A 115,343-nucleotide genomic window follows, 5' to 3' on the forward strand; every position below is an offset into this window, starting at 1 on the left:
GATAGGAATTAATGGCATAAAAATTTATCAAAATACTAAAAACTGCTGATGTAACAACCGCCCAAGTATATACTTTTTCTTTTCCCATTGGATAAAGAACTAAAAAACCCATAAAGTAAGCTAAACTAACAATAATGCACAAAGGAGACAAAATTTTCATCGTAAGCACAGCATTCTCATATTCTGGACCCGCAAACAAATAAATCAACGAATCTGCAAAAGCATAAAAATAAACACTAAATGGTATAGAAAAAAGCAGCATAAATGCTAGGGACTTTTTTAAATATGCCATGTAAGATTTATAATCTGATGCATATAAGATGGATAATTTTGGTAACATTACAGAACCAATGATTGTTATAAAGCCAATCACGAAACGAATTAGCTTATTGGATACTGCATAATATCCGACATATTTATCTCCCACCAAACTACCAATTAAAAAATAATCAAGCTGAAGATAAATATTAACCGAAATCGTCCCAAGAAAAATTAATAAAATAGGCTTTAGATGTCTTTTTATATCAATCTTAGACCAATTAAATTCTACTTTTATAGTTCTTTTGTATAAAAAATAAATATTAAAAAGATTAGCACCGCAAGCGGTTATCACCAAACATAAAGCATATAACAGATAATCTGACGGTTCTTTGATATAGAGCAAAATAACCAATAAACTAATAATCCTCACAAGCAGGTAACGAACCGTAATGTATAACTGATTTTCTAAACCTTGAAAAAACCATTCTGCACCTATATTGGTCAAAAAAATCATAATACTCATCACGAGTATTAGATCTCTATAATTTAAAAAATAATCCAACTGATAAACAACCCCAAAAAGAACAAGATAAGAAACAATCGTTGTTAAGAATAAAATACTAAGCAACTCAATTGTTGTTCTTGCCAACAATTTTGGTTGATCCCGTACTTTTGAAATCTCTCTTATACCATACATGGGAATTCCTAAAGCAGAAAACATCAAAAAATAAGTAATCAATGTATTAATATACTCCACTCTGCCTAATGTTTCTGGACCAAGTGCTTTGTTAATATATGGCATTGTTACAATACCAATAAGAGCCCCCGAGAGGACTCTTGTTAAGTTCAGTATATAATTTATCTTAACATTTCTTGAATTTAATGTTTTAGAAATTGAAGAAATCATAATCCAAATCTTTTTCTTAATTTCTTAAACCAAGATTTCTCTTCGGCATGATAGCCGTACCCATACTTATTACCATATCCAAAATTAGACTTATGAACATCGTTAAGAACAAATGCGGTATTGTTGATTTTATGACTATCAATATTCTTATTAGCAAAGTCAATGAAAGCTTTATCAGTTATTTCTGAACGCGTTACATATAATGTTGTATCGGCATTGTCTGCAATCAATAATGAGTCTGTTACCAGCATTAGTGGTGCTGTATCCAAAATGACATACTCGTACATTTCTTTGACCTGATCAACCAGCATTTTGTATCGTCCATTCTCCAACAATGCAGTTGGATTAGGTGGAATACTTCCCGAATAGATTATGTCACAATTATCAGCAAATGAGCTTGGATATATTATATCTTCAATATTTTCAACACCTCCAGCCAAATATTCTGTAAGACCTGCGACAGTCTTTTTACTAAGATCATATCTTTGTAATTGCGGATTACGAATATCCGATCCTATGACCAATACTTTCTTCTTTGGTGAAGCTAATGCAAGCGCCAAGTTAATTGAAATAAAGGTTTTACCTTCTCCTTTAATCGTTGATGTCACCATAATGGTTTTACCCTTCTCCTTCTTAGGAAGCATAAAATTTAAGTTAGTAACCAAAATCCTAAAAGCCTCTGCCATAGGTGATACATCATTCATTTGTATTAAATGCTCATCACCTTTTGCCAACCTTGGAATTTCTGATAATACAGGGACTTTTGACAAACGCTCAAGATCATGTTTAGATTCTATACTATTATTAAATAATAAACGTAAATAGATGATAACAAAAGGTATCAATACTCCAAAAATCAATGCCGCAAGCAGCGTAATCATTTTCTTTGGACTCTCAGGCTTTTCGAGGGTATAAGCATTATCAATAACTCTCGCTTTATTAGCAGTCATCGCCAAGGATATAGCAGCTTCTTCACGTTTTTCTAAGAGTAATAAATATAAATTTTCTTTAATCTGTTGTTGTCTTTCAATACTTCTGAAAAGTTTTTCTTGACGAGGCACTTTATTAAGTTTACTTTCCAGATTTCCTACTTCACCTTGTATCTGGCTTTTGGTAAGATTAATTGATGTTATACTTTTATGAAGACTTTCTTGAATGGAATTTCTTGTTTGTCGAATCTGATTATCCAAATCCTGCACCAATGGATTTTCATTGGTAGCATTCTCCAACAGTTTATTACGTTGCAATATAAGTCTGTTATAGTTCTCGATGATTTTAACAGCACCTTCATTACTTAATCCAATATTTACGGGTAACAATTGATTCGATTTCTGACCATTCATTGCGCTTAATAGCATATTAGAAATCTGAAGTTGGGTTTCTAAATCAAGCTCTCTTGCTTTAGCTTGCATAGAACCTTGTACATTCAGTCTGGCTTCACTCATCAAATCAACAATATCATTGCTAATTTTGAATTGCTCTTTCTGACTCTCAACTTCTCCTAACTCCTTAGATATCAAATCAATTCTTTCATCAATAAAATCCTTAGTCTTTTTAGATTCTATATTTTTATCATTAATTGCATCAAAATTATACTGATAGATAAGACTATTTAAAATATCTTTCGCTTTATTATTTTCTGGATAGATTAAGCTTAAAGAGATTATCGTTGCATCTTTATTAACTAAATCAACAGAAATATTCTTTTGAAAATCATTAACAGTCGCCTCTAACGTATGGTATTCTAATTCTAGATTTTTAAAATCTTCAACATCTTTTACAATATTGGCATCAAAACTTGCATTCTTCAAAAACATTAAATTAGCATACGGAAGACTCACCAACTTATTGTAAGTCGTTACAATATCTGATTTTAATTCTTCTGATTTTAAAGTAATTTTATCTCCGTTAATACTAAGCTCAAGTGGTTTTTTAGGAGAATCTGCAGTGTTTTTTTCATTAACAACTTTTACAATAAGTGGCGATGTGGTCTTATACAATTCAATTTTTGTAAATCCAGATTTTGCGTATAATTTAGTTTGAATATTTAAATCCTGTACCAAATCTGTTATTAGCTTTTTGGACTGTAAAATCTCGATTTCATTTTCGATACTGTTGGTCCCCATACCTCCAAATCCAGCAAGTCCCTGCAAAACACCAAAATCTCCTGATGCACTAGACATTTTTTTTGCATCCTTTATCAAAACCGTACTTTCAGACTTATAAACTGGACGTGTTAATTTTATATAAGCAATGGCTAAAGCCAGCATTAAAAGAACACCAATGATAAACCAGTGTATTTTTTTAAAATAAGGCTTTAATATATCTTGAATATTTACCGACTCTTCAGTTTTTTTTTGATTATCCATGATGTTAGGTTCTAACACTATTTTAGTAGTGTTGTTTTGTTTCTAGTTTTAAAAGGAATAGGCTAACTTAATTTATTTTTTGATAACTAATGCTAATATTGTTACCATTACAGAGGCTATAGAGATCCAAACGCCTGTTTGCGGCCCAAACCAAGAAGAGTTTTGTTTAGCCTTGTTAGCATTAACATAAATGACGTCATTCTGCTTCAATTGAAAAGAATCAGAATTTATAAAATTAGCATCTGTAAGATTAATATACTGCTTTGTCATTTGTCCATCGACATTACGAACCAACAAAACATTCTCGCGTTCACCATAAATGGTAAGATCGCCTGCCATACCTAAAGCTGTGAAAACAGTCGCTGACTGCCCATCAGGCAATACAAAATAACCTGGTTTATTAACCTCTCCCAAAACTGTAATTTTAAAATTGGTGTTTTTAATATTAACCGTTGGATTTTTAACATATCGAGAAATTTTATCTCTTAATAAAGCCGATAAATCTTCAATAGTTTTATTTTGAGTATTAATGATGCCGACAACTGGAAAATCGATATTATTATTAGAATCTACCGTATAAGTTGGTCCCGAGTTTGTAATCTGACCTTGCGTTGGCAAATTCGTACTAGATTGTGAATATTGTGAAACTTCACTAGATGAAGAAGATTGATTAAAAGGCTTAACAACGTCCATATCGCTCGCAGAAACTTTAATCACTAGATTATCACCTGGCTGGATTGTTGTTTTATTGATACTACTATACGAAGCCTCCATGGCTACATTTTCTATATTTTTCAAGTAGTTAATATTCTCTTTGGATTTACAAGAATAATTTAACAATAAAAATCCTAATAAGGTGACATAGAAAACTTTCTTCATAAACTTTCTTTTCTCGTTAATTTGCAAATATAGTATAAAGTTATTTATCTAACGACTCGTATTCGGAATTATTACTTATAAATTCCTTAACAATTACTTTAATTTTAGTAACAACATCAAACCTAGAATCATCTTCTAATGATGACAACATATTGTTAACTAAATGATTAATTTCTTCAAATGCCATAACCGGATCTTTTGAAATTAATATCTTTTCATGATTGGTCGGTAATGTTTTAGCATCATCGCTAAGCAATTCTTCATACAACTTTTCACCCGGACGTAGCCCTGTATATACAATTTTGATATCTGTTTGTGGCTCAAAACCTGACAATTTTATCATTCTGGTCGCCAAATCCAAAATCTTAACAGGCTCTCCCATATCAAACACATAGATTTCGCCGCCATTACCCATAATACCAGCATTTAAAACCAATTCACAAGCTTCAGGAATCGTCATAAAATACCTAACAATTTCAGGATGTGTAATGGTCACAGGACCTCCTTTTTCGATCTGCTTTTTAAAATGTGGAATCACCGAACCGTTGGACCCCAAAACATTTCCAAAACGCGTGGTAATAAATTTAGTTTTGTTTCCTGGACGGTTTTGTAAAGATTGCACAAAAAGTTCTGCCACTCTCTTGGTGGCACCCATGACATTGGTTGGGTTAACAGCCTTGTCGGTAGAAACCATTACAAAACGGTTAACATTATATTGACTCGATAATACCGCAAGGTTTTTTGACCCTAAAATATTAACCCTCACAGCTTCCTGAGGATTGCTCTCAACCAAAGGGACATGCTTATAAGCTGCAGCATGATAAACCATTGAAAAATGATGCTTTTTAAACAAAGGTTCTATCCTCTTGATATTTGAAACATCCGCTAAAACAAACTTAAATTCAATATGCGGAAACTTTTCTCGCAAATGAAGCTCAACCTCATACAAAGGCGTCTCTGCCTGATCGACAACCACTATTAAAGAAGGGGAAAACTTGGCTACCTGATTAATAATTTCTGAACCTATCGACCCTGCACCTCCCGTGATAAGAACTTCTTTGTTAAAATGTCTTTTTTTAACATCTTCGTTATCAAGCTTGATTGGTTTTCGGTTCAACAAATCTTCAATCTGAACAGCCTTAATGAAATTAGCATTATCGGTACTTCTAAGTTTTTGAACAGAAGGAGCTTTCAGAATTTTTATATCTTTTTCTAGCAAAATACCAATCCATTCGTCAAGCTCTTCTTTGGATAAAGACTCTTTGATAAGTATAACACCTTCTATGTCTAATTCTAATTTATTTTGTTTAATAAAAGAGACTTTATTAACAATGGACTTTCCGAGAATTTTGGCGTAGTTACCACCCGATTTATTGTCAAGAGAAATAAAACTGGTAATATGATAAGGCAGTTTGGGATTGTCCAAAATAGCCCGTGCAATGGCAACAGCTTGCTCATCAACACCTAAAACCATAATCTTTTTCTTCAAGCTACTTCTTGATACTTCTCTTGCGTAATGAAAAGCTTCTTTCACTACAAGCCTGAAAGTAAAAAGCAACATCGATGAAAATACAGCATACAAGATAATGAAAGAATTAAGGAACACTTTTTCATTCCCCAAAAGAATATTTGTAAAATTAATAGCAAATAAGACTGCTGCTGTACAAAAACTCGCCAATAATATTTTGAGTAAATCTATAAAGGTCGAATGTCGTATTACCCCTGCGTATGTTTTGAAAACATACATAAACACAATATTAATAACAAGAATTATAAAAGAACTTTGGAACGAGTCCAGTACATTAAAAGCTTTTGTCTTTAATTTAAAAATCACAAAAAAAGTAACGAGCAAAGACAGAACTAAAAAAAGAATGTCTATGATTAAAACGACCCATCTCGGTAGATATTTGATATCTGTAAGACCTATAACATTGTCGCCGTTATAAATTTTATTTTCAAAAATTGTTTTAAACATGATAATATGACGTATTTGTCAAAAAAATAATCGTTTTGGATAAAACTATCCCTATACACACAACACTTACAACAATTTTTTTATAATAAAGCTAATAAAACTTTCTTAATATGCTCTTTTTGATCTTCACTCAGATTAGATCCAGAAGGCAAGCACAAGCCTTGATTAAATAAAGTCTCGGAAACATCCCCTCCATAAAACCTAGAATTTTTAAAAATAGGCTGCAGATGCAGAGGTTTCCACAATGGTCGCGCCTCGATACCTTCTTTTAGTAAGCCTTCTCTTATTTCTTCACGATTACGCTTAATCTTTGTAGGGTCTAACAAAATAACCGACAACCAATAATTACAAAAATAGTCTTCATTAGGTTCAGAAAACAAACTTACACCATCAACATCATTCAAAAACGACTCATAAAAAGCATGGTTGCTTCTTCTTTGGCTAACCCTATCGTTGAGGACTTCCATCTGTCCTCTCCCGATGCCTGCACAAATATTACTCAGTCTGTAATTGTAACCAACTTCCGAATGTTGATAATGGGCTGCTGCATCTTTGGATTGTGTGGACAGAAAAACAGCCTTCTCTTTATACTTATAATTGCTTGTAACCAATGCACCGCCTCCAGACGAGGTAATGATTTTGTTTCCATTAAAACTAAGAACTGACAAATCACCAAAAGTGCCACATTTCTGCCCCTTGTACATACTGCCTAATGCCTCTGCACTATCTTCAATAAGAGGGATATCATACTTCTCAGCAATAAGCTTTATCGCCTCAACTTTATAAGGCATGCCATAGATGCATACCGCTATAATCGCTTTCGGTTTTTTACCTCTGTTAATACCATCAACAATAGCTTCTTCCAAAGCAACTGGATCGATATTCCATGTTTCTATTTCACTATCTACAAATATAGGCGTAGCGCCCATATACATAATCGGATTAGCAGAGGCTACAAAAGTCAAACTTTGACATATCACCTCATCTCCAAACTGAACACCAATAAGCTTTAGTGCCAAATGTATGGCTGCAGTACCAGACGAAACAGCCGCTACATGTACATCTTCTCCTAAAAACGACTCTAGATCCTCCTCAAAAGCATTAACATTGGGTCCTAACGGGCTAATCCAATTCTCGTCAAATGCTTGTTGTATATACTTCATCTCTCCACCTCCCATATGTGGCGATGACAGCCAAATTTTTCCTTCCATTTAGATTTTCACAACTTTATTTCCACTTTACAACTTATTCTCAATTTAATGATGGTCTCAGGGTTATTTTTAGCGTAACAAATTTACATTTTTAGAGCGGATAAGCTAATATATTTCAAAAAATATTTTATAATATTTTAACAACTATTATTCAAAAAAGCAGAAACATTGTTAACACTACGCTTAACCAATCTCCTGAAATCGCCTAATAATGCTAAATACCAAGCCCAACCTACCAAAAATATTTTACATTCCCAAATGCAACATGCTAGACCAAAAAAAAATTCCGAAGCCTGAGCCTCGGAATAATATGCTTACTTTACGTTATTACTTTTGTCTTTGTCGCTGGTAAGTAGCAAAACCCGCCATTACCAAACCCAACACCAACAATCCAGGAATATAATCATCTATAGGAACACCGCCCGGGTTACCAGGTCTATGAGCTACAGAACCATCTCCATCCATAGGATCTAGCGTGCTTTTTGCTGGCTCTCTTTCTTCCGTAGGTTGATCAAAACGATTCTCTCCACCATACTGAGAATATGAAAAACTAACAAGACCCAAAGTCATAAGTAGTGTATATATTATTTTTTTCATAATTCTAACTATATCTTTAATTATGATAAAAAGGGCGCTGTTGTTATCAACGCCCAGATTATTATTTTATTACCTTTTGCGTTACAATATTATTGTTTTGACTTATCTTAAGAACATAAGTCCCTTCTACCAAACTAGCGTTCGCGATACGTACCTCTTTGGAAGCTTTATCAGAAACAAGTACCAGACGCCCTAGCATATCATACACCTCAACTTTGGTAATCGCATTAGATCTCGCTTTTACAACAAAGCTGTCGGCATCTTTGTACACCACAATCTCTTTCTGGCTGTTAACAGCGTCCACGGCTAAAGTCTTCGACTGATATACGATTTCAAAACGCGTCGTGTTAACACCTTTGTCTAATGCAAAGTGGTAACCTGCATCAGTAAGCTTAACTATTTTATTAAGGCTATTATCCTTAAGATAGACATCTTGCCCATCGGCAAAGATATTGTCACCTTTAGCAAATCGAATGCTGTAGTCACCGGCTTCATAAGCTTTGATGCCTACTGGCACAACATCATCTTTAATATTAACATCTTGACGACCTTGGATGCTCACCGCTTTTGCATTGCTGGTCATCGTATAGAAGCCATCCGAAGCAAAGTTGTTAGCCGCTGTATCGTATTTGTCATAAGTATTAACAGCCGCCTCGTTGTACACCACCGCCGTGCTGATGATAAGTTGTTTTGGCGTTGTCAGCTCTAGCCAATAACGTTTTGGTGCTTCTGTTTTGAAATAAACACTACTTGTGTTAGCTGCAGTTCTCATCGTATTGTCAAAGCTAAGACTTGCAGTCGTGTTCTTAAGCTTTACAATAAAGCCTTGTCCTGGTTTGATAATGTTACTAGGTTTTTTTCCACCAGAACCTAAGGCTGGCGCTGGATTACCCACCCCTGAAGAGAAATTATAATAAGCATAATTATCACCTTCATAACTACTTCCCCATTGTCCATATACCGTATTGTTGGTATTATCCCAGAAGTAAGCCGTATTATCAACATCAACATCTAGTTGGCTTGCATTTGCTGTATAGAACGTGTCCAAGTCAAAGTTAGAAGGATATGGATTACCAATAAGGTTATAACCATCGCCCTGTCCTGTATTAGCACCTGCGTTATAGCTAACTGGACCATTATGTGGTACACCATTGAAGATAGCTGTTACATCATTAGAAGCAAGTCCCAATGCCGAATAGCCTTTTGCACTCGCCGATTTTGATCCCGCAGCCATTGGCTTGAAGGTATCTGTTTTGGTGATATACTCCATCACTTTATCAGCAGCTACAGGACCCGCAGCGCCATACAAAGCATATAGGTCTTGTGCCTCAACTGGTGACGACCATAGGTTGTATTGGTTAGCTGGTACGTTGGCATTACGTTTTACGGTAATTGTTTTGCCATCGTGTGTAGATCCTTCTACTTGCAATAGGCTAGCATCGCTCTCTACGGTGATAAGATCATGAGCCGACTGACTAAGAGCGCCATGTACTGTTACACTATGACCTGGCTGAATCGCTAAACTACCCGTTGTAACAGAAAGATCTTTAGCTACAAAATCTGTAGTAACATCATAAACCCCTGCAATCTCAGCATTAACCTGTGCATTAGGACCTTCCACATTGTTCCAAGCGGTGCCATCCCAGATCACTCTATCCGCTGTGCTTACAGCAATCTCGTTAGATGCTACAGAAGCACATGCATCTACTAAAGCTTCTACGGTATAGTAATAGTCTGTATCTGCCTCTAATCCTGTTATATTAGCAGAAGTGGCTGGCGCAGCCACCGTAAATGGAGAACCTGCAATTGGGGTTTTAACTACTACTTTAATATCATCGATAAAGAATCTGGAGTTAGAAGCTGTTTCTCCTTCGAATTTAATTTTTACATCTCCGCTTGCATCAGTAATATTTACAGTATAAGTATCGAAAGCACCTTTTTGTAAAGTAACTGTCGCTAAATCTAGTGTAGCACCTGTAGCAGAAATTTTTAATGTTGTTTTCTCATTATTACCATTCCAAGCACCAGCTCTGAAAGTTAAGGTTGCTGTACCTTCAACAGTAATAGATGGTGTTGTAATTGACCCTAGTTTAGTACCAGTTCCCAGCTTTACAGAAGAAGCTCCTTTGAATGCATTGGCGAGTGTCCAAGTACCTCCTGTTGTGTATGAAGCTAATGGTCCTGAAGCTGCACTACCAGTCCAGCTACCATCGTTACCACCAGTTCCGTCAACATCATCAAAAGTAGCATCAAATAATGTTGCCTCCTTATACACATTCACCTTATAGCTAGTAGCGTTAGGCACAGCATTCCAGTTGGCTACAAAGCTTGTACCTGTGATATTAGTTGCATCTATTGCTACTGGCGCAGCTACTACAGCAGTCGCCGTAACATCTACTTCAACATTAGCAACGCCTGTACTTGCTAATACCACCTTACCTGTGGTAGCACCACAAGCATTAGCAGAATTAAATCTTACATATACTGGCGTAGCAGCCAAGAAACCACCAGCATCAGCTTGTAGCGTTTGGCTAGTTGCCCACGCATTGTTATCCAAAGACACCTCATAATGTGTAGGTGCTGTTATCGTAATAGTAGCATTAGCATCTAAGAATGTCGCCGAAGCATTGAAGCTTTCCGAAACGGAGTTATCATTTTTATTAACATTACCAAAAGCCAAACTGGTCTTATCACTTGCTATGGCTTTAGGCGAACTTACTGCAATATTAAATGCAGAAGTAGAACCTGCAGTATCAAAACCACTAACTCTTATATAATAAGTCCCTGCATCTAATCTTGTAATTAAAGTTTTTGGATTGGTTGAACCTCCAGCATAATCAATAATATCATCAGCATTGCTTGGACATTGTGTTCCAAACAAATCAATATCTAAATCTCCTGCAAAACCACCAACAGAGATTGTATAATCTGCTGTATGCGTCACTGTGAAGCTATACCAAACGTCATTGATGCCATATGTTGTTGCATTTGTAAAAGGAGCTGTTCTTGTCGCACCACGCATCGTCCCACTAGTAGCTGCTGCATTCACTGTAAGATTGGTAGGATTGCCACAAAGGTCGTTGGCTGGTGCTGGTATCGTCACTGTTCCTGTTAACGGAATTGTTTTATTAGGCGTAACACCTGCGGTAGCCAAAGTCAAATTACCATTATAAGTATTGCCTAGCAATCCTGCTTTTAGTCTTACAAACACCTGTGTCGAAGCTACAGAACCAGCCACTGGCGTTAATGTTAAAGAAGCTTGGTAGCCTGTACCCGTTGTTAGCGACACTTCATAATTGGTAGGTGCTGTTAGCGTCATATCTCCTGTGAGATGAGCTCCCGAAACATGATACGTATGTTCTGCCGAAGGGCCATTGCCTTCCACATAAGTATAGTTATTTGTACCATCAGCCGTAAGTGTAGATGTTGGCACGGGCGCTGTTACGCTACCCGATAATGTAACATTGGGCGCTGTAACACCTGTAGTAGTATATGTTATTGCAACAATATCATTACTTGCATGGTTATAGTTACCAACAGACAATCCTGCTTTTAGTCTGGCATGTATTGTTGTTGAAGCGCCAGCATAATTAGGAATCGAAATACCGCCAGCACCATAACCAAAATAATTGGTGCCATCCGTAGAAATCTCCCACTTATCTCCTGGCAAAAGCTTAGCATCACCAGTACCACTTAATCCTTGTCCACTTAGCGTAAAACTTTGCGAAGTAGATGGGCCATTATCTAATACATAAGTAAAACCTGACAAAGCTGTTGGGCTTGCGATAAGCGATGGCGCTTTAACTTCTCCTGATAAATTAACTTGTACATCTGTCGCATTACTACTTGATACGAGTACATAATCATCACCTGTAGAAGTATGATTGTTATATTGCCCAATCGGCAGATCTGCCTTAAGACGCACCGATATAGTTTGTTCTTCAAAAGTCCCCCCAGTAGTAGAATACTCTAAATAACCTGCATAATCTCCATTGGCAGGAGAAGCTCCTTTTGCAATTTCATAATTATCACCAACGTATAGAGTAATTAGTCCTGCATGTAGATGAGTACCCGATAACTTAAAATTCTTTGCCAAAGACGGTCCTTGCCCTACAAAATAATCCAACCCAGTAAGACTAGCAGTACTCACATTAAGCGTTGGAGTTGTAGCAGGGGTTCCCGTCAATTTAACATCGTCTATTCTTACTTCATTTGTACTATCATTCCCTGTAAATCTAATTCTTAAATTTGAAGTTGATGGTATTAAACCTGACGCAGAAACATAATACCATTTCACAGTTCCTGATCCAGTGGGTAAATTATTATATGTTAATGGTGTATAATTTGTACCATCAGTACTCACCTGAATCTTTACTGGTTGCGTTGTAGCATTTGTTCCTTTTCTAACACCAAACGACAGGGTTAGATTTGTATAATTACTAGTATTTATATTAGAAATTTCTATAAACTTACTATTAGCGTTCAAAAAAACATTTCCATTTCCCGATGCAACAGAATAGTCAGTAGTACTCGAACCATTACTAGATCTAACATCAGTTGTAGCACTTCCAGTAAATTGAAGGATGCCATAGTTTTGAAAACCCGAATAGCCACTAACTAGAGTGTTATTTGTCGGACTCCCCATATTCTCGGAGAAGATAGTTGTCTGACCCCAAGCCTTACTTGATAAAAAACTTAAGGCTACCAGTAGCAGTAGCTTAAAAGATAATAGTTTTGTTTTCATATATATATAATATAACAGGCGGTAAAGATATTATTTTTATACAACAAAATTAACCTATGTTTATAAATTTAACAATTCGTTTAAAAATCGCCTATCAATAAGCTTTCTTCAACCAGCTATTTAACATAATATCGCTATCCACAGATTATCTGGCAACAAGCCCGTGGCAAAAAACACTTCCCCCTCCCACATCATCAACGCCAATGCGCCAAAAGTTAATTACGACATTGCTAAAATTAGAAGAATTATCAGCAAAATATGGCAGTCTGCAACGCCCTGCCAGAGGGCTTTCCCAAGGCCTAAAAAAAAGCAAGCTTGCTATCGGGTGATAGCAAGCTTGCCATGGGTCGTTACCAAGCTTGTCATGAGCGCATAGCAAGCTTGGTATTTTTGCTAACTAAGCCTTCTTTTTAAAAGTGGCAGTTAACATGGCATTGCTAATTCGTTTTCCGGGGCGGTAGTTGACCTTAGAACTTTTGATGTTAGCCACCGTAAACTCCTCCTCTCTAGCAGTACCCTCGCTAGATACCGACGGATAGAAGCTCCCCAACTTGTCCAGTCGGATCACTTTACCATTGGCAAGCTCCTCTTGGATTACATTTTCTAATGCGATGATAACACCACGGATGTCCGCCTCGGACAATGCCGAGAATTTTTCGATCTTCTTAACAAGGTCCTCTACAGTTACCTCGCCGTCCAGCACAATAGCTGCATACCATTTTTTAAGACCACCACCAGCGATGCCTGGCTGCGCTTTCTGAATTAATTTGTACTTAATTGCCATAATACATAAGTGTTTAAAGGTTAATAAATATTTATTTCATTTGATGCCATGAAAATAATAAAAATTTCGTTACCCACAAACACCTATCTCATTGACACATATTATGTTAAGTCCCACAACTTCGACGCCACTCAACCACCTAAGCAGTCAACAAACGGAGTGGAAGTGGGTCATCGAGCGGAGTGGAATTGGGTCATCGAGCGGAGTCGAGATGAAAACAATCTGGCTTCGACTCCGCTCAGCCACCTAGATGGTCACCAAGCGGAGTCGAAGTGGGTCATCGAGCGGAGTCGAGATGAAGACAATCTGGCTTCGGCTCCGCTCAGCCACCTAGATGGTCACCAAGCGGAGTCGAAGTGGGTCATCGAGCGGAGTCGAGATGAAAACAATGTAGCTTCGACTCCGCTCAGCCACCTAGATGGTCATCGAGCGGTGTCGAAGTGGGTCATCGAGCGGAGTCGAGATGAAAACAATGTGGCATCGGCTCCGCTCAGCCACCTAGATGGTCACCAAGCGGAGTCGAGATGAAGACAATCTGGCTTCGGCTCCGCTCAGCCACCTAGATGGTCATCGAGCGGAGTCGAGATGAAAACAATGTGGCATCGGCTCCGCTCAACCACCTAGATGGTCACCAAGCGGAGTCGAGATGAAGACAATGTGGCATCGGCTCCGCTCAACCACCTAGATGGTCACCAAGCGGAGTCGAGATGAAGACAATCTGGCTTCGACTCCGCTCAGCCACCTAGATGGTCATCGAGCGGAGTCGAGATGAAAACAATGTGGCATCGGCTCCGCTCAGCCACCTAGATGGTCATCGAGCGGAGTCGAGATGAAAACAATCTGGCTTCGACTCCGCTCAGCCACCTAGATGGTCACCAAGCGGAGTCGAGATGAAAACAATCTGGCATCGGCTCCGCTCAGCCACCTAGATGGTCATCGAGCGGAGTCGAGATGAAGACAATCTGGCTTCGGCTCCGCTCAGCCACCTAGATGGTCATCGAGCGGAGTCGAGATGAAAACAATCTGGCTTCGACTCCGCTCAGCCACCTAGATGGTCATCGAGCGGAGTCGAGATGAAAACAATGTGGCATCGGCTCCGCTCAGCCACCTAGATGGTCACCAAGCGGAGTGGAAGTGGGTCATCGAGCGGAGTCGAGATGAAGACAATCTGGCTTCGGCTCCGCTCAGCCACCTAGATGGTCATCGAGCGGAGTCGAGATGAAGACAATCTGGCTTCGGCTCCGCTCAGCCACCTAGATGGTCATCGAGCGGAGTCGAGATGAAAACAATGTGGCATCGGCTCCGCTCAGCCACCTAGATGGTCACCAAGCGGTGTCGAGATGAAAACAATGTGGCTTCGGCTCCGCTCAGCCACCTAGATGATCACCAAGCGGAGTCGAGATGAAAACAATGTGGCATCGGCTCCGCTCAGCCACCTAGATGGTCACCAAGCGGAGTCGAGATGAAGACAATCTGGCTTCGACTCCGCTCAGCCACCTAGATGGTCACCAAGCGGAGTCGAGATGAAGACAATCTGGCTTCGACTCCGCTCAGCCACCTAGATGGTCATCGAGCGGAGTCGAGATGAAAACAATCTGGCTTCGACTCCGCTCAGCCACCTTTCTTATTCCTGAAATGAGAATCGTTATTACATTCTGCTAATTTTTTTAAATCCACATCACAAGCATTAATCAAAGCTGTTTTCTTTTTATGACTCCAACCTTGTATCTGCTTCTCTCTCAAAAAAGCGTCAGCAATATTTGTGAACGTTTCATAATATACTAATTTCACAGGAAGTCTTTTTGAAGTATAATTAGCACCAAGACCTTCTTGATGTTGTGTGAATCGCTGTTCTAGATCAATTGTACTTCCTGTATAATAAGTTTTATCAGCACACAATAGAATATACATATAACCTGGTTTCATAAAGATTGTAATTTAATTTTTAAAGGTTATGAATTTAATAAAACTTTAGATTATGGTATTTGAAGCCTCGGGCTTCGGCTCCGCTCAGCCACCTAGATGATCATCGAGCGGTGTCGAGATGGGTCATCGAATAAAGCAGAGATGATAATCGACATCTAAACTTTGAGCGTTAAATAAATTATAGCAATGAGCGTAAAAAAGTTTAGTGTCCGAACAAGCGTGGGAAAAGCATGGGCGTGAGTTTTAAACTTTTTAGCGAATGAAAATAATTTATAGCGATAAAGTTTAAAGTCTTGACTTTTTGGTTCTTTTGCGTCAAGGCAAAAGAACGAAGCGCTTCAACGACTAGAAGCAGTCAAAAGAACAAAACACTTCAACAACTAAAAGCAGTCAAAAGAACAAAGCACTTCAACAACTAGAAGGAGCCAAAAGAACAAAACCAAACGAAACCGAAGTTGGTCACTGAGCCTGTCGAAGTGCAACAACACGGCTTCGACACTCTGCGGAGAAAAACCACTCTATTCTCCGCAAATCATGCGGAGAATAATTTGTATATTTACCGCAAACATTTAAAATGCCACTTTACATCCATCAACTTAAAGATTGGGCTCAATTCAATTGGAGTCAAGACGAACTCATCAATTTACTTGCAGAAGTAAGGCAACTACAAGGTAAATTATTGGGAAAAGTAGAGTTGCTAGGCTTTGATCTAAAAGACGAAGCTAATTTAGAGACCTTAATACAGGATGTTATCAAAACTTCCGAAATTGAAGGAGAAGTTTTAAATCCAGAATTAGTTCGCTCATCTATAGCGATTCGTCTTGGCTTGGATAATTTAGGCATTGAGCATTCTAATCGAAATATTGATGGAATTGTAGATATGATGCTCGATGCTACTCAAAATTCCAATAAATCGTTAAGTGAAGACCGTTTATTGGCTTGGCATGGCGCATTATTCCCAACAGGCAGAAGCGGACTGTATAAAATAGAAGTTGCCCAATGGAGAACTGGAGATATGCAAGTTGTTTCTGGTGGGATGGGGAGAGAAAAAATCCACTTTGAAGCCCCACAAGCCAACAGATTGGAGAACGAAATGCAAAAATTTATAGCTTGGTTCAATCAAGAAAACTCTTTGGATTCCATTTTGAAAGCTGCCATTGCCCACTTATGGTTTATTACCATACATCCCTTTGATGATGGCAACGGTAGAATTGCCAGAGCAATAACGGACATGCAGCTATCAACATCGGACGGCGTTAATCAGCGGTTCTACAGCATGTCGTCGCAAATCAATGCGAATAAAAAATCCTATTACACTATTTTAGAAAAAACCCAGAAAGGAGATTTAGATATAACAGAATGGCTCAAATGGTTTCTCACATGTTTAAAAGAGGCGATTATTGCTTCTAATTTGATAATCGACAGAGTAGTCCAAAAACATCAATTCTTTCTAAATAACGCTTCTAAAATAACAAATGAGCGTCAAAAAATAATTATCACCAAACTACTTGAAGGCTTTGAAGGCAATTTAACCTCATCAAAATATGCAAAGATTGTAAAAACTTCCCCAGATACTGCTCTGAGGGACATTAACGACTTAGTAGAAAAAGGAATTTTATTAAAATCCAATTCGGGAGGTAGAAGCACAAACTATCTATTAAATATTTAAACCAGAAAAAGACTAACACCTATTTTTCAACAAGTTATCATTCAATAATTATAAACCTACAAAACCTCAAAAGAACAAAACACCAACCACCAAACGAAACCAACTTGGGTCACTGAGCCTGTCGAAGTGCACCCACACGGCTTCGACAAGCTCAGCCACCAATCCCCAGTCACCAATCCCCAGTCCCCAATCACCAATCACCAATCACCAATCACCAATCACCAATCCCCAATCCCCAATCACCAGTCCCCAATCACCAATCACCAATCACCAATCACCAATCACCAGTCTCTAGTCTCTAGTTTCTAGTCTCTAGTCTCTAGTCCCCAATCGGTCACTGAGCCTGTCGAAGTGATAATCGACATCTAAACTTTGAGCGTAAAATAAATTATAAGAATGAGCGTAAAAAAGTTTAGTGTCCGAACAAGCCTAGGAAAAAGCATGGGCGTGAGTTTTAAACTTTTTAGCGAATGAAAATAATTTATAGCGATAAAGTTTAAAGTCTTGACTTTTTGGTTCTTTTGCGTCAAGGCAAAAGAACGAAGCATTTCGACAACTAAAAGCAGTCAAAAGAACAAAACACTTCAACAACCAAAAGCAGCCAAAAGAACAAAGCACTTCAACGACTAGAAAGAGTCAAAACAACGAAGCACAATAAAGAAAAAAGTCAAAAGAACAAAACACCGCCACACCAACCGACATTATAAAAAAGCCGTTAACGAAGAATTATGGAGGACGTTAAAAACAAAATACTGTTCGAAGCGAAGCAAGTTATATTTTGTTTAGTCCGAAATAATTCAGAGTAGGCATTTTTTATACAGTCTTGACTTTTTGGTTCTTTTGCGTCAAGGCAAACCCAGCGCAGCGGTTCGACGGAGTCAAAAGAACGAAGCGCTTCAACGACTAGAAAGAGCCAAAAGAACAAAGCACTTCAACGACCAAAAAAAGTTAAAAGAACAACACCTAGCGGAGCCGAGTTGATAATCGACATCTAAACTTTGAGCGTAAAATAAATTATAAGAATGAGCGTAAAAAAGTTTAGTGTCCGAACAAGCGTGGGAAAAGCGTGGGCGTGAGTTTTAAACTTTTTAGCGAATGAAAATAATTTATAGCGATAAAGTTTAAAGTCTTGACTTTTTGGTTCTTTTGCGTCAAGGCAAACCTAGCGCAGCGGTTCGACGGAGTCAAAAGAACGAAGCGCAATAAATAAAAAGGCAAAAGAATAACACCGCCACACCAACCGACATTATAAAAAAGCCGTTAACGAAGAATTATGAAGGACGTAAAAAACAAAATACTGTTCGAAGCGAAGCAAGTTATATTTTGTTTAGTCCGAAATAATTCAGAGTAGGCATTTTTTATATAGTCTTGACTTTTTGGTTCTTTTGCGTCAAGGCAAAAGAACAAAACCTAACCTAGCACTTCAACAACCAAAAGGAGTCAAAAGAACAAAACACTTCAACGAACAAAAGCAGTCAAAAGAACAAAGCACTTCAACAACCAGAAGCAGCCAAAAGAACAAAACACAATGCAGAAAAGGAACCACCAAAACAAAAAAACCTCATAAGCTTATATCACTTACGAGGTTTTAATATTTAAAAATCGATTAATTAATTTCTATAACCAACCCATCTCCTTCATCCACTCATCGTTATATATTTTGGCAACGTAGCGCGAACCATGATCGTGTAACAACACCACGATAACATCATCTTTGGTGAACTGGTCTTTCATCTGTACCAAAGCCGCCATCGCACTACCCGCTGAATAACCACAGAAGATACCTTCTTCTTTCGCCAGTTTGCGCGCATAGATGGCACCATCTTTATCGGTTACCTTTTCGAAATGGTCAATAACGGACATATCGTAGTTTTCGGGGATAATATCTTCTCCGATACCTTCGGTAATATAAGAATAGGCATGGTCGTAATGTAGCTCGCCAGTTTCATGAAATTCTTTAAGGATAGAACCATAAGTATCAATACCAATGACTTTGATATCTGGATTCTTCTCTTTGAAGAACATGCCACAACCTGTCACCGTACCGCCCGTCCCCGCACCTGCGACAAAATGCGTTAGCTTACCATCCGTCTGCTCCCAGATTTCGGGTGCTGTCTGCTCGTAATGTGCTGTACGATTGGACAAGTTATCATATTGGTTAACATACCAACCATTCTCCGTTTCGGTTGCTAATCTTTTGGACACCGAATAATAAGAGCGGGGATCCGTAGGTTTAACATCCGTAGGGCAGACGATAACCTCCGCCCCAACAGCACGAAGAATATCGCATTTCTCTTTAGATTGTTTAGAATTGGTTACGAAGATACATTTGTAACCTTTAATAATGGCTGCCAAAGCCAAGCCCATACCCGTATTACCAGAAGTACCTTCGATGATGGTTCCGCCAGGTTTCAGACGGCCGTCTTTTTCGGCATCTTCAATCATTTTGAGCGCCATTCTATCTTTAACGGAGTTTCCGGGATTGGTAGTTTCTACTTTTGCTAATACCAAAGCTGGGAAGTCGTCTCCCAAAACTTTATTCAACTTCACCAATGGTGTGTTACCTATCGTTTCTAAAATGTTGTTATAATATTTCATAAAAAATTGTTACTGATTAATCATATTTTATAGACTTCACAGGAGAGATTTTGCTGATGATATAACTCGGAATAATCATGGCGACACCCGAAATAATCAAAATCCCTGCAGAAATAGATAAAATGTGAATAGGATTAAGATCCACTGGAACGGTACTGATAAAGTAGTTCTCAGGATCCAGTTTTATGATACCAAAATACTTTTGTAATAATAATAAACCTATACCGATGACATTCCCGATGATAAGCCCCGGAACCATAATCATAAGGGTATAGTTGATGAAAATAGCACGAATCTGCCCATTGGTCGCACCTATTGTTTTGAGAAGTCCAATAGAGTTGGTACGTTCGATGATTAAGATGAGCAAAACCATAACAATATTAATAACGACTACCAATAGCATAATGGTGATGATAAGACTGATGTTTTGATTAAAAATATTAATCCAGTCCAATATCTGTGGGTATCTGTCGATAACGCGCTCTGCATAGTTTTTGTAACCGATATATTTTTCGATGATGGGATAATCTTTGGTCATGTTGCTGTTATCTTTCAGGAAAATGTCCAGACCTCCAATTTCCCCATCATTAAGATTCTGTACTTTTCTAACGTGGTTGATATCGCCAATCATGTATAGGTCGTCCACCAATTTGATATCGGTTTTATAGGTTCCACTAACACGGAATTTTCTATAAATCGGTTTTTGATCTTCTTTGGAAAAAATAGCAACAATACTGTCGTTCGGCTTTAGAGATAAATCTTTAGCAATCTTATCCGACAATATCACATTGTTGTTGTAGCCATCTTCGTCATATTTTGGGATTTCCCCAGCCACCATAAAGCTTTGGAATCGCGCTCTGTCAAAGTCTTTACCCACACCTTTCAAAATAACACCCGAAAAGTTTTTCTCGGTTCTCAAAATACCACTTACAGTGGCATAAGATTGTACACCTGCCACTTCATCAAGAGATTTTAACGCTTTAAGGTTCAAACCTTTTTGGTCTAATATTGATGAATTGTAAGAATTGTTAGAGCGCGTTGATTTTACTGTAATATCACCACTAAAGTTAGAAATACGGTTTTCAATTGCTTTTTTGGAACCTAGACCTGTGGCAACAGTAATCAACGAAACGATGATCCCCAACGCTACAGAAACGCGTCCGATGTACACAATAACCTTTGATAGATTATTTTTGTTATCTTTGGAAAAGGCAATCTTTCTAGAGAAAAATACAGGAAAATTCAACTTAATGATTTTAAAGCTCAAAATTAAACAATTAGTTTTGATGTGCCTAATTTATTTTGGAATCACCCAAAGCTTAGGCGCCCAAAACATTGCAGATACAGACTTCCGGACTGGCGCGGATCAACCCGAACTCTATTTGGAAAAACTCCGCAACAAAAACATCATCATCGTCGCCAACCAAACTTCTTTGCTAAAGAACAAACAACATTTGGTAGATTATCTCGTGGAACAGCAACTGACCATCAAAAGCATCTTCGCACCAGAACATGGCTTCCGTGGCGATGCCGATGCTGGCGAACACATCAAAAATGGCATCGATGCTAAAACCAAGCTTCCCATAGTTTCGCTATATGGTGCTAATAAAAAACCCAGCAAAGAACAGCTCAAAGATGTGGACCTTATCCTGTTTGACATTCAGGATGTTGGCGTACGTTTTTACACCTATATTTCGACTTTAACCTACGTGATGGAAGCGGCTGCGGAAAATAATATTGCAGTGATGGTTCTTGACCGTCCCAATCCGCATGATGGCTATATCGATGGCCCAATTCTTAAAAGCAAATGGTCGAGCTTTGTAGGCCTTCATCCTGTGCCTGTTGTTTATGGATTAACGATTGGCGAATATGGTGAAATGGTGAATGGCGAAAAGTGGCTCAAAAACGGCATGCAATGCCAATACGAAATTATACCGATGAAAAACTATCATAAAAACAAGCCTTATCCCATATCCGAACGACCATCGCCCAACCTTCCAAATGATTTGTCCATCAACCTCTATCCTAGCCTTTGCTTTTTTGAGGGAACAGAAGTATCTGTTGGACGTGGCACCGAGGTTCCGTTCCAAATATATGGTTCGCCTTGGATTAAAAACATGACCTACCGCTTTACGCCAAAACCCAATTATGGCGCGAAAGATCCTTTCCTAAACGGACAGCTATGTTATGGTGAAGATCTTAGCCAGCATAAAACAGAGCTAAGAAAACTAGAATTATCATGGCTATTGAAGGCTTACAAGGATTTTGACCATAACAAAAAAAACTTTTTCCTAAAGAATTTATTTTTTGATAAACTAGCAGGAAGCGATGCGCTAAGAAAACAATTGATCTCTGGAACATCTGAAAAAGAGATTAGAAATAGCTGGAAGGCAGATTTAGAGAATTTTAGTAAAATCCGTGCAAAATATATGATTTACCCAAACTAAGATTAGTTTTGCTAAATAAAACCGATACGCCTTCTTAAAAATATGAAACAAACACACTTTTAAGAGGGCGTTTTTCATTTGACAAAAACATTGAAAATCCCCTTTGGCACGATGATTGCAAATTTCAGAACATTAATCAAAATCTGAAAAACACATCAATTATATATACTCGATTTCAATATCAACAATAAAAAAATCCGCTTAGAGGCGGATTTTTTATTAATAGGTTTTAGTCAAAGTTTTGTGGAGGATTATCATCTTTAGTTTTATTAAAAAAGATCATCCAAACAGTTAAGCCTGCAACACCACCTAATCCTGTTAATACAGCACGTTCCATTTTGTCGGGTTGATCGTTCCCAAGATAATTCATTAAAAACAATACCGTAAATACGATTGCCGCAATGCCCAGATATTTGATATTAAAAATGTTCTTCATCATTATTAAAATTAAAGTTTGTACGTCAACATTACACCACCGCGATATGGCAGCCATTCGCCGCTTCTGTCCCACTCGTGTCCATCTCTGTCGATGTCGTTATCGTAACGTTCGCCACTTATTTTATCATAACCTTTGTAGAAACTTTGCATGCTTCCGATACCGAGATAGATATCCAGATTCCATTTGTCATTCCATTTGAATTGGTAACCGCCTACAGCGCCCACAATAAAAGTATAACCTTTTTGATATAGGTTGGACTGAATATAAGGCGTTACCTCGCCATCTTTGTGAACATAGAAATTATCATTCCAATAATTCCATTTTTGGATATTAAAATATCCTCCAGAAATATTGGCGCCTATATAAAACTTTTCAAAAGCTTTGTCAAAATAATATCTTCCATCAAAACCTAACAAATAGGCTTGTGCATGTTTACCTGCAAAGGATTTCCAAGGCGATACAAGAACATCGGCTTGTAGGGTATAATGCGTATTCAACTGTCTTTCGACACCAACATTAACAACGCCTATGGGCAATGTCAGCGCGTTCACTTTGAGGGTGGTTATTTTATTAGATTCTTGTGCAAATACCAAACTTCCTAAACTTAGCAAACTTGTTAAAAGAATATTCTTCATTAATATTATTTCTGATTGATAATTTTATTAACCTCCGTCAAATCAACATTTTGTCCTTTGGCATGTAACACGGCAGATTCTGCAAAACTTTTAGCTTCAACTTTTTTTCCAAGCTTGTTATAAAGCTGCGCCACAGTTGCATTGGTTCGGAAAGAATCTTCAATCATCAATGCTTTTTCCGCCCACATTGCCGCTTGTTGCAAAGAAGTTTTGTTGCTAACGTGTTGATTGAAAAAATTGCAAACCGTCACCAGATCTTCAGCAGAGAAGCCATCACCCGTTTTGAAAACGTCCAAAGCTGTGGTCTCGTAAGATGTCCAGTTTTGAGTGGTTTGGAAAAAATTTAATTTAATAACATTCAAAGCTTTTTGCGCTTCCTCAGCAGAAATATATTTTGAGGTTTCTCTTAAAAATAATTGATCGTCAAAACTTCCTTTCTCAACATTTGAAGCATCCTGAATAATTTTCCCAATGTTCACACGGAAAAGAAATTGGCTGTAATTGTCATTGCCAATATATTTGGTAAGAACATCTTTGTGATTTACAATATATTGATAATTAAAATCCTGATTGGACTGGATACTTCCGAACAGCATATTGATTTCATCATTCGTAAAGTCCTGACTTGTTTTAGCTTTAAAATAAGCTTCGGCAGCTTGCTTGGCTTTTAAAGGATTAATTTTTACTGCAGATTTGAAAAAGCTAATTAGAAACTCTGGATTGCGCTCGCCTTTATCAAATCGTTCTTGCAAACTTCCTTGCGCATTGCCTGGTTTGTTATATTTCTCGGCAATTTTTAGAAACTCATCACTTGGGATATAGCCCAACTCTTGCCCAACCACTTCGCCATCTCCGTTAATGAACAAAAAAGTAGGATAACTTCTCACAAAATAAGTTTGTGCCAAAGTCCTTCCTTCGCCTTTTTCCATATCAAATCGGGCATTGATAAAGTTGTTGTTATAATAATCTGCAACCTTGGCATCTGTAAAAACATTTTTTTCCATCATCTTACATGGACCGCACCATGCTGCAAAAGCATCCAAAAATATAAGTTTCTTATCTTTTTTGGCTTTAGCAAGAATCGTTTGAAAATCGGTATCTTCAAATTTAATCGAGGTTTGTCCCCAGACTGCAACAGAAAGTCCCAATCCTAGAGTTAACAAACTCCTTTTCATCAACATGGATTTTTCTTGGAAAAACGACATAAGAATGTAGGTATCTTTAATTTAATAAAATGCGAATATAGTATAAAATAAAAAAATCTCGAGTGCTATATCTCATAAAACTAAAACGCAGTCGTTAGAATTTCATAAATTTGCAGTTGTAAAAGTTGTTATATGCAAAAATTATCTCTTCTTTTTATGAAGGATGGCCTACAATGGCAAATTCTGAAATCTAAAAAAGTTATCGAAGAAAAACAGTTTTTTTTAACGGAAGAAAGTCCTGCCAACCTAATAGAAGAAGCGCTTAACGAAGTATTATCACGTAATGATTATCAAGACATCACGGTCTTTAGCACGCTTAATCATTTTACCCTAATGCCCGAAGGTTTCGAAAAACACAATCTTGGTTTTGACCTCATCGCTTACAATGCTGATGTGGACAAAAACAATGAAGAACTGATGTTATCGATTAATAAAAAATTTAATATTCAGTTTTATTATAGTTTTCCAAAAAGCTTCTATAAAGCGATAAAGGCGAAAGAACTTCCTACCAACTTCAACTTTACAGGGGAAAAATTCCTGAACAGCATCAACAACAAACACAAAAAAGAAATACACATCAACCTTTACAAAAATCAAGTCGAGTTTTTCGCTTTGGAAAACAAAAAAGTCGTCTTGTACAACAATCTTGACGCCTCGTCAGAAGTTGACTTTTTGTATTTCATTATGTTTAGCCTTAGCAAAATCGGTTTCGGGATCAACGATACCTATTTCTACATCTATGGCGAAACGACAGAGAACGACACTTTTATTTCGGAATTGCAAAAATTTGCAAAACATTTGAAAATCCTTTTCGATAATTTGTATAAAAAATCTTTTATACTCAACACCTAAAAAGGAAACTTCAATTTAAATTTAAAAATAATGTACAGAATTATATCTGGGAAATGGAAAGCAAAAAGAATTGCTGCTCCCAAAAACTTTGACGTCAGACCAACAACCGACTACGCAAAAGAAGCTTTATTCAGCATGCTGGAACACCGGTTTGAAATGCAATATATTTCGGTTTTGGATTTGTTTGGAGGCATCGGTTCTATTTGTTTAGAATTCGCTTCCAGAGATTGTAAAGACATCACCACAATCGAGATGAACCCACGACATGCAGGTTTCATCAACACCACGGCGCAAGAATTAGGCTTTGGCCCGCAACTTAACATCCAACGTTCTGATGTTTTTGATTGGCTAAAACGCAAAAAAAATAACGCTAAAACCTATGATTTGGTTTTTGCTGATCCACCTTTTGATATGGATGAAACTAAATATCAGGACCTGATTAAGCTGGTTACGGAAGGTGCGTTTTTAAAAGAAAATGGCACATTTGTTTTGGAACATCAAAGTCGACAAAAATTTGAACATCCACTATTGACCGATACGCGAAAATACGGAAATGTAAGCTTCTCTTTTTTCGACAAAAATAAAGCTGAAAGTTTATAAAACTTTCAGCTCCAATGCGATTCGGTTTCCAAAAAACTTTTTCGATATTCTTTCAAAATTTTTCGTGATATCTGATAAGAAAAACTGGTATTTAGGCTCCGGATTGTCTTCGTTTAACAATTGGTATTTGTCCAGCACACTTTTCACCTGGCTTGCTACGATATTGGGTGAGTCAATCACACGAACACGATTGCCATAATATTGTTTAATTTCATTCTGAAGCAACGGATAATGTGTGCATCCAAGAATTAAAGTTTCAATATTTTTAAGCTTATTGTTGGACAAATAATTATAAATAATAGCATGCGTTATCGGGTGATTTGCAAAACCTTCCTCAATGGCAGGCACCAAAAGCGGCGTCGCCAACTCATCCACTTTGATAAATTTGTTATGCTTGCGGATACTTTTTTTATAAAGCCCCGAGTTAACGGTAGCTTTCGTGGCAATAACCCCCACATTGTTATGAATCTCAAAGGCGACTTTTTCTGCAACAGGATTAATCACATCAAAAACAGGAACGCGCCCATCGACCAATTCCAAAATCTCTTTAAGCGCATTAGCTGTCGCTGTATTACACGCGATTACAATGGCTTTACAATTAAGACCTAGTAAAAATTCGACAATTCTTAAAGAATAACCGACAATGGCTTCTTTGGATTTTTCACCATACGGCAAATGCTTGGTATCCCCGAAATAGATGAGATCTTCATGAGGCATCAATCGTTTTATTTCTTTAGCTACAGTAAGTCCGCCAACGCCGGAATCGAAAATGCCGATAGGTTGTTTGGCGGATAAGTGAGAATAATCTGGTTTCAAAAAATTTCTTTTGTGCAAAATTACTTATTAATTGTATTCTAAAATTAAATTCGTCCTATAAATTTTGATTCTTAAAGGTTTAAACCAAAAATAAATCCGAGGCAATCCCATCTGCCATAAACCAATGCTCCTCAGGAATACGCAACCTATCATGTTCAATAATTAAAATAGTGTCTTTTAGTTTCTGCTGAATCGACTTTTCAAAATCGGAAACTAAATCACTCGAGAAACTATTTTTAAACTGAACCAAATCCACACCTTTTTGAGTGCGAAGTCCAATCATCAACATTTCGTTGTAGCGGTCTTTTTCGCTGAGCTCCTCGCGTTCGATAGGAAGTATATTCTCGGAAATCGATTTGATGTATTTGGTATTGTTAGCCACATTCCAACTTCTAAGTGTGGCGCCATCATAAGAATGCGCCGATGGTCCAAGTCCCAAATAGGCTTTGTAAGCCCAATAAGACGAATTGTGCTTCGAGTGAAAATTGGGTTTTCCAAAATTTGAAATCTCGTAATGATCGAATCCGTTTTCCTTTAAAAATTCGGACATAAAAAAGAAAGCTTCATTCTGAAAAGCTTCGTCTGGCGATTTTATTTTTTGTTTTGTAATCCAATTTTCTAAAATCGTTTTCGGCTCCACTGTTAAAGCATAGGACGATACATGCGGCACTTGGAGTTCTATGACTTTTGCCAAATTTTGTTTCCATTCTTCCATCGTCGACGTTGGCGATCCATAGATAAGATCGACACTGATGTTTTCTAAACCGAAATCCTGAGCTCTTTTGATACTGGATTCGGCTTCCGAAGCGGAATGTGCGCGGTTCATCAACTTAAGATCTTCTTCAAAAAAAGATTGCGTCCCAATACTTAATCGGTTGACGCCAATATTCTTTATCTCTTTTAAAAACGCGTTATTAAGGTCATCTGGATTGGCTTCTAAAGTGATTTCTATCGCAGAATCCAACTCAAAATAATGATTAACATCGTCAATTATTTTTCCGATTTCTTCAGGCTTCAAAAGAGATGGCGTACCGCCACCGAAATAGAGAGATTCTATTTTTTTATCTTGCAACTCGCTGTGTCGCAACTTCAATTCTTTACTTATCGAAGTCAGCATTTCTTCCTTCAAAGTCAAAGACGTCGAAAAATGAAAATTGCAATAGCTGCATTTTTGTTTACAAAAAGGAATATGTATATAAATCATCAACAAAAAAAGCCAGCAATTGTGGCTTTTTGACTATTTAATATTAATAAATTTTATCTGTATCGGAATCCTTTACCATTGATAAAGTTTTCAAATCTAAAGCCTAAACTCAGCATAAAACTGTTACCCACGGTTTCTTGTAATTCAGACATCCCGAAGTTATAAACTGCCCCGAAAGTTAGTTTCCCAATGCGGCCTTTTATAACAGGTGAAAGTCCCAAATTCTGACTTCCTACGCTGCTTTTTGCACTTCTGAAACTTACACCGCCAGAGAAGCTCGCGCCTTCTGAGAAAAAGGTTCCCATAATGTTGTAATCCATCACGCGCGAGGAGTTGGTATTAAGATTTAAAAGAACTGAAGGCGTTACATAAAAACCATCTACAAAATGCCAGTCGTAGCCAGCATTCATAATAATTTTTGTTGGAGATGGTTCTATTCCGTTGACAATTGGAATGTCGTTATTTAATGGAATATCCATCACAGAAACCCCACCTGCAAAACCTCTGTATTTAACAGCCATACCCAAATTAGCATAGGCTAAAAATATATTTTTGTCATACAAAACTGGATCATTAGGATTATCTGGCGTCAACAGCGCCGTATCCAAACTCATATTATAAAAATTGACACCAGCACCAAAAGAGAATTGGTTCATACGGTTTTCTTCGTCACCAAGTGGTATAAAATAGGATGAGCCCACCGTTATTCCATTGGCTGAAATAGGGCCATTTTGATCCCTGAAAAAAGAAGCGCCTACGCCAACTCTGTCAAACACATTGACATGCATCCCAACAGATTGTACATTGGGCGACTCTCCAAAATTGGAAAATTGTTTTTGATAATTCAAGTTCAAGACCACATCATCGGATTCGCCATACAATGCAGGATTGAACAAAAAATCGCCATCTAATAAATATTGTTGGTAAAGTGGTAAAGTCTCTTGTGCTTTTGCCGTATTTTCAGCAAATAACCCAAGAACCGCAACAAGACTAAAAATTTTATAAATTTTTCTCACGAGACAAATATAAAAAATTAAAGTTTCCTTTTTTATTTTAATTGTTTTCCAAATACTTCCGCCATCTATCAACCGCTTCCTGCATATCGCCAGGCATCGGACTTTCAAAATACATTTCTTTTTTTGTAGTCGGATGAACAAAGCCTAAGGTGTGGGCATGTAAAGCATGACGCGGCAATATTTCAAAAATATTTTGGACGAATTGTTTGTATTTTGGGAGATTAACCCCTCTTAATATTTGATGTCCTTCATAGCGTTCATCATTAAATAAAGTGTGCCCGATATGTTTGAAGTGCGCCCGTATCTGATGTGTTCTTCCCGTTTCCAACTTGCATTCTACCCAAGTCATGTGACGAAAACGCTCCAAAACTTTATAATGTGTCACCGCGTGTTTTCCATGACTGCCATCCTCATAAACTGCCATTTGCATTCTGTTCTTCTGATGGCGCCCGATATGTCCTCGAATAGTGCCTTCGTCTTCTTCTATATTTCCCCAAACAAAAGCCCAATAAAGGCGTTTGGTTTTTCTGTCAAAAAATTGTTTTGCTAGATAGCTCAGCGCATATTCCGTTTTAGCAATGACCAAAAGTCCAGAAGTATCTTTATCAATACGATGCACCAGTCCTACTCGATCCAAATCGGAATTATAATTGGGATTTTTAGCAAAATGGAAGGCCAAAGCATTTACCAAAGTACCATCCCAGTTGCCGAAACCCGGATGCACCACCATTCCTGCCTCTTTGTCCACAACCACCAAATCCTCATCTTCATAAACGATATTTATCGGAATATCTTGTGGAATGATAACATTTTCACGTGGTGGATGCGCCAAAAGCACACTAATCTCATCGCCTGGCTTTACACGATAATTCTGCTTAACCGGATTGCCATTCACCACAACATTTCCTGCGCGACAAGTTTGAGAAATCTTATTGCGCGACGAGTTTTGTCGATAGATCAATAAAAATTTATCAATTCTTAAAGGCTCTTGTTTTTTATCGACTGTGATATTGAGATGTTCAAAGAGTCCGCTATTTTCGTCGCTAAGACCAATCTCATCATTGGATTCTAAAGCATCTTCAAAAGCTTCATCAAAATCTTCCTCTTGCATATTTTTTTTATCAAAATTGGCTTCAACAACAATGCTGAAGCCATTATATTAGTAATAGTCTTAAACGGTTTATTCTACAATTACCTTTTTCTTCTCTTTCGGTTTTTCTGCTGCTGGCTTATTGGCCGTGTTAGAATTATTATTGGTAGTTGTTGTTTTAGGTGTTTCTGGTTTTTTTTCAGGTGCAGGTTTTGGCACTACTGCTGCTGGTTGGTCAACCTCAACTTCTTCGTAACGAATTGGAGGCGGTGCCACCGTATCAATTTTTGGACGATACATCAAATCCAATTCTTTGACTTTGTTAAACATTTCGGCAGGCGTTTTGTGGCTTGCCCAAAGGTCAATCTGCATGCCTTGGTCTCGCAATGCGCCAGCTGGCGGATCTTGATAGTAAATAATAGCAGCATCGTCAGCCGTACCGGATTCGTATTCTACGATACCAACTTCAAATAAATTTTGAGCAATTATTTTTTTAGCCTCTTGGACTGTTCTTCCCACCAAATTCGGGATGGTCACATTTCGTAATGGTCCAGAACCAATTACCAAATCGACGGTTGAGAATTTAGGAAGAAGTTCACCTGGTTTTATGGGTCGATTTTGGAATAAGATTCTAAGAACAGCATCTCTTTGGATACTTGGCTCGTAGAGTGTATCACCTACTTTGAGTCCCACCAAATTAAGTTGGTTAAATGCCAAACCTTTGTAACGATCAATAATATCCGGAACGGCAACTTTCGCCCAAGTTCGTGGATTAACTTTTAGCAAAACTGTTCGCCCTCCTTTAACATGAGATCCTGGCGATGGCGACACCAACAAGACTTGAAAAGGTTTGAATTTTGGATTGAACTGCGCACTGTCAACTTCATATTCTAAGCCAGAGTCATCTAGGACTTTTATCGCATCGTGCACCGTCATATTCATGACGTTAGGAACAGGAATTTCTTCACCATGATTGGTATGAAATTCTAACCAACGGAAAGTTAACCATACAAGACCCGCAAATACCGCTAACGCGAGAACGATGTTAACGAGAACTTTCCAGTGGAAAAAAGATTTGAACATAAGCTATTGTTTTGTTACAAAAATATCTAGCAAATATAGATATATATTTTGTATTTTTTTTCTTCATGCTTCATTTTTTGTGCCATTTTGCGATAGGGATAGTAGCGGATATCCTTCTTAAGAAATGGCATATAGCAAAGGCAAGAAGATAGCAGCGGAAAGCCCGACCGCAACTTCGGCAAGGAATATATATTGGAAAGTTGCGGAATCGCCCAAAAATAAAAGCAGAACCGCATCTTCCTTGTTGATAAAATTTTTACATTTGCGATAATATAAATCTGTTATGGAAAAGAAAAATATAGCCGTGGTTATGGGCGGCTATTCTGACGAATATGTCGTGTCACTGAAAAGTGGACAACTAATCTATGACTCGCTGGAGCGCGAAAAATACAATGTATATAAAGTTGTTATCCTAAAAGATGAATGGTATTTTTTGGATGACAACGAACAAAAACTGGAGATTAATAAAGCGGATTTTTCTGTAACATTGGGAGATGGAAGCCAGCTAAAATTCGATGCTTGTTTTAATATTATCCACGGAACACCTGGCGAAAATGGCATTCTACAAGCCTATTGGGACGCCGTTGGACAACGCTATACAGGTTGTAACTTCTACCAAAGCGCTTTAACTTTTAATAAAAAAGACACTTTGGCTGTCTTGTCAAAATATAATATTCCGTCGGCAAAAAGTATCTATCTGAGAAAAGGTGAAAAGATTGATGCTGAAAATATTGTTGCAGAGCTTGGACTTCCGCTTTTTGTAAAACCTAATCAGTCGGGAAGTAGCCTTGGGATTTCTAAAGTGAAAGAGATTTCTGAACTGGAAAACGCCATTGCCTTCGCCTATAAAGAAGATGACGAAATCCTTATCGAAAGCTTTTTGGATGGCACCGAAGTTTCTGTTGGTGTTTTAGACTATCAAGGAAAAACCATCGTTTTGGGCATTACAGAAATTGTTTCGGAGAACGAATTTTTCGATTATGAAGCTAAATACGAAGGCGCCTCACAAGAGATTACCCCTGCAAGATTGGATGACGAAACCCGCAGAAAAGTGGAAGAAATTGCCATTCGCGCTTATGATTCTTTAGGAATGAGTGGTTTCTCCAGAAGTGAATATATCATTATGAATGGTGAACCTTATATGTTGGAAATGAATACCAATCCTGGTTTTTCACCAGCAAGTATTTTACCACAACAAGCAAAAATATACGGTATTTCCATCCAAGATCTTTGTGGCAACGAAGTGGAAAAAGCCCTTAAAAAGCCTTTACATTAATAAAATAAAAACGACATGAGAATTGCTGTTTTTCCAGGATCTTTTGATCCCATCACGCTAGGACATTACGATATTGTAGAACGCGCTTCGCCTTTGTTTGATAAAATTATTATTGCCATTGGTAGAAACTCACAAAAAAAATACATGTTCTCGTTAGAACAGCGTAAAGAGTTTATCCGCAACACCTTCAAAGATTTCCCCAATGTGGAAGTCGATGATTTTGAAGGCTTAACGGTGGACTATTGCAAAAGCAAAAATGTTAATTTCATATTGCGGGGCCTTAGAAATCCTGCCGATTTTGAATTCGAAAAAGCAATTGCGCAAACCAATAGAGCTTTGACACGAGAAAGCGTTATCGAAACGATTTTCCTACTCACCTCATCGGGTAAATCATTCATCAGCAGTAGTATTGTCCGAGAAATTATTTCCTTCGGTGGCAATTACGAAATTATGGTTCCAGACGCTGTTCGGGTTTAATATAAATTTTAAACATCAAACAAACGGATACAAAAAATGTATCCGTTTGTTTGATGTGTATTGGGTTGTTTAATTATTAGAAACATTTGTTATTTGATAATCTTTTTAAAACGAGTTTCACCAAAACGATCTGCTTTAATAATATAAATACCTTTTGTGAATATGGAAGATGTTATGTTTAATTGTTTAAGATTCGTCCACTCTGTCCATATTAATCTGCCCACGGCATCGTAAACTTCGACTTGTCCCAAGTTTTTATCAGATTTTATTATAAAATCTTCCTCATCTTTATAAACGACGAAATCATTTTTTGTCGGATCTGTCGCATTAAGCACTAAATCTGATTTATAAATTATTTCGAAACGGCCGAGATTAAACCCTTTTTCTAATGTAAAATTGTAATTGCCATCGTTTAATTTAACAATTTTATTCAACAGCTTATCTTTAAGATAGATATCTTGTCCATCAGCGAAAATAGCATCACCTTCTGCAAAAGCTATTTTGTAATTTCCACTTTCATAAGCTTTTACACCCAATGCTATAACATCATTTCTAATATCAACATCTTGTCGTCCTTGGATGCTCAATGGCTCTGCATCGCTACTGATGCTATAAAATAAATCTGAAGCTGATGTATTGGCCAAAGCATCATATTTATCATATATATTGACAGCGCCTTCGTCATAGACAACTGCTGTACTGATGATTAAATTTTTAGGCGTTATCAATTCCAACCAATAGCGTTTGGGCTTTTCGTTTTTAAAATAAACAGCACTTGAAGTAGCGGTTCTCATCGTATTATCAAAGCTAAGACTTGCTGTTGTACTCTTAAGTTTTACAATAAAGGCCTGTCCCGACTTGATAATACTAATAGGTTTTTTAGCAGCGACGTCATTATTAAATCTGGGCGCTTGATTACCTGTTTTACTAGAAAAATTATAGGTTGCATAATTATCTCCAGAGTAATCACTGCCATATTGGTTATAATCTGTATTGCCTGTATTATCCCAGAAATAGGCATTGTTATCCTTAGCCACATCCAGCAATGTATTGTTTAAAGTATAGAATAAATCCAAATCAAAATTAGAAGGATATGGGTTGCCTGTAAGATTGTAACCATCGCCCTGACCGACATTGTTACCTACATCAAAAACAAAAGCGGCATTATTGGGCACACCACTGAAAATTGCTTTTACGGCATTTGAAGCAAGACCTATCGCTGAATAGCCTTTTGCTTTTGCAGACTTTGTGCCCGCTATTACTGGTTTGAAGGTATCTGTTTTTGTTATATACTCCATCACCTTGCCTGCCATAACAGAATTGGGACTACCATATAACGCATATAAATCTTGCTCTACAACGGGTGACGCCCAAAGATTGTATTGATTAGCTGGCACTGTTGCTTTGCGCTCTAGATTGATAGCACCTATATTATTAGCGGTAGGGTCTTGCATCAGGATAGCATTATTTTCAAACCTTACAATTCCACCTGTGTTTTGGAGACCTTGTTTGGCTTCAAGAACATTAGATGCTAGGTTATCAGCAGTTTCGGAAAGTTTTAATTCCCCTCTTACTACACTTACTAAATTATTAACCTTTGTAATTCCTGTAGCGGTTTTAATACCAGAACCTGAAATTTTTAAATGGGCATAATTAGCACCAATGGGCGATGTCGTAACAGGTGCATTGGTGATAATTTGGTTACCGCCCCTAGAATATTCGATGGTGCTGGCATTGGCAAGACTGATGTTTTCAATAGTATTATGGACAGAAGTATTGGTGCCACCACTGAAGCCGTCTTCATCACCAGTTTTGAAAATAGCATTGCTTTCCACAATAAGGCTCTGTGTGCCTACTGGACCATCTATAGTCTGTGTATTTGTTGCAAAATCAGCATTGCTTTTCACTGTAAAACTTCCTTGGTCGCGCAAGCTAATTGTCCCCGAAGTACTCCATACATTAGTCCCTGTAACTTCTATTTTGTTATATAATTTGGGAGCACGCACATTTTGACTGCTTGCATTAGCATTGTTAAATTCAACAATACCACCTGTCAAATTATAAGTCCCAGAAAGTCCCGGATTAAAACCTATCTTTTGTAGTCGATACCGGCCGCCACTCATTATAAGTCCACCATTCTCGGAAGGCAAATCACCATCGGAGAAAGAACCTGTCCCGTTATCGAGAACAGTCCCTTTTCTAATTTCTAAATAACCATTGCTATTGATTCTTTTTAATCCATTGGGTTGAAAAGTAAACGCATCTGTAAAAAGTTCTACAATTACCTTTTTGGCAGAAACAGCATTTGGTAAAGCATTACCGGAAACTTGGTTACTACGTCCTACATAGTGGTAAGTCGCATCACCTGAAAAAACCCTTGTTGTCGCATCACCTCCTATTTGTACATTTCCTGTATAAGTGCCTCCTGTCATAATCCCTTCTGGTGAAGTGATAATTAATTTCCCGCCAGCCATTAATTCAAAAGACTGAGATGTTTGATTTTCTATTCTTGATATATTATTTGCTGTCAAACCATTTAATCCAAAATCTAAGATGCCTGCATTTTCTACAATTAGTTTTGCACTTGTCCCCAGTTGCCAATCTTTGGTTAATTTGACATTAGCGCTATTTTTAATATAGAAATACAAATACATAAAATCATTGGAAGTCGTATTAGAAGTCGCGGTAATAGTTTGTGTTAAATTGGTTGGATTTCCTACAAAATTAAAGCTTGTATCAGCACTTCCTATATTAGAATTGACCAGATAGGAATTTACAGCTCCAGTATTAACCTTCTTAAAATTTCCTCCCAAATTAACCTTAGACGTATTAGGATGCGAATTGTTATTGCTCAAATTAAAAACACCGCCATTAAGAAGAAAATCACCATTTATATTTAGAAAAGCTTTTTTGTTTCCTGCTTTTGCAAGAAGGATAAAACTTCCAGCATCGTTTTTAATAAAATTCCTTTTTACAGTTAAGGTCTTATCACCATTAGTTGATTGGCCTAAAACTAAACCTGCTCCTCCAATGTATAAATCCCTTCCCACCGTTAAATTATCAAAATTGATCGCCATCTCAATACTTGAGGAGGTTGACGTATTTTTTAATTTAAGATCACGATGCGTAATTTGATACGTTCCTGAAGGGAATACCTGATTCCAGTGAGAAGAAGTTTCAATATTTAAATTTCCAAACTTTGCAGAAATACCTGCGACCGTATAATTAGAAATCATACTAGCCGTGCTAAACAAAGGACCACTACCCCATGCAGTAATATTAACATTGGAATCTTCATGAAAAATCTCAATACCATTCCAGATATTGGTATTTTCCTTAGAGATGTTAACTATGCCACCATTTTCAATCTCAAATTGGGAAGTCGGCTGTAGCGCAGTTTGAGCTTCTGAATTATTAAGATCTAGCAATCCTGCAGATCTTACAATAAGTTTGCTACTAGCACCCAAAGTTAAATTTCCATTAACAGATAAAGTCCCAGAAATAACTTCCAAACTTTTGCCATCAGCAATTCCCAAGCCTGGGTCAGTATCTCCCGAATAAACAAATACATTATTACTAATAAAAATATTCTTATACATCCTACCTCCCGCAACATCTACATAACTTCCACTTTCGATGAAAATATTTTCGGGAGTCCAACTTGCCGACTGTGGTGATACAGTAGCCGCTTGCCAGCCTCCAGAGCCATATACTTGCCAGTTGGACGTAGAAGCAAAATAAATGCTAGCAGTACTACCAGGCTCGGTCCGGAAATCACCATTTTGTGGCGCTGGTAAGATTTTTAACTGACTGCTTTTTACCATCGAAGAATTCCCAAAACTCTTCTTTAAGGAAAAATAATCATCAACAATACCTATTTTTTTTGTGAATGTCTGCTGGTTTTGATTTCTAATAATGGAAGATGTGGATCTATTATCATTTTCAAAACCCAAACGACCTGCTAATGCAGAAATAGTTTTAGCGCTAAAAAGCACCGAGGTTAAAACAAAAAGCACCATGCACGCCCTCTGTTTTGAATAAGTAGTTTTCATTATTATAGATTGTTATTAGTTTATACATAATAAATAGTATTACGTCAAACTAATTTAAAACCTAAAAATCATTTACAAAATACTCGTTTTCCATGATATACATTCTACACAAACTCTATTTAACATAATAATATTCTTAGCCAACAACTAACATAACTAGGGATAAAGTATAGATACTGTATGAGCAAAGTATTAGTTTGCTAAAAACCACACCGCCGATTAAAAAAAATCTAAGAATTATTAACAAATTATTTTATCGTCCACATCGCACTGGAGAGATTTTCCAAATGTAGAATCTTTTGGAAAGGGCTTTTGACAGCGTTCAGAACTTCGGGCGTTTGGATATAGCTGTAGCGCGACGCCATATTGTGCATATTGGAAACAATAATGAGCCAGCATTCATCAATTTTGCTTTTATAAAGTGGATATTTCACATTTTTCTTTTCGATGATGTGGAGAATTTTTTCCGCTTTCAACTCATCAAACAAAGACATGCTATAATCTAAAACCAAAAGAACGCCCTTATGATAAGGCGTTCTTCTAATGGAGGTCACATATTTTGTCGGTTTCTGATTTTGCATGGCGGTAAGAATATCTTTAATCACTTTTTCATCATCATACTGCCTCATCATCCACAAGCTAACTCCGATATAAAAAATTCCGGAAAACAATTTATCTTGTCCGAAACTTTGCTCCACATTTCGGAAAACCTGATTAATCCTCGCCTCGCTTTTCTTTAATTCGAAATGATTAATGACTTCCGAAATTTCTAGACCAATGCGTTTGGAACCAATTGTCACAATAAAATCCGGACTTTCGCCAATAAGATTTTCAATTTCAATGTCGGGATAATATTGGAGAAGACTGCTCAACAGCAACACTTCGGTTTTCTTTTGATAAGCTTCCCGCTCAGAAAGCTGCTCCCGGTCAATCTCACGACACCATTCGCTGAGTTTGTTTGCAGAATTTTTATTCCGCAACATACACAACGCCAAGCTTTTTGAAAGATCCTCCGTGAACACCATAATGCAATGATTTTATTAATCACATTCTAAATATAATCAAATAATCCATTGAAAATGAGATATTAATAAAAATTAACGTCAACAGCATCTTATGTATTTAATAATATTTTCCACTAAAGGCCAGTAGCCGCATCCTCTTATTTTTATTCTAAATGATTAAATTGCCTTCTCAAAACAAATGCCTATTCCATGGATTTTAAAAATTATAAGATGCCATACAGTATCAATCCTCAATATTCGAAAAAAACAGCTTATTTTTCAATGGAGTTTGCTATTGATCAATCTCTGAAAATATACAGTGGTGGATTAGGCTTTTTGGCGGGATCACACATGCGAAGCGCCTATAATTTAAAACAAGATTTGGTAGGTATTGGCATTTTGTGGAAATTCGGGTATTATGACCAAGCTCGCAACCACAACCAAACACTTCATCCTGTTTAGACAAAAAAAATATACTCTTATTTGGAAGATACTGGCATACTGTTCCAAATCGAAATTCACAATGCCCCTGTTTGGGTAAAAGTCTGGTACCTCAATCCTGAAACTTTCAAAACATGCCCTATGTTTTTGCTGAGTACGGACGTGCCAGAAAACGATCATCTTTCCAAAACCATTTGCCATCGCCTATACGACGCGAACGAATCTACAAAATTGGCGCAATATATTTTACTAGGAAAAGCTGGCGCAAAATTGTTGGACGAAATGAATCTTGAGCGCGAGGTTTACCATCTTAACGAAGCACATGGATTGCCCGCAGCTTTTTATTTATTAAGAAAATATGGTGGCGACCTTTCAAAAGTTAAAGAAAAATTAGTTTTCACAACGCACACCCCCGAAGAAGCGGGCAACGAAAAACACGACCTTGGGCTCTGTTACAACATGTCCTATTTCTGTGGCATGAGCAAGGAAGAAGTCAAACAATTGGAAGGCAGTAGCGATGACCAATTCAACCATTCGCTATGCGCGCTGAAGATGGCTCGTGTCGCCAATGCTGTATCTCAATTGCATGGCCTTGTTTCCCGACAGATGTGGAACAAATATCCCGGCATTTGTGAAATAAAATCAATTACCAACGCTCAGGAATTCAAATATTGGGCGGACAAACCGCTTTATAATGCCAAAGACGAAGGCGACAAAGAAACTTTTGATTTTAGAAAAAACTATTTGAAAAAAAGAGCTTTCAAAATTGTGGCTGACCAATGTGGGAAACTTTTTGATCCCCATATTTTAACAATTGTCTGGGCAAGACGTTTTGCGGGTTACAAAAGAGCAGATTTGTTACTAGCAGACAAAGAACGCTTCCGCAGACTTTTGGAAAACAAAGAATATCCTGTACAAATCATTTGGGCAGGAAAACCTTATCCCATGGACTATTCCGCAATTTCAACTTTTAATAATCTTGTTGAAGAAAATAAAATCTACAACAATATAGCAGTGCTTACAGGCTACGAATTGTCATTAAGCAAATCCCTGAAACAAGCTTCCGACATCTGGCTAAACAATCCTAGAGTTCCGCGCGAAGCGTCCGGAACTTCTGGTATGACGGCAGCAATGAATGCTTCTGTCAACCTATCAACAGACGATGGCTGGATCCCAGAATTTGCCAGACATGGCGAAAACGCCTTTGTCGTTCCGAAAGCGGATTACCACAATATGACAACTTTAGAACAAGACACTTACGACCTTAATAAATTGTACGACATTCTCGAAAACGAAATCATCCCAACCTACTACAATAACAAAAATAAATGGCGCAAAATTGTAGGCTCCGCTATGGAAGACGTGCGCTTCCAGTTCAATAGCGATCGTATGGCAGACGAATATTATAAGCTGCTGTATAACTTTTAAAACAGAAAAGCCTTTAGTAAATTAAAACTAAAGGCTTTTTATAAGATTTTTATTTTAGAAAAAATTAATGAAACTGCGCTGCTTCTGTAGAATCTTTCATCGCTACCGTTGCAGAAGTGCCATTGGTAACAATACGCTGCACTTCATCAAAATAGCCCGTTCCTACAAAACTTTGATGCTTCACAGCACGAAAACCTTTCGGTTGCAACGCAAATTCGCGTTCTTGCAACTCCGAATACCCCGCCATGCCGCGCTCTTTATAAGCCAAAGCCAACTCGAACATAGCCGTGTTCAACGCATGGAAACCAGCCAATGTGATAAACTGAAATTTGTAACCCATCTTTGCCAATTCTTCTCGAAAATCTTCCATTTCTTCAACACTCAACCGAGCTGCCCAATTGAAAGAAGGCGAGCAATTGTACGCCAACATTTTTCCAGGAAATTTAGCATGAATAGCTTCCGCAAATTGTCTGGCCTGTTCCAAATCAGGATTTGAAGTTTCCATCCAGATTAGATCGGCATAAGGCGCATAGGACAAACCTCGATCAATGCCTTGTTCCACGCCATTTTTCACAACATAAAAACCTTCCGAAGTCCGTTCGCCTGTCACAAATTTTTTATCTCGATCATCAATGTCCGACGTTAAAAGGTCCGCAGCATCGGCATCTGTTCTAGCAATAATCAAACTCGGAACTCCTAAAACATCAGCTGCCAAGCGCGCCGCAATCAATTTGTTAATCGCTTCTTGTGTCGGTACCAAAACTTTTCCTCCAAGATGGCCACATTTTTTGGCAGACGACAATTGATCTTCAAAATGAACGCCTGCGGCACCCGCTTCAATCATCTGTTTCATCAACTCAAAAGCGTTGAGATTACCTCCAAAACCTGCTTCTGCATCTGCTACAATAGGTACAAGATATTCTTTGTCGCCACCGCCATTTACCGATTGTATTTGATCTGCACGCAACAAAGCATTATTAATTTTTTTAACAACCGACGGCACCGAATTCGCAGGATATAAGGATTGATCGGGATACATTTCGCCCGACAAATTGGCATCTGCTGCCACTTGCCAACCCGACAGATAGATGGCTTCCAGACCAGCGTCCACTTCCTGCACCGCTTGATTTCCTGTCAAAGCGCCCAAGCCTGCAACATAATCTTGATTATTAAGCTTATCCCAAAGCTTTTCTGACATTTGTTTTGCAATACTGTATTCCAAGGTGTAACGTCCTCTAAGTTTTAAAACATCTTCTGCAGAATACGGTCTTGTAACGTCTTTCCAACGTGGATTGTTCAGCCAATCTTGCGCCAAAGCTTGGATTTGTTCTTGTTTTGATTTCATAATATAGTGTGATTTAGTGTGATTAAAAATGTTTGAATGTATTTAAACTTTAATCCAAATATGGATAAGCTTTTATACTTAAGAACTCGTCAAATTCTTTAGAAAAAATCATGTCATTGAAAAGGCTAATTGCTAAACCGAACTTTCCATTTTGGAAACGCTGTTCACCAACATAAGTTTTTATATTCTCTACTTCTTCATTTTCGAGTTTCAGAATTAATTCTTTTGTAACAACTTGTCCCCCCTCCAACGTCACCGACTGTCTTAGCCATTGCCATATTTGGGAGCGAGAAATTTCTGCAGTAGCTGCATCTTCCATCAAATTATAAATTGCCGCTGCACCTGTGCCCATCAACCAGGATTCGATGTAGAGAATGCTAACATTGATGTTTTTGCGAAGCCCTTTTTCTGTAATCGTTCCTGCGGGAACTTCCAAGAGTTGACTTTCCGAAATTTGATAATTAAATTGTTTATGAATTTGGTTAGGCGTTGGCATATATTGATTAAAAACTCCCATCGCAACAGGTACCAAAGCAGGATGTGCTACCCAAGTACCGTCATGCCCATTACGAACTTCGCGCTCTTTGTCGGTTCTCACTTTTTCAAAGGCTTCTTCATTAGCATTTGGATTATCTTTTACTGGAATTTGAGCCGCCATCCCACCAATCGCAGAAACGCGTCTTTTGTGACAAATCTCCACAACTCTTTTGGTATATGCCTCCATAAAAGGCGAAGTCATCGTAACCTTATCGCGGTCTGGCACCAAAAAATGCGGCAGATTTCTAAACTTTTTGATATAGGAAAAAATATAATCCCAACGACCGCAATTGAGTCCCGCACTATGTTCTTTAAGCTCAAATAAAATTTCGTCCAATTGAAAAGAAGCGGTAATGGTTTCTATAAGAACTGTTGCTTTTATGCTTCCTGTAAGGATTTTAAGATAATCTTGTGAAAACAAAAAAACGTCATTCCACCAGCGCGCTTCAAGATAATGTTCTAATTTGGGCAAATAGAAAAATGGACCACTACCTTTCATCAACAGCTTTTTAGCATTTCTGAAAAAGTAAATTCCAAAATCCACCAAAGATGCAGACATCATTTCGCCATCAACCAAAATATGTTTTTCATCGAGATGCAAGCCGCGTGGCCTCACCAGCAAAACTGCAGTTTTTTCATTAAGCTGATAAGATTTTCCTTCGGGTGACACAAAATCAATTGTTCTGCTAATGGCGTCACTTAGATTAATTTGTCCTTGCATACAATTTTCCCAAGTCGGCGAATTGCTATCTTCAAAATCCGCCATAAAAATTTTAGCTCCAGAGTTCAGCGCGTTAATAATCATCTTTCGATCCACGGGGCCTGTAATTTCTACACGGCGATCATGCAAATCGCGAGGCAGCGGCGCACATATCCAATTTGCTGTTCGCACTTCTTTTGTTTCCTCTAAAAAGCGAGGTAATTTTCCGGCATCAAATTCTTTTTGAATTCTTTTTCTATTTTCGAGAAGTTCTAAACGGCGCTTATTAAAAGTCTGATGCAATGCTAATAAAAAATCCTTAACGCTTTCCGTAAATACTGACTCATAATCATTTGCACTATTTATTGAGATTTGATTTAAACTTTTCATTTTTAATTTAATTGTGATTGGTGTGACAAATCTAATAAAAATATTTTCACTATTAGCGAACGTTCGCTAAATTTTTAAAAAAATTATTATGTAAACAATTGCTTTATTTTTATATTTGTTTTATGAATGCTGATAGCGACTATATCCGAGTAATTTTTGGTCTTAAACTAAGACAACAACGCCAGAAAAGAAATTGGTCTTTACAAGATCTTGCTAACCAAACTGGCTTGTCAAAATCTTATCTTAACGAAATCGAAAATGGTAAAAAATACCCCAAACATGACAAAATCATCCAAGTCGCAGAAACCTTAGGATGCAGTTTTGATGATTTGGTATCGACAAAACTCGACAGAAGTCTTGCGCCAATTAATGAAATTTTACAATCAGATGTATTTAAAGAAATCCCGTTGGATCTTTTCGGGATCAACCGTAATAATCTGATCGGAATGATAAGCGAAGCGCCAAAAAAAGTTACAGCTTTCATCAATACACTTATTGAAATTTCGCAGAATTATAACCTTGGAAAAGAACGTTTTTTCTTTGCAGTATTGCGCTCTTTTCAGGAATTATACAACAATCATTTCCCTGAAATCGAGGAAAAAGCTGAGGCTTTTTACCAGCAATACAACCTAAAGCCCCGTGAACTGAAATCCTCGGATTTAGAAAATATTTTAATCGAAGATTTTGGCTACCAAATAAGCTCACGAGATTTTAATGAATTTGGTACTTTGCAACATTTAAGATCTTTATTTATTCCTGAAAAAAAGAATTTATTACTCAATCAAAGGCTTGATGAAAATCAAAAAACTTTCATTTTAGCCAAAGAAATTGGATTCCAAGTTTTGGATCTAAAATTGCGCCCCAACACGTATTCTTGGGTTGACATCCATAGTTTTGAAGAAATCCTGAATAATTATTATGCTTCATATTTCGCTGGCGGATTATTGATTCCTAAAAAAGAACTGGTACAGAAAACGGCTGATTTTTTCGATCATAAAGAATGGAAAGCCTCACATTTCGAAGATTTAATTCAGCATTTCACAAATTCTCCAGAAACATTATATTATCGTTTGACTAATATTTTAGCTTCAGAATTTGGGATAAAGGACTTATTTTATTTATGTTTTGTCAAAAAGAAAAACACACATAAAGTACAGATTTTAAAAGAGTTACACCTCAACCAACAACAAGCGCCACGATCTAATGCCATGAATGAACACTATTGTCGTCGATGGGTTTCTGTAAGAAATCTGGAACAATTGGAAACTGAAGATACACAAATGACTGATGCCCAAATTTCACATTACAAAGATTTTGGACTTAGTTATCTTGTGATATCAACCTCCCAAAAAAATCCATTTTCGGACGGAAGCAACAGAAGTTATTGTCTTGGAATTTTGTTGAATAGTAATTCTCTAAAAAAAATAAATTTCTCAAAAAGTGACGCTTTGCCCATTGTTGAAGTTGGTGTCACCTGCGAACATTGCAGCATCGGCAATTGCGATGTAAGACAAGCTCCGGCGACAAGACTCGATAAAGAACATTTCAATAACGACATGAAAAAGTCCATTGAAAAAATCCGATCTCAATTTTTAAAATCATCTTAAAAATTTGATTATCTTCGACTTAAACTAAAAGTCATGTTATTGGATTTGATTTTTCCGACGCGTTGTTTGTCTTGTGATACTATCATTCCGTCAAATTCTATATTGTGTGAAAATTGCGAAGAACAACTCAGTTACACACATTTTAAATTTGATTCTGAAAACATTTTAACACAAAAAGCCAAGCTCCTTTTTCCTGTTGAAAAAGCTTTTGCTTTGTTTTATTTTAAAGATGAAAATTTAGCTCAAAAACTAATTCACGGTCTGAAATATGGCAATCAGCAATTCATTGGAAAACATCTTGCGCAATGTATTCATGATCGAATTAAGCTGAACGAAATTGATGAAATAATCAGCGTTCCGTTGCATGAAAAAAAGCTAAAACAACGCGGTTACAACCAATTGACTTTATTTGGAAATACTTTATCAAAACTATATAATATCCCAGTAAATCATCAATTTTTAAAACGGAATTCCCACGACAAGGCGCAAGCCCAAAAAGACAAAACGCATCGCGAGGAAACGAAAAGTGTATTCAGTTCACAATCTAGTCAAGATAGCAAACACATTCTTTTAATAGATGATGTTTTCACAACAGGAAATACTTTATCGAGCATCGCATGGGAAATTTTAAGCAAAAACCCCAACTATCGCATCAGCATTTTGGTAATTGCAATAGACTAAGTATTGGTCATGAATTATTAAAAAATTACCGTTGAAGCTTTTCTCCGTAAGCCAAATCTCCTGCATCGCCCAAACCTGGCGTGATATAACCTTTTGACGTCAAACCAGAATCGATAACACCCACCCAAATTTTAGCATTTGGAAAAGCATCTTGTATAGCTTTCACACCTTGTTGACTGGCAATTGCTGCTACGATATGCATTTCTGTTGGCGTTCCGTTGGTCAGCAAATCTTTTATAGCTTCGATAAGGGAAGCTCCCGTTGCCAACATAGGATCTGCAACAATTAGAGGACGTCCGTCTAGATTTGGACACGTCAAATAATCTTGTTTTATAGAGAAATAATCGTTGACATCATGCTTTCTATAAGCTGCAACAAAACCACAATCGGCTTTATCAAAATAATTAAGAACACCCTGAAACAAAGGAACTCCCGCTCTAAGAATAGTTGTAATAACAGGCTGAACCGCAATTTCGCGACCTTTCACTTTATCCAAAGGTGTTGTAATCTCCACCTCAACTTGTGCCATACCTTTGGAAATCTCGAAAGCAGCAATCTCACCGATGCGCTCCAAGTTTCTACGGAACTTCATGCGGTCTTGTTGTACATCAACATTTCTTAAATCATTAATCCATGAGTTAACTAAAGAAAATTCTTGGGATAATTCTTTTATCATAAAAACGGGTTCTTAGTTTAAATATAAAAATGAGCTTTAAAGTTAAGCAATAAAAAGCCTTCCGAAAAATCCGAAAGGCTGATATTTTATTTTTGTCTGAAATAAATCTCGATTGGAACTCCAGTAAAATCAAAGTTCTTACGCAACTGATTCTCTACAAATCGTTTGTAAGGTTCTTTCACATATTGCGGAAGATTACAGAAAAACACAAATTGTGGCGATGGCGTTGGCAACTGCACACAATACTTGATTTTCACATATTTACCTTTCAAAGCTGGAGGTGGTGTATTTTCCATGATTGGAAGCATCAATTCGTTCAGTTTTGAAGTTTTGATGCGTTGTTTACGATTTTCATAAACTTGCATTGCTACTTCAACCGCTTTTAGAATACGTTGCTTGGTTAGAGCTGAAACAAACAATACTGGAATATCACTGAACATTCCGATTTTGTCTTTAATTTTGGCTTCGAAATCGCGCATGGTATTGGTTTCTTTCTCGACCAAGTCCCACTTGTTTACCAAAATGACAACGCCTTTTCTATTTTTTTGAGCCAAACTAAAGATGTTCATATCTTGCGATTCCCAACCCAAAGTTGCATCAATCATCAAAATCACAACATCCGAATGCTCAATAGAACGGATAGAACGCATTACGGAGTAAAACTCCAAATCTTCAGAAACTCTTGATTTTCTACGCATTCCCGCCGTATCAACCAATACGAACTCGTGCCCGAATTTGTTATACAAAGTTTCAATACTGTCACGCGTTGTACCTGCAATGTCGGTTACAATATTTCTTTCGTTATCCAGCAAAGCGTTTGTTAAAGTGGATTTACCAACATTTGGACGTCCAGCAATGGTAATTTTTGGCAAACCTTCGAAAGGATCTTTATACTCTGTCGTTGGGAAATCCGCGACAACGGCATCCAGCAATTCCCCAGTACCAGAACCTGTTGCAGAAGAAAGCGTATAATATTTTTCTACTCCTAGCTGATAAAATTCGGTTGCAGGAAGTTCTTCTTTAGCAGAATCTACTTTGTTAACAACCAAATATAAAGGTTTGTTGGCTTTTCTCAACAATTCAAAAACTTCATAATCTGTATCGGTAAGACCTTCTTCAACATTAACCATAAAAATAATGGAAGTCGCTTCTTCAACAGCCAATTGTACTTGTTTACGAATTTCTTCTTCAAAAATATCATCCGAACCGATGTCGTAACCTCCAGTATCAATAACTGTAAAATCTACACCATTCCAATCAGATTTTCCATAGTGACGGTCTCTGGTAACACCAGCTGTAGAATCTACAATAGCTTCTCTTCTTTCTAATAAACGGTTGAATAAAGTGGATTTTCCCACATTCGGTCGGCCAACAATAGCAACAATATTGCTCATAAAAAATGTTTAATAATCCTTAGCATCATAAGAAATTGCTTCAGGATAAGATTATTAATGGGTTTCTCCGACTCTCGGAGCCCAATTTTTTTGCAAAGATAGACTTTTTTGAATTAATTATTTTTTTGTTATCAAATTGACTATATTTTTAACAATATTAATATTTACTATTGTATACATAGTATTAGTAATTTTAATTTTATTGACTTTATAACAATTCAGCTATATTGTTATAAAATATTTAAAGTTATGAAGAAAATACTATTATTTTGTTTAACCACAAGCTTTATGAGCTGTGCTTTTAGCCAAACCTTATGGGAGGATAATTTTGAATCTTACACTGCGGAAATTTCACAGACCAAGGTGGCTGGGTAAGAGATGGTGGCGAAGATGATTGGGTAAAAATTACTAAAATAAGTCCTGCTAAAGGGAAAAGCTTACAACTTAATACCAATGAAGAAAACGATTCTGGTATTTTTGTAACCCACGAAAACAATTGGGAAAACCGAAATGCTGGCAACAACATTTTTGTGGCTGAATTCGATTATTATACTGGAGACCAACTGGATAGCCTTGGAATCGTTGTACTTGGCACTTCCGATTTTGATATTATTGCAGAAACTGGATGGGATATAGAAACTGAAATCCTTTATCTTTCTGGTGCAGAAATGTTTGGAACTTTGTTAGAAAACCCAACGCCAAACACTTGGTATCATATAACAACAACTTTCAACACCAATACTGGCGAAATAAAAGCTCGTGTCAACAACGAGCCTATTGTTAGGGGTTTTGCAGATGTAGAATTGCTTCCAGAAATCTTCGATTATTCATCGATTATGGGGTCAACAATTGCTATTGACAACGTCGTGGTATCTGCCAAATCTACAGATGTGCTAACTACTGGAGAACATTCTGCAACATCAAAATCTACTCGTATTTATCCCAATCCTGTTCGTGATAACATAAAAATTTCTACTAAAAAGAACATCGCGGAAAGTAGAATTATTGATTTTTCTGGAAAAACACTTCTTAGTTTTGGAAATCAAAAAAGTCTCAATGTACAATCTCTAACTCCGGGTACATATATTCTCACAATAAAGTATGACGATAATAGCCAAGAAACGCTTAAACTAATCAAAAAACAATCATACCATAATTAAAAAAATTTCAAAAATAGACAGTGCAAAGTTTGCATTGTCTATTTTATTTTAAGATTAAAAACCTCATCACTTCATCAACAATCAAAATGATTAATAATTGTTTTTAAATAATAAAAATCTGCAAACCATTAATAAACTATAGAAATTTCTTAAATTCACTTTTTCAAAAAAGGTATAAAATGAAAAAAATAATCACAGTCCTTTTGGTGGCATTTATAATGATTCAGTTTTTCCCAATTGACAAAACCAATCCTGAAATAAATCCTAAAATGGATTTTGTGAACACCAAACAACCTCCTGTTGCCATTGCAAAAATTCTGAAAACCTCTTGCTACGATTGCCATTCTAACGAAACACGTTATCCTTGGTACGCGAGTATTGCGCCCTCTTCATGGTTTTTGAAAAAACATATTGACGAGGGTCGAAAAAAACTAAACTTTTCAACTTGGGCAACTTATGAGCCAAAACGCCAACTTCATAAATTAGATGAAAATATCGAAATGCTGGAAAAAGACGAAATGCCTTTGGAATCTTATATTTTGGGACATCCTGATGCCAAGTTAACGACAGAATCCAAAAAATTATTAATCGAATATTTTCGACAGATTCAAAGAGATACAAAAGAGGCAAATCCTATACTGTGATGAAAAACCTCGAATCTATTAGCGAGAAGCACTCCATCGTTTTTTACGATGGCGATTGCGGTTTTTGTAATTATTGGGTGCAATGGATTTTGAAGTGCGACAAAAAAGATCAGTTTCTTTTTGCTTCGTTACAGTCAGATTTAGGTCAAGATTTTTTAAAACAAAGACATCTTAACCTTAAAGATTTTGACACGATTTATCTTTGGAAACCCAAACATTATTATTTAAAAAAATCCGATGCCGCAATACAAATCGCTGCGGATCTATCTATTTTTTATGAATTATTAAAACTCGGAAAGATCATACCAAAATTTATACGAGATGGTTTGTATGACATTATTGCTGCACGAAGAAAAAAATTAATGAAAGCATTCTGTACACTGCCTTCAGATAAAGACAAAAAGAAATTTTTGAACTAAATAACATCATTTAATCTCATATTATGATAGTTTAAACATTCTATATTTTTCGGTATTTCTTCAGTCATTTTAAAGTAATTGTCAACAAAAATGTCAGGCTTTTTATTTTTATAAAATTTTTAATTTTTGAAAAACTTCTAAACCATAAACAGATTCTATATTTTCATATATTTGCATCATGGAATATAACACCCAAAGAACCGCACTTCAAATGCCAGAATATGGCAGAATGATACAAGAAATGGTGGAAATCTGCAGAGAACTCCCCACCAAAGAAGCACGTAACGAAGCTGCCGCTACCATCATCGAATTTATGGGACAACGCAATCCACATCTTAATGATGAAGAAAACTATAAGCACAAACTTTGGAACCATCTTTTTATTCTAGCAAGCTATGATCTCGATGTAGATTCGCCATATCCAATATTATCGCAAGAAGAACTAAGTACAAAACCTAGAAAAATGCCTTATCCTTCTTTCGATAACGATTACAAATTCTATGGAAAAAGTATTTTGCAACTTATCGAACACGCTATCGAACTAGATGCAGGCGACGAAAAAGATGCGCTAATCCAAGTTATTGCGAATAATATGAAAAAGTCTTACAATGTTTACAATAAAGAACATGTGCAAGATGACGTGATTTTCCGCCACCTAAAAGACTTATCCAATAACAGACTGGACCTTACCGGACTAGACAGTCTGGACAAAAGTAAAATCTACTACAATACCAATCGCAAAAATAATAACAATAACAGCAACCACAACAAAAACAACAGAAACCAAAACACAAATAATAACGCAAAAAGAAGACATCAAAACAACCAAAACAATCAGAAAAACAGAAAATAAATGAACGGTGCATTTGAGATAAGAGGAGGAAAAACTTTACAAGGCGATATTACACCACAAGGTGCAAAAAATGAAGCGCTTCAGATATTATGTGCTGTTTTGTTAACGGATGAAGAAGTCAGAATTAAAAATATTCCCGACATACACGATGTTAATAGGCTAATTGAAATTCTTGGTGACCTTAATGTCAAAATCATCAAAAACGGACATGGCGACTACACTTTCAAAGCCGATGCTGTTAATTTTAATTATATAAAATCCTCTGAGTTTAAAAAAGATGGCGCCAAATTGCGTGGATCGGTTATGCTATTAGGCCCGATGTTAGCGCGTTATGGCGAAGCTTATATGCCAACGCCAGGCGGTGACAAAATCGGTAGACGCCGTCTGGATACACATTTCCAAGGTTTTGTAGAATTGGGTGCCGAATTTTCTTATGACGAGGACGAACAATATTATTCTCTAAAAGCTAAAGAACTTCAAGGTAAATTTATTTTATTGGAAGAAGCTTCAGTAACAGGGACTGCCAATATCATTATGGCTGCTGTTCTAGCAAAAGGCAAAACCAGAATTTACAACGCTGCATGTGAGCCCTATCTGCAACAGCTTTGCAAAATGCTAAACAGAATGGGCGCGAATATTTCTGGTATTGGTTCAAATCTTTTAACAATCGAAGGTGTAGACTATCTTGGAGGAACAGAACACACGATGTTACCCGATATGGTGGAAATTGGCTCTTGGATTGGACTGGCAGCCATGACAAAATCTGAAATTACCATTAAAAATGTCAATTGGAATCAATTGGGCATCATTCCTGACACTTTTAGAAAATTAGGAATTCAGCTTGAGCGAAGTGGCGAAGACATTTACATTCCTGCTCAGGAAAATTATACAATTCAGAAGTTTATCGACGGATCCATATTAACAGTTTCTGATGCGCCTTGGCCAGGATTTACGCCAGATTTATTATCCATCATATTGGTGGTGGCAACACAAGCAAAAGGTACTGTTTTGGTTCATCAAAAAATGTTTGAATCCAGATTATTCTTCGTTGATAAATTAATTGACATGGGTGCACAAATTATCCTTTGCGATCCACACCGCGCAACAGTTGTCGGCCTAAACCACGAAACACCACTGCGTGGAACAACGATGATTTCGCCAGATATCCGCGCTGGTAACGCATTGTTAATCGCGGCACTTTCTGCCGAAGGCAAATCGGTAATCCACAATATTGAACAAATCGACCGTGGTTACGAAAATATCGACGGAAGACTAAAAGCATTAGGCGCTGATATTACAAGAATATAAATTATAAAGACTGGAAAATTTTCCTGTCTTTATTTTTTAAAAGCATTCATCAAATTTTTCTTAATTTTAAATAATTAAAAAATTAAATGATGGACACAAAACACATCGGAATTTTTGTAGGAAGCCTCCGCAAAGAATCCTTTTCCAGAAAAGTAGCTGAAGAAATCATCAGTTTGGAACCGCCAACTTTTAAATTCAAAATAATATCAATTGGGCAATTGCCGTTGTACAATCAAGATTTTGATGACCATGACCAAGTTCCCGAAAGTTATATTAGTTTCCGAAAGGAAGTTGACCAGCTCGATGGCGTTATTTTTGTAACGCCCGAATATAATCGTGGTTTGCCTGCTGTACTCAAAAATGCAATTGATGTTGCGTCGCGACCTGCTGGCAAAAATGTTTGGACAAAAAAACCAAGTGCTGTCATCAGTAATTCTCCAGGAATGCTAGGCGCTTTTGGAGCCAATCATCAATTGCGACAAAGCTTAACTTCTGTGAATATATACACCATGCAACAGCCCGAGATTTATTTAAGTCAGATTTCAAAAGCCTTTGATGAGTCTGGCAAAATAGACGATCGCACGACCGATTATTTAAAAAAATTCATCAACGCCTATGTGGATTGGTTTAATAAATTTTAAATAAAATCTCTATTCAGAAGTTTTAAAAATTTGGTTGGATTGCGGTAAATAAGTTTACCAACCGCCACCGCCACCACCACCGCCGCCGCCGCCAGAGAAGCCGCCACCTCCAGAGCCACTTCCGCCAGAACTGCTGTTGGAAGGCGCAGTAGAACTGGAACTAATCGATTTTGTCAAACTGGAATTAATAGAACTGCCGAAGTTGCCCATTCCCGAAAAATGGCCAACATACCAAGAACTTGTGTAGCCAGAAGCCATTGCCAGCAAAGCGATTTCAAACTTTTCTCCCCAAATTTTGTCAACGCCTAAAACCATGGCGTAAGGTAAATATTTTTCAAAAATTTCGGGGGTCATTTTGGGTGAATTATGAAATTTTAATTGTTCATTTTCGGCGGCACCCATGTACATTTTGAATCCGTCGATTAAAGATTGCTGCTTCAGCTTTGCTTCCGAAGGTCGTTTAATATAATATTGAAAAGCTAATATTAGGATAAACGACAAAATAATAAACTGAAAACAGTATTTGATGTTCTTGTCAACACCTATGGCGACACCTGCCAAAACTATTGGAATTGTAAAACCTAACGCCCAAAATATTAAAAAAATAGCGGCACAACCTTTAATTTTTATTTTCTTATAAAACGAGGTGACAACAAAATAAATGATAAGCAGCGCAACATATACAAAAACGCCTGGAATCATAAAACTCATTTCATCGGCTTTGTAAGAGCTAATTAATAAGGCTACAAAATATATACATGTAATTAACAATGCTGGAATCCAAAGTATATTTCGGTTGTTCCCTTCTTGGAGAAATTTGTCGTGTTGATAAGACAAACTTGCTTTGAAACTCTCGACTGTGCTTTCAATTTTGGGATCATAAGACCCTTTAAAATCTACGACATCACGGTTTTTAAATAAATTATCCAAAACCCCAATTTCTTCTTTTGCTAAAGAATTATCTGCATTTTTCAGTTTTTCAACACGGTAATATTTTCTTTTTCTAAGACCTAAAAAACCTTCACTCTCTTGCTCAAGAATTTTTAAAAAGCCTTTAATAGCGAGATTGACGATGCTTGCTGTAAGATATTCATTTTTATAATTTTCAAATTTGATGTAACCCAAACTTGCTGGCGACAAATTATCTGGAACATTAAACTGAGGATAAATCGTTGGTTTGGGCGGATCCACACCATATGTTCTCCATTTTTGATAGCAAAATGCCATTAATCCCAACATTGACAGAATTAATAAAAGGAGAATGCCATTTTCTTCAAAGAAAGTTGGTGGTGGTGGTGCTTGTATCAAAGCTTTATTAAATCCCACGGCAATGGTTAAATTTTCGCCACTTCCGAGATGGGAAGCCTTCCATCCGATGGTGTGATTGTCAAGAATTTCTGAACTACAATTGGTCGCGGTACTTCTCGCTTCGCCAGTATAGCAAGCATTTTGAAGAATCTTAGCACCAAATGGCAAGACGACTTTCGCAGAAATAGAATCTATTGGAAAAGCCCAATCTGTTCCGTTGACATTCCAATACAGCTCATCATAATTTTGGAAAAAACCAATTTGATTGTCTAATGTATATTTGATTGCATAAGAATATTCGCCTGCTGGCAAGTCAATATCTTTATTACCAATGTAGATTTTGTAATAGCCAGAGCTACTTTCGGAGTGATACTCTTCCTTTTTTCCATCACGCGTTACAGAAAGAATATTGTATTTAAGTTTTTGATTTTTCCCATTAAACTCGCGTGTTGTTAAAAAAGTTCTGAAAATACCGTGGTTAATATCCTTTCCTAAGCTATAAACTTTAATATGTTCCGTAACTTCTATTCCACCTTTTTCATTGACCAAAATATCAGCATGATAGTTCAGTATTCGCTCCGATTGATAAGTTGATGCTACCTCGCTAACATTAAGACGATCAGAATTTTGTCCAAAATTAAATACTGAACAAAAAATGCAAAATATTAAAAGCAGGCGTTTCATTTTTAGAATTTTACGCTTGGTACTTGCCGTTCCGTAGGATTTTCCAATTCAAAGAATGCAGATTTTTCAAACTTATACATATTCGCAACAATATTGCTTGGGAATGACTCCACAGCAGTATTATTTTCTCTTACGGTACCGTTGTAATAACGTCTTGCTTTTTCGATATCACCTTCTACAGAAGACAATTCGGCTTGTAATTGTTGAAAATTGGCATTGGCTTTCAGATCTGGATACTGCTCTGCAACCGCCATCAAATTCATCATGGCTTGACTAAGATTTTTCTCAGCACTTTCTTTAGCTTCTACCGTATTCGCCTTAAGTGCAGCTGCTCTAGCCTGTACCACGCTATCGAGTGTGGACCGTTCATGAGTTGCATAGCCTTTTACCGTTTCGACAAGATTTGGGATAAGATCATGACGTTTTTTCAGCATCACATCAATACTACTCCAACCTTCTTGCACAAGGTTACGCAATCGTACCAATTTGTTATAAATTGATATTATATAAGCAATAATAACAAGTGCTAATCCAATAATAATTAATAATGAAAACATAATTTTAGTTTTAATTAAAATTAATCATTTTCACTTATATGATTTAGAATTTTTCAATTAATTTTTAATTGTTACTTTTGGTAATAAACTTTTAATCAAAATGAAATTCTTAGTATTATTCTTCTCACTTACAGGTTTTAATCTGTTGACAGCCCAGGACAATTACCCAACGCCTGAGAAAAAAACCAATCAACTGTTCTACATCCAACATAGTGATAATCGCAATACATTTGTGTACGACGCCATCATCATTGGCAAAAATATTTCTGATACCAATCCCATCAACATTTACCGAATATTATATGAAGAAAATGCAGAAATAAAACCTTTGACAAGCATACAGAAATCTTTGGCTTATGGTATAAATTTTAAGAAAATGGATGACAATTATTTTGAATTTTCATTAAAAGGTCAAAAGAATCTGAAACTGTATCTCGCTTTTAATAATCAACAAAAGCCCGCCGTTTTCCTTACAGTAAACGGCAACAAAATCTATCTCGAAAAAATGTTTATCCAACTGAAAAACTCTGGGTTAAAGCCTAGCGCAGATTATATCCTAGTAACAGGTAAAGATTTTGAAACTGGCAAAAGTGTGACAGAAAAACTAAAAATCTAAAAATTATTCCAAAATTTTTATACGCTCCAATTTCTCGGAAGCTGCCAATCCATTAGGATTACAACCAGGTTGTCCTTCTGGCACTTCTAAGTTTTTCTTTTGATAAAAGTCTTTCCAAAACGCATTGGTTTCTCCCGTTTTAGGATCAATAAAAGTCATCGGTTCCAGCTTGAAAATTTGATATTTTCGAAAAGCACGTTCAATAAAATCTGAGCAATAATAGGTATTTTCATTAAGAATATAATCAAAATTATAATCTTTCCCAACCAAGCTTTTGGCTTTCTCTATCGCATACGGAATACTATTTTGATACGGATTTTTCAAACGATAAATCACAACACGTTGACCATGATGCTCTTGCTCTCTCAGAAAATCCGACATTGGCTGTCGTTGCGATCCGCCTCTAGGCGCAGCATGCAGAACAAAATAATCCTTCCCTGATTTTTCTACCAAGCCAATATGATCGAAATTCGACTGCGCTTCTTTTTGCGTCACATTATTAATCGCCCCAGAAAGTCCTTCTTGCTTCGCGGTTACAAATAGTAAATCTCCATGTTCCACACCATCAAATTTTGAATAAGAAGCGCAATGTACGAGTACCAAACACAACAGTAAAACCAAAATATTTTTCCCCATTACGCAATTTTTTTATTGAAGTGCAAATCTACAAAACCTATAACAAATACTTTTAGTTTCCAAAATTCTCTTCATTTATTATTGTTAAATTTGACCTTAAATATTATCTTAAATCCTCATGAAAAAAATCTTTCTTCCATTTTTACTTTTAGGAACTTTGGCTTTTTGTCAAAAAAAATATGTCATGGTTATTCATGGTGGTGCTGGCACCATTACAAAAGCCAACCTTTCTCCTGAAAAGGAAAAAGAATACCGGGAAACATTAACCAAAGCTTTACAAAGAGGCTACAACGAAATCAAAAATGGGAAATCCTCATTAGACGCTGTCACTGTAGCCATCATCGTTATGGAAGACTCACCGCTATTCAATGCTGGAAAAGGCGCCGTTTTCACCAACGAAGGCAAGAACGAACTGGATGCTTCTATCATGACGGGCAACAACAGAAAAGCAGGCGCTGTAGCGGGTGTAACAACAGTTAAAAATCCTATTCTCGCCGCAAAAGCAGTTATGCAACAATCCGAACATGTTATGATGGCGGGCGCTGGCGCAGAAAAATTTGCAAAAGAAAAAGGTTTGGAAATTGTAGATCCAAAATATTTCTGGACCGAAAGAGCCTGGAATAGCCTTCAAAAAGTTAAAGCTATGGAAGCTGAAAAGAAAACATCTAAAAACGAGCAAAAACTTCCTGACTATTTTCTAATCGATCAAAAGTTTGGAACTGTTGGCGCTGTAGCTTTAGACAAAAACGGAATCATCACGGCGGGCACATCAACGGGTGGCATGACCAACAAAAAATTCAATCGCATTGGCGATTCTCCTATTATCGGAGCAGGTACTTATGCTAACGACCAAGTGGGACTTTCAGGAACGGGATGGGGCGAATTTTTCATTCGAACGGTAGCCAGCAAAACCGTTGCAGATCGTATGAAATTTTTGAAAGAAAATGTAAAAGATGCAGCACAAGCCAGCATTGATGATATAGGACAATTAGGTGGCGACGGTGGCATTATCGCGCTGGATAAAGACGGAAATATAGCAATGTCTTTCAATACCGAAGGCATGTATCGTGGCGCTGTCACAGACAAAGGCGAGATAGAAGTTTACATTTATAAATAACAAAAAACTCAGTCTAGGCTGAGTTTTTTATTTTCTTTTGTACAAGGATTCATATTGATTAATCCAATCTTGTGGTGTAACTTTTTGACACAATTCAGCGATTAACGGCAACGGAATATCTTCCATCTTTTTGAAACGGATACAGGATTTCCCCATATCCAATTTTCGTTTCGAATATTTTGGATATTCTTCTTGAAACCAATGTAGTAAAGATTCGTCTGCATAAATGCCCATGTGATAAAGTGCTACAAAATTCTTTTGGGATGCCAAATTAATAAAAGGCAAAGGCGTTCCTGGCGCACAATGATAACCGTCCGGATAATCTGACAGTGGAACAGCCCAACCAATCATGCCGTAACTAATCACATTTTCAAAACCTTTTGGCAAATTGTCACTAATAGTTTTTACTAAATTTTTAATAGCTTCTTGACGATCTTCGGGAACTTTTGCGATATAATCATCAACGCTCGTTGCTTCTATTTGCATGTTTGGTATTAATTATGGATTTCGTAAAAATTGAAGTTTAAATTTAAAAAATTAAATCTTATTTTTGTCATATTAATTTTTGAAACATGCCAAAAATATCACAACGTGCGCGTCACATGCCGCCATCTCCGGTTAGAAAACTGGTTCCTTATGCATTACAAGCTAAACAAAAAGGAACAAAAGTCTATCATCTTAATATAGGCCAACCAGATATTGAGACTCCTCAAACGGCTTTGGACGCTATTAAAAATATAGATTTAAAAGTTTTAGAATATGCGCTTTCTGAAGGAAATATCGATTACAGAAAAGCCTTAACAACCTATTACCAAACTTTAGGTTTTGAAGATTTAACACCCGATAACTTCATTGTGACCAATGGTGGATCAGAAGCCTTAAACTTTGCAATTTCTACGCTTTGTGACGATGGTGACGAAGTGATAATTCCAGAACCATATTACGCCAACTACAACGGATTTACAAGTACTTTCAATGTAAATGTTGTAGCAATACCATCTAGTATTGACAGCGGTTTTGCACTTCCTCCAATGGAAGAATTTGAGAAAAAAATTACAGATAAAACCAAAGCTATCATTATCTGTAACCCAGGAAATCCAACAGGATATCTTTATACTAAAGAAGAACTGCAACAGCTTTCTGATATCGCGCTGAAACATGACATCGTCGTTATTTCTGACGAAGTTTATAGAGAATATGTGTACGATGGTAAACAACAAGTATCGATGTTGACATTTCCAGAATTGGCGGAAAACTGCATCATTATTGACTCGGAGTCGAAGCGTTACTCGATGTGTGGTGTAAGAATTGGCTGTATGATTACACGTTCCAAAAAAATTCATGATGCTGCAATGTTGTTTGCACAAGCGAGATTGAGCCCAGTTTTGCTAGGACAGATTGCTGCGGCAGCCGCCCATGTTAATGACGAAGCCTATATCCGCAGTGTTCGCGAAGAATATACAAAACGTAGAAACTTACTTGTTGATTTATTAAACGAAATTCCAGGTGTGATCTGTCCAAAACCCAAAGGCGCTTTCTATTGCGTTGCAGAGCTTCCTGTAGATGATACAGAAGTCTTTGCACAATGGCTTTTGGAAAGTTATGACAACAATGGAGAAACCATTATGGTAGCGCCAGCTGGCGGTTTCTACAGCAATCCCGAACTTGGAAAAAAACAGGTGAGAATCGCTTATGTTTTAAAATCCGACGATCTAAGACGTAGCGCCGAAATTCTTCGAGATGCTCTTAAAGTCTATAACAACAAATAATCTATTTGATATAAAAGCGAGAACTTTCTCGCTTTTTTTAGCTTTAAAAAGTCCTTCAATACTTTAAAAATTGATAATTTAGCGCTTTAAAATCCCAGCATGATTCAGACGCAAAAATCTTTAAAATCTTACAACACTTTCGGAGTTGAAGCCCGTGCAAAATATTTTGCAAGCGTACAATCCATTGAGGAACTAAAACAGGTTCTGCAACTTCCCGAACTAGAATCCGAAAAGTTCCTTTTCTTGGGTGGTGGAAGCAATATTTTATTGACAAAAGATTTTGATGGTTGTGCTATCCAACTGGATTTAAAAGGAATTTCTGAAAAACAAGACGACGATAACCATGTTTTAATTACTGCAAATGCAGGCGAAAATTGGCATCAATTTGTTCTTTATTGTTTGGATAAAAATTATGGCGGCTTAGAAAATTTATCTTTAATTCCTGGAAATGTTGGTACCTCGCCTATGCAAAATATTGGCGCGTACGGCACCGAAATAAAAGATAGTTTCGATTATTGTGAAGTTCTCAATCTTGAAAGCTTAAACATTGAATATTTTAATAAAGAAAAATGTCGATTTGGATATCGTGACTCCATTTTCAAGCAAGAAGGAAAAGGCAAATACGTCATTCTTAATGTTACTTTTCGACTCACAACACAACAGCATTCTATCAAAACTGAATACGGCGCCATAACAACGGAACTTGAGAAACTGAACATAAAAAATCCGACAATCCAAGAGATTTCCAAAGCTGTTATTGCCATCCGTGAGAGTAAATTGCCCAATCCAAAAGAGATCGGAAATGCTGGTAGTTTCTTCAAAAACCCGACAATATCTTTGGAGCAATTTGAAGTTTTAAAAGAAAAATTTCCCAATATCCAAGCTTATCCTAATGGCGAATGGGTAAAAGTGCCCGCAGGCTGGCTCATCGAACAATGTGGTTGGAAAGGGAAACAAATAGGAAATGTTGCCACCCATCATCTACAATCTTTGGTGATTATTAATAAAACTGGCAATGCAAATGGTCAAGAAATATATGATTTTTCAACAAACATTATTAATTCGGTCAAAGAAAAATTCGGAATCGAATTGGAACGTGAAGTCAATATAATCTGATTATCTGCATTTTAAAAATTAAAGCATCTCAATATAGAGGTGTTTTTTTTGTGACAATTATCAATTATTTAAATTAATTCTAAATAAACTTTCATATTTTCTAACAACTTCTTACTTTTGTGTTTTATTTATAATCATTAAAAATAAGCGTGACACGATTTTTAAGTTTCCTATTTTTGGTTGGGCTTTCAGCTTTATCATTAGCTCAAAAAATTGAGTTAAACATTTCTGTACACAACGAAAAGAACCAAGCTGTACCCAATGCTAATCTCAAAATAAGTAATCAAAAGCCATTAAAAACCGATGCAAAAGGTGAAGCCAAAATCTTCCTCGAAAAAAATAAAAACTACAGCATCGTTGTGAGCCATAATGCTTATCAGGATCGTGATTTAAAAATTACACCTACTCAAAATCAACATCTTGTCATCAAACTTCTTAGCGAAAATACTATTCAGGAAGTGGTTGTAACTGCCAAAGAAGCGAAAGGTCTTACGAGCAAATCTGTGATAACAACCAAAGCGATGGAACATCTACAGCCATCGAGTTTTGCTGATATCATGGAGCTTGTACCTGGAGGATTAGCAAAAACGCCAACTTTAACCTCATCCAATCGGGTTTTATTACGAGAAAGCGATTCGGCACCAAGCAGTTATAACACGAGCGCGTTGGGAACGCAATTTATTATTGATAATAATATTTGGAACTCGAATGCGGATATGCAATTGTCACTTAACGACAGTCAGTTTCTTAGTGGTCCACAACAAAAAGCCGCTGCAGGAATTGGTGTGGACATGCGGACATTATCCACCAATGATATCGAAAGAGTGGAAATCATCCGTGGTATTCCGTCAGCATCTTATGGCGATCTGACATCTGGCGTCATAAAAATTGATAGAAAAATAGGGAAAACACCACTGCAAGCGCGTTTTAAAGCGGATGGTTTTAGCAAACAATACTATATAAGCAAAGGTTTTGCACTAAAACAAAATTGGCAAATGACATCGAGCTTGGACTTTCTGGATGCCAAAGTTGATCCAACCAATCAGTTTGAAAATTACCAACGTGTAACAGCTTCGCTACGTTCTCGCCTGAAAACAAAGCTTTGGAACAAACATCTGGAATGGCGTTCTACACTTGACTTCTCCAACAATATTGACAAGGAAAAGAATGATCCTGACACAGGTTATGCACCAATAGATGCTTACAAAAATTCGAATAGCAGACTAAGTTTGACCAATAATTTCGTTTATATTTTAGGCAAAGAAAATCTCTTTAACAAGCTAACGCTTAATACATCTATTCGTCAAGGTTTTGATAAAATAGAACAGACAAAATTGGTTCAACAGTCTGGACCACGTTCGATATCTTTAGCAACCACTCAAGGTGAAAATGTCGGTATTTTTCCACAGATCAAATACATTTCAGAATTTTATACCGATGGCAAACCTATGGATGTTTCGACTTTGTTACAACTAAATGGTGTTAAAAAATCGGGGCTTCTACTCCATCAATACGAAGTTGGTGTTGACTGGAGATTTTCTAAAAACTTTGGAAAAGGACAACAATACGATCTTCTTACGCCGCCTACGGCTACAATGAATGTGCGACCACGCGCCTACGATGACATCCCAGCTTGGCAAGTTATGGCAGTTTTCATTGGTGACCAAATGTCTTATCAAATCGATGAACACAAGCTTAATCTTTATGCTGGTTTAAGAACATCTAACCTACTTGGTGTGGACAAAAGTTTTAGTATTAGCAAACAATTCTTTTTTGAACCACGACTTAATTTCCAATATGGACTTCCAAAAATATATATCGGTAATCATGCTTTGCGAGCGGATTTCACTTTAGGTTACGGGCAATTTTACAAACAGCCAACTTTGTTGATGTTGTACCCGAACACCAAATATATGGACTACACGCAGCTTAATTATTATCACAATGATGAGCGTTACCGTTATGTCAACTTTATGACTTATGTACAATCTTTGGAGAACAAAAATTTAACCGCCGCAAAAAATACCAAATACGAAGCGCGTCTTGATCTTAATTATCGAAATCATGAATTTTTCGTAACCTATTTTCAAGAAGAAATGACCAACGGATTCCGAAGCACTTTGCAAACCGTAGCGCAATCTTATAAAAAATACGATCCAGCTTATGTTGATATTAACGACTGGAATAATGGCCCGAACTTAGATAATATTCCGTATCAAATGATGACAGAATTCGGGAGCTATAGCATCACTGAGAACGGCAGTGCCACGATAAAAAGGGGTATCGAATTCGGTTACACATCGCCAAGATTCGAGGCTATCAATACGAGATTTACTTTAACAGGCGCCTATTTTAATACGCAATATCGCAATACAATTCCAGTTCACGAAAAACCAAATTCATCTATTGGCGGGTCCAACTTCCCGTATTATGGCATTTACAAAAATGATGATGGTTATATCAACTCTAACCTCAACTATAATTTTTTTGTTGACACCTATTTACCCAATTTGGATTTAACACTTTCGGCGTCATTTCAAGGGACGCTATTTGATCATAGAAAACGTGACCATCGTATGGCAGAACCTATTTCGTATTACGGTGTGGACGGCATTATTCACAACTTTACCGATGCTGACAGAACGGACATTTACAAACAATGGCTTGTGCGTGATGTTTCTAAAACCGATAATCTCGAAACCCGATATACTTATACTTTGAACGCCAATTTTAAAGTCACAAAAAAAATTTACAAAGCTTTAAGAACCTCAATGTTTGTGAATAAACTGTTTGGTTATGCCCATCCTTATTATATGAATGGCATTAAAATCGAACGAAAAAACCTGTCCACACCTTATTTTGGAATGGAACTTAATTATAATTTCTAAATAACAATTCTAAATAACAATATCTCTAAAAATTAACGCTATGAAGAAGAACTTTTTACTTCTCAGTCTATTAGGACTAACATTAACAACCAGTATTATCTCTTGCTCCAAAGACGATGATTTCGGGTTTGAACAAAGTCAGAAAAGTAATGTCAGCATGACTTTTACAGGTGAAAATATCACCAATTACAAAACTTTGGAAATCGAAATTCTTGAAACCAATACAGGAAGTTTTATTAAAAAATCTGTTGAAAATAACAACAATCTTAGTCTTTCTTTAGCATATGGCTCTTACAAAATAACAGTTAATGGAACTATTATTGCTAACACAGGAGAAACTTTGACCATTGCTGGTTCTGCAAATTTGGATGTTAACACCTCAAATTCTAACATCAATATCCCATTATTTTTCAAACAATTCAGTCAAGATTTTATCATTGAAGAAGTGTTCTATACAGGTGTGAAAACGCCAGAAGGAAAAAACTACAACTCCAGTCGTTATTTTAAATTGGTGAATAACACAGACAAAATTTTGTATGCTGACGGATTAATTATTGGACAATCCGAATTTCTGACAAGCGTCAACAACAATGTTAGCCCACACAATCCGAACGATTATTTCGCGGTGAAAGGCATGATGCTTCTCCCTGGTAATGGCACGCAATATCCGGTGGAACCGGGCGATTTTATCGTTGTAGCAGATAATGCGATTAATCACAATGCGCAAACCAGTACCGCTTTCAACCTTGAAAAAGCAGATTTTGAGTTCCCATCCATCAAAAACACAACATTGGCACAAGTTGATAACCCATCGGTTCCTAACGTAAAAGTAGTTTACACATCAATGGCTTTTGATGATATGATCTATTTGCACAGCAGTGGCGTGGAAGCTTATGTTATTGCAAGATTCCCTGCTGGAGAAACGGATGCGAGTTTTCTTCAAAATTATAAATACAGCTACTCTTACACCAATGCTGCGGGAACAACCACCAACAAAAGTGCTTATAAAATTCCAAACACTTGGATTCTAGATGGTTTTAACAACAGTACTTCTGACAAGTTTTTACACATCTTAACGTCAACGTCAATCGACTCGGGATGGACAGGCGTTGGCGAATTTTGGAACGATCCCAACCGCTTGGGAAAATCTGTTCGTCGTAAAACTTTGGGCAAAACCAATACAGGAAAAAACATCTATAAAGACACGAATAACTCAGCAGAAGATTTCATCAGAAATGCTGAACCCAGTTTGAAAAACGGAATCGTTCATTAATATCTTTTTAAAAAAATGAAGTTGCAAAACACCTTATTTAGCTTTTTTATTTTGACTTTCGGATTAACAAATCTGAAGGCTCAGGACAGCATTCGATTATTTCCAAAAATAGAGCAACAATATAGTGTTGAGCGACAACTTAAAAATAATTTTTACTATAATCCGGCAAGCATGTCGGGTTATAGTAATTTTTCTTTTACCGATTTCAGCATCGGTTACGAAAACGAAAAACGAAATATCTATCGCCAACAGGAAGGTTCTGGACAAAAAGGCCTTAGTCTAAAAGTGACTTCTTACAAAAAACAAAATGACCACCGCAGCATTTGGGGAAGTGCGCGCTATCAAAATCTAAATATTTCTTCTGTAAAATGGAACGAAAATCTAGATTTTGACAGAATTGCCCCTTACAGCATTGCCGACTCTGCATGCGGCGATACCAAGCTGGAACGTTATCAGTTTTCTGGAGGAATTTCACAAAAAATAAACCGCTGGACTTTCGGACTCGAGGCAAGTTATTTGGCACAACTCGGTTCTCGCAATCGCGATCCTAGACAAAAAAGTACAACCTCTGACCTTAATGTTAACCTGGGTGTCAACTACCGATTTTATAACGATTTTGAAATTGGAATTTTTGGAAACCTCAACAAATACACCCAAAATACATCTATCAAATTCGTAAGCGATCTTGGTCAAGCTTTGATGTATCAAATGACGGGATTTGGATTTTCAAATTATTTCTTTAATGGCGGAAGCCCTGCGGCTATCTATGAAGAATTCGGTTATAAAGTAGGCGGTCAAATTTTTAAAAATTCAAAAAATCCATTTTACATAACGGGTTACTTGTCGCAATCTAAAAATCAAAAAAGCGTGAATCCAACCAACCGCTATTTTGACATTTCAGACTTAGATAACGAGAATTACCAAATAGAGGCGGCAAAGTTTTTCAGTATCCATCAACATCGCGTTGGATTGGTGGCCAATTATCAAGCTTTTATAAGAACTGGCTCCGAATATGGCTACACCAACAATACCGAAATTATAGAACAGATCTACAAAAGAAAATCTTACAAGAAAGAAGATTATTTATCCACTATCAAAGTTTTATATCAATATTCTGCTGATAAATTTGTTTTGGGCGCAACACCTAGTTTGCTTTATCGACAGACCACCGAACAACGCATGTATCCCTTCAGTGGGCAAAAATTTGAAAGCTATACTTTAGGCATTGATGCGTTTTATATACAAGAAATAGCAGACAATCAGCTTATCAGTCTATCAGGAAATTTTTCGACAAAAAAAATTATAAAATCCACCAATGCGCTATCAACCGACCTTCGCGAAAGTATCATGGATTGGTTAATGTCGGATTACAATTATTTAGCAAGTGATGCGATTAGTTTAGGCGCGAGTTTGCGTTACGATCTTAAGTTCCAAAAACTTCCTGCTTTCTATATCCAAGCCGGTTGGCAACAATTTCAGCTACAGAAAAAAAATAATAACTTTACACAATTAATTTTAGGAATTACATTTTAAATCATGAAGAAAATAGTTTTATTGGGCGTTGCTGCGGTTATCATGTTTTTACTAAGTTTTGCACCAAAAGTTAACCGAGAACTTTTGGACATGCAAGATCCAACATTTCAGGACATCGTCAACAGCTACAAAAAAGCAATTTCGAAATGGCCAAAACCAAACATTGAAGAAGGCGTCAACTGGAAAGAGTTTTCTTCTATAAAACGAGATTCTAACTATTTTAAAGAACAAGAAAAACCTATGGTCATATTGGGAAAAATGTTATTCTTTGATCCTAAACTTTCTAGTAGCAACCAAATCTCCTGCAGCACTTGTCACGATCCAGAAATGGGCTGGACAGACCGCCGTCGCGTGTCTTTGGGTAACGATCATTTGCACGGCACACGTAATACGATTAGCATTCTCAATATCGCACAACGCCAATCTTTCTTTTGGGATGGACGCTCATTAACATTGGAAGACCAGGCGATTTCTCCAATTGCGGCACATCATGAGATGAATATGGAACCGCCACTTTTAAGTGAAAAACTTGAAAAAATTAAAGGCTATAAAAAATTGTTCAAAGACGCTTACGGTGATGACAAAATCAATTTTGATCGTATAACAAAAGCTTTAGCAGAATTTCAGAAAACTGTAAAAAGCCAACCGAGTCGTTTTGATCAATTTCTTGATGGCAAATACGATGCGTTAACGGATCAAGAAATTTATGGCATGCACATCTTCCGTACCAAAGCGGCTTGTATGAACTGTCATAATGGACAATATCTTAGCGATGAAAAATTTCATAACATTGGGCTGACATATTACAAAAGACAATACGAGGATCTTGGGCTGTATAACACAACCAAAAAGCCAGAAGATGTTGGAAAATTCCGTACGCCGCAACTTCGCGATTTACTATTGACAAGACCTTGGATGCACAATGGTCTTTTTGACGATCTGGAAGGTGTTGTTAACATGTACAACAGCGGCATGCACATGATAGACCCTTCTGCAGAACAAAAGAAAAATGACCTGATGTATCCTGTTACCGATCCATTATTAAAAAAATTAGATTTAACAAAAGACGAAACCAAAGCTTTGGTTCTGTTTTTAGAATCGATGTCGGGAACCAAATTTAAAATGAGACGTCCAGATTTCCCAACAGAATAATTTCTATTTTAAAATCTTATAATTCTTGGTTGTTGAAATGTATTTTTCGACAAACGCCATCAGATAAAAACCTAAACTTAGTCCTATTGAATTAAAAATAATATCATCGATATCAAAAACACCAAGTCTTGTGAAATATTGCAAGGCTTCGAGTATTATTAAAACGAAAAGAAAACTTAGTATCAGTTTTTTAAAATCATAAAATTTAGGAAATATCCATGCTAAAAATCCAAAAGGAATAAACATCACCAAATTTCCTATGATATTGATAAGAATATCCTTTATAAACAACGTATTTTTTACAAACTGAATGCTTGATGCTAAAGGTTGTAGTCTTACAATATTAATAGACATCGCCTCCCTGCCAAAGCCAAAAAACATAAAATACAGCAATACAATTGCGTACGGAAAAATGCAAATTCGGAATATGAGTTTTAAAATTTTAAGCATTATTTTTTGAAAATAAAGTAAACCGCCAAAATAAGAAATCCAAACCCAATAAGATGATTGGTTCTTAAAGTTTCATTTTTAAAAACGAATATCGCAAAAACTGTGAAAACACTCAGAGAGATAACCTCCTGAATAACTTTCAATTGCCAAAGATTGAAAGGTCCTCCATTTTCTTTGAACCCAAGTCTGTTCGCGGGAACTTGCAAAACATATTCGAAAAAGGCAATGCCCCAACTGATGAGAATAATGCTGATGAGCCCCAAATTTTGAGACCAATTCATATCTTTGAACTTCAAATGACCATACCATGCTAACGTCATAAAAGTATTGGACAAAACCAATAGTACAATCGTAAGAACAACTTTTCCCATAAACGATTAAATATCATGCAAAAATAAAGTATAGAAGATTATAATGTCGTATTTTTGGTACAAATTTTTGCAATGAAGTACGTTATTCTAAGTTTAATTTCCGCACTATTATTTTGTGTTTCTTGGCCTACTTACGGCGTTCCGTATTTTATATTTTTTGCTTTTATTCCGTTACTACTTTTAGAACACGACATTTCAAAGTTTAGTAACATAAAATATAAATCTTGGGCAGTTTTTGGTCTGTCTTATTTAACATTTATTGTTTGGAATATTGTTACAACGGGTTGGTTATACAATTCTCAAAATCCCGATGGAAGTCATTCTTTGATGGCGGTTATTTTCCCAGTCATTGTTAATTCGCTTTTGATGTCATTGACTTTCCAGTTATACCATTGGTACAAAAAAAGTCAAGGCACTTATTTCGGCTTGGTATTTTTTGTGGCAATTTGGATGTCTTTTGAGAAATTCCATTTGAGCTGGGAGCTTACCTGGCCATGGCTTAATCTGGGAAATGTTTTTGCTGACCAACACCAACTTATACAATGGTACGATACCTTGGGCGCAACTGGCGGTAGCCTTTGGATTTTGCTGGTTAACGTCATTGGATTTTACACACTCAGAATTTGGGAAGCTGGACGTGTGAGAAAATCTTTAGCAATTAATATTTCTTTGTTCTTGGGTTTAGCAACTATTCCCATGCTTGTTTCATATATCATGTATGTTAACTACGACGAAAAACCTATTGGAAGTGTTAATGTCACCATGCTACAACCAGACCTTGACCCATACACCGAAAAATACCAAAAAGACAGTGTTGCCATCGTCACAGAATTGCTCGACATTGCTGATAAACATTCGGTTTTAAACCAACGAAATAATCCTGAGAAAATAGATATTTATCTTTCACCAGAAACCTCATTTCCTGGTTACGGAAGTATGAGTGAGAAAGGATTTCATAACAGCTTGTTGATTAACGACATCAAAACTTTTCTTGCAAAACATCCCAAAACTTTGTTTATGGGAGGCGCTTCTACCTATTATGTTTATCAAAACGAAGAAGAAAAAAATCAAAAATCATCTACTGCAGCTTTTATAGAAGGTCCGAACTTTTGGGTGGACGACTACAATTCGGCATTGCAAATTATCCCTAATCAAAATGTAGAAGTTTATCATAAAGGCAAACTCGTTCCTGGTGTTGAGATTTTTCCTTATATGGGTGTTTTAAAACCAATTTTGGGCGATGCTATGCTCAATATGGGCGGAACAGTTAGATCGCTAGGCATTGACAAAGAACGCAAGGTTTTTAGCAACCCTTTTAACAAAGCCAAATTGGCTCCTATTATATGCTATGAAAGCATCTATGGTGAATTCACAAACGGCTATGTAAAAAAAGGTGCCAACCTATTGGCTATTGTAACCAATGACTCTTGGTGGGGATTTTCGCAAGGGCACAAACAATTGTTGGCTTATGCAAAACTTCGCGCCATTGAGACCAGACGAGAAATCCTAAGAGCTGCCAACAGCGGAACAAGTGCGCACATCAACGCACGTGGCGACATTGTTGATGAGTTGCCGTATGGTGCACAAGGCGCTTTAACAGCGAAAGCTAATCTTTTGGAAGGGGAAACTTTTTATGTAAGAACTGGCGACCTTTGGTCGAGATTATGTTTTTTCGTAGTCGGATTTTTAATTTGTTTTATTCCTGGAAGAAAATATCTGAATCGAAAATAATTGACTTTTCTCATTCAGAATTTTTATTAAACTTAAAGTTTAGAATTAACTAAAATCTTTCCAACGCGGAATAATCATTAGCAATCCTAAACCTACAAAGAAAAATAAGACGCTAACATCCGAATATAAAAAGGTGGACAAAAAGTAGCTGTGAATTAAAAAATGGCTAATAATAAAGACTGGAAATGCTATAACGCCCACTTTTTTGAACATTGCAATAAGGCCTAAACTTAGTACAACCAAAGCATCTACAGTAAAAACAATGTAAAAATACCAGATGGGAATATTGATGTCTTTGTGTTGGCTAAACTCCGCCAAATCGGTATTTACCGACATATAAAAATGCAATAGCAAGAAGATTAAAATACCATAAAAATACTTGTTGCCTTTAAAACTTTTATCAGGGATTGTTGTCGTTGCTTTCATGCTATAAAGATAAAAAGGGCTTTTGAATAATCAAAGCCCTTTTTATTAAGATTTTAATGATAAAAATTATACAGACACAGCGTCGATCAATCTGTTTTTATCACTTAGATATTCTTCCATAGAAATCATACTTTCAGTTCTCATGACATCTTGGATATCATCAATCTGATAGATGATACGTTTTGCGTCTTCTGTATTTTTTGCTCTTACTTTACAAAAGATATTGTATTTTCCAGAGATTACACTAGCTTCTACAACATTCGGGATTGATGACAATTCTTTAAGAACATCTTGTGTTCTGTTAGACTTAGTCAAAAGGATTCCTATAAAAGCTGTAAAATGGTAATCCAATTTACCGTAATCGATATTAAGAGAAGATCCCAAAATAATCCCTGCATCTTCCATCTTCTTCACTCTCACGTGGATTGTACCAGCAGAAACGTCCATTTGTTTAGCAATTTCTGTAAACGGCATTCTTGTGTTTTCTACTAAAAAATCTAATATTTTTTTATCGATTTCGTCCAGTTGGTAATTCATAACTACGTATATATTATATTGTATTGTTAAAAAAACTAAGTATTTGTTGCAAATTTATGAAAAATTATCAAAATAAAAAAATACCAATAAATATTAACAAGATTTAACGTAGTTTCACATATTTTCTGAGAATATCCTATTTAATTGAATCATTTTTTAAAGAATCAATTTTAATGACTTGATTTTTATCATCTTTTTGAATAGATTTTTTTTCTTTTCTTTCATTCTTGAATAAATATTTAAAAGAATCGAAACTCTTACTATACACAACCCCAACACCATAACTTTGGTTAAGACCTGCCGATGCAATGCCCACACCGATATTGGAAGGTTTAGAATAAGCTCTTAAAAGACGACTTCCGTTATTGGTACGGCTCCAGTCGTATTCGATAATTCCTTCTCCAGATAAAAAGTTATTAGTCGAAGCATTGTCCGATCTGGCAACTGGAATACCAAGACCTGTTTTTATTTTCACTCTTGGCGACAATGCAAAACTTACACTTGTATTAACGCGGTCACCTGTATTAGAACCTGCATCGCCTTGGATATATCCTAAATCGATTTGATACACATTACTGATGGTGTTTAAAACCGAACCCAATTGCTTGAACAACATGTTGTAACCTGCAGTTTCCGCCGTTCTACCGATATTAATATCAAATCCGGCAAGATTGGAAACGTTAAAACTATTCATAGCCAAGATAGAGCCGAACTGTACAATACGCTCGCTCTCGTCCGCCATTTTCGCAGATAAAGCTTCTTTAACCTGTGAAGAAACATCTGGCGCTGTCACACCAAATTCTACATCTGGCTTGGTTAAAGTTCCGCTGATATCCGCCGTTAATTGTACATTAATTGGTTGAAGACTTAGTCCTAGATATTCTCCAGCATTGGTGACCGTTCTCATATAATTGGCATTGATATCCAAATCTGGTGTCATAGGATTACCGTCCCAACGGATTCTGCTACCGCGAGAAATCTGGAAGGTTCTACTAAGAATGGCTTTAGAAATAAAGGTTCCGTTATCTACAATATATGTTCCGTTGATACCAACATTGCCGTTACGCTCCATTCGGAAACGCAGTGGATTAGCATCACCACGCACGCTGATATCACCAACATCATCACCAACTAAGACATTAACAGTTGTCCCTTTATCAACAACAAGATTAAAATCGATCAACATATTATTACCTTGTTTCTTCTTTTCTTCCGCTATAATAATCCCAGCTTCGTCACGCTTTAAGAAACGCAACATTTTAAACTCTTCTACAGAAGATGTGGAATTGCTATTAAATGTGAAATTACTCGTATTAAGCGCACGCATTCTCGGCGTCGTAATTTCCAAACCAGAAACAGGTCCTGATACATACAAATCCCCTTCTGCATAAACTCTTCCCCAGAACAAGTCATTATCGTCTTGCGTACTGTTAAGAACCAAAAGATTATCCGCCTCCAAAATTAAGTTGAGCGCCATAGAAGACAGCGTCTCAAACTGAATCATACCCGAGATCCTACCTTTAGAATTGGCACGACCATCACTCACTTCCACACTATTGATTAAGGCTTGGCCGCGAGACAAGTTGATAACGGTATCCGCAAATCTATAATCAACTCCCGTAAAAAGTAATTTCAATCCAAAACCTGATAAACTAACATCGCCACTGTAATCCAAATCTGCCATGGTTCCGGAAATTTTCATATCTCCAGTCGCTTTTCCTCGGAAATTTCCGAAAATAGATTTCACGAATTGTTGTGCAAAACGAAGATCGAACTCACGCATTTCAGCATTAAGATCCAAAGTGGGCGATTTGGTGTTATTATCGATAGTTCCTGTTACATGAAGATTATTACTTCCAAACAATTCGCTAGATTTCGCCTGAATATCAATATCAAAAACATTGGCACGCGAACTCTTGGTAGCATTAATGGTAAAATTACCCATGTCTTCGCCATTCATTTTGATACCATCTACTTTAAGATCTATAAGTGGCTCCAGGTTTTTATCATTCATTTTAATTTTGATAGAACCGTTGGCAATACCTTTCAAGTCAAGATTATTATCATCTCCACCCGAAGAAGTAATGGCTAAAATTTTCCCAATATCAAAACTACTAACGTCTGCATCTGCCTCAAAATCTTTCGCCGATTTGAAAGTTGCATCCTTCACCAATAATGAGCTTTCGTCCGAATAAACTCTTAAATTACGAATTTTAAAATCTTTCTCGTTAACGCGATAAGTTATCGAATGGTCTAAGTCTGGACTTGTATCAATACGCCAAGCTACATCGTTTAGCTTAACCTCTGTAGGCTCGAACCTGAAAACATAATCACCTTGCGGATTGGTCGTTTGGTTAAGATTAACAGCGTATTCTTTTAGTTTATCATCAGCTTCTTCATCCACAGTCCCCAACTTGAAATTAGTTGCGATATGAAGTTTTTGATTATTCTCGTTATTAGCTTTTAATTGTAAATCTTTAATAACATTTTTATTGTACTCTGCTCTTTTTACAGAAGCCAAGACTTGTTGCTGAATATTTGCGGTGTTAATACGAAGTTGAAGACTATCAACCATCGCGCTATCAATCGTTTTTTTAAGTTCGGGCTTGTAATGTTCGTCGGTTTCTGCCAAGAATTTTTCTGCTTCGGATAACCCTTCTTGCTTGGTCATGATGTATTTGATGTAAGGCGCGTCTGCCTCCAATACCAAATCATTGCTGGCACCTTGATAATTTCCTTTAACAGTTGCGCCATTTGGAATTTTAAGATCTGGAACAAAAAAGGCTAACAAACCTTGTTTAACATCAAAATCGAAATTAAAATATTGTCCGTTATAAGTCTTTCTAGGCGGATTGCCAACCAATATTTTGTTTATACTATTTGTAAGCATTTTCCCGATATCTTCGAGATTGAAATGCCCTTGCACTTGTCCACTAACCGCTCCTGGCGCATCGACAGAAACCACTCTATCTCCATTTTCAAAAAAAGCTTTAAGACTTGAATTTGGTAATTCTAATTTTTGTGTAGAAGAAGCGAGTGTCAAATTCTTAATATTAGCATCGAGGTTAAGGTCATTAAGATTCGTCATCGCGATTTTACCATCGATATGCCCACTTAAAGAATTCATGTCCCCAGCAGAAATGCCCCAATGTTTAAGATTAATATATTGTAAATCGCCAACAATGTCAGCTTTTAGACGTTTTGTGGAAAAGTCAACCAAACCTTTGAGTTGTGCTTTTGCATTTGGATCATTCACATGTACCAAACCATTGTAGGCTTTACGATCCAGAGTCCCGTCCAACAATATATTGGTGATATTTTTTCCCATCAACTCGATTTTTGCAACCTCCGATCTTGTACGAAGATGCATCGTGTTGATATCAAAACTACGCCCATCCACATTGAATTTGCCAGTAACCAAACCAACTTGTTTATTTTTCGTAAAAGCCGTTACATTAAGATCTTTAACCTCAAAATATCCACGATAACGTGGCATCTTCGTCGAATAATCTGTGAGATAAAAATTATTGATTTTTGCTTGTCCTATTCCTGTTATTGCTTCGCCGTTAGCATAGATTTCTTCAGGCTTCGCGCTGATGGCACCTTTATATTTGAGCCTTCCGAAATCATCGGCGATATTTCCTAAGCTTGTAGCAATAAAACTTGGTAAAGCCGCTTTCAAAGCTTTATAAGTAAAGTCGGCATCCAACTGACTGCTTTCGATATAAAATTTTTTGTTGAGGACGTCTGCAATTTTCAAACTTTTGGAATGAAGATTAACATCCTGCGAACGAATCTGGAAATTTTCCAAATGCATTTTGTTAAGCGGTCCCGTCATCGTCCCCGACAGATTAATCGGGGTGTAATTGTCCCAATCCGTCATAAAATAACTGAGATCGTAACCACTAAACTGACTTCCTGGATTGAATTTAAGATCCCAATTAACTTTGTTACTAAAATCACCAAAACCTGTTTTGGGATCCAAATTGAGCGTCACAGCGCCCATTAATAAAGAATGATCTGTATTAAACACCAAATCATCTAGCTTAAGATGTTTATTAGTGATTTGAAAGTTCGTAGAAAACTGGTCAACAACATGTTCTTTCCCCCAACGTTTTGTGATAAAAGTAAACTTTCCGATATCCGCAGAAATATCTGGACCATCGATTAAGACTTCTTTGGAATGCAAATAAATATTGCGTGCATCTAGCCAACGGCCTTCTTCCCCAGGATGGTTTTCGTTAACAATACTTGCTTTTCCGTTGATAATGTCAACAACCATCTTCATTTTAAATTTTTTATTCGGGTCAGAAGGTTTATCGCTACTAAAATTATCAATATAACGGATAAAATTACTTATACTGTCGCCTTTATAAGTGATAACTTTGATGTCTGGTTCGACCAAAGTCGCTTTGTTGAATTTAAGATCATTGGTATTAAAGGCCAATGCAAACCAATCAGAATTTGCTTGAATTTCTTTCGCTTCTATAAATTGAAAATCGCGATAGTCATTCATTTTAACACCTTTCAGTCGAACATCTCCAAAGAAATTAACCTCCACATCATCGACTGTCAATTTCATTTTAAAATCATTATTAAGAAGTCCAATGGCTTCTTTGGCGATATAACGTTTGGTAACAGGAAGATTAATTGCTATGAAAACAAGCAAAATAAGTCCGAATATCCCAAGAATAAGGTAAAGAGGAATTCTTACCCAAAGGGATGTTTTATGCTTTTTAATGACCGCATCCAATTTTTCAGGATTTGGTTGATTTGTGTTTTTATTATTTTCTAACTTTGCCATTCTATGAGCGAAACAATTATTTTAGGAATTGAGTCATCTTGTGATGACACTTCTGCTGCAATTATCAAAGGAAATCAAATTTTATCTAACATTGCTGCCAACCAAAGTATTCATAACGAATATGGCGGCGTTGTGCCAGAGTTAGCTTCCAGAGCGCATCAGCAAAATATAATTCCTGTGGTTACAAAGTCTTTTTCTAAAGCAAATATACAACAAAATGATATTTGCGCCATAGGTTTTACACGTGGACCTGGACTTTTGGGTTCTCTTTTGGTTGGAACTTCGTTTGCAAAATCTCTTGCGATGAGTCTGGATGTTCCGTTAATAGAAGTTAATCATTTGCAAGCGCACATCTTGGCACATTTTATTGAAGACGCCAATCCTACTCCACCAGAATTTCCGTTTTTATGTTTAACGGTGAGTGGCGGTCATACGATGATTGTGCTGGTAAAAGATTATTTTGACATGGAGATTATCGGCAAAACAATAGATGATGCTGCCGGAGAAGCTTTTGACAAGATCGGAAAAATCTTCGACCTCGATTATCCAGCAGGACCCATTATCGACAAATTAGCCAAAGAAGGAAATTCTAACGCTTTCAAATTTAACAAACCAAGACTCGACAATTACGATTATTCTTTTAGTGGAATTAAAACTTCCGTGCTTTATTTTATCCAGAAAGAAGTCAAAAAAAATCCTGATTTTATTCAAGAACATCTTAATGACCTTTGCGCTTCTATCCAGAAAGCGATTATAGAAATCTTGATGAACAAACTCGAAAATGCTGCCAAAGATCTTGGCGTAAAAGAAGTTGCCATTGCTGGAGGCGTATCTGCCAATTCGGCTTTGCGACAAGCTATGCAAGACAATCAAAAAAAATTGGGTTGGAATATCTACATTCCAAAATTCGAATACACAACGGACAATGCTGCGATGATTGCGATGGTAGCAAAATTAAAATACGAGCGTAGCGAATTCACAGACCTGAGAACAACCGCAACTTCTAAATACGATTTGTAATGAAACTTTTCTACGGCGATATATTTCCAGACATTAAAATACATGATGAAGAGCAGCAACACATCACAAAGGTTTTGCGCATCAAACAAGGCGAACACATCTACGTTACCGATGGCAAAGGGAATCTTGCCTATGGCACTTTAAAACTGGAAGGAAAAAAAGCCAGTCTTAATGTGCTTGAAATAAAAGAGCAACAAGCCAACTTTTCACCAAAACTGCATATCGCTATTGCGCCGACAAAAAACATTGACCGCATCGAATTTTTCATTGAAAAAGCAACAGAAATGGGCATTTCGGAAATCACACTTATCAATACTGAAAAAACTGAACGCAAAAATATCAACATCGACAAACTCCGAAAACAAAGTATTGCTGCATCCAAACAGAGTTTAAGATTTCACTTTCCTGTTATAAATGACTTGACAAAATTTTCAGATTTTATGAAAGACCTAAATCCTGAAACGACTTTTGTAGCGCATTGTCATGAGAATTTGGAACGCTTGGATTTAAACACAATTCCAACTCAAAACTTACAAGAATTCACTTTTTTGATTGGGCCAGAAGGCGATTTTTCGGAAAAAGAAATCCAAATGCTCGCCGAGAAAAACATCAAAGCTGTAAGTCTTGGGCAACAACGTCTAAGAACGGAAACTGCGGGACTTTTTGTCGCAGCGTGGAATTATTCGTTAATGTAATTTATTTTACTTTTAAATATTGATTCAAAATCTGTTGTCCACTTTTAATCGAATTAACCGCCCATTGGATTTTGGTTTCCAAAAGTTTATCGCGATTTAATTTGTAATCGATATTTGATTTTATAAGTTTTTGTTTGAGATCATACATACAAATTGCCGCTGCAACCGATACATTAAAACTTTGGGTAAAACCATACATTGGAATCGCTAAAGTCTCGTCAGCAAAATCTAACAGCTCATCTGTCGTACCTTCCCATTCGGTACCGAAAACCAGCGCCAAAGGTTCATCTGGCTGATAATCTGGAAGCATCGTCGCATTCCGTTCTGGCGAAACTGCTACAATCTTGTAACCTCTATCGCGAACTTTTTGTAGCGACGAAATTTCGCGTGGCAATTTCTCAACCTGCACCCAAGTGTCTGCGCCTTTGGTTACACGAAGATTGGGGTCAAAAATATTCTCTTTTTCCAAAGCCACTACCTTGTGAAAGCCACAAACTTCAACCGAGCGCAAAATCGCTGCGGCATTGCGAAACTGATAAACATCTTCCACAACAGGTAGAATAAAGTCGGAGCTTTCCGCAGAAAAATGGTCGATTTTACAAATACGTTCTTCGGATAAAAACTGTTGCAAGTATTGATAAGTCGCTTCTAAATTCATTTTGCAAAGATAAAATATAGAAACTGTATTAGCACATTTCGTTGAATCGATTTAAAATGATTTTATCCAAAAATTATACGCATATTAATAAGATTTGGTTAATTTTGTTGGCTCAAAACATTTGTTTTTCAACAATTGTTTACAAATACAAATATGAAACAAAAAATATGTCTCCATCAAAATTTGATAATTTCAGATTAAGAAAAACCGTACATTATACTTTAATACTTTGCATACTGTTGATACAGGTTGCTTTGGCTGGTTTTATTTATAACGAATTTAAAAATAGAGAAGATGTCAGTTTTATCGAAAATCAATTGAAAGAAATTGACTCTTTGGAACTTCTCACCAACAATTCCCGAAAAGAACTTTTTACTGCAAATTCTCATTTTCAAAATTACCTGACAACGGATGATGCCAACGACTTGGAACAATATTTTGTATCGATTAATAATCTAAATTTAAGTCTGGACAAAGTCAACAATTTTAAATTCAAGAATTCAAATCTCAATTCTGTTTTAAAATTTAAAAAAAGGGATTCCGCAGAAGCTAAAAAATTCAAGATATTGATTGACTCAACATATCAGGTTTCAACAATTTCGAATTTAATTCCGGCGACGCCACAAAAGGATTTTCTAGAAATCAAAAAATACAAATTCGATTACAGCCCAGAAAATTTTGTTGTCCGCACGCAAACCTTCTCTGACACCATCCAAAAGAAAGGTCTTTTTGGACGTATCAAAGACGCGATAGTAGGCAATGAAAATGTGCGAAAAGATAGCACTGTTGTAACAATGATGCAACGACAACGTGAAGCTTTGCAGTTGAAAAACGATATGGACAGCTTGATAAATCAGGCTACGAAACATTATACGACAGAGGTAAAACGCGTTCAGAAAAATATAATTAATAATCAAAATAACGCCAAAAACCTCTATCAAAACAATAAGCTTTTCAGCGAGCTTTTGTTGTACAGCAACAATGTGATGAGTCTTTACGACTCGTCTATTCAAAATGCAAAGTCGGAGCTCGAGAAAGAAATTGCCAAACAAAATTCGGAAAACAATACGAGAAGAATTTACTTAGCCATCGGTGCAATGCTGTTGATGTTTATCGCATCCATTTTGTTAATGTATATGACCAAAATGGCTTTTGTGTACGAAAACAAATTAAAAGAAGCAAATCTTCAAATTAAGGAGAATCTAAATTTCAAGAACAGAATTCTCGGCATGTTGAGCCACGAACTGCGCTCGCCACTTAAGATTATTGGAATTTTCATCAACCGAATTAATAAAAAAACGAATGACGAAAGCATTAAAGATTATTTAAAATCCATAAGCTTCACCAACAATTCTTTGTTAATGCAGGCTAATCAGATTTTGGAATATACCAAAAACCAACATGTTGAAAACAAATTAAGTCCAATACCCTTCAATCTTAAAAATGAAATTACAGCGATTGCAAATTCTATGGCAGCTTATATAGAAACGCGCCACAACCAATTTGTCATCATCGAAAATATCGACCCAAACATTGAAGTTTACTCGGATAATACAAAGATTAACCAACTATTTATGAATATTCTGGGCAACGCTAATAAGTTTACAGAACATGGTAAAATCTCTTTAATTACAAAAGCAAGCGCCACAGATAATAATCAAATCCTATTAGAAACAGAAGTTAAAGATACAGGTGCGGGAATTTCTGCTTCGGATTTAAAAAATATTTTCGAACCATATTATCAAGGTGTTTTATCCAACGAAGTTGAAAATCTTGGCGCAGGATTAGGCCTAAGCCTTTGCAAAGAATTGGTAGAATTATTTAACGGAGCAATTTCTGTTGACAGCCAACCAAGCAAAGGAACCAGTGTGAAATTTTCTCTTAATCTAAACTTAAAAAAATGAGTTCTACCAAGTTTTTGCTTGCCGATGACCACAGCTTGATAAGACAAGGCATCGAATTTTTAATCGAAGATTTGGAACTCAATTCGGAAGTTGTCCATGCCTCTAATCTCGCACAGATTTTAGAAAAGATAGAAGAGCAGAAAATAGACATTGCCATTATCGACGCCCATTTCCCAGATGGAAACAGCCTGAGTATTTTACCGAAAATAAAAGATTTAAAACCTGAAATCAAGATTTTGATTTTCTCGGGAATTGATGAAAAATCGCAAGCCCTGAAATTCATCAACGCTGGCGCCAACGGTTTTTTGAGCAAACTAAATGATGAAGATGTTATTGCTGACGCTATTTTAAAAATCCATCAAGACGGCGAATATCTTTCGCCCATGACACAGGCATTATTACTAGACTCTTTACGAAATCCCAATGCTGCCAATCCTCTGCAGCGCCTTACAGACCGCGAACTAGAAATTGCGAAACTATACGCCAAAGGTCTAGGAAATCTGGAAATCGCCAACGAATTGAACATTAAACAAAACACGGTTAGCACTATTAAAAAAAGAATTTTTGATAAGCTTAAAATCGACAACCTTGTAGAACTTATCGACTTGATTAAGGACAACCAATAAGCTATTTTTTATCTTGTAGATATATATCTACAAAGCTTCGACTTTTATCGACATGTTCCATGCAGCTAAAGCTCATAAAGCAACCTATATTTGTATCAACAAAGAGAAAGATAGATAATACTCTTCTTTGTTCGAAAACACAAATTTCATGGTAACTGGTTTTATTAACACAAATGATGGAAACCAAAACCTGCGATAAATTCGCAGGTTTTTTTTATTTGAGCTAACAAAAAAAGCGAAATCCTAGGATTTCGCTTTTTTGAGTTTGGATAAGTTTAAAACTATTTCTTTTTGCGCATATGCTCTTGTTTCTTTTGTTGCTCCTGAGCTTGCTCCATCATCTCTCTCATTCGTTTTTGGAAACGTCCTTCAGGTTTTGGTGCCTTTTTCTTATTCTCTTGGATTTGAGCATGAATTTTCTTTTCGTCCAAGATAAAATATTTAATCACCAAAATAATGATAATGTTAATCGCATTGGATACAAAATAATACCAAGAAAGACCAGATGCAGACGTATTTAAGAAGAATAAGAATGTAATTGGGAAAATGTACATCAACACCTTCATATTCGGCATACCTTCTTGTTGTGGTTGTTGTATGTTACCTGCAGTCATCATCGTATAGATCAAAATAACAGCGGTACACGCAATTGCAAAAATACTCAAATGCTCTCCTAAGAATGGGATATTAAATGGTAATTTAATTAAATCATCATAAGCGGTTAAATCTTCTGCGAACCAGAAACTTTTTCCTCTAAGATCCAACATATTCGGGAAGAAACGGAATAATGCGTAGAATAACGGAACTTGCACCAAAGCCGGTAAACATCCTGCCAATTGGTTAACGCCTGCTTTTCTATAGACCGCCATGGTCTCTTGCTGTTTCTTCATCGGGTCAGCATCTTTGAATTTTTTGTTCACCTCATCGATCTCTGGACGAATCACCTTCATCATCGCACTCAACTTATGCTGTTTGTACATAATCGGCGACAAAATTAATTTTACGATAATCGTCATTAAGAAAATTACCCAACCTGCAGCAATGCCCCAAGAAGAAATTACATCGTACATTGGCATGAAAACATGTCTGTTAAGCGATCCTATGAAAGACCAACCTAATGGCAAGATCTCATCAAAATTTTTATTATCAAACGATTTTAACAATTGTAAATCCAAAGGCATGAAGTACCAAGAAAAATCCTGATTGAACTCTCCGCCTGTTAAAGCTACTTGTCCATCGTAATTAAACTTCTTAAGATATTCGCCTTCTTCAACATTATCCTGAAAACCTTTAGATTGCGTAAAACCATGTTGCGCTTCCAAAACTGCAACGAAGAATTGTTGTTTTACCCCAATCCAGTTAAGCGTTTCTTTGGTTTCGTCCATGTCTGTACGCGCATCATAGTCATAATCTTTATAATTATTAAAAGCGTATACAAACTCGGTATGCGTTTGTTCTTGTGCACGACCTTTTTCTAACTCACGAACGTTATAATTCCATTTGAAAGTCGCTTTCGTATCTGCTGTAATTGTTGACAATCCTTTGGTTCTTACTTTAAAATCCAAAGTATATTTAGGATTCAAAGTATAGATAAACTGAATAGTTGCCGCGTTAATTTGACTAGTCAATGTCAAGGTATTGCCGTTAACACTTGGTGCAAAAACCAAGTCTTTGGTGTTAATCAGTTTTCCAGATTTATCTTTAAACTCAAAACCGTAATCGGAGTTTTTGTTATTAAAAAGATAAAGAGGTTTATTTTTGTTTTTACCATCAAAGGCGTTGTACTTGTTAAGTTGTACGGTAGAAACTTGTCCGCCAAGACTAGAAAACTCCAAGCTAAGCTCGTCATTTTTAAGATTCACTTTTTGGATAGCATTGGCTGCTACATTGTTAACATTGGCTGCGCTAATATTGGCAGTTGCAGATTGCTCTGTCTTTTTGGTTTGTTGCGTAATCTGTGTTTGCTCTTGGTCAACTTGTCTATTTTGAAAATAGAGCATAAAGCCTAACAAAAGTAAAGACAGCACCCCAAAGCTGATTAACTGATTTTTATCCAGTCCGTTGTTCTGTTGCATTAAAAAGAATTTTAGAATTTGGTTTTAAAATAATTTTAGTTCTTGATTTTCTGAACTTTAATTAAATCTAAAACGACTATACTATTTCATATTTTTCGAACGACAAAAATAAGATTTATTTTTTACAATACTCGGTAATAATCTCTAATCTTTATCATCCTTATAATAAGACGAATGACCCAAAGTTTTGCTTCGGGTCATTACATTATTTATTTATTTCTAAAAATTATTTTTTAGATTTCGTTGCGGCACTTATCAAAGCTTTGAACAATGGATGTGGTGTGGCAACGGTACTTTTGTATTCTGGATGATATTGTACACCGACATAGAAAGGATGATCTTTTAACTCAATCGTTTCTGCCAGTCCTGTTTCGGGGTTTTGTCCAGAAATCATCATATCTTTATCTTCAAATTCTTTTTTGTAATCTGAATTGAATTCATAACGGTGTCTGTGACGCTCCGAAATTGTTTTGGCACCGTATATTTCCGCTAATTTAGAATTTGGTTTCAAAGCACATTTCCAGGCTCCAAGACGCATAGTTCCTCCTTTGTCAACAATATTTTTCTGTTCTTCCATAATAGAAATAACAGGATCGGGCGTTGCCGTATCAAACTCGGTACTATTAGCTTTGTTAAGTCCAAGCACATTTCTAGCAAATTCAACAGTCATAATTTGCATACCTAGACAAATCCCCAAAGTTGGGATTTTGTTAACTCTCGCATATTCTGCAGCCAAAATTTTGCCTTCGATACCGCGATCACCAAAACCTGGAGCGATCAACATACCATCGACATCTTTAAAAGTTTCCTGCAAGTTAGCTTCTTCCAAATCGCCACTGTACACCCATTTCACATTAACATCTGTTTCCAGATCTGCGCCTGCGTGAATGAAAGCTTCTGCAATCGATTTGTAAGAATCTTGCAAAGAGACATATTTTCCAACCAAAGCGATGTTCACTTTGCGTTTTGGATTTTTATATTTTTTAAGGAAGTTTTTCCAATCTTTAAGATCAGCTTCTTTGTTAATCGGAAGGTTTAATTCTTTTAAAACAACCTCATCGAAATTCTGCTTTTGTAGATCTACAGGCACTTCATAGATGGTTTCCATGTCTTTGCATTCGATAACATTTTCTAATGCCACGTTACAAAACTGTGCTAATTTTGCACGTAGATCTTTCGGGATTTTGTGTTCTGTTCTACAAACCAAAACGTCGGCCTGTATTCCGCTTTCCATCAACTGGCGTACAGAATGTTGAGAAGGTTTGGTCTTTAGCTCGCCACTTGCCGCCAAATAAGGCAACAATGTCAAATGGATGACCATAGAATTATTTTTACCTAATTCCCACTGCAATTGTCTTACACTTTCGATGTAGGGTAAAGATTCGATATCACCTACTGTTCCTCCAATTTCGGTGATAATAATATCGTAATTTTTCTTGGATAGTATTTTTACACGACGTTTTATCTCATTGGTGATGTGTGGAATAACCTGAACAGTTTTTCCTAGAAACTCTCCACGGCGTTCTTTTTCGATAACCGTCTGGTAAATTCTACCTGTTGTTACAGAATTGTTTTGACTTGTTTGGCTGTCAAGGAAACGTTCGTAATGTCCAAGGTCAAGATCTGTTTCTGCACCATCTTCGGTCACATAACATTCGCCATGTTCGTAAGGGTTTAGCGTGCCGGGGTCTATGTTAATGTAAGGATCTAGTTTTTGGATAGTGACGTTAAAACCGCGAGATTTTAACAGCAGTCCCAGAGAAGCTGAGACGATGCCTTTACCCAGTGAAGAAGTAACACCACCTGTTACAAAGATGTACTTCGTTTCTTTTTTACTCATTAGATTAGGTTTGTGCAAAGTTAAAGCATACGGAACAGAAAAGCAATTTTAGGCCTCTTAAATATTTTATAATTCTTTGTAATCTTTTAATTTAGCAGAAACTTTTTCAACATGAATTTTGAAATCCAATCGGACAGAACAATTTCTCAAGCTTTTTTAAATTTAGAAAAAACAAACTTTTGGGAAGCAGCCACTTTTGTTCAAAATTTGGATTACAAAAGAAATTCTGACAAACATAATCCTTTGATTGTTTTGCAAGAATCTTGTGGAACCTGCAGTTCTAAACACGCTTTACTAAAACGGCTTATCGACGAAAATGAACAATCAAACTTTCAGTTCATGCTCGGTATTTTTCTTATGAATGGCGATAATGCCCCAAAAATAAAATCGGTTCTGGAACATTATAATTTGGCCGAGATTCCCGAAGCGCACAATTATCTAAAATGGAATCATCAAATCTTAGACTTTACAAGCCGAACCTGGCGCCGCGAAAATTTCATGCCTTATCTTTTAAAAGAAATTGAAATCCAACCCGAGCAAATCACCGATTTTAAAATTAAATACCATCAAAACTTTTTACAAGATTGGCTCAATGAACATTCTGAAATCTCCTATTCTGTAGAGGAAATTTGGAACATTAGAGAAGAATGTATTGTGGCTTTATCGCAATAAAAAAACCTGCCAACTAGCAGGTTTTATATTTTAATGAATATGTTTTTCGGCATGATAAGAACTGCGCACCAAAGGCGAACTTTCCACATGACGGAATCCTAAATCTCTTGCAAACGCGCCATATTCGTCAAATTCTTCCGGCGTGATAAAACGTTGTACAGGCAAATGTTTTTTGGTGGGTTGAAGATATTGACCAAGTGTGATAACATCGACATTCGCATTTCTAATATCTTCGATGGTTTGGAAAACCTCCTCTTTTGTTTCGCCCAATCCTAGCATAACGCCCGTTTTGGTACGATGTTGACCGGCTTCTTTAAGATATCTTAGAACATCCAAACTTCTCTCATATTTCGCCTGGATGCGGACTTCGCGCGTCAGACGTTTTACCGTTTCCATATTATGAGAAATCACTTCTGGTGCCACTTCTATCAATCTATCGAGGTGTTTTGTAATACCTTGGAAATCGGGGATCAAAGTTTCCATCGTGGTTCCTGGAGAAATTCTCCTTACGGCATTCACGGTTTCCGCCCATAAGATAGACCCCATATCTTTAAGATCGTCGCGATCAACAGATGTCAAAACCGCATGTTTGATTTTCATTAATTTGATAGAACGCGCCACTTTTTCTGGCTCATCCCAGTTAACATCCAATGGCTTGCCTGTTTTAACACCACAAAATCCACAAGAACGCGTACAAATATTTCCTAAAATCATAAAAGTTGCGGTACCTTCTCCCCAACATTCGCCCATATTGGGACAACTTCCACTTTGACAAATGGTATTTAGCTTATACTTATCCACCAAATTTCGCAACTCACGGTAGTTCTTACCTGTTGGTAATTTTACACGAATCCATTTTGGTTTTTGCGTGATTGTATTTTCCATTATTTTTAAACTATTACAACTGATTTTAAAAATCGGTTCCGTTATCTTTCAACATTTCGGATAAAACTTTTTTGGCGCGCATTATCCTTACTTTGGTATTGGCGACAGAAAGTTTCAAGTCCTCTGCAATTTCTTTAATACTTTTTTCTTCAAAAAAGCGAAGTTTTATGATGTCTTGGTATTTCGCATCCATCGTCTCGATAATCTGAACGATTTTTCTTTGTTCTTCTTCTGAGATTAACAATTCTTCAGGCGATTTTGCAAAATGATTTTTAACTTCGTCTAGCGAGTCGTTGGCATCTTCGCTTTCGCGACTTTTTTTCCTCCAAAAATCAATTATTGTATTTTGTGCAATGGTCAAAATCCAGGTTTTAAATTGAAAATTGGGATCATACATATCCAACTTTGACAAGACTTTTGAAAAGACATGCACAGTGATTTCGTCGGCATCATTTTCGTCTTTCACTTTTTTCATCACAAATGAGAACACATCAACCCAAAAGAGATTAATCAGTTGTGTCTGTGCTTTTTGGTCTTTATCCTTAGCATTTTGGACTAATTCTATTAAGGTTTCTTTTTTCATTTGAGACAAGCAAAGATACGAAATATCTTCCGCTGACAAATAGAAGACTCCGATAGATAAAAGTAATTTTCTATTAATTTTTTTAAATATTTTTTATCTATAATATTTAAAAACCTTTTCGGATTTAAAACCGAGATTATGTTTAAAAATGGACAATCAAACGAATTTCAGCTGAATACAATTTAAAATATATGACAACTTAAATTATAAAAACCGTAATTTTGTAGGCTTTTATTTAACTTAATTAACAATAGAAATCAACACGATGAAATTTTATAAATATCAAGGTACTGGTAACGATTTTGTAATGATCGACAATCGTAATACAGACTTCCCAAAAGACAATACAGAACTCATCCAAAAGCTTTGTGACAGGCGTTTTGGTATTGGCGGCGATGGTCTTATTTTATTAGAAAATGATGCACATTACGATTTCAAAATGTTGTATTATAATGCTGATGGTAACGAGAGCAGCATGTGTGGTAATGGCGGCAGATGCATTGTTGCTTTTGCTCATTTTTTGGATATTTTCGAAGATAAAACAAGCTTTACTGCCATTGATGGTCTGCATGAAGCGGAAATAAAAAGTGGCATTGTAAAACTAAAAATGATTGATGTAGATTGTTTAAAAATGATTGATAACGATTTTGAACTAAACACAGGTTCTCCGCATTATGTGAAGTATGTTGATGATGTCGAAAACTATGATGTTTATCATATTGGTAACAAAATCCGAAATTCAGATACATATAAAGAGAAAGGCATCAATGTTAATTTTGTAACAGAACTCCCTGAGAACAAGCTATTTGTAAGAACTTATGAACGCGGTGTTGAAGACGAAACTTTCAGTTGTGGAACGGGTGTTACAGCAGCGGCTTTAACTTTTATGAAAAAGAAACATCTAAGCTCTGTGCCTGTTAAAGTTTTGGGTGGTCAACTCAAAGTATATGCAGAAGAAACAGAAGGAAAATTTAAAAACATTTGGTTAGAAGGTCCTGCCAAACAAGTATTTATAGGAAATATAGAAATCTAATATGAAAAAACTAATCTCGATTGTCATTATTGCGGTTATTGCCATTGGTGGTTATTTTGGATATCGTTTTTATTCCAAATACTATGGAAGCAATGTTAGCAAAGAAGGATTTGTACTCATTCCACAGAATGCTGATTTCAAAAAAGTAATGGACTCTCTTCGACCTTATTTATCAAATGTTGATAATTTTGAAAGTGTTGCAAAAGACAAAAATCTTGCAGAAAATATCAAAGCGGGTCGCTACGAAATAAAATCTGGCACCAACAACAGCAATCTTGTTAATATGATAAAAGCTGGAAACCAAACGCCAGATAATTTCAGAATTAAAGATTTTGATGATGTTTATCAAATGATAGGACGTGTTACCAGAAAAACAGAACTCGACTCCGCAAGATTTGTAAAAGATTTTGATGCTATCGCTCAAGAAAAAGCTTATAAAAATGCCGAGGATCTCAAAAAATATTTTTTTAATGACACGTACCAATTTTTTTGGACCGTAACGCCAAAAGAGTTTTTTGAAAAATTTAATAAAGATTATCAAGAATTTTGGAATAACAATCGTATTGCCAAAGAAAAACAATCTGGCTTATCAAGAGATCAAATTTACGCTTTAGCCTCTATCGTTTACAAAGAATCTGGCGGTAAAAAAGACGAACAAAAAACCATTGCTGGGCTTTATCTTAACCGTTACAAAAAAGGCATGAAACTGCAAAGCGACCCAACAGTAATCTATGCTATCAACAAAACAAGTAATTTCACAAAGCAAATAAAACGCGTCTATTACAAAGACCTAAAAACGCCATCGCCATATAACACCTATGCCAACGCAGGCATTCCACCAGGACCTATCTGCGTTGTTGATAAAAACTCCATCGACGCGGTGCTAGACGCTGACCATAATAACTACATCTATATGTGTGCTGATCCAGCAAGATTGGGTTATCATAAATTCACTGATAATGATGTGGAACATGCCAAAAATGCCAAAGCTTATCAAGATTGGCTTAATGCAAAACAGATAAAATAATACTTTTCGAACCTTGATAAAAGCTTCGGTAAACAAAAAATTATGATAAAAACAGAAATCAGAAACATTATTCAGAGAAGGACATTCGGACTTGTATTTGTACTGGGAGCAGCCTCTATGGCTTTTGCGCAAGAGCGACCAGCTGCGACACAACAAAAAATGGCCGTAACAGGTCGTGTACAAGACGGTGCCAACAACGGCATTGGTTACGCGTCGATTACTTTTAAAAATAAAAACAATCCGCAGCTTAGTGATGCTGTTTTGGCAAATGTAGACGGTAATTTCAAAATCGAATTGGCAGCAGGCAATTACGATGTGACAATAGAAGCTATCGATTTTAAACCAAAAACGCAAACGATTCAAGTTACAAAACCAGGGACAATTCCTGCATTTGTTATTCAAGGTAATGAAGTTGCCAATCTGGATAAAACAACCCAAATCCAAGGTGTTGTAATTACTGCTGCTGCTGCAAAACCTTATCGTGTAGAATTGGACAAAAAAACCTATGACCCTTCGCAAGATATCGTGAGTAAGGGTGGAAACTTGCAGGATGTGTTATCCAATGTGCCTTCGGTTTCTGTGGATACAGACGGTACGGTTTCTATGCGAGGAAGTTCTAATGTTAAGTTTTTGATTAATGGAAAACCTTCATCACTTTTAGGAATTGATGACGGTGCCAATGCGCTGCAATCTATCCCAGCAGACCAAATTGAAAAAATCGAAGTTATTACCAATCCGTCTTCAAAATTTGAAGCTTCCGGAACATCGGGTATTCTTAATATTATTTTAAAGAAAACTAAAAAAGTAGGTTTCAATGGTTCTGTCACAGGTAGTTTAGGATATTACCCAAGAACCAATCTTAACACCAACCTAAGCTGGAGAAAAGACAAATTAACCTTCTTCATCAATGGTGGCGGTGGTTACATGGAAAACAAAAATACCAACGAGAACGACACCTATTATAATAATGTAGCAACCATAGGCGATCCAACAGCTATTATCCAAAGAACAAAAAATAACAGCAAAGGGCAAAACTATAATGCGACAACAGGTCTAGTGTATGACATTAGCGACAAAACATCTTTTAACATTTCTGGAACTGTAAGAAGTTTTGAAAATGACAGCAATGGTCGTTTGACTTATGATTATCAGAATTTCCAAGCTATCAATAATTTCAGAAATCGTGACCAAATTGGACGCATGGTGAATTTAGCTTTCCAAGGAGATGTTGGTGTGGATCATAAATTTGATGACAAAGGACAAAACATTTCCTTATCATTCAGCGCACAACGCAATCGTTCTGTCAACAAAAATGATATTACAGAGTTTAATAATAATGCTTTTGTACTAGAAGATAACACCTGGAGAAGAAGTGTTAATAAAACGATTATCGCAAAAGCAGATTACGAACTTCCTATTGGAGAATATTCCAAAATCGAAGCCGGATATCGTCTAGATGCCAACAACAATGACTACCAAAATATCGTAAACAGTACATCTAACAATCCCGCGATTGCGAATTACAACAACGTTACGAGTTATAAAGAAACCTTCAACGCGATATATGCGCAATTCAAAAGTAAAATTGGTGAAAAATTCGCTTATCAATTAGGTTTAAGAAACGAACATTCAAAAATTGATATCGACTATAGAAATCTGAATCAAAGCCTTCCACATAATTCCAAAAGCTATAACAATATTTTCCCAAGTGTTTTCTTAAGTTATGATTTAGCAAAAGGAAGTCAGTTTTTAGTTAACTACTCAAAAAGAATTGACAGACCAAGATCATTCTTCATGGTTCCTTATCCTAATTATTCTGACAACCAAAACATCTTCGAAGGTAATATTGATCTTAACCCATCTTATGTTAACTCTTTCGAATTTGGATATAGTTTGCAAAAAGGAAAAATAACCATCAACCCTACATTGTACTACCGTCATGCGACAGATGATACAAAAATGTTGGTTTATAGAAATGATGAAACATCGAATGTTTTCTACACAAAACCAATTAACTTAGGTGATGATGATAGATATGGTTTGGATCTTAACTTCACTTACGACCCTTTCAGTTGGTTAAAATTGATGGGTAGCTTAGACTTATTTGGTTACAAAACTACTGGTATTGCGAGCTACGTAGCAAAAGACATCAATGGTAACGACGTAACGAGAACTATGGACTTCACAGGTGACGGGTTCTCAACAAGAGCTAGATTAAATTCTACCTTTAAATTAGACAAAACCTTTAGCATACAACTTCAAGGTTTCTTCCGAGGTGGACAAAAATCTGCCAACCAAAAAACTGCAGACATGTACGCGCTTAACCTAGGTGCTTCAAAAACAATCTGGAAAGGAAACGGAACCATTACCTTCAACATCCAGGATATCTTCAATACAAGAGGTCGAGAAGTATTTAGCTACAATTCGGACTACACGCGTCGATCTTTCATGCAATTTCAACCAAGACAATTTAGCGTATCGTTAAGTTACCGCTTCCGTCAAGGTGAAAAAGTAGAACAGCCTAAACGAAAAAAAGACATCAATGCCAATGCTACTGGTGGCGACGATCAACAAGGACCAATGTAAATATTGGAAATGATATAAAACTAAAAACTGCTTTCGGGCAGTTTTTTTTATTTTTAAATATTCTTGAACTGCATTAAAATTAAATTGTCTCACAGAAAACGATAAGACAACAAAAAAGCCACATCTTGCGATATAGCTTTTATTGTTAGATAAATATCTTGGATTATTTTCCTCCGAAAGACTTATCTTTAATTCTTGCTTTCTTACCTCTAAGATTACGGAAGTAATAGATTCTAGCTCTTTTAACTTTACCTTCTCTGTTAACTTCAATTTTTTGAAGTGCAGGCATGTTGATAGGGAAAACTCTTTCCACACCAACATCTCCACTCATTTTTCTGATGGTAAATGTCTTAGTAGCACCAGTTCCTCTTAGCTGGATCACCACACCTTTAAAGAACTGAGTTCTTGTTTTTTGACCTTCCTTAATTTCGTAATAAACAGTAATTGTATCACCTGCTTTGAAACTTGGGAACTCTTTTTTGTCAATGTACTTGTCTTGTACGTACTTAATTAAATCCATTATTTAAATAAAAAAATAATTCAAAGTCAAACAACTTTCACGCCTTTCGTCAGAGGTTGATTAACAGATTGCAAAATTAATCATTTTTATGAATTCTACAATACAAATTATATTTTTTTATTGCTTTTAATACTCGAATTATCAAAGACTTAGTTTCAAAAGTATTTTAATACGATCTCAAAAACGAAGAATATCCGCTTAAAAGACTAAGAATTAAGATTTTTTTATATTTTATAATGTTCAGTATCTAAAATCTTATCACTATTTTTGCCAGATGTTAAAAAAGCTATTAGGACTTTCTGTTTTGGCACTTTTGTTTTCTTGCAAGAAAGATTATGTGCCCAAGCCTAGCGGGGATTTGCGATTAGAATATCCAAAACCACGTTATCAGACTTTTAGTACAGATTGTCCTTTTCAGTTTGACTATTCAGACTTTGCGGTGATACAAAATGCAAAAGAATCGTGTTGGTATAATATCAATTACAAAAATATGAAAGCCAAAGTCTTCATCACCTATCTTCCCATAACGGGCGATTTCCAAAGCCATCTGAAAGAGGCAGAAAGAATGGTGTATGAGCATACGATAAAAGCCACTTCTATCGACACGAAAAGCTTTTCTTATCCAGAGAAAAAAGTTTATGGTAATTTTTACGAATTGCAAGGCCAGTCGGCATCCAACATTCAGTTTTATGTGACGGATAGCACCAGACATTTTTTAACTGGAAATTTATATTTTAACACCCGTCCAAAACCCGATTCTTTAGCACCGGCGGTGGACTACATAAAAAAAGACATTCTCCACTTGATAGATACTTTTCAGTGGAAAAAATAATATTAAATTTAAATAAAGACTTATAGATATGAAATTACTAGCAGTAGGAACTGTAGCATTTGACGCTATCGAAACCCCATTCGGAAAAACTGACAAAATCTTAGGCGGTGCAGCAACTTATATCGGACTTGCAGCGTCGGCTTTGGAGGCAGAAGTTGGTTTAGTTTCGGTTATCGGAGGAGACTTTCCACAAGGATATTTGGATATGCTAACTTCAAAAAACATCAACATCGATGGTGTAGAAGTTATCCAAGATGGGAAAACTTTCTTTTGGAGTGGAAAATACCACAACGATCTTAATTCGCGTGACACGCTGGTAACAGAACTTAATGTATTAGAAAATTTTGACCCAAAAATCCCTGCAAGCTTCGCAGATGCTGATGTTTTGATGTTAGGAAACCTTCACCCTGCAGTACAGTTAGCCGTTTTGGAAAGAATGAGCCAAAGACCAAAAATGGTCATTCTTGACACCATGAATTTCTGGATGGATCTTACTTGGGATTTGTTAATGGAAGTAATTGCAAAAACTGACGTTATTACGATAAATGATGAAGAGGCAAGACAATTGTCCGGAGAATATTCTTTAGTAAAAGCCGCTCAAAAAATCCATGCTTTAGGGCCAAAATTCGTGATTATCAAAAAAGGGGAACATGGTGCATTATTATTCCATGACGGGAAAATATTTGCAATTCCTGCGTTACCATTAGAAGAAGTTTTTGATCCAACAGGCGCTGGTGACACCTTTGCTGGAGGACTTGCAGCTTACATCACCAAAACTGGAGATTTCAGTTTCGAGAATCTTAAAAACGCCCTTATCGTAGGAAGTGCGATGGCATCTTTCACGGTAGAAAAATTCGGGACTGTACGTTTAGAAAACGTTACTAAAGATGAATTAAAATCAAGAATCAATCAGTTCCGCGAGTTAACAACTTTCGAACTTAGTATGTAAAAAATGTTTGACATCAAACATCAATAATATTATATAATGAAGAAGACTTTTTTTGTATTAGCGGCATTGGCAACTCAGGTTGCATTTGGTCAAAGCATTATTGTAGGCGACCAAAATATCACGCTAAAGGATTTTAAAGAAAAATATAAATACGGTCTCGAACAAACAGGCATCGATGCAACCATAAATTCTACGGTAGAATTTATGTTACTTCAACAGTTAGCAAAAGAAAAAAAAGCTGATACTTTGAGTTCTTTCCGCAACGCGGTTAATATGAGAACAAAGGATCTGAAAGACGCGCATTTGATTCCTGCAAGAATCTTGGATCCTGTGATTTCAGAGTATTTGAGAGCTAGCCAAACCGAATACAAAATCCAGGTTTTCAATGTAATAAAACAAGCGGAAGACACCAACAATTACGACCAAATCTATAAAGACGTAAAAGCTGGGACAACAACCATAGACAACGCACTGGAAAAATATGTTAAAAATCCAATGCCTCCGACTTATATAAAAGCTGGCGTCTTGGACAACGAGCTTTTCGCAGAAATAGAAAAAACACCTGTTGGAAGCTATACCAAACTATTCAACGCCAATGGTAGCTTTGTTTTTGCTAAACTTATCGAGAAAAGACCTAGCCTTGGTTATGTGACTTTTGGGACATTGTCCTACCCTAACGATTTTAATGCAGATGAAACGAAAGCAAAAATTTATGCTGCGCTGAAATCAGGAAAAAAATTCGAGGAAGTTATTAAGGAATTTGGTTCCACAGATCACGAAAGAAAAAACGGTGGTTTGGTGCTAGGCTCTCCAGTTCTGCCCGATGAAGTCTATGCTCAGCTTAAAGGAAAAACTGCTGGATATTACACAACAGAGCCGATCAAGATTGATAAAAAATTCTTCATTTTTAACATTTATCATATTGAGCCTTACAAGCTTAGTAATGAAAATAAAGAATTCTTCAAAGACGAACTCAAAAGAAGTACTTACGCAGGGAATGTAAGCGACAATCTTCTTAAAAACATTATGATAGCGCCAGATTATAAAAGCTTTCCAGAGTTGGCAACTATTAAAAAAAGTTATGCTGATTTTAAGAATTTTAAAAATACAAACGCGCCACTGTATCAATACAAATCTAAAGTTGAAAAATATTCTGACCTGAAAGATTTCATCGATAAAAACTACAAAAGTCTTGATGCAATTCCCGCAACAGAATGGTCAAATCTTATCGATTATCAAATCAAAGATTTTGTTTACCAAGCGTTCGTTGATGACTTTGAAAACCGTCCCGAAATTAAAACAGAGCTAAACGATTTACGTCAAAACCTTTACTCACAATACATTTTTGATGATTATCTTAAAGGCGAGATCAACAAAGATGAAAAAGGACAAAAATCTTATTTTGAAAATCATAAAGACAAATACAAATGGGAAAAACGTGCCAGTAGTCGCGTTGCCATTATCTCTGACCCTAAATTGGTTTCTGAGGTTAAAAAAGAAATGGCCAATCTTAAAAACTGGGAAAGTCTAAAAGCTAAATACGATAAGAAGCTGAATGCTAAAAATCAAATTTTGGTAAGTTTTGAAGAAGGAAAAGTCCCTGCAAGCGCTGAAGTTTTCACCGAGTTCAAAGTTCCTTACGAAAAAGGCGTTCATCAAACAAAAGTGAAAGACCGCGATGTTATCGTAGCTGTTGACGAATTGCTACCAGAAGAAAACATGACTTTCGAAGAAGCACAAGCCAATGTGAAAGATGCGATGACAGAACAATTCTTGAAAGAAAGTATCGCCAATCAAAAAAAGAAAATAAAAGTTGAAATACAACCGGGTTTTGTAGAAGACCTTGCCAAGACTTTTAAGAAATAATTATAATAAAAGATTGACAACAATCCATTTATAATCCTATTTTTGCAAACAAATTTTACAAAAAAACATAATGTTAAATAAATTAAAATCGGTTTTTATCCTGCTAGCTTTAGTTCTTATAAATTCGAACATACAGGCTCAGATAAAACCAGGTCAATACTTAGACGGCATTGCAGCGGTTATCGGTGACGAGATCGTATTAGAATCCGACATTGAAGAACAAGCCAACTACGCAAAACAACAAGGCACACAAGTGGCTGATAAATGTGAGTTTTTGACAAGCATTGTTAACAACAAAATTATCATCTACGAAGCGAAAAGAGATACGTTGATCGAAAATCGTGCTGCTGTTATTAAAGATATGGCACAACAAAAGTATAACCAAATCTTATCACAATTCCCAGACGAGAAAACCATGTTAGGCATGTACAAGTTCCGTACAGGATACGAAATGCGAAATGCTATTGAAAAAATCGACTCTGACCAATATTATGGACAACAGAAATACGCAAGAATTACGGAGAAAACAGACGTTACGCCTAACGAGGTAACCGACTTTTTTAACCAGTTCAAATACCAATTACCTCAGGTAAAAGATGAAGTTATTCTTGGCAAAATTAGTATTTACCCCAAGTTGACAGAAGCGCACAAACAAGAGCTTATCGACAAACTCAATAAAATTAAAAAAGACATTCTTGCAGGCGAATCTTTTGAAACACAAGCCAGAATATATTCGGAAGATGAAGGCTCAGCAGCCAATGGCGGTCTTTATAAAAACATCAACAAAGGCCAAATGGTAAAGCCTTTTGAGGCCGCAGCACTTAACCTACAAGAAGGCGAAATGTCAGAACCTGTAGAATCCGAATTTGGTTTCCACTTAATCCAATTAGTTAAAAGAACGGGGAACAAATTCGATGCAAGACACATCTTGTTAAAAGCAGAACCTACAAAAGAAGAAGTAACAACGGCTAAAAAATTATTAGAAAATATTCGTCAACAGATTCTAGATGGTAAAACAACTTTCAAAGATGCTGCTTACAAATATTCTGAAGACAAGTCTACCAAGTTCAACGCTGGGGTAATGCAAGCTCAGGATGGTGGCGACAAGATTGAAAAACTTCACCTTGATCCTACAATATCTTACCAAATTGCGGGACTCAACAAAGGTGATATTACAGAACCTTTTGAAGAAACGCTTAACCGTAGAAAAGCCATTGCTATTGTTTCTGTTAACGACGTAATTGACGCACACTCTCTTGATATGGAAACGGATTACGAGAGAATTAAAGAGATGGCGCTTAACAAAAAGAAAGGCGAAATCGTTGAAAAATGGGTGAAACAAAAAACACCTAACATCTTCATCTCTATCGATGACAAATACAAAGATTGCCACATCAAAGATGGTTTAGAAAAAAAATAATATTTTTTGTAAAATATAGAAGCCTTACTTTAATTAGTAAGGTTTTTTTATATTAAATGCTAAACCAAAAACGACAATAATTTCTTATCTTTAGCTTTATTAATTTCAAAAAATGAAGAAAGTAAGTATTGGCGTACTAACATTATTAGGCGTATTAGCCACGCAACAAGTTACTGCCCAAAAAACGGATGCGACAGCCGCAACAATATCAAAAAATTCAAAACAATATCAAGAAGTTGGAATCAACTTGTCAATGATGGATAAGTCCGTAAGACCACAGGACGATTTTTTCAATTATGTTAACGGAAATTGGGTTAAAACAGCCAAAATACCAGCCGACAAAGCAAGTTGGGGATCTTTTAACGAACTAAGAGAAAAAACAGACGAAGCCTCTTTGGACATTCTTAACCACATCTTGAGCGATAAGTTTTCACAAGGTTCCGAAGGTCAAAAAATCCAAGACCTTTATGCTTCCTATATGGATCTTAAGAAAAGAGATGCTGATGGTCTGAAGCCAATCCTGGCTGATTTTAAGAAAATAGATGCTATTAAAAACCTTAAAGATTTACAGTCTTATCTTAATCAGGCAACCAAATACGGAGACAATCCTTTCTACGGATGGCGCGTTGGTGCAGATCTTAAAGATTCTAAAAACAATGCCATCTATCTAGGCGCGGCAGACCTTGGTTTAGGAAAAGACTATTACCAAAAAGAAAACGAAGCCAATACCAAAACTCTAACAGAATATCAAAAACATGTCGCAGCTCTTCTAGATATTATCGGTTATAAAAACAGTCCAGAAGTTGCAAAATCTATCGTTGATTTCGAAAAGTCTTTGGCTAAAACTTATTTAACTTTAGAACAAGGTCGCGATGCCAACAAGCGTTACAATCCAAAAACCACTGCGGAACTTTCTGCCATGGTGAAAAATATTGACCTTCCCAATTTTCTTAAAAGTGCTGGCGTTAACACAGATCGTGTTATCCTTGGCGAATTAGCTTACTACCAAAATTTGGATAATTTTATCAATGAAAAAAATCTTCCTTTAATCAAAGATTATATGAAAGTGAGATTACTTTCTGGTAATGCTGGCGTTCTCAATCAAAAAATGGATGCATTAAATTTTTCTTTCTATAGCAAATATCTGCAAGGTCAAGAAGAGCAACGTGCTCTTAATAAACGCGGACTACAAATGATAAATGGTGTTTTAGGAGAAGCTTTCGGAAAATTATATGTTGAAAAATATTTCCCTGAAGAAGCTAAAATGCAAATGCAAGAATTAATTGGTTATTTAATTAAAAGTTACCAAAAACACATCTCTGAGCTAGAATGGATGTCTGCTACAACCAAGGAAAAAGCTTTAGAAAAACTATCGAAATTTACCGTAAAAGTAGCCTATCCTGACAAATGGGAAGATTATTCTAAACTTAAAATTGAAGGTCCAAACAAAACATCTTTGTATGAGAATTTAAAAAATGTTTCGGCTTGGAGATATTCTAAAAACTTAGAAAAAGTTGGTCAGCCAGTTGACAAAACCAAATGGGGAATGACGCCACAAACAGTGAACGCTTATTACAATCCATCCAATAACGAAATCGTTTTCCCAGCCGGAATTCTACAACCGCCTTTCTTCAATTTCAAAGCCGATCCTGCTGTTAATTTTGGCGGAATTGGCGCCGTTATCGGACACGAAATTGGACATGGTTTTGATGATAGCGGATCAAAATTCGATGGTGAAGGAAATCTTAACAATTGGTGGACAGACGAAGACCGCAAAAATTTTGAAGCAGCAACCAAAAAGCTAGGCGAACAATACTCTAATTATGAACCTGTAAAAGGATCTAAAGTCAATGGTACTTTCACAATGGGAGAAAACATTGGTGACCTTGGCGGTGTTGCAGTGGCTTACGACGCTCTACAAATGTATCTAAAAGATCACGGAAATCCAGGATTAATCAGTGGTTACACACAGGACCAAAGATTTTTCCTAAGTTGGGCAACCGTGTGGAGAACCAAATCAACTGACAAATTCTTAACCAATCAAGTTAAAACGGACCCACATTCGCCAGGAATGTATCGAGCAGTTGGACCTTTGGTAAATGTTGACGCTTTCTTCAAAGCTTTCGATATTAAAGAAGGTGACAAACATTACAAAAAACCAGAAGAACGAATCAAAATCTGGTAATAAAATAAAGGCTATCCAAATTTGGATAGCCTTAGTTTTTAAAAAATAGAAAGATATTTATTTAAACCTTTCGAATGCTGCTTTTTCAAGCATTTCGCGGTCATCAGGATGCGAAATATCAATTAAAGCTTTTGCACGTTGTTTTAAATTTTTTCCATATAGATAAGCGGTACCAAATTCGGTACACACATAATGCATGTGTCCTCTTGTCGTCACAACGCCTGCGCCAGGCTTCAAAAAAGGAACGATTCTCGGAATGCCTTTTTTTGTGCGAGAACTCAATGCCATAATAGGTTTTCCGCCTTCACTAAGTGCAGCACCACGCATAAAGTCCATTTGTCCACCGATACCACTATATTGATAAGTTCCTATGGAATCAGCACAAACTTGGCCTGTCAAATCAATTTCAATTGCAGAATTTATAGCATGAACTTTTTTATTTTTCATAATGTTAATCGGAAAATTAACATGCTGAACATCCAAAAAAGCAATTGCAGGATTGTCATCTACGAAATCATACAATTTTTTGGTTCCAAAACAAAAACTCGTAATACTTACATTGTTATGAAAACCTTTGCTTTTATTATTGATAACGTCATTTTTAATAAGATCTATTACACCGTCACTCAACATTTCGGTATGAACACCGAGATCTTTGTGATTACCTAAAGCTTTCAAAACCGCATCAGGAATAGTTCCAATTCCCATTTGTAAAGTCGCACCATCATCGATAATTTCTGCAACATATTTTCCGATAAGCGCTTCTTCTGCACCAGCTTTCGCACCGTAATCAATGGTCATTAAATCTTCCTCGTGCCAAACAAATTTATCAATTTTACTCACATGGATCATCCCATCGCCATGAGTTCTTGGCATTTTCGGATTAACTTGTGCAATAACAATTTTTGCGGTGTCCACTGCAGATCTGGCGATATCTACGGAAGTTCCTAAAGTAACGTAACCATGCTTATCCGGTGGAGACACCGTAACAATAGCCACATCCAAAGCCAATATATTATTTTTAAAAAGAATAGGAATTTCACTTAGAAAAATCGGGACAAAATCTCCTCTTTCTGAATTAACTGCTTCACGAACTGGCGTGGATACAAACAGAGAATTAATTCTGAAGCTCTCTCCATATTCAGGTTTTGCAATGGCCACTTCTCCTTGTTGCGTAATAGAAACCATTTCCACATTTTTTAATCTATGGCTTTGGTTGGCTAGTTCGTTTAACAAAAAATTAGGTGTACATGCACTACCATGCGAGAATATACGATCTCCGCTTTTCACCACGGACACAGCTTCTTCTGCACTTACATAATTTATCATAACTGTTTTACTTACTTTTAGACGAATCCCCTAAAATTATGACTTCTTTATGGGACACAAAAATGAGATTTATCATATAATTTAGCGAACATTCGCTCAATCTAACCAACTTGTTAAATACGAGGGATCTTCGACTTTCATGGCTTCTTCCGTTAATAATAATGGTCGAAAAGGGTCAACCATCACCGCATATTCATGGGTTTCTTTAACACCAATACTACGCTCCATAGCACCTGGATGTGGTCCATGTACGATGCCTCCTGGGTGAAGGGTAAAATCCATCAAATCGATATGATTGCGACTCATAAAATCGCCTTCTGTATAAAACAAAACCTCATCAGAATCAATATTAGAGTGGTTGTAAGGCGCAGGAATTGCCAACGGGTGATAATCAAAAAGTCGTGCTACAAAAGAACACACTACAAAATTGTGCGCTTCAAAATTTTGATGCACTGGCGGCGGCTGATGCACGCGGCCTGTAATGGGTTCAAAATTTTTGATATTAAATTTAAAAGGATAAAAGAAGCCATCCCAACCTACAACATCGAATGGATGTGTCGCATATATAAAATCCCAAATAAGATCTTCTTTTTTAACCTTGACTAGAAACTCACCTTTTTCATCTTTTGGTTCAACATGGGTTGGTAAAATAATGTCGCGTTCGCAAAAAGGTGAATGTTCTAAAAGTTGCCCGAACTCGTTTCTATAACGTTTTGGTGTATAGATTGGCGAATTACTTTCAATGAAAAACAACACATTATTTTCGGTTTCAAAAGTCATTTGATAAATCGTACCACGCGGAATAATCAAATAATCTCCGACTTCAAACTCTAAATCCCCAACAAAAGTTTTAAGAACACCTTTGCCTTCATGCACAAAAAACAATTCGTCCATGTGTGCATTTTTATAGAAATAATCGGTGGATTTTTTGGGTTTAGCCAAACCCATTTTAAGGTCATTATTCAACATTAAAATCTTACGACTGTCCAAAAAATCATCTTCTGGCGTCACATCTTTTCCTTTGAACATGCGGGGTTGGATATTTTTTTCAACCGCAATTTTAGGTGTTACATCTTTATAAAGTTTCACTTCCTTAATCTGTGTCGGACGATGGATGTGATACAACAACGACGAAATGCCATGGAAACCTTCTGTCCCGAACAATTGTTCGTAATAGAAATGCTCATCTGGCGATTTAAAAACGGTATGTCGTTTCTGTGGAATGTTTCCTGAACTATGATATCTCATTTTACTTCTTAGCTTTTTTCAAATTTAATCATTTTAAAAGACATGTTAAACGGATTCAAAAAAATAAAATTATTTCTAATCAAAATATTTTTGTTAGATTTGTCTAACTTTAAAAATAACATGAGGGAAACTTTTACTTTTATAATTATATTCTTATTTCAAATCGGCTTTTCACAAGAGTTAGACAGTCTTTCAATTTCCGAAATAACCACAGACAGCATCAAATTTTTCAACAAAAAAAACACCTCAAAATCAATTGAAACGGTTGTTATTTCTAAACCTAATCGACCAAAGAAAAAATCAAACAGCATCATTCCAATAGAAATTTACACGGCTTCTTTTCTCAAAAAAACCAAGAATAACAACATTTTTGACGCTGTTGGAATGATAAATGGTATAAAACCTCAACTCAACTGTTCGGTTTGTAATACGGGCGACATCCACATCAACGGTATGGAAGGTCCGTACACCCTGATGCTTATCGATGGCATGCCGATGCTCAGCGCATTATCAACGGTCTATGGTCTTAGCGGAATTCCTAGTAGTCTTGTGGAAAGAATCGAAATTATTAAAGGTCCTGCCGACGCAAGTTTTGGTGCCGAAGCTATGGGCGGAAGCATTAACATTATCACCAAAAACCCAAAATATGCGCCAAAATTAAGTCTTGATTTTTCATCTTCATCCCAAGCAGAACTGAATCTTGATATCGCTTCCAGCTTTAAAATCAATCCAAAAACAACAAGCTTAGTAAGTCTTAATCATTTTTATTTTGGAAACCGAATCGATGTCAACCACGACAACTTTACCGATACAGCATTGCAACATCGCCTATCTATTTTTAACAAATGGAATATCGAAAGGCAAAAAAATCGACGTGCTAGTCTTGGTCTTCGTTACTATTATGAAGATCGTTTTGGAGGCGAAATGTCATGGCAAAAGAAAAATCGTGGTGGCGCTGAAGTATATGGAGAAAGCATCTACACCAATCGTTTTGAAGCTTTTGGATTGTATGATTTACCAACTCTTGAACAAATTACGGCCTTATTCTCATATAATTATCACGATCAAAATTCATATTATGGAAACACTTCATTTATGGCAAATCAGCAAGTTTTGTTTGGACAATTGGAATGGCAAAAAAGTTTAGGAAAACATATTCTAAAATCTGGAATCGCTTATAAACTTTCAAAATACGATGACAATACGCCAGCAACTTTTAAAAATTCAGATACTGGAAATCTTTTGGATCGCTCTCTTTATGGCTTTTTTGTTCAGGACGAATGGCAAATATCCACTTCAAAGGCTTTACTATTCGCCTCCCGTATCGATTATGATACCGAACACAAAATGATACATTCGCCACGACTAGCATGGAAATTCAGTCCCAATCCTCAACATGTTTTGCGGGCAAGCTTTGGAAAAGGCTTTCGGGTTGTACATGTTTTCACAGAAGATCACGCGGCATTAACTGGTTCGCGAGATGTCATCATTTCAGAAACTTTAAAACCCGAAGAATCTTACAATAGTTTTGTTAATTATATTACCCAAGTCAAGTTAGGAACAGCACATTTAAACATCGATTTATCTGGATTTTATTCTTATTTCACCAACAAAATAATTGGAGATTTTGACACAGATCCTAACAAAATCATCTTCAAAAACTTGGATGCTTTCGCTGTTTCTAAAGGCATTTCTCTTAACCTTGACATGCTTTGGACCTCACCTTTTAAAATTAATTTTGGAATAAGTTATATGGATGTTTATCAAAAAGAAACAAATGAAAAAATCCAACAATTGCATGCGCCAAAATGGAGCGGCGTGTACAATCTAAGTTATTATTTTCCTAAAAATTGGATTCTAGATTTTACTGGACAATTTTACGGACCGATGCGTTTGCCAATTTTGGAAGACGATTTTCGTCCAGAATATTCAGATTTTTTCACACTTGCCAATGTACAGGTTAGGAAACAATTTAAACATTTTGAAATATATGCAGGAATTAAAAACCTTTTAAATTTTATACCTAAAAATCCAATTATGCGTCCTTTCGATCCGTTTGACAAACACACAAACGATCCTGCTAACAATCCAAAAAACTACACGTTCGATACGCTTTACGGTTATGCGTCAATGCAAGGTTTGCGAAGTTTTCTGGGAATTAAATGGGAATTAAAATCTAAAAAGTTTTAAATTTGAATTAAATCAAAATAGCCATGTCAAAGAAAACCAATGCTGTAAGGATTTTAGAATCAAATCAAATACCGTTTGAACTAAGAGAATATGAGGTCGACGAGCAAGACCTCAGCGCCGAACATGTCGCAGAATCCTTAGGCATTTCCCCAGAAAAAATTTATAAAACCTTAATCCTGAAAGGTCAAAAAGATCCTTTTCTTGTGGCCGTCATTCCTGGAAATGCACAATTGGATTTAAAGAAAATCGCGAAAGCTTCCAACAACAAAAACTGCGAAATGCTTCCCATGAAGGATTTGTTAGCAACCACAGGCTACATCCGTGGCGGATGCTCGCCTATTGGCATGAAGAAAAATTTCCCAACTTATATTGAAGAACTGGCGACTTTGGAAGAAGAAATTATCATCAGCGCAGGAAAGCGCGGTTTACAAATTATCTTAAAACCTGATGATTTGAAAAACATTATTAATGCTGAATTTGCTGATCTTTGCCACTAAAAAACCTTCCAAAATTTTTGAAAGGTTTTTAATTATTTTTAAGATTTCATTTTTCGTTGCCGTAACAATTTTTGAGACAATCTTAAGATTATTTAGTTAAATCTAATCCACCAAAATTTCCGGAACTCATCATCAAAAATACGCCATTGGTCTTATCCAAAGTTTGCCAATAGGCGTGAAGATCTTCGGCATTAGTGAAAATTTTCAGCTTTTCATTTTTAAATTTTTCTTTGATAAACTCGGGAGAAATTGCTTCCATTCTTTTAATCTTCAAGGCTTCTTCCGAATAAAATACAACTGCGTTATCTAGTCCATCCATAGCATGATCATATTGTTCTAAAAAAATAGGATTAAGACTGGAATAAGTATGCAACTCCAAAAATCCATTTTTTGTTTTATTAGGAAATTGCTCAGCAAAAGCCTTAACTGTTGCTTTCACCTTGCTTGGTGCATGCGCAAAATCTTTGTACAATACACCGCCATCTGGACGTTTTACTTTTTCCAGACGTTTTGATGCACCTTTAAAACTCATAATCGCTTCATAGAAAGCTTCTTCCAAAATCCCGAATTGTTGACAAATATGTCTTGCTCCTTCAAGATTTAATAAATTGTGCGCCCCAAAAATAGATAACGGAATGTCGCCCATCTCGGTTTTAAGATAAACTGCATCATCAAGAATCTCGTATTCTGGCGTTTTGTATGGAATTTTTCTGAAATAATTTTCTGCTCCTTCAACCACTTTTACCACTTCGGGATCTTCCTCGTTGTACACCAAAACACCGCCTGGCGTAATGCTGGCGACAAATTTCCTAAATTGCTCAACATAATCATCGAAGGTTTTAAAAACGTTGATATGATCCCAAGCAATTCCCGAAATCAAAGCGATATTCGGTTGGTACAATAAAAATTTGGATCGCGGATCCAATGTCGAAGAAAGATACTCGTCGCCTTCAAGAATCATAAAGTCGTTATCTTCTGTAATCTTCACCATACAATCGAAACCTTCCAACTGCGCACCAACCATATAGTCGATATTTTTTTGATGAAAATTAAGAACATGCAAAATCATTGATGTTATGGTCGTTTTTCCGTGCGAACCGCCGATAACGACTCTGGTTTTTTGTTTGGCTTGTTCGTATAAAAATTCAGGATACGAGTATATTTTTAATCCTAATTCTTTAGCTTTTGCTAATTCTGGATTGTCGGCATGTGCATGCATTCCCAAAATAACAGCGTCGATATCCGAAGTTATCTTTTCTGGAAACCAGCCCAAATCCTTTGGAAGAATTTCTTTTTTTTCTAATCTTGAACGTGAGGGTTCAAAAATGGCATCATCCGAACCAGTTACTTGATAGCCTTTATCTTTCAGCGCAATGGCTAAATTATGCATGGCGCTACCGCCGATGGCAATAAAATGGGTTTTCAATTCAAAAAATATTTACAACAAAAGTACTAAAATTTTGTACTAAGCCTCAGCATTTAGATTTAATTTACTTAACTGAAGTGGTGTTTTTGCTCCTGTTTTTCGTCCTATATTTTTCCGATGTGTGTCTACGGTAAAAATACTAAGGTTGAGTTGCTCGGCAATTTCCCGACTGCTGTTGCCTTGGATAATCAATTGTATGATTTCTATTTCGCGTTGGCTAAGTTGTTTCTTTCGAAAATTTTCGCCATCGTAACCTTCTGGGAAATAAGATTGTTTGTCTAATATTTTCCGAATAGCATTTTGCAGATCTTCGTTTTCAAAAGATTTTGGAATAAATCCGTTGACACCGATTTGTCTTAATTTTTCGATTGTGCTATAATCTTCGTTCATACTTACCACGAGAATGGGAATGTCTGGATATAGAGATTTTATTTTTTCTGCAGCTTCTAAGCCATTAAGTTCTGGCATATTAATATCCAGAATAATAAAATTGGCTTGGCATGAATTCAGTTTTTGCAAGAGCTCTCGACCTGTGCTAGCACATGAGATTACCTCGCCGAGTTGTTGCTCATTAATTATGTCTGTAATCCCTTTAACAAAGATGGGATGATCATCTGCGATTATAAATTGAGTTGTCATGGTATCGTTAGTTTATTGGTATTAGGATAATTAAAGTACTTCCATTTTTATTGCTTTCAATATTAATATTTGCTTTCAGAAATTGGATACGAGATTTCACAGATTTTAAACCAATTCCTGAAAATTGAGCTTCTGGATCGAAGCCTATGCCGTTGTCTTCCAAAAGAATTTCGATGTTATTGTCTTCGCAATAAATCTGAAAATCAATTTCTGTACACTCCGAATGTTTTATGGCATTATCTAGCAAAGCGATAACAATGCGATAAATATGCAATCGGTCGGATTCTTGCAAGTTAACATCTCCCAGACTTTGTACATCGTTAAATTTGATGTGTGGAAATTGTCTTCGGTATTGTTCAAATTTATTTTTTAAAAGTTCTGATAGATTACTTTCCTCAATATAAGCGGGCATTAACTGATGACTAATGCTCCGCAAATCGTCGTATATAATTTTCATCTCATGTAGAACTTCTGCTTTGATATTTTCGTCAATTGGATTTTTGGACTGAAAAATATTTTGTAGATAAAGTTTTAGACCCGACAAATGACTGCCAACACCATCGTGGATTTCTTGCGCAATCTCTTTTCGTTCTTCCTCTTGAAGATTGAGCATTTGAAAAGACAAATTTTGGTTTTCAATATTTTTGAGTTGTAATTGCTTTCTACTTTCCCGACTTTTTTTAACAATCTTAGTCAGGAAAAAAGCGGTTAGCAAACTTACTTCTACCATAAGCCCAACAAGAATATTGCCTGGTTGGAAATAAAACACCTGCATCTGCAAAAGCAGGTCCATAAGATAATTGATAAATGCAATTAAAATAAATATGGTTGCAACAAAGAAGTATAGACTGTCTTTGTCTTTTTTTATGCTTGCATAAATAATAGAGAAAAACAACAAAATGGTTCCTATAACCAAAATGACATCTAATGCTATGACAACCTCGCTAACGATAGGCGTCTGTACATTAAACAACAAACTAAGTAGTGCTGAACTAACAGCCAAAAAGATTGCTATATTTTTAGTAAAATGTAAAACCTTATAGAAACGAGGAAATTTGGTTTTCTGATCGGTGAACATTTGAAAAACTTTAATATTTAAAATTAAAGAAATCAACAGCCACAGCATTTTAGGAAATTGTATGTAGAAATGATAAAACCAATTGGGCAACAACAACACATCTACAATATTCTCGTTCAGACTAAATAAAATAATACTAAAAACATACAAACCATGCCACAGATGAATCTCCTTTTTCAAAAGAAAAAATAAGAAAATATTAAACAAAAACATAAAGGCAAAATATCCTAAAAATTGTCCTACGATAATACCATAGTTAAGTTCCCAAAACATCATATCTTCCACGGTTGTGACATCGGAGAGAAAATAGATTTGATTCGCATTAATCAATTCTACTTTAGCCAGAATTTTTTTATACTCGCCCGCTTGCAAAGAAAATGGTAAAACCAAAGCCCTTGATTGAAACAATCGTTCTTCGGCACGTTGTTGAGGGGAAACTTGGCCCAGAAATTTTGGCTGATCCGCAAGTGTTATATCATAAAAAGTAATTTTAAAATTGTTGTTATAAAAACTCCAAACCACTTGCAGTTCTTTAGAATTCACGTTTTTAATAGGTAAGACAAACCAATAACTCGCTTTGGTATATTGGCTATTAAACACCCGATATTCGCCACGCTTTTGAAAATGTTGTGTTGGTTCTAAATCAATAATTTTCTGCAAATTTAGCTGCCGTGTAGAATCCTTGTAAAACCTCACATATTGGGTCATATTCTCCCAATTGGCACCTTTTATCAGAAAAGTATCACGCGATTTTTGCTGCCCAAAAATAGATGAACAACAACATATTATAAAAATTAATAAAAACCGGTGTATTAAGAACATGCGTAAATTTAAAAATATAATTCAGATGTAATATACCTATTAGTAGGTATTCAATAAAAAATCCACAAAGAAAGTGTGGATTATATAATAAAAACTATTCGTTTTCGGATTTATTCTTTTGAGCTTTTAGCTCCTCATCATAGTCATGGAGAACATTATGTTCTGGTGTTTGCTCTATCGCATGCATTATTTTATTGAGGATTTCTGCAGGCGACTCTTTATCATAGTCGATATCCAAAGGTGCTTTAAACTCCATCGTTGGTTTTACACCAGTTACTTTTATTTTTAAACCTTTTTTATCAAAAGCCCTACGGAAACCATTTATCTTAATAGGAATCACAATAGGACGTTGGTTTTTCACCAATTTCGCGGTTCCTTTTCTACCTTGCGCAAAAGCCGAAGTTGTCCCTTGTGGAAAAGTGATAACCCAGCCATTATCCAAAGCTTTCATAATGTTTTCCACCTCGCTCATATCGACCATTCGGTTGACATTTTGACCTTCTGCACGCCAAGTTCTTTTAACAGTTACAGCGCCTGCAATTTTAAAAATACGGGCAAGAATTCCTTTGTTCATGGTTTCTTCCGCAGCAACATAGTAAAAATCAACTTTTGGGTTAAGAAGATATACTGGATTTTTTATTGTATTAAGATAACCGTTGTTAACCGCACAAAAAGCGTGATACATCGCCGCTACATCAGCAAAATATGTCTGGTGATTAGATACAAATAAAACATTGGTCTTTGGTAAATCAACAAGATGTTCTGTACCCGAAATTTTCAATTTGTTAAAGCCATTGAAACGACGATACGATACCAAGCCTAATATAAAAATTATAAAACGCTTTAGAACGTATATATTCCCGAAGGAATCTGTAAAAATATTCTTTTTGGCCATGCTTGAAAATTATAATTCAGGATGTCTTATTTTTTAAAAGCGCAAATTTAAACATTTTTAAGTAACAAGCTGAATTCACTTAAAATCATCGAAGTAGCGCCCCAAATAAGGTATCCATTAAAATCAATCACCGGAACTTCGTATCCACGACTCGTGCTCATCGCCATCATTTTTGGTTGATCGGGCAAAGACAACAAAGAGCTTACTGGGAACTCGATCAACTCAACAGCTTCACTCGCCTGAAGTGTAAAAACAGGATCTTTTTTGGTAAATGAAATAAAAGGATAGACATAAAAATTACTTGGCGGAATATAGATAGGCGTCATCTCTCGGATAATACGGATATAGTGCGTATCGATGCCCATTTCTTCGGATGTTTCCCGCTTGGCTGTATCTGCAAAATCGACATCTTCTTCTTCCCGTTTTCCGCCTGGTAAAGAAATTTGCCCACTGTGACGGTCGTGTTCGTTTTCGCTACGCACCATCAGTGGAAAATGCCATTCATTATTTTTTAAATATAATAAAATATTAACGGCCGCAAATTTTGGATCTCGGCTTAATATTTCATCATAACTAAATCGTGGACGATAGGCGGGCGAATATACACAATGCGCCGCTTCCCCTTTTAATTCAGTATTTTTTAAAATTTTTAATAAATCTTTTCCAAACTTTCGCATGACTCAAATTTAGTTAAATTATAGACATTACGAAAGTCTAAAACCAAGCTTTTTTTTATTTAATTTTATAAACTTAAAGGAATTCCTGAATAAAAATCTAAGAGTTTTTGACTGAATAAATAATTGAATTTTGACTGTGCTACATTGCCTTGTGCATTGGCATAATTGTTACGCGCAATATTGAGATCATAGATACTAGTTCGTCCTGCGTCGTAACTTTTCTCTGCAAAATCCAAAGCCAACTTTGTGCTTTTCTCTGCTTCTACTGCGGTAAGATAAGTTTCGTAATTGGCATCGGCATCAAAAGCGGCTTTTTGCACATTTTGTTTAACATCCAATTTTTGTTGTTCCAAATTATTTTTGGCAATATCTTGATTGATTTTGGATTGTTCTACTTGCAGTTTGGTTATACCTTTATTGAAAATAGGAATATTGGCAGAAACGCCAACTTGTTGTCCAAAATTATCTTTGTATTGTTGGAAAAAACCACGTTCTTTAATTGGCGTGCCATCAGGATTTATCCCAACCGTATTGGTTGCCAATGAATTAAAGTAAAAAGAACCCAAGCCTGCATTTGCTGTAAGCGTTGGCCAAAAGGCAGTTTTTACAACTTCTGTCTGTGCTTCGGAAGATTTGATGCGACTTTCCGCAGCTTTTATTTGCGGTTGATTAGCGTAGGCTTTATCGAGAACTTGCTCCACAGCCAAATCTGGCGCAGAAGGATCAAACATAATCGGCACATCGGCCACATCAAAACTTTTATAATCTGCCAACATTAATAGTTGAGCCAACGCAAATCGGCTACGGTCTCTGTTGACTTCTGCGACTTTCAAATTTTGTTTTTCCCGTGCTAGCGCAGCATCTGCTTCTGCCAAAATAGTTTGTGCAGTTGTCCCAACATCGGTTGTTATCTTAGCGCGGTCGCGAAGCTTTTGAGCATTTTGTAATGCGCTTTGTGAAATTTTAACAATTTCTTTATTCAGTAAAATGCTGAGATATTGTTGTGCAATCTGAAGCGAAATATTATCCTGAATGGTTTCGATATCAAATTGTGAGGCTTCTACATCGAATTGTACTTTTCGAATATTTTTTTCTAAACGTCCATTGTTATAAATCAAAACATTAGCGCCGACATTAGCACTATTATTAAAATTATCATTACGCTGCGTATTTCCAAAAACATCCTGACTTTGTCCAAAGGTCGCGGTGTTAGAAATACTTCCGCTGACATTCGGCAGATAATCTTTTTTGGCAATTGTCAAATTAGACTCCTGCATTTTTTTGCTATACGTATTTTGCAAAACCTGTAGATTATTCTTCACGGCATAATCTACGCACTCTTGCAAAGTCCAAATCTTTTGTCCATAACTTGATATACTAAAACAAATTACCGATGCTGCTAAAATATTACGAAGTATCATAAAAACAATTTATAAACAATAAGACATCAAAAATGATTATTTGTTACGTTTTTAAATAAAAAAATATTTTTTAATAATTTTCTGTAACTTTTTAACAATCTCCCTTACCTATTAGTATATAATCCGAGAATATGTCAAATCTAATTCTTAAAATTGAAGAACTCAACAAATCTTACGATACAGGTAAGAGCAAACTCCATGTTTTAAAAGGCATAAACCTCAATATTTCGGAAGGCGAGTTTGTTTCCATTATGGGATCTTCTGGCTCTGGAAAATCAACTTTATTGAATATTATCGGAATTTTGGATGAAGCAGACTCCGGGATTTATGAATTGGATGGCGTACCTATAAAACATTTGACAGAAAGTCGCGCGGCGGAATATAGAAGCCGATTTATAGGATTTATTTTTCAATCTTTTAATTTGATTAATTATAAAACAGCTTTAGAAAATGTTGCGCTTCCACTCTATTATCAAGGGGTTTCTAGAAAGGAACGAAATCAAAAAGCTTTAGAATATTTAGAAAAAGTAGGTTTGGCACAATGGGCCAGTCATCTTCCGAGCGAAATGTCGGGTGGACAAAAACAACGTGTTGCCATAGCGCGCGCACTTATTACAGAACCCAAACTTATTTTGGCCGATGAACCTACAGGCGCACTCGATTCTCAAACCACACATGACATTATGAAACTTTTGCAAGATATTAATAATGAAGGAAAAAGCATTGTCGTGGTAACACACGAGCCAGATGTCGCCGCACAGACCAAACGAAATGTGATGCTAAAAGATGGTCGTATCGAAAGTGACAAATACATTCAGCAAGTTGTTCTTTAAAAAGTTATTCCAAACTTAAAAACAACCAGAAAGAATGTTTGAAATTTAATTAAAACTATTAACAACCAAAATCAATATGTTTGATATAGACCGCTGGCAAGAGATATTTAGTTCGATTCGCAGCAATGTTTTGCGAACGATACTTTCTGGTTTTACTGTAGCCTTGGGATTATTTATCTTCATTGTTCTTTTCGGTATTGGTAATGGCCTCAACAACTCTTTTACGCAAGCCTTCACAAGGGATGCGGCTAATCTCATTATGATTTTCACTGGCAAAACTTCCGAAGCTTTTGCAGGTTTGCAATCCAACAGAACAATTAGTCTTAACAATGATGATTTTGAAAGCATCGAAAAAACAGGAAAAGGCAAACTAGAATATGCATCGCCACGCTACTCTGCCAACTGGATGGTAAAATATGGCCGCGAAAGCGGAACCTATCAAATACATGGTGTATTGCCAGACGAAAAATTTTTGGAAAATCGTGTTATGATGGATGGTCGTTATATCACAAAAATGGATATAGACAGAAAGGCCAATGTTACATCTATCGGAAGAATGGTGCAACGCGACCTTATCAAAGATGGCGATCCTATTGGAAAAATGATCCAGATTAACGGAACAATGTTTCGTGTGGTTGGCGTATTTTCTGACGCTGGAGGAGATTGGGACGAGCGTCATGTTATTATTCCGATTTCCACTTTGCAACAAATGAAAAAAGGCTCCGATACTGTAAGTACGATTATGCTATCTTATAATCCCAAAATGTCGCCCGATGAAGCTATTAAATACGGTGAAAAAGTTGAAAAACAAATTAAAGACCGCCACAAAATTTCACCAACAGACCAACAAGCCGTTATTGTTAGAAACAATGCCAAAAACAATCAGGAATCTTTCATGTTTATTTTCGTAATTTCTGTCGTCGTAGGATTTATTGGACTAGGAACTTTAATAGCTGGCGTTATTGGCATTAGTAACATCATGGTTTACATTGTAAAAGAGCGTACCAAAGAAATAGGAATCCGAAAAGCTATTGGTGCAAAACCACCAGGAATTGTCGCGCTTATTTTACAGGAAAGCATCGTGATAACCGTTATCTCTGGACTTATTGGCGTAGCCGCTGGCGTATTTACTTTAAAAATGATTGGGGACAGTCTAGAAGCTTATTTTATTTTGAACCCATCCGTTGGTTGGGGACTTATTACAACGGCATTTTTTTGTTTGATTTTTGCTGGTGCTATTGCGGGATTCATCCCTGCTTATCGGGCTTCCAAGATAAAACCTATCGAAGCATTACGAACAGAATAATTGGATTTTTAATTGCTATTAAATAAAAGCCTTAGTGTTTGATTTAAATAAAAAATAAAACGTTAACCCGAAAAAATGAAAATCTTATTCAGTTTAGATACATGGCAGGAGATATATTATTCATTGAGTAATAATAAACTCCGGACGTTTCTCACCATGATTGGCGTGGGTTGGGGAATGTTTTTGTATGTCAGCTTACTTGGTGCTGCAAAAGGCATGGAAAATGGTTTTAACAAATTATTTTCTGGTTTTGCTACCAACTCTATTTTTCTTTGGGCACAAAATACCAGCATTCCGTATGATGGTTTCCCAAAAGGAAGAACAATGAAGCTTCGTCTAAAAGATGATAATTTATTAAAATCTAAAATTCCGCAAATCGATTATATATCTCCGCAAAGTGCAAGAGGTAATTTTGGAAATCCTCCGGAGCAAATTGCGAGAAACGGAAAATCAGCAACTTACATGTTAACGGGCGATTATCCTGTCGGAAATTTAATATCTCAAAAGAAGCTTTTGTTCGGAAGATACATCAACGATCCCGATGTTACGAGTAGCAAAAATGTTGTTGTCATTGGAGAAGAAGTTTATAAAAACCTTTTTGATGCCAAGAAAAACGAAAACCCAATCGGAAAATCCGTTAACATAAAAGGGGTATTTTTTACAGTCATTGGCGTTTTCCGTGTTGGAAAAGCTGGCGGTCCTTTGGAAAGTGACCAGTCTGCCTATATCCCATTTTCTACGTATAACAAGCTATATAATGCTGGTGATGTTGTCGACTTTTTTGCCATCGTGAGTAAGCCAGACGCCAATGTCAGCACTGTGGAAGACCTCGCAAAAACAGAACTTAAAAAAGAATACCACGCTTCTCCAGAAGACACCAATGCTTTTGGAAGTTTTAACCTCGGCAAAGAATTTAAAAAACTTACAGGTTTTCTTACTGGTATGCAATTTTTGACCATCACAGTAGGAACATTAACCATTTTGGCGGGCGTTATTGCCATTTCAAATATCCTTTTAATTACCGTGAAAGAACGTACCAAAGAAATCGGAATCCGTAGAGCACTAGGTGCAAAACCAAGCGAAGTGCGTAACCAGATTTTATTAGAAAGTGTGGTGATTACGTTGTCTTCGGGTTTAATCGGATTTTTATTTGGGATATTTTTACTCATGGGACTTAATCTTGCCACTGCCAATAATGACAGCTTTCCGTTTTATAATCCCACGGTGGACTATTCCAATGTATTTTCTGCCTTAGCAATTATGCTGGTTTTAGGCTTATTAATAGGCATGATTCCCGCACAAAGAGCCGTCAAAATAAAACCTATCGAAGCTTTAAGAACCGAATAATATTTAAAAATAATACTAACTATATACTTTTCAGAATGAAAAAGAAGTTCACCATCAAAAAATTTCTCTATATCCTACTCGGACTTGTTGTTCTAGGTGCTTTGGTTATGGGAATTAGCTATGTCGTAAAATCCAACTCGGCAGAAAAGGAAATCTTCTTAACGAGAAAACCTACAATTTCTAATCTTGAGGACAAAGTCATGGCAACAGGAAAAATTGTCCCTCGCGAAGAGATTGAGATAAAACCCAATATGTCTGGGATTATTACCAGTATTGAAGTGGACGAAGGCGACAAAGTTACCGCTGGACAACTACTTGCAACATTGAGAATTATCCCAACCGTTTCCGATGTTAATGGTGCGATGCAGGAAATTAACAATGCTGAAATACAAGTTAAGAATGCTCAAATAAATGTTTCTAATCAACAGAAACAATTTGCGATGCAAGATAAACTGTACAAGCAAGGTGTGATTTCTAAACAAGAATACATCACCGCACAACAACAATATGAGAGTACTGTACAGCAACAGAAAATTGCCAACCAATCCCTAAATGCCGCGCAAAAAAGATTGCAAATTGTAAAAACAGGTGCAACGCCAGAATTGCAAGGTATGGCGACAACACAAATTCGGGCAAAAGCTGCGGGAACAGTTTTAGAAATTCCTGTGAAAGTTGGTAGCCAAGTTATCGAAGCCAATGCTTTCAACCCTGGAACAACCATTTGTTCTATCGCAGATTTGGGTTCATTAATTTTCCAAGGAACGATTGATGAAGCCCAAGCGGGAAAACTTAAAGAAGGCATGGACATGAACATCGTTATCGGTGCGCTTCAAAACAAAAACTTCCCTGGCAAATTAACACTTATCGCACCAAAAGGTAAAGAGGAAACGGGAACAATAAAATTCTCTGTGGAAGGCGATGTTTTCAATAAAACCAATGAATATATCCGTG

At 36.5% G+C, this 115,343-nt stretch carries 90 protein-coding genes and 1 pseudogene (2 of these 91 cut by a window edge); 43 read left to right on the forward strand and 48 right to left on the reverse strand.

Going from position 1 to position 115,343, the window contains the following annotated elements:
- The 9 genes from G6R40_RS05635 to G6R40_RS05675 all read right to left on the reverse strand — a co-directional run.
- A protein-coding gene (locus tag G6R40_RS05635) for a flippase (protein ID WP_165132778.1) crosses the window boundary here: on the reverse strand, positions 1-1,168 show its 5' portion. 323 nt of this gene lie to the left of the window's left edge; the window shows 1,168 of its 1,491 coding nt (coding positions 1-1,168); the start codon lies at positions 1,166-1,168; its stop codon lies beyond the left edge, outside the window.
- Positions 1,165-3,537, reverse strand: coding sequence for a GumC family protein (locus tag G6R40_RS05640; RefSeq protein WP_165132781.1), 2,373 nt, complete (start codon positions 3,535-3,537; stop codon positions 1,165-1,167). Before G6R40_RS05640 ends, G6R40_RS05635 begins: the two co-directional genes overlap by 4 nt.
- 72 nt (positions 3,538-3,609) lie before the next feature.
- Complete coding sequence (locus G6R40_RS05645; protein ID WP_165132784.1) at positions 3,610-4,416, reverse strand: polysaccharide biosynthesis/export family protein; 807 nt, start codon at positions 4,414-4,416, stop codon at positions 3,610-3,612.
- Between the two features lie 40 nt (positions 4,417-4,456).
- Positions 4,457-6,391, reverse strand: coding sequence for a polysaccharide biosynthesis protein (locus tag G6R40_RS05650; protein ID WP_165132787.1), 1,935 nt, complete (start codon positions 6,389-6,391; stop codon positions 4,457-4,459).
- An 80-nt stretch (positions 6,392-6,471) separates the two neighbouring features.
- Positions 6,472-7,602 carry a DegT/DnrJ/EryC1/StrS family aminotransferase gene (locus G6R40_RS05655; protein ID WP_165132790.1) on the reverse strand — a complete coding sequence of 377 codons (1,131 nt, stop codon included), beginning with the start codon at positions 7,600-7,602 and terminating at the stop codon, positions 6,472-6,474.
- A 327-nt stretch (positions 7,603-7,929) separates the two neighbouring features.
- Positions 7,930-8,172 carry a hypothetical protein gene (locus tag G6R40_RS05660; protein ID WP_165132793.1) on the reverse strand — a complete coding sequence of 81 codons (243 nt, stop codon included), beginning with the start codon at positions 8,170-8,172 and terminating at the stop codon, positions 7,930-7,932.
- 88 nt (positions 8,173-8,260) lie between these two features.
- On the reverse strand, positions 8,261-12,844 hold the full coding sequence (locus G6R40_RS05665) for a T9SS type A sorting domain-containing protein (protein ID WP_165132796.1): 4,584 nt from the start codon (positions 12,842-12,844) through the stop codon (positions 8,261-8,263).
- A 496-nt stretch (positions 12,845-13,340) separates the two neighbouring features.
- Positions 13,341-13,727, reverse strand: a complete 387-nt coding sequence (locus tag G6R40_RS05670; protein WP_165132799.1) for an HU family DNA-binding protein — start codon at positions 13,725-13,727, stop codon at positions 13,341-13,343.
- Positions 13,728-15,338: 1,611 nt separating this feature from the next.
- A complete protein-coding gene (locus G6R40_RS05675; protein WP_165132802.1) occupies positions 15,339-15,653 on the reverse strand; it encodes a GIY-YIG nuclease family protein in 315 nt (104 codons plus the stop codon).
- Between the two features lie 574 nt (positions 15,654-16,227).
- On the opposite strand from G6R40_RS05675, the gene G6R40_RS05680 reads away from it, so the two are divergent.
- Positions 16,228-17,322, forward strand: coding sequence for a Fic family protein (locus tag G6R40_RS05680; protein ID WP_165132805.1), 1,095 nt, complete (start codon positions 16,228-16,230; stop codon positions 17,320-17,322).
- A gap of 1,617 nt (positions 17,323-18,939) precedes the next feature.
- On the opposite strand, the gene G6R40_RS05690 is transcribed toward G6R40_RS05680, so the two are convergent.
- On the reverse strand, positions 18,940-19,920 hold the full coding sequence (locus G6R40_RS05690; protein ID WP_165132811.1) for a PLP-dependent cysteine synthase family protein: 981 nt from the start codon (positions 19,918-19,920) through the stop codon (positions 18,940-18,942).
- 16 nt (positions 19,921-19,936) lie between these two features.
- Positions 19,937-21,166 carry an ABC transporter permease gene (locus G6R40_RS05695; protein ID WP_165132814.1) on the reverse strand — a complete coding sequence of 410 codons (1,230 nt, stop codon included), beginning with the start codon at positions 21,164-21,166 and terminating at the stop codon, positions 19,937-19,939.
- Between the two features lie 4 nt (positions 21,167-21,170).
- Here G6R40_RS05695 and G6R40_RS05700 point away from each other — a divergent pair, with 4 nt between their 5' ends.
- Positions 21,171-22,367: an exo-beta-N-acetylmuramidase NamZ domain-containing protein gene (locus G6R40_RS05700; RefSeq protein WP_165132817.1), complete on the forward strand. Its 1,197-nt coding sequence runs from the start codon at positions 21,171-21,173 to the stop codon at positions 22,365-22,367.
- A 229-nt stretch (positions 22,368-22,596) separates the two neighbouring features.
- Here G6R40_RS05700 and G6R40_RS05705 read toward each other — a convergent pair whose 3' ends face one another.
- From G6R40_RS05705 to G6R40_RS05715, 3 genes are read right to left on the reverse strand one after another with little or no spacing between them, the layout of a single operon-like run.
- Complete coding sequence (locus tag G6R40_RS05705) at positions 22,597-22,806, reverse strand: hypothetical protein (RefSeq protein WP_228455932.1); 210 nt, start codon at positions 22,804-22,806, stop codon at positions 22,597-22,599.
- Between the two features lie 8 nt (positions 22,807-22,814).
- The gene (locus G6R40_RS05710; RefSeq protein ID WP_165132820.1) at positions 22,815-23,441 is read right to left on the reverse strand and encodes a DUF3575 domain-containing protein; all 627 of its coding nucleotides are present in this window, start codon (positions 23,439-23,441) and stop codon (positions 22,815-22,817) included.
- 5 nt (positions 23,442-23,446) lie between these two features.
- Positions 23,447-24,646: a thioredoxin family protein gene (locus G6R40_RS05715; RefSeq protein ID WP_165132823.1), complete on the reverse strand. Its 1,200-nt coding sequence runs from the start codon at positions 24,644-24,646 to the stop codon at positions 23,447-23,449.
- Positions 24,647-24,778: 132 nt separating this feature from the next.
- Here G6R40_RS05715 and G6R40_RS05720 point away from each other — a divergent pair, with 132 nt between their 5' ends.
- The gene (locus tag G6R40_RS05720) at positions 24,779-25,498 is read left to right on the forward strand and encodes a DUF3822 family protein (RefSeq protein ID WP_165132826.1); all 720 of its coding nucleotides are present in this window, start codon (positions 24,779-24,781) and stop codon (positions 25,496-25,498) included.
- 30 nt (positions 25,499-25,528) lie between these two features.
- On the forward strand, positions 25,529-26,098 hold the full coding sequence (locus tag G6R40_RS05725; protein ID WP_165132829.1) for an RsmD family RNA methyltransferase: 570 nt from the start codon (positions 25,529-25,531) through the stop codon (positions 26,096-26,098).
- Here G6R40_RS05725 and murI read toward each other — a convergent pair.
- The 5 genes from murI to G6R40_RS05750 form a co-directional block, all read right to left on the reverse strand.
- Positions 26,093-26,914, reverse strand: coding sequence for a glutamate racemase (murI, locus tag G6R40_RS05730; RefSeq protein ID WP_165132832.1), 822 nt, complete (start codon positions 26,912-26,914; stop codon positions 26,093-26,095). The two genes, G6R40_RS05725 and murI, sit on opposite strands and share 6 nt — an antisense overlap.
- Before the next feature lie 79 nt (positions 26,915-26,993).
- Complete coding sequence (gene hemW / locus G6R40_RS05735; protein ID WP_165132835.1) at positions 26,994-28,118, reverse strand: radical SAM family heme chaperone HemW; 1,125 nt, start codon at positions 28,116-28,118, stop codon at positions 26,994-26,996.
- Positions 28,119-28,171: 53 nt separating this feature from the next.
- Positions 28,172-29,134, reverse strand: a complete 963-nt coding sequence (locus G6R40_RS05740) for a PorP/SprF family type IX secretion system membrane protein (RefSeq protein ID WP_165132838.1) — start codon at positions 29,132-29,134, stop codon at positions 28,172-28,174.
- A 37-nt stretch (positions 29,135-29,171) separates the two neighbouring features.
- Complete coding sequence (locus G6R40_RS05745; RefSeq protein ID WP_165132841.1) at positions 29,172-30,245, reverse strand: RluA family pseudouridine synthase; 1,074 nt, start codon at positions 30,243-30,245, stop codon at positions 29,172-29,174.
- 69 nt (positions 30,246-30,314) lie between these two features.
- The gene (locus tag G6R40_RS05750) at positions 30,315-31,307 is read right to left on the reverse strand and encodes a PASTA domain-containing protein (RefSeq protein WP_165132844.1); all 993 of its coding nucleotides are present in this window, start codon (positions 31,305-31,307) and stop codon (positions 30,315-30,317) included.
- A gap of 283 nt (positions 31,308-31,590) precedes the next feature.
- Here G6R40_RS05750 and G6R40_RS05755 point away from each other — a divergent pair, with 283 nt between their 5' ends.
- Both G6R40_RS05755 and coaD read left to right on the forward strand, forming a co-directional pair.
- Positions 31,591-32,583 (forward strand): D-alanine--D-alanine ligase, encoded by a 993-nt coding sequence (locus G6R40_RS05755; protein ID WP_165132847.1) that lies wholly within the window; start codon positions 31,591-31,593, stop codon positions 32,581-32,583.
- Between the two features lie 15 nt (positions 32,584-32,598).
- Positions 32,599-33,060, forward strand: a complete 462-nt coding sequence (coaD, locus tag G6R40_RS05760) for a pantetheine-phosphate adenylyltransferase (protein WP_165132850.1) — start codon at positions 32,599-32,601, stop codon at positions 33,058-33,060.
- An 89-nt stretch (positions 33,061-33,149) separates the two neighbouring features.
- Here coaD and G6R40_RS05765 read toward each other — a convergent pair whose 3' ends face one another.
- Together G6R40_RS05765 and G6R40_RS05770 are read right to left on the reverse strand one after the other, a co-directional pair.
- Positions 33,150-37,112 (reverse strand): T9SS type A sorting domain-containing protein, encoded by a 3,963-nt coding sequence (locus tag G6R40_RS05765; protein ID WP_165132853.1) that lies wholly within the window; start codon positions 37,110-37,112, stop codon positions 33,150-33,152.
- Positions 37,113-37,360: 248 nt separating this feature from the next.
- Positions 37,361-38,137, reverse strand: a complete 777-nt coding sequence (locus G6R40_RS05770) for a hypothetical protein (RefSeq protein ID WP_165132856.1) — start codon at positions 38,135-38,137, stop codon at positions 37,361-37,363.
- Positions 38,138-38,326: 189 nt separating this feature from the next.
- On the opposite strand from G6R40_RS05770, the pseudogene glgP reads away from it, so the two are divergent.
- Positions 38,327-39,985, forward strand: a pseudogene (gene glgP / locus G6R40_RS05775) (alpha-glucan family phosphorylase).
- A 64-nt stretch (positions 39,986-40,049) separates the two neighbouring features.
- Here the strand turns inward: glgP and aceA are convergent.
- Positions 40,050-41,330 (reverse strand): isocitrate lyase, encoded by a 1,281-nt coding sequence (aceA, locus tag G6R40_RS05780; RefSeq protein ID WP_165132859.1) that lies wholly within the window; start codon positions 41,328-41,330, stop codon positions 40,050-40,052.
- A 49-nt stretch (positions 41,331-41,379) separates the two neighbouring features.
- On the reverse strand, positions 41,380-42,957 hold the full coding sequence (aceB, locus tag G6R40_RS05785; protein WP_165132862.1) for a malate synthase A: 1,578 nt from the start codon (positions 42,955-42,957) through the stop codon (positions 41,380-41,382).
- 122 nt (positions 42,958-43,079) lie between these two features.
- Here aceB and G6R40_RS05790 point away from each other — a divergent pair, with 122 nt between their 5' ends.
- Positions 43,080-44,564 carry a helix-turn-helix domain-containing protein gene (locus G6R40_RS05790; RefSeq protein ID WP_165132865.1) on the forward strand — a complete coding sequence of 495 codons (1,485 nt, stop codon included), beginning with the start codon at positions 43,080-43,082 and terminating at the stop codon, positions 44,562-44,564.
- Positions 44,565-44,597: 33 nt separating this feature from the next.
- Positions 44,598-45,245 (forward strand): ComF family protein, encoded by a 648-nt coding sequence (locus G6R40_RS05795; protein WP_165132868.1) that lies wholly within the window; start codon positions 44,598-44,600, stop codon positions 45,243-45,245.
- 25 nt (positions 45,246-45,270) lie between these two features.
- Here the strand turns inward: G6R40_RS05795 and upp are convergent, their stop codons facing one another.
- Positions 45,271-45,921, reverse strand: coding sequence for a uracil phosphoribosyltransferase (upp, locus tag G6R40_RS05800; protein ID WP_165132871.1), 651 nt, complete (start codon positions 45,919-45,921; stop codon positions 45,271-45,273).
- Positions 45,922-46,007: 86 nt separating this feature from the next.
- Positions 46,008-47,315: a ribosome biogenesis GTPase Der gene (gene der, locus G6R40_RS05805; protein ID WP_165132874.1), complete on the reverse strand. Its 1,308-nt coding sequence runs from the start codon at positions 47,313-47,315 to the stop codon at positions 46,008-46,010.
- 530 nt (positions 47,316-47,845) lie between these two features.
- Here der and G6R40_RS05810 point away from each other — a divergent pair.
- The 6 genes from G6R40_RS05810 to G6R40_RS05835 all read left to right on the forward strand — a co-directional run bounded on the left by G6R40_RS05810 (position 47,846) and on the right by G6R40_RS05835 (position 52,340).
- Complete coding sequence (locus tag G6R40_RS05810; RefSeq protein WP_165132877.1) at positions 47,846-48,475, forward strand: T9SS type A sorting domain-containing protein; 630 nt, start codon at positions 47,846-47,848, stop codon at positions 48,473-48,475.
- A 179-nt stretch (positions 48,476-48,654) separates the two neighbouring features.
- On the forward strand, positions 48,655-49,119 hold the full coding sequence (locus G6R40_RS05815; protein WP_165132880.1) for a heme-binding domain-containing protein: 465 nt from the start codon (positions 48,655-48,657) through the stop codon (positions 49,117-49,119).
- Entirely contained in the window at positions 49,119-49,538 is a 420-nt protein-coding gene (locus G6R40_RS05820; RefSeq protein WP_165132883.1) for a thiol-disulfide oxidoreductase DCC family protein, read from the forward strand. The genes G6R40_RS05815 and G6R40_RS05820 overlap by 1 nt, the downstream gene beginning before the upstream one ends.
- Before the next feature lie 178 nt (positions 49,539-49,716).
- Positions 49,717-50,391, forward strand: a complete 675-nt coding sequence (locus tag G6R40_RS05825; protein ID WP_165132886.1) for a DUF4290 domain-containing protein — start codon at positions 49,717-49,719, stop codon at positions 50,389-50,391.
- A complete protein-coding gene (murA, locus tag G6R40_RS05830; protein ID WP_165132889.1) occupies positions 50,392-51,699 on the forward strand; it encodes a UDP-N-acetylglucosamine 1-carboxyvinyltransferase in 1,308 nt (435 codons plus the stop codon). It abuts the gene before it with no gap.
- An 86-nt stretch (positions 51,700-51,785) separates the two neighbouring features.
- Positions 51,786-52,340, forward strand: coding sequence for an NADPH-dependent FMN reductase (locus tag G6R40_RS05835; protein WP_165132892.1), 555 nt, complete (start codon positions 51,786-51,788; stop codon positions 52,338-52,340).
- Between the two features lie 54 nt (positions 52,341-52,394).
- Here the strand turns inward: G6R40_RS05835 and G6R40_RS05840 are convergent, their stop codons facing one another.
- Both G6R40_RS05840 and G6R40_RS05845 read right to left on the reverse strand, forming a co-directional pair.
- Positions 52,395-54,332, reverse strand: a complete 1,938-nt coding sequence (locus tag G6R40_RS05840; protein WP_165132895.1) for a DUF2207 domain-containing protein — start codon at positions 54,330-54,332, stop codon at positions 52,395-52,397.
- Positions 54,333-54,334: 2 nt separating this feature from the next.
- Complete coding sequence (locus G6R40_RS05845; protein ID WP_165132898.1) at positions 54,335-54,889, reverse strand: LemA family protein; 555 nt, start codon at positions 54,887-54,889, stop codon at positions 54,335-54,337.
- Positions 54,890-54,989: 100 nt separating this feature from the next.
- Here G6R40_RS05845 and G6R40_RS05850 point away from each other — a divergent pair, with 100 nt between their 5' ends.
- Complete coding sequence (locus G6R40_RS05850; protein WP_165132901.1) at positions 54,990-55,505, forward strand: DUF4833 domain-containing protein; 516 nt, start codon at positions 54,990-54,992, stop codon at positions 55,503-55,505.
- A gap of 3 nt (positions 55,506-55,508) precedes the next feature.
- On the opposite strand, the gene G6R40_RS05855 is transcribed toward G6R40_RS05850, so the two are convergent.
- A complete protein-coding gene (locus tag G6R40_RS05855; RefSeq protein WP_165132904.1) occupies positions 55,509-56,141 on the reverse strand; it encodes a YiiX/YebB-like N1pC/P60 family cysteine hydrolase in 633 nt (210 codons plus the stop codon).
- Positions 56,142-56,259: 118 nt separating this feature from the next.
- On the opposite strand from G6R40_RS05855, the gene G6R40_RS05860 reads away from it, so the two are divergent.
- Entirely contained in the window at positions 56,260-57,258 is a 999-nt protein-coding gene (locus tag G6R40_RS05860; RefSeq protein WP_165132907.1) for an isoaspartyl peptidase/L-asparaginase family protein, read from the forward strand.
- A gap of 27 nt (positions 57,259-57,285) precedes the next feature.
- Here the strand turns inward: G6R40_RS05860 and G6R40_RS05865 are convergent, their stop codons facing one another.
- Positions 57,286-57,744, reverse strand: a complete 459-nt coding sequence (locus G6R40_RS05865; RefSeq protein WP_165132910.1) for a DUF1801 domain-containing protein — start codon at positions 57,742-57,744, stop codon at positions 57,286-57,288.
- A gap of 86 nt (positions 57,745-57,830) precedes the next feature.
- Here G6R40_RS05865 and G6R40_RS05870 point away from each other — a divergent pair, with 86 nt between their 5' ends.
- From G6R40_RS05870 to G6R40_RS05895, 6 genes are all read left to right on the forward strand, one after another.
- Positions 57,831-59,027: a pyridoxal phosphate-dependent aminotransferase gene (locus tag G6R40_RS05870; RefSeq protein ID WP_165132912.1), complete on the forward strand. Its 1,197-nt coding sequence runs from the start codon at positions 57,831-57,833 to the stop codon at positions 59,025-59,027.
- 99 nt (positions 59,028-59,126) lie between these two features.
- Positions 59,127-60,143 carry a UDP-N-acetylmuramate dehydrogenase gene (murB, locus tag G6R40_RS05875; RefSeq protein ID WP_165132915.1) on the forward strand — a complete coding sequence of 339 codons (1,017 nt, stop codon included), beginning with the start codon at positions 59,127-59,129 and terminating at the stop codon, positions 60,141-60,143.
- Positions 60,144-60,292: 149 nt separating this feature from the next.
- The gene (locus tag G6R40_RS05880; RefSeq protein WP_165132918.1) at positions 60,293-63,031 is read left to right on the forward strand and encodes a TonB-dependent receptor plug domain-containing protein; all 2,739 of its coding nucleotides are present in this window, start codon (positions 60,293-60,295) and stop codon (positions 63,029-63,031) included.
- 40 nt (positions 63,032-63,071) lie between these two features.
- A complete protein-coding gene (locus G6R40_RS05885; protein ID WP_165132921.1) occupies positions 63,072-64,304 on the forward strand; it encodes a DUF4876 domain-containing protein in 1,233 nt (410 codons plus the stop codon).
- 15 nt (positions 64,305-64,319) lie between these two features.
- Positions 64,320-65,837: a DUF6850 family outer membrane beta-barrel protein gene (locus G6R40_RS05890; RefSeq protein ID WP_165132924.1), complete on the forward strand. Its 1,518-nt coding sequence runs from the start codon at positions 64,320-64,322 to the stop codon at positions 65,835-65,837.
- Positions 65,838-65,840: 3 nt separating this feature from the next.
- Positions 65,841-66,989, forward strand: a complete 1,149-nt coding sequence (locus G6R40_RS05895; RefSeq protein WP_165132927.1) for a cytochrome-c peroxidase — start codon at positions 65,841-65,843, stop codon at positions 66,987-66,989.
- A gap of 3 nt (positions 66,990-66,992) precedes the next feature.
- On the opposite strand, the gene G6R40_RS05900 is transcribed toward G6R40_RS05895, so the two are convergent.
- Both G6R40_RS05900 and G6R40_RS05905 read right to left on the reverse strand, forming a co-directional pair.
- Complete coding sequence (locus tag G6R40_RS05900; protein ID WP_165132930.1) at positions 66,993-67,439, reverse strand: VanZ family protein; 447 nt, start codon at positions 67,437-67,439, stop codon at positions 66,993-66,995.
- The gene (locus G6R40_RS05905; RefSeq protein WP_165132933.1) at positions 67,439-67,810 is read right to left on the reverse strand and encodes a DMT family protein; all 372 of its coding nucleotides are present in this window, start codon (positions 67,808-67,810) and stop codon (positions 67,439-67,441) included. Before G6R40_RS05905 ends, G6R40_RS05900 begins: the two co-directional genes overlap by 1 nt.
- A gap of 72 nt (positions 67,811-67,882) precedes the next feature.
- Between G6R40_RS05905 and lnt the strand changes: the two genes are divergently transcribed.
- Positions 67,883-69,541, forward strand: a complete 1,659-nt coding sequence (gene lnt / locus G6R40_RS05910; protein WP_165132936.1) for an apolipoprotein N-acyltransferase — start codon at positions 67,883-67,885, stop codon at positions 69,539-69,541.
- Between the two features lie 45 nt (positions 69,542-69,586).
- Here lnt and G6R40_RS05915 read toward each other — a convergent pair whose 3' ends face one another.
- The 3 genes from G6R40_RS05915 to G6R40_RS05925 all read right to left on the reverse strand — a co-directional run bounded on the left by G6R40_RS05915 (position 69,587) and on the right by G6R40_RS05925 (position 75,308).
- Positions 69,587-69,967, reverse strand: coding sequence for a hypothetical protein (locus G6R40_RS05915; protein ID WP_165132939.1), 381 nt, complete (start codon positions 69,965-69,967; stop codon positions 69,587-69,589).
- A 66-nt stretch (positions 69,968-70,033) separates the two neighbouring features.
- A complete protein-coding gene (locus G6R40_RS05920) occupies positions 70,034-70,504 on the reverse strand; it encodes an Lrp/AsnC family transcriptional regulator (RefSeq protein WP_165132942.1) in 471 nt (156 codons plus the stop codon).
- A 136-nt stretch (positions 70,505-70,640) separates the two neighbouring features.
- On the reverse strand, positions 70,641-75,308 hold the full coding sequence (locus G6R40_RS05925; RefSeq protein WP_165132945.1) for a translocation/assembly module TamB: 4,668 nt from the start codon (positions 75,306-75,308) through the stop codon (positions 70,641-70,643).
- 3 nt (positions 75,309-75,311) lie between these two features.
- On the opposite strand from G6R40_RS05925, the gene tsaD reads away from it, so the two are divergent.
- Both tsaD and G6R40_RS05935 read left to right on the forward strand, forming a co-directional pair.
- Complete coding sequence (gene tsaD, locus G6R40_RS05930) at positions 75,312-76,328, forward strand: tRNA (adenosine(37)-N6)-threonylcarbamoyltransferase complex transferase subunit TsaD (protein WP_165132948.1); 1,017 nt, start codon at positions 75,312-75,314, stop codon at positions 76,326-76,328.
- Complete coding sequence (locus G6R40_RS05935) at positions 76,328-77,023, forward strand: RsmE family RNA methyltransferase (RefSeq protein ID WP_165132951.1); 696 nt, start codon at positions 76,328-76,330, stop codon at positions 77,021-77,023. The genes tsaD and G6R40_RS05935 overlap by 1 nt, the downstream gene beginning before the upstream one ends.
- A gap of 1 nt (position 77,024) precedes the next feature.
- On the opposite strand, the gene G6R40_RS05940 is transcribed toward G6R40_RS05935, so the two are convergent.
- The gene (locus G6R40_RS05940; RefSeq protein ID WP_165132954.1) at positions 77,025-77,681 is read right to left on the reverse strand and encodes a TrmH family RNA methyltransferase; all 657 of its coding nucleotides are present in this window, start codon (positions 77,679-77,681) and stop codon (positions 77,025-77,027) included.
- A 167-nt stretch (positions 77,682-77,848) separates the two neighbouring features.
- On the opposite strand from G6R40_RS05940, the gene G6R40_RS05945 reads away from it, so the two are divergent.
- Together G6R40_RS05945 and G6R40_RS05950 are read left to right on the forward strand one after the other, a co-directional pair.
- The gene (locus tag G6R40_RS05945; RefSeq protein ID WP_165132957.1) at positions 77,849-79,585 is read left to right on the forward strand and encodes a sensor histidine kinase; all 1,737 of its coding nucleotides are present in this window, start codon (positions 77,849-77,851) and stop codon (positions 79,583-79,585) included.
- A complete protein-coding gene (locus G6R40_RS05950; protein WP_165132959.1) occupies positions 79,582-80,211 on the forward strand; it encodes a response regulator transcription factor in 630 nt (209 codons plus the stop codon). Before G6R40_RS05945 ends, G6R40_RS05950 begins: the two co-directional genes overlap by 4 nt.
- Before the next feature lie 281 nt (positions 80,212-80,492).
- Here the strand turns inward: G6R40_RS05950 and yidC are convergent, their stop codons facing one another.
- Together yidC and G6R40_RS05960 are read right to left on the reverse strand one after the other, a co-directional pair.
- Positions 80,493-82,286 carry a membrane protein insertase YidC gene (gene yidC / locus G6R40_RS05955; protein ID WP_165132962.1) on the reverse strand — a complete coding sequence of 598 codons (1,794 nt, stop codon included), beginning with the start codon at positions 82,284-82,286 and terminating at the stop codon, positions 80,493-80,495.
- Between the two features lie 226 nt (positions 82,287-82,512).
- Positions 82,513-84,126, reverse strand: coding sequence for a CTP synthase (locus G6R40_RS05960; RefSeq protein ID WP_165132965.1), 1,614 nt, complete (start codon positions 84,124-84,126; stop codon positions 82,513-82,515).
- A gap of 111 nt (positions 84,127-84,237) precedes the next feature.
- On the opposite strand from G6R40_RS05960, the gene G6R40_RS05965 reads away from it, so the two are divergent.
- Positions 84,238-84,798, forward strand: coding sequence for a hypothetical protein (locus G6R40_RS05965; protein WP_165132968.1), 561 nt, complete (start codon positions 84,238-84,240; stop codon positions 84,796-84,798).
- A 30-nt stretch (positions 84,799-84,828) separates the two neighbouring features.
- Here the strand turns inward: G6R40_RS05965 and lipA are convergent, their stop codons facing one another.
- Complete coding sequence (gene lipA, locus G6R40_RS05970; protein WP_165132971.1) at positions 84,829-85,683, reverse strand: lipoyl synthase; 855 nt, start codon at positions 85,681-85,683, stop codon at positions 84,829-84,831.
- A 25-nt stretch (positions 85,684-85,708) separates the two neighbouring features.
- Positions 85,709-86,266, reverse strand: a complete 558-nt coding sequence (locus G6R40_RS05975; RefSeq protein WP_165132974.1) for an RNA polymerase sigma factor — start codon at positions 86,264-86,266, stop codon at positions 85,709-85,711.
- A 265-nt stretch (positions 86,267-86,531) separates the two neighbouring features.
- On the opposite strand from G6R40_RS05975, the gene dapF reads away from it, so the two are divergent.
- The 3 genes from dapF to G6R40_RS05990 are packed head-to-tail and all read left to right on the forward strand — an operon-like array spanning position 86,532 to position 90,912.
- Positions 86,532-87,299: a diaminopimelate epimerase gene (dapF, locus tag G6R40_RS05980; protein WP_165132977.1), complete on the forward strand. Its 768-nt coding sequence runs from the start codon at positions 86,532-86,534 to the stop codon at positions 87,297-87,299.
- Position 87,300: 1 nt separating this feature from the next.
- Positions 87,301-88,326, forward strand: coding sequence for an endolytic transglycosylase MltG (gene mltG / locus G6R40_RS05985; RefSeq protein WP_165132980.1), 1,026 nt, complete (start codon positions 87,301-87,303; stop codon positions 88,324-88,326).
- A 42-nt stretch (positions 88,327-88,368) separates the two neighbouring features.
- Positions 88,369-90,912, forward strand: a complete 2,544-nt coding sequence (locus G6R40_RS05990) for a TonB-dependent receptor (RefSeq protein WP_165132983.1) — start codon at positions 88,369-88,371, stop codon at positions 90,910-90,912.
- 163 nt (positions 90,913-91,075) lie between these two features.
- Here the strand turns inward: G6R40_RS05990 and rplS are convergent, their stop codons facing one another.
- On the reverse strand, positions 91,076-91,432 hold the full coding sequence (gene rplS, locus G6R40_RS05995) for a 50S ribosomal protein L19 (protein ID WP_165132986.1): 357 nt from the start codon (positions 91,430-91,432) through the stop codon (positions 91,076-91,078).
- Positions 91,433-91,706: 274 nt separating this feature from the next.
- Between rplS and gldD the strand changes: the two genes are divergently transcribed.
- The 5 genes from gldD (at position 91,707) to G6R40_RS06020 (ending at position 98,684) form a co-directional block, all read left to right on the forward strand.
- Positions 91,707-92,264 carry a gliding motility lipoprotein GldD gene (gene gldD / locus G6R40_RS06000; protein WP_165132989.1) on the forward strand — a complete coding sequence of 186 codons (558 nt, stop codon included), beginning with the start codon at positions 91,707-91,709 and terminating at the stop codon, positions 92,262-92,264.
- A gap of 28 nt (positions 92,265-92,292) precedes the next feature.
- A complete protein-coding gene (locus G6R40_RS06005; RefSeq protein WP_165132992.1) occupies positions 92,293-93,213 on the forward strand; it encodes a PfkB family carbohydrate kinase in 921 nt (306 codons plus the stop codon).
- A 36-nt stretch (positions 93,214-93,249) separates the two neighbouring features.
- Positions 93,250-95,079, forward strand: coding sequence for a peptidylprolyl isomerase (locus tag G6R40_RS06010; protein WP_165132995.1), 1,830 nt, complete (start codon positions 93,250-93,252; stop codon positions 95,077-95,079).
- 70 nt (positions 95,080-95,149) lie between these two features.
- Positions 95,150-96,499 carry a peptidylprolyl isomerase gene (locus tag G6R40_RS06015; protein ID WP_165132997.1) on the forward strand — a complete coding sequence of 450 codons (1,350 nt, stop codon included), beginning with the start codon at positions 95,150-95,152 and terminating at the stop codon, positions 96,497-96,499.
- 112 nt (positions 96,500-96,611) lie between these two features.
- The gene (locus G6R40_RS06020; RefSeq protein WP_165132999.1) at positions 96,612-98,684 is read left to right on the forward strand and encodes a M13 family metallopeptidase; all 2,073 of its coding nucleotides are present in this window, start codon (positions 96,612-96,614) and stop codon (positions 98,682-98,684) included.
- A 57-nt stretch (positions 98,685-98,741) separates the two neighbouring features.
- Here G6R40_RS06020 and G6R40_RS06025 read toward each other — a convergent pair whose 3' ends face one another.
- Positions 98,742-100,013 carry an acetyl-CoA hydrolase/transferase family protein gene (locus tag G6R40_RS06025; protein ID WP_165133001.1) on the reverse strand — a complete coding sequence of 424 codons (1,272 nt, stop codon included), beginning with the start codon at positions 100,011-100,013 and terminating at the stop codon, positions 98,742-98,744.
- 96 nt (positions 100,014-100,109) lie between these two features.
- The gene (locus G6R40_RS06030) at positions 100,110-101,261 is read right to left on the reverse strand and encodes a homogentisate 1,2-dioxygenase (protein WP_165133003.1); all 1,152 of its coding nucleotides are present in this window, start codon (positions 101,259-101,261) and stop codon (positions 100,110-100,112) included.
- Positions 101,262-101,381: 120 nt separating this feature from the next.
- Between G6R40_RS06030 and G6R40_RS06035 the strand changes: the two genes are divergently transcribed.
- Positions 101,382-103,451: a TonB-dependent receptor plug domain-containing protein gene (locus G6R40_RS06035; RefSeq protein WP_165133005.1), complete on the forward strand. Its 2,070-nt coding sequence runs from the start codon at positions 101,382-101,384 to the stop codon at positions 103,449-103,451.
- Positions 103,452-103,474: 23 nt separating this feature from the next.
- Positions 103,475-103,948, forward strand: a complete 474-nt coding sequence (ybaK, locus tag G6R40_RS06040) for a Cys-tRNA(Pro) deacylase (protein WP_165133007.1) — start codon at positions 103,475-103,477, stop codon at positions 103,946-103,948.
- 88 nt (positions 103,949-104,036) lie between these two features.
- On the opposite strand, the gene G6R40_RS06045 is transcribed toward ybaK, so the two are convergent.
- The 6 genes from G6R40_RS06045 to G6R40_RS06070 form a co-directional block, all read right to left on the reverse strand.
- Positions 104,037-105,374: a UDP-N-acetylmuramate--L-alanine ligase gene (locus tag G6R40_RS06045; RefSeq protein WP_165133009.1), complete on the reverse strand. Its 1,338-nt coding sequence runs from the start codon at positions 105,372-105,374 to the stop codon at positions 104,037-104,039.
- 39 nt (positions 105,375-105,413) lie between these two features.
- Positions 105,414-106,013 carry a response regulator transcription factor gene (locus G6R40_RS06050; RefSeq protein ID WP_165133011.1) on the reverse strand — a complete coding sequence of 200 codons (600 nt, stop codon included), beginning with the start codon at positions 106,011-106,013 and terminating at the stop codon, positions 105,414-105,416.
- A gap of 7 nt (positions 106,014-106,020) precedes the next feature.
- Positions 106,021-107,751: a 7TM diverse intracellular signaling domain-containing protein gene (locus G6R40_RS06055; RefSeq protein ID WP_262887667.1), complete on the reverse strand. Its 1,731-nt coding sequence runs from the start codon at positions 107,749-107,751 to the stop codon at positions 106,021-106,023.
- Between the two features lie 256 nt (positions 107,752-108,007).
- Positions 108,008-108,808 (reverse strand): lysophospholipid acyltransferase family protein, encoded by an 801-nt coding sequence (locus tag G6R40_RS06060; RefSeq protein WP_165133017.1) that lies wholly within the window; start codon positions 108,806-108,808, stop codon positions 108,008-108,010.
- A gap of 47 nt (positions 108,809-108,855) precedes the next feature.
- Positions 108,856-109,485 (reverse strand): NUDIX hydrolase, encoded by a 630-nt coding sequence (locus G6R40_RS06065; protein ID WP_165133020.1) that lies wholly within the window; start codon positions 109,483-109,485, stop codon positions 108,856-108,858.
- A 65-nt stretch (positions 109,486-109,550) separates the two neighbouring features.
- On the reverse strand, positions 109,551-110,906 hold the full coding sequence (locus G6R40_RS06070; protein ID WP_165133021.1) for a TolC family protein: 1,356 nt from the start codon (positions 110,904-110,906) through the stop codon (positions 109,551-109,553).
- A gap of 143 nt (positions 110,907-111,049) precedes the next feature.
- On the opposite strand from G6R40_RS06070, the gene G6R40_RS06075 reads away from it, so the two are divergent.
- The 4 genes from G6R40_RS06075 to G6R40_RS06090 all read left to right on the forward strand — a co-directional run.
- Entirely contained in the window at positions 111,050-111,739 is a 690-nt protein-coding gene (locus G6R40_RS06075) for an ABC transporter ATP-binding protein (protein WP_165137548.1), read from the forward strand.
- 76 nt (positions 111,740-111,815) lie between these two features.
- Positions 111,816-113,045 carry an ABC transporter permease gene (locus G6R40_RS06080; RefSeq protein WP_165133022.1) on the forward strand — a complete coding sequence of 410 codons (1,230 nt, stop codon included), beginning with the start codon at positions 111,816-111,818 and terminating at the stop codon, positions 113,043-113,045.
- A gap of 75 nt (positions 113,046-113,120) precedes the next feature.
- Positions 113,121-114,392, forward strand: coding sequence for an ABC transporter permease (locus G6R40_RS06085; protein WP_165133023.1), 1,272 nt, complete (start codon positions 113,121-113,123; stop codon positions 114,390-114,392).
- A gap of 35 nt (positions 114,393-114,427) precedes the next feature.
- Positions 114,428-115,343 carry the 5' portion of an efflux RND transporter periplasmic adaptor subunit gene (locus tag G6R40_RS06090; protein WP_165133024.1) on the forward strand. The gene runs 281 nt beyond the window's last position, so the window shows 916 of its 1,197 coding nt (coding positions 1-916); it begins with the start codon at positions 114,428-114,430; its stop codon lies off the right edge, out of view.

Source organism: Chryseobacterium sp. POL2, assembly GCF_011058315.1.
GTDB lineage: Bacteria > Bacteroidota > Bacteroidia > Flavobacteriales > Weeksellaceae > Soonwooa.

Bases quoted from the DNA above. Each gene is read 5' to 3' on its own strand.
- G6R40_RS05705 (WP_228455932.1), bottom strand. From the start codon at position 22,806: ATGATGAAGAACATTTTTAATATCAAATATCTGGGCATTGCGGCAATC.
- G6R40_RS05690 (WP_165132811.1), bottom strand. From the start codon at position 19,920: ATGAAATATTATAACAACATTTTAGAAACGATAGGTAACACACCATTG.
- G6R40_RS06050 (WP_165133011.1), bottom strand. From the start codon at position 106,013: ATGACAACTCAATTTATAATCGCAGATGATCATCCCATCTTTGTTAAA.
- rplS (WP_165132986.1), bottom strand. From the start codon at position 91,432: ATGGATTTAATTAAGTACGTACAAGACAAGTACATTGACAAAAAAGAG.
- G6R40_RS06030 (WP_165133003.1), bottom strand. From the start codon at position 101,261: ATGAGATATCATAGTTCAGGAAACATTCCACAGAAACGACATACCGTT.
- G6R40_RS05765 (WP_165132853.1), bottom strand. From the start codon at position 37,112: ATGAAAACTACTTATTCAAAACAGAGGGCGTGCATGGTGCTTTTTGTT.
- G6R40_RS05745 (WP_165132841.1), bottom strand. From the start codon at position 30,245: ATGCAAGAGGAAGATTTTGATGAAGCTTTTGAAGATGCTTTAGAATCC.
- coaD (WP_165132850.1), top strand. From the start codon at position 32,599: ATGAGAATTGCTGTTTTTCCAGGATCTTTTGATCCCATCACGCTAGGA.
- G6R40_RS05855 (WP_165132904.1), bottom strand. From the start codon at position 56,141: ATGGGGAAAAATATTTTGGTTTTACTGTTGTGTTTGGTACTCGTACAT.
- G6R40_RS06025 (WP_165133001.1), bottom strand. From the start codon at position 100,013: ATGATAAATTATGTAAGTGCAGAAGAAGCTGTGTCCGTGGTGAAAAGC.
- G6R40_RS06020 (WP_165132999.1), top strand. From the start codon at position 96,612: ATGAAGAAAGTAAGTATTGGCGTACTAACATTATTAGGCGTATTAGCC.
- G6R40_RS05960 (WP_165132965.1), bottom strand. From the start codon at position 84,126: ATGAGTAAAAAAGAAACGAAGTACATCTTTGTAACAGGTGGTGTTACT.
- G6R40_RS06010 (WP_165132995.1), top strand. From the start codon at position 93,250: ATGAAGAAGACTTTTTTTGTATTAGCGGCATTGGCAACTCAGGTTGCA.
- G6R40_RS05825 (WP_165132886.1), top strand. From the start codon at position 49,717: ATGGAATATAACACCCAAAGAACCGCACTTCAAATGCCAGAATATGGC.
- G6R40_RS05865 (WP_165132910.1), bottom strand. From the start codon at position 57,744: ATGCAAATAGAAGCAACGAGCGTTGATGATTATATCGCAAAAGTTCCC.
- G6R40_RS05655 (WP_165132790.1), bottom strand. From the start codon at position 7,602: ATGGAAGGAAAAATTTGGCTGTCATCGCCACATATGGGAGGTGGAGAG.
- G6R40_RS05905 (WP_165132933.1), bottom strand. From the start codon at position 67,810: ATGGGAAAAGTTGTTCTTACGATTGTACTATTGGTTTTGTCCAATACT.
- G6R40_RS06085 (WP_165133023.1), top strand. From the start codon at position 113,121: ATGAAAATCTTATTCAGTTTAGATACATGGCAGGAGATATATTATTCA.
- G6R40_RS05915 (WP_165132939.1), bottom strand. From the start codon at position 69,967: ATGAAAGCAACGACAACAATCCCTGATAAAAGTTTTAAAGGCAACAAG.
- upp (WP_165132871.1), bottom strand. From the start codon at position 45,921: ATGATAAAAGAATTATCCCAAGAATTTTCTTTAGTTAACTCATGGATT.
- G6R40_RS05840 (WP_165132895.1), bottom strand. From the start codon at position 54,332: ATGAAACGCCTGCTTTTAATATTTTGCATTTTTTGTTCAGTATTTAAT.
- G6R40_RS05920 (WP_165132942.1), bottom strand. From the start codon at position 70,504: ATGAATTACCAACTGGACGAAATCGATAAAAAAATATTAGATTTTTTA.
- G6R40_RS05710 (WP_165132820.1), bottom strand. From the start codon at position 23,441: ATGAAGAATATTCTTTTAACAAGTTTGCTAAGTTTAGGAAGTTTGGTA.
- yidC (WP_165132962.1), bottom strand. From the start codon at position 82,286: ATGCAACAGAACAACGGACTGGATAAAAATCAGTTAATCAGCTTTGGG.
- G6R40_RS05665 (WP_165132796.1), bottom strand. From the start codon at position 12,844: ATGGGGAGTCCGACAAATAACACTCTAGTTAGTGGCTATTCGGGTTTT.
- G6R40_RS05645 (WP_165132784.1), bottom strand. From the start codon at position 4,416: ATGAAGAAAGTTTTCTATGTCACCTTATTAGGATTTTTATTGTTAAAT.
- G6R40_RS05965 (WP_165132968.1), top strand. From the start codon at position 84,238: ATGAATTTTGAAATCCAATCGGACAGAACAATTTCTCAAGCTTTTTTA.
- G6R40_RS05925 (WP_165132945.1), bottom strand. From the start codon at position 75,308: ATGGCAAAGTTAGAAAATAATAAAAACACAAATCAACCAAATCCTGAA.
- G6R40_RS05770 (WP_165132856.1), bottom strand. From the start codon at position 38,137: ATGGTGTTCACGGAGGATCTTTCAAAAAGCTTGGCGTTGTGTATGTTG.
- G6R40_RS05720 (WP_165132826.1), top strand. From the start codon at position 24,779: ATGCAAAAATTATCTCTTCTTTTTATGAAGGATGGCCTACAATGGCAA.
- G6R40_RS05715 (WP_165132823.1), bottom strand. From the start codon at position 24,646: ATGTCGTTTTTCCAAGAAAAATCCATGTTGATGAAAAGGAGTTTGTTA.
- G6R40_RS05680 (WP_165132805.1), top strand. From the start codon at position 16,228: ATGCCACTTTACATCCATCAACTTAAAGATTGGGCTCAATTCAATTGG.
- G6R40_RS05885 (WP_165132921.1), top strand. From the start codon at position 63,072: ATGAAGAAGAACTTTTTACTTCTCAGTCTATTAGGACTAACATTAACA.
- murB (WP_165132915.1), top strand. From the start codon at position 59,127: ATGATTCAGACGCAAAAATCTTTAAAATCTTACAACACTTTCGGAGTT.
- G6R40_RS05890 (WP_165132924.1), top strand. From the start codon at position 64,320: ATGAAGTTGCAAAACACCTTATTTAGCTTTTTTATTTTGACTTTCGGA.
- G6R40_RS05940 (WP_165132954.1), bottom strand. From the start codon at position 77,681: ATGAATTTAGAAGCGACTTATCAATACTTGCAACAGTTTTTATCCGAA.
- G6R40_RS06060 (WP_165133017.1), bottom strand. From the start codon at position 108,808: ATGGCCAAAAAGAATATTTTTACAGATTCCTTCGGGAATATATACGTT.
- ybaK (WP_165133007.1), top strand. From the start codon at position 103,475: ATGTCAAAGAAAACCAATGCTGTAAGGATTTTAGAATCAAATCAAATA.
- G6R40_RS05675 (WP_165132802.1), bottom strand. From the start codon at position 15,653: ATGAAACCAGGTTATATGTATATTCTATTGTGTGCTGATAAAACTTAT.
- G6R40_RS05670 (WP_165132799.1), bottom strand. From the start codon at position 13,727: ATGGCAATTAAGTACAAATTAATTCAGAAAGCGCAGCCAGGCATCGCT.
- dapF (WP_165132977.1), top strand. From the start codon at position 86,532: ATGAAATTTTATAAATATCAAGGTACTGGTAACGATTTTGTAATGATC.
- G6R40_RS06015 (WP_165132997.1), top strand. From the start codon at position 95,150: ATGTTAAATAAATTAAAATCGGTTTTTATCCTGCTAGCTTTAGTTCTT.
- G6R40_RS05750 (WP_165132844.1), bottom strand. From the start codon at position 31,307: ATGTTCAAATCTTTTTTCCACTGGAAAGTTCTCGTTAACATCGTTCTC.
- G6R40_RS05650 (WP_165132787.1), bottom strand. From the start codon at position 6,391: ATGTTTAAAACAATTTTTGAAAATAAAATTTATAACGGCGACAATGTT.
- G6R40_RS05820 (WP_165132883.1), top strand. From the start codon at position 49,119: ATGAAAAACCTCGAATCTATTAGCGAGAAGCACTCCATCGTTTTTTAC.
- G6R40_RS06080 (WP_165133022.1), top strand. From the start codon at position 111,816: ATGTTTGATATAGACCGCTGGCAAGAGATATTTAGTTCGATTCGCAGC.
- gldD (WP_165132989.1), top strand. From the start codon at position 91,707: ATGTTAAAAAAGCTATTAGGACTTTCTGTTTTGGCACTTTTGTTTTCT.
- tsaD (WP_165132948.1), top strand. From the start codon at position 75,312: ATGAGCGAAACAATTATTTTAGGAATTGAGTCATCTTGTGATGACACT.
- G6R40_RS05900 (WP_165132930.1), bottom strand. From the start codon at position 67,439: ATGCTTAAAATTTTAAAACTCATATTCCGAATTTGCATTTTTCCGTAC.
- lipA (WP_165132971.1), bottom strand. From the start codon at position 85,683: ATGGAAAATACAATCACGCAAAAACCAAAATGGATTCGTGTAAAATTA.
- G6R40_RS06065 (WP_165133020.1), bottom strand. From the start codon at position 109,485: ATGCGAAAGTTTGGAAAAGATTTATTAAAAATTTTAAAAAATACTGAA.
- aceA (WP_165132859.1), bottom strand. From the start codon at position 41,330: ATGAAATCAAAACAAGAACAAATCCAAGCTTTGGCGCAAGATTGGCTG.
- G6R40_RS06070 (WP_165133021.1), bottom strand. From the start codon at position 110,906: ATGATACTTCGTAATATTTTAGCAGCATCGGTAATTTGTTTTAGTATA.
- lnt (WP_165132936.1), top strand. From the start codon at position 67,883: ATGAAGTACGTTATTCTAAGTTTAATTTCCGCACTATTATTTTGTGTT.
- G6R40_RS05990 (WP_165132983.1), top strand. From the start codon at position 88,369: ATGATAAAAACAGAAATCAGAAACATTATTCAGAGAAGGACATTCGGA.
- mltG (WP_165132980.1), top strand. From the start codon at position 87,301: ATGAAAAAACTAATCTCGATTGTCATTATTGCGGTTATTGCCATTGGT.
- hemW (WP_165132835.1), bottom strand. From the start codon at position 28,118: ATGATTTATATACATATTCCTTTTTGTAAACAAAAATGCAGCTATTGC.
- G6R40_RS05835 (WP_165132892.1), top strand. From the start codon at position 51,786: ATGATGGACACAAAACACATCGGAATTTTTGTAGGAAGCCTCCGCAAA.
- G6R40_RS05700 (WP_165132817.1), top strand. From the start codon at position 21,171: ATGATTTTAAAGCTCAAAATTAAACAATTAGTTTTGATGTGCCTAATT.
- G6R40_RS05790 (WP_165132865.1), top strand. From the start codon at position 43,080: ATGAATGCTGATAGCGACTATATCCGAGTAATTTTTGGTCTTAAACTA.
- G6R40_RS06035 (WP_165133005.1), top strand. From the start codon at position 101,382: ATGAGGGAAACTTTTACTTTTATAATTATATTCTTATTTCAAATCGGC.
- G6R40_RS05945 (WP_165132957.1), top strand. From the start codon at position 77,849: ATGTCTCCATCAAAATTTGATAATTTCAGATTAAGAAAAACCGTACAT.
- murA (WP_165132889.1), top strand. From the start codon at position 50,392: ATGAACGGTGCATTTGAGATAAGAGGAGGAAAAACTTTACAAGGCGAT.
- G6R40_RS05725 (WP_165132829.1), top strand. From the start codon at position 25,529: ATGTACAGAATTATATCTGGGAAATGGAAAGCAAAAAGAATTGCTGCT.
- G6R40_RS05895 (WP_165132927.1), top strand. From the start codon at position 65,841: ATGAAGAAAATAGTTTTATTGGGCGTTGCTGCGGTTATCATGTTTTTA.
- G6R40_RS05860 (WP_165132907.1), top strand. From the start codon at position 56,260: ATGAAAAAAATCTTTCTTCCATTTTTACTTTTAGGAACTTTGGCTTTT.
- G6R40_RS05850 (WP_165132901.1), top strand. From the start codon at position 54,990: ATGAAATTCTTAGTATTATTCTTCTCACTTACAGGTTTTAATCTGTTG.
- der (WP_165132874.1), bottom strand. From the start codon at position 47,315: ATGAGCAATATTGTTGCTATTGTTGGCCGACCGAATGTGGGAAAATCC.
- G6R40_RS05815 (WP_165132880.1), top strand. From the start codon at position 48,655: ATGAAAAAAATAATCACAGTCCTTTTGGTGGCATTTATAATGATTCAG.
- G6R40_RS05755 (WP_165132847.1), top strand. From the start codon at position 31,591: ATGGAAAAGAAAAATATAGCCGTGGTTATGGGCGGCTATTCTGACGAA.
- G6R40_RS06005 (WP_165132992.1), top strand. From the start codon at position 92,293: ATGAAATTACTAGCAGTAGGAACTGTAGCATTTGACGCTATCGAAACC.
- G6R40_RS05845 (WP_165132898.1), bottom strand. From the start codon at position 54,889: ATGTTTTCATTATTAATTATTATTGGATTAGCACTTGTTATTATTGCT.
- aceB (WP_165132862.1), bottom strand. From the start codon at position 42,957: ATGAAAAGTTTAAATCAAATCTCAATAAATAGTGCAAATGATTATGAG.
- G6R40_RS05795 (WP_165132868.1), top strand. From the start codon at position 44,598: ATGTTATTGGATTTGATTTTTCCGACGCGTTGTTTGTCTTGTGATACT.
- G6R40_RS05950 (WP_165132959.1), top strand. From the start codon at position 79,582: ATGAGTTCTACCAAGTTTTTGCTTGCCGATGACCACAGCTTGATAAGA.
- G6R40_RS05975 (WP_165132974.1), bottom strand. From the start codon at position 86,266: ATGAAAAAAGAAACCTTAATAGAATTAGTCCAAAATGCTAAGGATAAA.
- G6R40_RS05870 (WP_165132912.1), top strand. From the start codon at position 57,831: ATGCCAAAAATATCACAACGTGCGCGTCACATGCCGCCATCTCCGGTT.
- G6R40_RS05660 (WP_165132793.1), bottom strand. From the start codon at position 8,172: ATGACTTTGGGTCTTGTTAGTTTTTCATATTCTCAGTATGGTGGAGAG.
- G6R40_RS05935 (WP_165132951.1), top strand. From the start codon at position 76,328: ATGAAACTTTTCTACGGCGATATATTTCCAGACATTAAAATACATGAT.
- G6R40_RS05640 (WP_165132781.1), bottom strand. From the start codon at position 3,537: ATGGATAATCAAAAAAAAACTGAAGAGTCGGTAAATATTCAAGATATA.